Here is a 114094-nt window from a genome sequence, read left to right as displayed (position 1 = left end):
GATCAGCGCGATCAGGCCGGCGAGCCCTTTGCCAGAGTAGACCGGATCAAGCGCGAGGGCCTCGATCCGACCTGCAAGCCGGATCGCTTCGATCGTTGCGGCATGCGGGATTCCATAAGCAGGTCCTGCATGTCCGGCGACGACCTCGACGGCGGCATCGTTGAACGGAACGTCGAGCAGGTGGGCTGCTTCCCGCGCCAGCGCGATGACATCGGCCTGCACCCGTGCAGGCTCGGCATCGATATCGATGCCGACGATCCTCGTGTTCGGCATCGCCACGCTCGCGCCGACAACGAGGCCGGCCTGCGTGCCGGCGCTTCCCGTGCAATGCACGATCGCGCTTGGCGCGAAGCCCAGCAGAGCGGCCTGCGCTTCGATCTCGCAGATGGCCGTGGCATAGCCGATAGCGCCCAGCGCATTCGAAACGCCGTAGGGCACGAAATACGGCTTGCGTCCCTGCGCTTCGAGCTCGCCGACCAGCGATCGTATGGCTGCATTGCGGTCGCCGGTCCACGGCACGTCATGAAGCTGCGCGCCGAACAGCCGATTGAGGAACGCGTTTCCGGATGTCTCATAGTCCTGCGTGGGTGGCGCGAGTCGGCCGTGATAGACCGCGAGATGACATGACAGGCCGAGCCTCGCCGCAGCCGCGGCCACCTGCCGCTGGCTGTTCGATTGGACGACGCCGCCGGACACGATCGTATCGGCGCCTTCAGAAAGTGCCGCGTGCAGGACGTAGTCGAGCTTGCGCAGCTTGTTGCCGCCAAAGCCAAGGCCGCTCGCATCCTCGCGCTTGACCCACAGCCGCGGTCCGCCGAGATGCTCTGTCAATCGCCGCATCGGCTCGAGCGGGGTCGGCAGGGTGGCCAGACCCAGCCGGGGAAAGGCTGCGAGCCGCGTCTCCAGCGATTTCTGTTCGGCTGCCATCGTTCGACCCGCAACTGACATTGCAATGCTTGGTGAACCAAATAGCTTGTGCGAACGAGGCTCCGCGCCATTCGAACGGAGGATAGATTCTCCGGCTCAAATGGTCTGCTTCAGCCACGCCCCGATATCGTTGGCCGCGACATTGGCCTGCTGCAGCAATTTGCCCATGGTGAAGAAGCCATGGAATTGGCCGGGAAAGTTGCGATGGGTCACGGGGACGCCCGCCTCCTGCAGCCGCCGCGCATACTCATCGCCCTCGTCGCGCAGGGGATCGGCGCCGGCGGTCAGCACATAGGCTGGCGGCAGGCCGATCAATGTTTCGGCTTTCGCCGGCGAGGCGCGCCAGTCGTGGATGTCGGCGGCGCCGGTGAGATAGTGATCGCGAAACCAGCGAATGACGGAATGCGTCAGCAGCACGCTGGTCTCGGGCTCGCTGTGCGAGGGATGCGCCATGGCGAAGTCGGTGGCGGGATAGATCAGCACCTGTCCCGCAAGTGCCGGTCCCTGGCCGTCGCGGGCGGAGATGGCGACGACGGCGGCGAGATTGCCGCCGGCGGAATCGCCACCGACACTCAGGCGCGTCGCGTCAATGCCAAGCGATGCCGCACTGTCCGCCACCCATTGCGTCGCGGTCACAGCGTCGTCAACCGCCGCGGGGAATTTGTGCTCGGGCGCAAGCCGGTAGTCGATGGAGATCACGATCAACTCGCCCGCCTGCGCGAGCGTACGGCAGACCACGTCATGGGATTCGAGATTGCCGATGACCCAGCCGCCGCCGTGGAAGAACACCAGCGCCGGTGCGAGGCCGCCGACGAGTCTGACCGGGTGCGGCCGGTACAGCCGCGCCGGGATCGCACCATGCGGCGCGGGAATACCGAGATCGCGGACGTCAGCGAGCGGCGGCGGCTCGGGATTGGTGACAAGGCGCGCGGCGAGATAATAGGCACGGGCTTCTGCTGGCGTCAGCGTCTCGTAGGCGGGCCGGCCGGCCTCCTGGAAAGCCTTGTAGACGGCGGCGGCATCGGCATCGAGGGTGACGGGCATTGCGTTTCCTCTAGGGCATCCGGTTGAGCCCGGAGGCATGGCATCCGCAGGACGCGGAACCGTTTGGGAGAACTATTTCATCCGGAATGCGCGCTGACCAGCCTGTGGTGCGGCCGGGAGTCGCCCTTTCCCCGCCGTATTCGGCATGTTAACGGGTACCCTGATCGAGAGCGGCGGATGGGACATACGCCATGAGACTGTCCAGAACCCGATTCGCCTGATAAAGCCGCGCGAGATGCATCGAACCATTGCCCTGACCGGTCTCGCGGCCTTCCTGGCCGCCACGTCTCTCGCGCTGTCCATGCCGGCGCGGGCGCAGATCGGCACGATTTTCTCCGACCCCGTTCCGCGTCCGCCCGGCAACATTCCACGCCGCGGCGAGCCGATGCCGCCGCCTGACGCAGAGGAAGAGGACGTGCCGGAGCTGCCGCCGCAGGGGCGGGTGCTGCCGGCGCCGCCGACACGGGCCATGCCCGGGCAGGGCTCGGCGCTTCCGGGGCCGGTGCAGTCGCAACCCCTGGCACCGCCGCCCGGATCCACGACGGTGCCGCAGAATCCGCCGGTCGCCGCACTGCCGCCCGGCGGGCAGCCTGGGACGGCGCCTGCGCAGCCGGGCCAGCGCCAGCCGCAGCAGAAGGGGGCAGCGCCGAACGGGGGCTCCCAGAACGCGGCCGTACCGCCGAATGGCGCGGTGCCGCAGACACCGGCGACGTTGCAGCCTGGCGACGAGGTCGTGACCGAGCCGCCGGCGCAGAAGATCGTGAACAAGAAGGCGACCTTCTCCGGCCTCGACAAGATCACCGGCCGCATCATCAATTTCGACGAGCAGATCGGCGAAACAGTGCAATTCGGCGCGCTGCGGGTGAAGACCGATGCCTGCTACACGCGCCCCGCAACGGAAGCGACCAACACCGACGCCTTCGTCGAGGTCGACGAGATCACGCTGCAGGGCGAGGTGAAGCGGATCTTCTCCGGCTGGATGTACGCCGCAAGTCCGGGTCTGCACGGCGTCGAGCATCCGATCTATGATATCTGGCTGACCGACTGCAAGGATCCGGAGACCACGGTTGTGAGCGCTGCGCCGGATTCCGCCAAGCCCGCCGCACAGCCCTCGTCGCAGCCGCAGCGGCGCGCGCCGCCGCGGCAGACCCAGCCGCGTCCGCCGGCCGGCCTGCCGCAACAGCAGACACAGCAGATCGCGCCGCCATCGCCGCCTCCACCACCGCCACAGCAGGGCGGCGGCCCCTTCGGGATCTTCCGGTAAGCGTTGGTTAGATCCGACGGCCGTCTCAATCGTCATTGCGGCTTGTCCGCCATAGCCCGAAGGGCGACGGCGGAAGCAAATGACTGCGCGAAGACTCTGGATTGCTTCGTCGCCTTCGGCTCCTCGCAGCGACGGCAGAACGTGTCTGGATCACCCGCGCTCGGCGATGATCGCCAGCGCCTCGGTACCGGGGATCGGGTGATTGACCGGCAGCCTGGTAAAATCGGCGGGCTGGCCCATCAGCGCCTTGTCGAGCAGCGCGGTATAGCGGCGACGCGGGATTTCCTGCGCACCGAAGGTCTTCAGATGCTCGGTCACATATTGGGTGTCGAGCAGCTCGAAACCGCCGGCGATCAGGCGCGCCACCAGGTGCACCAGAGCCACCTTCGAGGCGTCGCGCGCGACGTGAAACATGCTCTCGCCGAAGAAGGCACGGCCGAGGCTGACGCCATAGAGGCCGCCTACCAGCTCGCCATCCTGCCAGCACTCGACGCTGTGGCAGTGGCCGATCGCGAACAGGCCCGTGTAGAGCTCGCGGATGCGCCGGTTGATCCAGGTCTCCTCGCGCCCGGGCTGCGGCGCGGCGCAGCCGGCCATGACAGCCTTGAACGCCTGATTGACGGTCACGGTGAAGACATCCGAACGCACCGTGCGCGCAAGCCGCGAGGCGACGCGGAAGCCGTCGAGCGGAATGATGCCGCGCAGCTCCGGCTCGACCCAGAACAGGGTCGGATCGTCGGCGCTCTCGGCCATTGGGAAGATGCCGCAGGCATAGGCGCGGAGCAGCACTTCGGGGGTGATCTCGGAGGCGGCGGAGTCGCGCGAATTCATGACGCCGATGATAGCAGGGCGCGGCCGGCCGCGCGACAGGCGATCGACAGGCCGCGCGTACTCCTCAGCCTGCGGCAGCAGTCATGGGGTTCGGCACGGCTTTGGTGCGACGGAAACGGACAATGATTTTGGTGCCGCTATGATCGGGGTCGGGAGTCACGCTGGCATCGAGCTTGGTCGCCATGGCGCTGACGATGCGCTGGCCCATGCCGGTCGAGCGCGGGTCGCTGGTGGCATGGAGACCGACGCCCTCATCGGCGATCGACAGCACGATATCGTCATTGTCGCATCTGAGCTCGACATGGATCGGCCCGGCGCAATCGGGATAGGCGTATTTGACCGCGTTCATGACCAGCTCGTTGACGACGATGCCGATCGCGACCGCGCGGTCCGGATCGATCTCGATGGGCTCGGCCCTCAGCGTGAGCCGTGACATCCGGTTGCCCTCGGCGGAGCGGCGCAAATCGTCGAGCAGCGCGTCGAGATACTGGTTCAGCAGCACGCTCTTGAGGTCGTGCGAGGTGTAGAGCCGCCGATGGACCTGCGCCACCGCGGCGACCCGGCCCATCGCGTTGGTGAGCGCCGCCTTGACGTCCTCCTGGGTCGCGGTGTTGGCCTGCAGATGCAGCAGCGAGGCGATGATCTGCAGCGAGTTGCCGACGCGATGGTTGACCTCGCGCAGCAGCACCTCGCGCTCGGCGGCGAGCGCCGCGAAGCGGTCGCGCGAGGCACGCACCTCGGCTTCGGCGTCGTCGCGGGCCTTCTGTAACCGGGCCTGGCGCAGCGCGCCCTCGGCCGCGACATGGAGCAACGGAATGAACTCGCCCTGGACGTCCTTGACCAGATAATCGGCAGCGCCAGCCTTCAGCGCGGTCACCGCGATCTTGGAATCCTGCGAGGCTGTCACGAACACCACGGGCGGTGCATCGGCGAGCGCCATGATCCGTTCCAGCGTCTCGAGCCCGTCGAGGCCGGGCATGTACTGGTCGAGCGCGATGACGTCGATGCCGCCCTTTGCCAGCCGGTCAAGACCTGCATTGCCATCGGGCGCATGCTCGACCTTGAACCCGTGCCGCGTGAGACCGCGTTCGACAAGCCGGGCCAGCGCCGCGTCGTCGTCGATATAGAGCAGCGTTGGTGAGGGCGACGTCATGCGGTGGGTGGAACCTGGATGACTGAGAAGAACAGGCCGAGTTGGCGTATAGCGTTCGCGAAACTCTCGTAGTTCACGGGCTTGGTGATGTAGACGTTGCAGCCGAGCTCGTAGCATCGCTTGATCTCCTGGGAATCGTCGGTCGTGGTCAGGATCACGACCGGTGCGCTCTTCAGGAATTTGTTCTCCTTGACCTGCCTCAGGATATCGATGCCGGTCATGTCCGGCAGGTTGAGATCGAGCAGGATCAGGAGGGCCTGTCCCTTATGGACGAAGCCACTGCCATCTGGCCCGAACAGATACGTCACCGCGTCTGTACCGTTGGTGAACGGAATGATTTCGTTGTTCACGCCGGAACGGCGGATGTTCCGCTCGATCAGGCGGGCGTGGCCTTCGTCGTCCTCGATCATGATGATCGTTACGGGGAGGGTCATTGGTCCGAGTTCCGATGGCTGGCGTTCCAGGTGATCGGCAGCGTGATCGTGAAGGTGCTGCCATGGTCGAGTTCCGATGCGACCGACATAGTGCCTCCGAGCCGGCGCACCAGGGCGCGAACATGGGCGAGACCGATGCCCTGTCCGGGCCGGTCCTGGGTTCCGGCTCGGCGGAACAAGTCGAAAATACGCTGATGATCCCTCGGATCAATGCCTCGGCCATTGTCGCTGATCTCGAAGATGGCGAAGCCGAGCTTGGTGCGACCGCGGATTGAGATCTCGCCGGGGACATCCGGTTTCAGATATTTGATCGCGTTGTCGATCAAATTGGAGAAGATCTGCTCGAGCGCGAGACGGTCGCTGACGATGGTCGGCAGGGGCTCGACCCGAATGCTCGCATGAGCTTCGGCCGCCTGGTGCGCCAGCGTCTGCACGATTGCTTCGATCAGATCGCGGGTGTCGATCCGGACCGGGGTGAACTCCCGGCGACCCTCGCGCGTGAGATTAAGGATCGCGCTGATCAGCCGGTCCATCTTGGCGATCGACGATTTGATGAAGCCGAGGGCTTCGCTGAAATCATCGGAAAGCTGCTTGTCGGCACCTTCCAGCTCGGGATCGACCCCCTCGGGCAGCGGCGGCGCAGCGGCGGCGGATCGCGCCAGCGTCGCGATCCGCCGGAAGAGGTCGTTGCGCAACTCCTCCAGCTCGCTGGTGAAGCCCATGATGTTCACGAGCGGCGAGCGCAGATCGTGGCTGACGATATAGGCGAAGCGCTGGATCTCGTCGTTCGCCTCCCGCAGATCGGCCGTGCGCTCGTCGACGGTGGTCTCGAGGTTGAGATTGGTCTCGCGCAGCTTGGTTTCGGCTTCGTCGCGGGCGCCAGCCGAAGCCCGCACCAGCACGATCGAGATCGTCGCGAGCAGCAGGACCAGTGCTGAGCCGGTAACGGTCACCACCGTTGCCATCCGCTGGCTGTGATCGGCGTTTGCAGTTCGCAGCGCAAACAGCCGGTCTTCCTCCTTGCGCATCGCATCGGCCGTGGTGCCGATGATGGCGGTGGTGTTCGCGGCCCAGGCGTCGCGGACGAGCCCGGCGGCGTCGGTGGCCTTGCCCTGCGCGGCAAGGGCCTTCTCCTGGTTGAACTGATCCAGCCGAGTATTGATGGCAGCACGAAGCTTGCCCAGCGAGGCGACCTGGGCAGGGTTGTCGGACGTCAGGCGGGCCAGCCGGTCGAGAACAGGGGGAATGGCTGCAACAGCAGCCTCATGATCCCTAAGGAATTCCTGGCTGCCGGTGAGGAGATAACCGCGGGCGCCGCTTTCGGCGCGCCGCACCTCCAGCAGCAGGGTGTTGATCTGGTTTTCGACCTCAAGGGTGTGAAGGACCGAGGCGGAGTCCTCACGCGCCTTGTTGACCAAAAGCACCGAGCCGGCGCTAACGATCACCAGCACCAAAAAGCCCGCCGACAGCAGCAGGATCTGTCCCAGCGCGCGCCTGCGTCGGATTTCAGGCGCCACGGAAACTCGCATCATGAACCCGGAAATCTTCTTGCGCCCCGGTGGGGTCCCCAACCACCGCTAACGCGCGAGGAGGGGTTTGGTTCCGCGCGTTCAGAAAAATCAGCCGGGCTGCTGGCCGGCCAAATACTGCTCGAGCCAGTGGATGTGGTAGTCGCCGTCGATGATCGCCGGCTCCCGGACCAGGGCCCGGAACAGCGGCAGCGTGGTCTCGATGCCGTCGACCACCATCTCGTCCAGCGCCCGGCGCAGCCGCATCAGGCATTCGACGCGGGTCTTGCCGTGCACGATCAGCTTGCCGACCAGGGAGTCGTAATAGGGCGGGATGACATAGCCCTGATAGACGGCCGAATCGATCCGAACGCCGAGACCACCGGGTGGATGATACTGCTGGATGCGCCCCGGCGAGGGCCGGAAGCTGACCGGGTTCTCCGCGTTCACCCGGCATTCGATGGAATGGCCGGTTATAGCGACCTCGCTCTGCTGCATCGGCAAGTCGCCGCCGGCGGCGATGCGGATCTGCTCCAGCACGAGATCGATGCCGGTGATCATCTCGGTGACGGGATGCTCGACCTGAATGCGGGTGTTCATCTCGATGAAGTAGAACTCGCCGTCCTCGTAGAGGAATTCGACGGTGCCAACGCCGAGATATTTCATCTCGCGCATCGCCTTCGCCACGGTCTCGCCGATCTTGGCGCGGCTCGCAGCATCGAGCACCGGCGAGGGGCCTTCCTCCCAGACCTTCTGGTGACGGCGCTGCAACGAGCAGTCGCGCTCGCCGAGATGGATCGCCCCGCCGCGGCCGTCGCCTAGCACCTGGATCTCGATGTGGCGGGGCTTCTGCAGATATTTCTCGAGATAGACCGAGGCATCGCCGAAGGCCGACTTTGCCTCGTTGGCGGCCGTGGTCAGCGCCAGTGCCAGGTCGGCTTCGGTATGCGCGACCTTCATGCCGCGACCGCCGCCGCCGGCCGCAGCCTTGACCAGCACCGGGAAGCCGATGGCTTTGGCGATCGCCATCGCGTCCTGGTCGGGCATGACGGCGCCATCAGAGCCCGGCACCACGGGAATGCCGAGGCGCTTGGCCGTCTTCTTGGCCTCGATCTTGTCGCCCATCAGACGGATGTGCTCGGCTTTCGGCCCGATGAAATGCAGGTTGTGGTCGGCGAGAATTTCCGCAAAGCGAGCATTCTCCGAGAGGAAGCCGTAGCCGGGATGCACCGCGTCGGCGCCGGTGATCTCGCAGGCCGCGAGCAGTGCCGGCACGTTGAGATAGCTGTCCTTGGACGGCGGCGGCCCGACGCAGACGCTCTCGTCGGCGAGGCGCACATGCATGGCGTCGGCGTCGGCGGTCGAGTGCACGGCGACGGTTAAGATGCCGAGCTCCTTGCAGGCGCGCAGGATGCGGAGGGCGATTTCGCCGCGATTGGCGATGAGAATTTTGTCGAACATGTTGCCTCAGCGGGCGAATAGTGAGTAGCGAATAGCGAGTAGGGGCGGAAAGTCCATTCGCTACTCGCCATTCGCTATTCGCTTCTATTCAATGATCACCAACGGCTCGCCGAACTCGACCGGCTGGCCATCCTCGACCAGGATCTGCGTCACCGTGCCGGCGCGGGGCGAGGGGATCTGGTTCATCGTCTTCATCGCCTCGATGATCATCAAGGTCTGGCCCACCGAGACCTTGGTGCCGACCTCGACGAACGGCTTCGCGCCAGGCTCGGGGGCCCAATAGGCGGTGCCGACCATCGGCGACGGCACCACGCCCGGATGCTTGGACATGTCGCCGCTGGCCGTCGCGGCGGCTGCGGCCGCAACCACAGGTACCGCAGCGGCGGCCTGCGGCAGTGCGGAGGGCACGGCGGCGGCGACAGTGACGTTGCGCGCGACGCGGATGCGCAGGCCGGCGCGCTCGAGCTCGATCTCGGTAAGGCTGGTCTCGTCGAGCAGGGCGGCGAGCTCGCGGATCAGCTCGGCGTCATCGGATTTCGCAGGGGTCTTGTCGTTGGGCTGGCGCGCCATGATGTTCTTCCGGATACTGGGCTTGGGTAGCGGCGTCAGGCTTGTGCCTTGTCGCCGATTGTTTTGGCGCCGATTTTTGCGGCGAGACCGGCGATTGCGAGTCGATAGCCTTCAATTCCAAAGCCGCAAAGTGACGCAAACGCGGCTTTCGCGGTGAAGGAGTGATGGCGGAAGCTCTCGCGGGTGTAGATGTTGCTGATGTGCACCTCGACGGTGGGGATCTTCACCGCCATCAGGGCATCGTGCAGCGCGATCGAGGTGTGCGAATAGGCGCCGGCATTGATGATGATGCCTACGGCCTGCCGGGTGCGGGCCTCGTGGATCAGATCGACCAGGACGCCTTCGTGATTCGACTGTCGGCAGTGCGCGATGAGGCCGAACTGGACGGCGGCCTCGGTGCACAGCTTCTCGACATCGGCCAGCGTGGCGTAGCCGTAGGTCTCGGGCTCGCGCGTCCCCAACAGATTGAGGTTCGGTCCATTCAGGACGTAGATCGTCTGGTCAGGGGTTTTGGCCATCCCAATCCCGGCAATGTGGCGGCAGGTGGCGGGCGTTATAGGTAACAAAACTGCGAAGGGGAAGTCTTTCGCACGGCAAGATGTTGCCGCAATTGGCTCGCGCGGCGGGCGAAGGACCGCATGCAAGTCACGGAAATCCCTCATCAACCAGCGGAGTGGGCCGAGCCGGGCGAGACGGCCGACGCAAAAAGGGCGGGCATTGCTGCCCGCCCTTGGCGATCAAGCCTTGTCGGCGTCAGGCGTTGAGGACCGCGACGATCTCGTACGTGTTCGGATCGATGATCACGATCTCGTCCCGCACCAGGATGAAATTGTAACCACGCCACTCGGGGTAGATGGTCACGACGTCTGCCGGGAGCGGATGGAACTGCACGTCACGCGGCACGCGGGTGCCGACCGAGATGTTGAAGTTCACATTGGTCACCGGCGAGACGTGCTGGCTGCGGATCACGCTGGTGATCTTGGTGCGCTGCTCGGTGGAGAGCTTGGCGCCGGCGCCGGCCTGGCCCGTCGTGGTCTGCGAACGCTCGGTGCCGCTCTTGGTCTCAGCGTTCATGTTGCTGTTGGTCCGGCCTTCACGGTTCTCGGCATTCGCGCCGCTCTTATCCTGCCGGCCTTCAGCCTTCATGTTGCTGCGGTCTTCGCGACCCTCGGCCTTCATGTCCTTGGCGCCGCCCTTGCCCTCGCGTTCAGAGGCCATGCCCTTCGACTTCTGACCCTCCTCGGCGCGCTCATTCTTCATGGCGCCGGATTTCGGCTCGGACTGGCTCTGCTTCATATCGGACGTGCCGGTGCCCTGCGACGGACCAGCGCTATCGCGGTTCATTGTCGCGCCGCCGCCCGCGCCCGCGCCACCTGCCGACGTGCCGGCGCCACCCGCCGCGCCACCGCCAGCGCTGTTGTGCATTGCCGCGCCGCCGGACTCGTGGCCCGCGCCGCCCGCGCCTTGCGCATTCGCATAACCGGCGCCGGCAATCAGCGCGATCGCAGCCACCGAAACCATCAAGCGGTTCGTCATCTCTACTCCTCCTCACAATATCTGCATTGCCCGCGCGAACAACTGCAGGGGGTTGCAGATGTTCCAGCGCAGGGGGAGGTTCCCTGATTTTGTTGAGTGTTATGAACGGCTGCTCATCAAGCTGAATGAAAGCAAAAGGGCCGGCGTTGCCGCCAGCCCTTGAAGCAGTTCTCTCGCTCGCGGCTTGTGCGCGATCAGCAGGTCGCTTTGCCGCAGCGCGCGTTGCTGATCTTCTCCTTGAGCCCTTCGACGCCGACGGCACCGACAACGATCTGCTTGCCGATCACGTAGCTCGGCGTGCCGTTCATGCCCATCTCTTCGGCGAGCTTGAAGTTCTCCTCGATCGTCGCCTTGGCCTCGGGGCTTGCCATGTCCTTCTCGAGCTTCGCCATGTCGAGGCCGAGATCCTTGGCGACTGCGAGTGCGCGGGCCTTGTCGGCCGGACCGCGGCCGCCGAGCAGCTTCTGATGGAAGTCGAGATATTTCTGCGGCGCCTGCATGCGCACGGCCACCGCGACCTGGGCCGCTTCGACCGAGCCCTGGCTCAGCACCGGAAATTCCTTGAGCACGACCTTGAGCTTGGGATCGATTTTCATGAGGTCGAGCATGTCGGCCATCGCGCGTTTGCAGTAGCCGCAATTGTAGTCGAAGAACTCGACAAAGGTGACGTCGCCCTCCTTGTTGCCGAGCACGACGCCGCGCGGCGAGTTGAAGATGGTCTCGGCGTTCTGCGCGATGCTGGCCTCATGCTTGGCGGCTTCGGCGGCAGTCTGGCGCTTCTGCAGTTCGACCATCGCTTCCTCGAGCACCTCCGGATGCGACACCAGATAGTTCTTGATGATGATCTCGATCTCGCCGCGCTGGCCGTCGCTGAAGCTCTCGGCCGACGCAGCCCAGGGCGCACCGCAGAGCGCGAGTGCGAGAGCTGCGGAAAGGAGCGGGCGGAATAACGGCATGGAAGAAATCCTCTTCGGTCAAGCGTTGGGTTCGTGTCGGGCGTCGAAACAACCGGTGAACGGGTCCGGCTGCCTGTGGACCGGCGCAGTGCCGGCGCCGGTCAGTTCGTCTTCATCGGCTTTGCCGCGACGATGTCGTCTGCCTTGACCCAGCCGGGCGAACCAATGGCAAACCGCGTCTTGGCGCGGGAGGCGAGCTCGCGTGCCGTCTTGTTGTCGCCGCGAAGGAAGGCGGCCTGTGCCGATGCGAGATCAGCCTCGGCATAGTCGCCCTTCTTGCCATAGGCCATCGCAAGCTGGGTGTAGCCGAGCGGCGCCTCGGTCTCGCGCGCCACGGCGGTGCGTAGGATCGTGATGGCCTCGTCGGTGTAGGCCTTATTATCCGTAGCGACCAAGGCCTGCCCAAGTAACATCTCGATGAGCGGTGCGCTACCGGAGATCGCGACCGCCTTGCGCAGCGGAGCGATTGCCTCCGCCGGCCGGCCGCCCTCGAGCAACGCCTGGCCGCGCAGCTCGTAGAAATACGGGTTATTGGGCTGCTGCTGGATCAGCGCGTCGATCTGGACCAGCGCGCTGCGCAGGTCGCCATGGAGATAGGTCGAGATGGCATGGGCATAGCGCGCCGGCATGCTGGTGTCGGAGATCGGATAGCGCCGATTGACGGTATCCGGACGATCCATGAAGGCCGAAATCTTGGCGCGGACCATATCATGGCGCATCTGCAGGGACGAATCGTCCTTCTTGTCCCAATAGGGGCTCGAATGGGCGAATTCCTCCAGTGCGGCGACGCGATCGGCCGGCATCGGATGCGATTGCAGATAGGGATCGGCGCCGCGAGCTGCGAACAGGCTCTCGTTGGTGAAGCGCTTGAAGGTCTCGTACATGCCCTTGGGCGACTGACCGGTGGCCGTGAGAAATTTGACGCCGGCGCGGTCGGCATTCTCCTCCTGCTGGCGCTGGTAGGACAGCAGCGAGCGGCGGACCATTTCTTGCGGTCCCGCCAGCGCGGCAGCGCCGGCATTGGCTAGGCCGCTGCCGCCGCCACCCGTGCTCGCACCCGCGACAAGCGCGCCGGCGCCCAACAGGGAGGTGATGATCATCATGGTCTGCGCATTGGCGAGCTGCTGGCGGAGCTTGGAGAGATGCCCGCCGGCCAGATGGCCGGTCTCGTGCGCGAGCACTCCGATCAGCTGGTTCGGGGTCTCGGACTGCATGATGGCGCCGTAGTTCACGAAGATGCGGTGGCCGTCGGCAACGAAAGCGTTGAAGGAGCTGTCGTTGATGATGACCATCTGGATGTTCTGCTTCTCCAGCCCGGCGGCGCGCAGGATTGGCCTTGTATATTCACGGAGCAGGGCTTCGGACTCGGTGTCGCGCAGGATGGGCGGACCCTTGTTCTGTTGCGCGGCCACGGGCGGGGCTGAGGCAAGAACGAGGGCCGTACTCGCCAGGACCGCAAGCGGACCCGACAGTTTCTTGCGAAGCACGGTGCGGAACAGCATTTTGGGCGATCTTTGCAATTGGCGCGCGGCTCGATACGGGCTATTGGCCCAACAATCCGTGGAATGCGGCCAGTCTGGGGCACGCGATGTCGGCAGACCGAGAGGCCAAGACGGACAACCCCCGGGGCGACCGGCTCAATAGCAGATATCGATGGGCGACGCGACATTGAGAGAAGCGATGGAACGCGGGATCGGCGTGCTCACGGCGCCGTCGAATCGCAGCAATGTTCCGCCATTCATGGTGATGGACGTGATGGCGGCGGCCGAGCGGATCGAGGCCGCAGGTGGGCGGGTCATCCATATGGAGGTCGGCCAGCCGGCGGCCCCCGCACCACGATCGGCAATTGCCGCGGCGCATGCGGCGCTGGAGCAGGCCCGGATCGATTACACCTCGGCGCTGGGCATGGCCTCGCTGCGCGAGCGCATCTCCCGCCACTATCGTGACACCCATGGCTGCGCTGTGGATCCCGGCCGGATCGTGGTCACAACCGGCTCATCCGCCGCCTTCATCCTGGCGTTCCTGGCCATGTTCGAACCGGGCGACCGCGTCGCCGTGACCGTGCCCGGCTATCCGCCTTACAGGCACATACTGACCGCGCTCGGCTGCGAGCCGGTGCTGATCGAGACCACCAGCGAAACGCGCCACGCGCTGACTGGCGAGGCGCTGCTGGCTGCGCATCGCAAGACACCGCTGAAGGGCGTTTTGGTCGCGAGTCCGGCCAATCCGACCGGCACCATGATGTCGAAAGCGGCGCTGGCTGGCGTGATCGGGGCAGCCCATGACGCCGGGATCCGCTTCATCTCCGACGAGATCTATCACGGGCTCGATTACGCCTTCCCGGCGGTGACCGCGGCAGCGCTGTCGCCCGATGCGCTGGTGATCAATTCCTTCTCCAAGTATTTCTGCATGACGGGCTGGCGGATCGGCTGGATGGTCGTGCCCGAAGCGCTGGTCCGTCCGGTCGAGCGGCTGCAGCAAAATCTCGCGATCTCGGTGCCGACCTTGTCCCAGATCGCAGCCGAGGCCGCCTTTGATGGTGCCGCCGAGATGGAGGCGATCAAGCACGGCTATCAGGAGAACCGCCGCATCCTGATCGAGGGGCTACCGAAGGCGGGCTTGACCAAGTTCCTGCCGGCCGATGGCGCATTCTACCTTTACGCCGATGTCTCGGATTTTACCTCCGACAGCTTCGAATTCGCCAAGCGGATGCTGGAGCAAACCCATGTCGCGGCGACACCGGGCGTCGATTTCGATCCCTTTCACGGTCGCCAATTCGTTCGCTTCTCCTATGCACGATCGGCGGACGACATGCGCGAGGCGGTGGCGCGGATCGCCCGCTGGCTTTCCTGACGGGCCTTCGCGACGGCCGCGATCGTCCCATTGACTCCGGCCTCACAATTTGCGTCAGGTGGAAAATATAAGGGCAGGGGGACGACCGGCCCGATAAGCAGAAACAGGAGCAGGAACGGGCCATGGTGGCAGCGACCGAAAGCGGGGCGCACGACGCTCGATCCCAGGCGGCAAAGAAGCCCTGGTATCGAATTCTCTACATCCAGGTGTTGATCGCGATCCTGATCGGCATCGTGGTCGGATGGCTGTGGCCGGGCCTCGCCACCAGCGACTGGGTCAAGGCGCTTGGCGACGGCTTCATCAAGCTGATCAAGATGGTGATCGCGCCGATCATCTTCTGCACCGTGGTGTCGGGCATCGCGCATATCGAGAGCGCCAGCAAGGTTGGCCGGGTCGGCATCAAGGCGCTAGTCTATTTCGAGATCGTTTCGACCTTCGCGCTCGCGATAGGCTTGATCGTCGGCAATCTGGCGCCGATCGGCCACGGCCTGGCCGCCAAGCAGGACGCTGCAGCCGTCGCCAGCTATGTCAAGCAGGCCGAAGCGCAGAAGACGGTCGACTTCCTCCTCAACATCATTCCCGACAGCGTGGTCGGCGCGTTGGCGCGCGGCGACATTCTCCAGGTGCTGCTGTTTGCGATCCTGTTCGGCTTTGCGCTGATGGCGCTTGGCCAGCGCGGTCACCGCCTCCGCGAGATCATCGACGATACCGCGCATGCCGTATTCGGCGTTATTGCGATCGTCATGAAGGCGGCGCCAATCGGCGCGTTCGGCGCCATGGCCTACACGATCGGCAAGTTCGGTCCGTCGGCTCTCGGCGACCTCATCGGCTTGATTGCCGTGTTCTACATCACCGCGGCCTTGTTCGTGGTGATCGTGCTCGGGCTGATCGCCCGCTTCGTCGGCTTCAGCATTTTCAAGTTCATCGCCTACATCAAGGATGAGCTGCTGATCGTGCTGGGCACCTCTTCGTCGGAAAGCGCGCTGCCGCAGTTGATGGAGAAAATGGAGCGGCTCGGCTGCTCCAAGCCGGTCGTGGGTCTCGTGGTTCCGACCGGCTATTCCTTCAACCTGGACGGCACCAACATCTACATGACGTTGGCAACCTTGTTCATTGCGCACGCGCTTGGCGTCGAGCTGACCTTCGGCCAGCAATTGACCATCCTGGTGGTGGCGATGCTGACCTCGAAGGGTGCGAGCGGCGTCACCGGAGCCGGCTTCATCACGCTCGCGGCGACGCTGTCGGTCGTGAGTCCGGCGCTGGTGCCGGGCATGGCGATCGTGTTCTCGATCGACAAGTTCATGAGCGAGGTGCGCGCGCTGACCAACATCACCGGCAACGGCATCGCCACCGTCTTCGTCTCGTGGTGGGAGGGCGAGCTCGACCGCAGCGTGCTGCGGCAGCGGCTCAGCCAGCAGATTGATCCGTCCGACGTGCAGACCGCGATCACGACCGGCTGATCCGCTTCTCTCGCAGCGAACTCAAGCAAAGGAAAAAGAAAAAAAACGCCCGGCCACTCGTCCGGGCGTTTCTGTAGTCGTGTAAGGCTCGCAGGCGAGACGGCTATTCGCCGCCACCGCCGAAGCGGCGCGACCACCATCCGGCGCGTCGGGGCGCGGGCGCCTCGGTTGCCGACGGCTCGGCCGCGGCTGGCGGGGGCGCAGGCGGCGCTGGTTCGGTCTCGCTGACATTGACCGGAGCGGCCGGGGCCGGGGGCCGGGATTCGGTGACGAAGCTGACTTTCTCCCGCACCGTCGACCGGCGCGGCGTCTTCTCGCCTTCGGTCTTGACCTCGACCTGTTCGGCCGCAGCTTCCGGAACCGATGCCGGCGTGCTCTCGCCCTGGGGTTCAGCCGCAGCCTGCGGCTCGGCGGCCGCGGGCGCAATCGATTCGGCATGAACATCGGGCGCCGTGCGATCTGCAACGCTGCCGCCGTCGAAATCGGCCACTGCGATTTCGGCCTCGGATGCCGGCGGGGGCGTCAGTTCGTCGGCAATCGACGCCACGAGCCCGTCATCGGCGCCGCCACGCCGGCGCCGGCCGCCGCGCCGCCCACGCCGCCTCGGCCGACGCTCGCCGCTGCCTTGCTCGGTCGCCTGGTCACCATGGCCGAATGCCGGCTGCTCCTCGGCTTCGTCGTCCTCGGCCTCGCCTTCGTCAGCCGGCAGCTCGGCTGCCTGGCCTGCTTCGAACGGTTGGGCCTCGGTCGCGCTCTCGCCCGCTGCGCCTTCGCGCGCCTCGCCGCTGCCGCGGCCACGGCGGCGACGGCGCCGCTTGCGCCGCGGGCCTTCGCGCTCGCCTTCGCCAGCCGCCTCGTCGGCCAAGGCCTCGGTCTCCTCGGTTTCGACTTCGGATTCGGTCTCGATGTCGAACGGCTCCTCCTCGTCATAGACTTCCTCGGCCGCAAGCGAGGGCGCGGAGGCCTGCGCAACGAGCAGCGCTTTAGCGGCTTCCAGCGTGTGCACCTGCTCGCCGCGATCGATGACGAACGACTGCTGGCCGCTGACGGTCGGGTCGGCGATGACGGCCAGCGCGACCTTGAAGGCGTTCTCGAGATCGCGCAGATGGCCGCGCTTGTGGTTCAGCACATAGAGTGCGACCTCGGTACGGGTGCGGACCACGAGATTGTGGGTCGCCCCCTTCATCAGCGCCTCTTCGAGGCTGCGCAGCAGCTGCAGCGCTACCGAGGACACCGAGCGCACATGACCAGTGCCGCCGCATTGCGGGCAGGGCTCGGTCGAGCTCTCGAGCACGCTGGCCCGGATGCGCTGGCGCGACATCTCCAAGAGACCGAAATGCGAAATGCGGCCGACCTGGATGCGCGCGCGATCCTGCCGCAGGCAGTCGGAGAGCTTGCGCTCGACCGCGCGGTTGTTGCGCTTCTCGTCCATGTCGATGAAATCAATCACGATCAACCCGGCAAGGTCGCGCAGGCGAAGCTGGCGGGCGACCTCCTCAGCGGCTTCGAGATTGGTCTTGAGCGCGGTGTCCTCGATATGATGCTCGCGGGTGGCGCGGCCCGAGTTGACGTCGATCGAGACCAACGCCTCGGTCTGGTTGATGACGATGTAGCCGCCGGAGCGCAGCTGCACGGTCGGCGAGAACATTGCGTCGAGCTGGCTCTCGACGCCCATCCGCGAGAACAGCGGCTGGCCGTCGCGGTACTGTTTCACCGCCCTCACATTGGACGGCATCAGCATTTTCATGAAATCGTGCGCCTCCCGGTAGCCGGCCTCGCCGGCGACCAGGATATCGTCGATCTCCTTATTGTAGAGGTCGCGCAGCGAGCGCTTGATCAGCGAGCCTTCCTCATAGACCAGGGTCGGCGCCTGCGACTTCAACGTCATATCGCGGACCGTTTCCCACAGCCGCAGCAGATATTCGAAATCGCGCTTGATCTCGGGCTTGGTGCGGTTGGCACCCGCGGTGCGCAGGATGACGCCCATGCCCTCGGGCACGTCGAGATCCTGCACCACTTCCTTCAGCCGCGAACGGTCCTGCGCCGAGGTGATCTTGCGGCTGATGCCGCCGCCGCGCGCGGTGTTGGGCATCAGCACGGCATAGCGGCCGGCGAGCGACAGATAGGTCGTCAGCGCCGCGCCCTTGTTGCCGCGCTCTTCCTTGACCACCTGCACCAGCATCACTTGGCGACGCTTGATGACCTCCTGGATCTTGTACTGGCGGCGTGGCCGGAAGGGACGCTCCGGCACTTCCTCCAGCACGTCGTCGCCGCCAACGGATTCGACGACCTCTTCCTCGGCCTCTTCGGCGTCGTCCTCGTCATCGTGCTCGTCGCCATGCGCGATCGCGCCGGTCTCGTCCTGCGGGACGATGGTGACCTCGCTGCCTTCCTGCTCGGCAACGGCTTCGCCTTCCGTTACGGAGTCATGGCCCGGCGCCTCGTCACGATCATGAGCCCCATCGTGACCATGATGGTTGTCGTCATGGTCGTGCGCGTCATCGGCATGAGCGTGCTCGTCATCCTCGTGCTCCTGCGCGGCGACCAGGGCAGGGGCCGGCTCCTCCGAGACGACGGCAGGGGCCTCGGCCGGCTCGCTGGCTACGACAGGCGCAGCCTCGTCGGCAGGCGCAGGATGATCGTGGTCGTGCTGATCGTCATGATGATCGTCGTCATGATGATCACCATCATGGGCGTGTTCATCCCCATGATGGTCGATGTTATCATGATGATCCTCGTCATGGTGCTCGGCATGCGGCTCCTCGCCGCGCGGCGCCTCGCCGAAGCCGTGGGCGTGCTCGCCTTCGTAACCATGAACCTCGGGCGCATGCGCCTCATGGTCCTCAAGCTCGTGGCCCTCATAGCCTTCGAGTTCGTGACCCTCATGGCCGTCGGCCTGCGGCGCGGTCGTTCCGACGATCTCGCTCTGGACCCGCTCGCCGCTGCCGCGGCGGCGTGAGCTGCGATGACGGTTACGGCGGCGATTGGAGCGGTTCTCGCTCTCCTCCTCCGCTTCACGGTGTGCGCGTTCCTCGGCCTCGATCAGGGCCTGACGGTCGGCGACGGGGATCTGATAATAATCCGGATGGATTTCGCTGAAGGCGAGAAAGCCGTGGCGGTTGCCGCCATATTCGACGAAAGCAGCCTGAAGCGACGGTTCGACCCGCGTGACCTTGGCGAGGTAGATATTGCCGCGCAGTTGCTTGCGCTGGGCGGTCTCGAAATCAAATTCCTCGACGCGGTTGCCGCGAACGACAACGACCCGGGTCTCTTCCGGGTGAGTAGCATCGATCAACATCTTGTTGGGCATATTGGAACTCTTGGAGGCGACGGACGCGTTGGGCCGCGAGCGCGTGGCGCGCTGTCGGACGACGCGACGGTCCACCTGATTCGGGGGTGAGGGGAAGGCCTAAACGCACGCGGTTGCGCCGTGCCGAACCCGGTGCCCGCGGCGTCATCGGCCGGGCGAGGGCCTGGCCCCGCTGCGGCACGGATCTCCCGCTGGTCTTGGTCGGCAATACAGTCTGGCGCATCAAGCGTCGGCCCGTCTGGAATACGTGGCGGCCACAAGTGCCGCCTTTATTTCTTCTGCTGAAGGCAGGATCGCGCCGAAACGCTTGCCTTCGATTCGATGCCGCCCCGTCGGGGCCCGGTATCGAGCTGTGCCATGTCCGGCTCGGTTCCCGGGCATTCCTCTGCAACGAGTCACCCTGGCAACCGGCCTCGCTCGGATTGCGAACCGCCTCCATGTTCCGGCCGCGCGATCCGCGCTGGTCGGAGGCGAGAGGCGGATACAGCGCTGGAATTCCTGAGGATGCGACTGTTCGAACCCAAAGGTTTCCGGCGTGGCACCGGGAGGCTGAACGCGACACAACTAGCCGTAAGTATTAGCCTTCAGCCCTCCGTACATACGTGGATTGGGGGGAGGGTGCAAGGGAAGCGTCGCGGGGCCGCAACAATCAACCTATTTAGGCGAAATGCCCGAGTTGGCGGTTAACCACCGGGTTTGGTTGCGGTAAAGAGGCCACGCGGAGGCACGGATTCGTTGACTGGCCGGGCAAATCACCCATTCTTGCTGGGATACGCACTGCTGTGCGTCACGGAAATGTTATGGAGCGGCGGTACCGTGGTCCGCGCGCAAAGCTTGGCGGTTGCGCCCGGGCAACCGCAGGTGCAGTTGCCGGCTCAGGTCCAGGCCTACCCCGTCGCCTCCGATGCGCGACTCGCGGGTGATTCCCGCCAGACCCGCTTCGTGCTCGATCTCGACAAGAGCGTTCAGTTCCGCGCTTTTGTGCTCAGCGACCCCTACCGCGTGGTGGTCGATCTGCCCCAGGTCAGCTTTCACCTGCCGACCGGAGCCGGGACCGGCGGACGCGGCCTCGTCAAGGCATTCCGCTACGGGCTGGTGATGCCGGGCGGCTCCCGGATCGTGTTCGATCTTACCGGGCCTGCCCGTATCGCCAATGCGTCGGTGCTCGATTCGGCCAACGGCCAGCCGCCGCGTCTGGTGCTGGAGCTCGAGGAGGTCGATCAGGCGAGCTTCGCCAAGTCGCTCGGAGCGGATGGTCAGGGGCCACAGTCCACCACACCCGGCGTAACCGTCACCGCGGCGACGCCATCGGGGCCGCCGACGATCCAGCCGCCGCCGACGGCGCTGCCCGCAAATGTCGCGCCGCCGAACGCCGCGCCGGATTCGCGGCCCGTCGTGGTCATCGATCCCGGCCATGGTGGGGTCGATTTTGGCACTCAGTCTGGCGAAATTCCCGAGAAGGATGTCGTGTTGGCATTCGGTCTCACCTTGCGCGACCGGCTGGAACGGACGGGAAAGTACCGGGTGGTGATGACCCGCGCCGACGACACCTTTATCCCGCTGGACGATCGCGTGCGCATCGCGCGCAACCAATCTGCATCGTTGTTCGTCTCGATTCATGCCGATGCGCTGCCGCGCAAGGAGGGCGAGGCGCAGGGCGCGACCATCTATACGCTGTCCGACAAGGCCTCCGACGCCGAGGCCGAACGCCTGGCCGATGCCGAAAACCGCGCGGACTCCATCGCCGGCATCAACCTGACCGACGAGCCGACCGATGTCGCCGATATCCTCATCGACCTGGTCAGGCGGGAAACCCGCACGTTTTCCAACAGGTTCGCGCGCCTGCTGATGAACGACATGAAGTCCGCGACGTCGCTGCACAAGCGACCGCTGAAATCGGCCGGGTTCCGGGTTCTGAAGGCGCCGGACGTGCCGTCGGTCCTGGTCGAGCTCGGTTACACCTCCAACAAGGCGGATATGGAAAACCTGGGCTCGGAAACCTGGCGCTCGCGAACCGCGGAGGCAATGGCGCGCGCGGTCGATTCCTTCCTCGCCAAGCGTGTGGCGACAGCCGCCGGTGAGCGTTCCGAGAAACCGGGTGCGCGCGCAAAGCCCTAGTTTGGCCACAGCAACCGCCCTATAAACTGACCCGCGAGATGCTTGGAATCGGGTGAGATTCTCCCTCGATCAGCTTATGATAAGGGCTTGCAGGATAAGGCCCCTGATGTGGCTTGCGCGGACCTCATTGAGGTTCGCGTGATTTTGATCAAAGGCGTCCCTCGCGGCGCAGCGCGCCCAGCCGAGCGTTGAACAAAAGTTGGAACGGATATTCGCCTATGCGCTTCATCGTGCGGTTTTTGGGCTTCCTGTTTGCCGCCGGCACTGTTGTCTTCCTGGTCGGCGTCGCCGCAGCAGCCGGCCTGATCTGGCACTTCTCCAAGGACCTGCCCGACTACTCGCAATTGCAGGACTATGAGCCGCCGGTGATGACCCGCGTGCATGCGGTCGACGGCTCGCTGGTCGGCGAATATGCCAAAGAACGCAGGCTGTATCTGCCGATCCAGGCCGTTCCCAAGCTGGTCATCAACGCGTTCCTGGCCGCCGAGGACAAGAACTTCTACGAGCATGGTGGCATCGACTACACCGGCATGGCACGCGCCGCCGTCGTATTCGCACAGAATTTCGGCTCCAACCGCCGTCCGCAGGGCGCCTCCACGATCACCCAGCAGGTCGCCAAGAACTTCCTGCTGACCAACGAGGTGTCGTTCACCCGCAAGATCAAGGAAGCGCTGCTCGCGATGCGGATCGAGCGCGCCTATTCCAAGGACAAGATCCTCGAGCTCTATCTGAACGAGATCTATTTGGGTTCGGGCGCCTATGGCGTGGCGGCGGCCTCGCTGGTCTATTTCGACAAGTCGGTCAACGAGCTCACGGTCGCCGAGGCCTCCTATCTCGCCGCGTTGCCGAAGATGCCGGGCAGCCTGCATCCGATCCGCAATCATGACCGCGCGGTCGAGCGGCGCAATTACGTGATCGATCGCCTGCAGGAGAATGGTTGGATCAGCAAGGCCGACGCCGACAAGGCACGCAAGGACCCGCTGACCGTTACGCCCCGCAACAATGGCGCCCACACCTTCGCCGGCGAATATTTTGCCGAGGAGGTGCGTCGCGATCTGTTCGAGCGCTATGGCGAGAAGAAGCTTTATGAGGGCGGGCTGTCGGTCCGCACCACGCTCGATCCGAAGATCCAGGTGATGGCGCGCAAAGCCATGGTCGCCGGCCTTGTGAAATATGACGAGGAGCAGGGCTATCGCGGTCCGGTCGCCAAGCTCGACATTTCCGGCGACTGGGGCGTCAAGCTCGCCGACATCAAGTCGCTGTCCGACATCTCGCCATGGCGCATGGCGGTGGTGCTGGAAACCAGCGACCAGTCGGCGCGAATCGGCTTCCAGCCCGGTCGCGAGCTCGGAGGGGCCATCAGCAAGGAACGGCAAACCGGCCTGATCACGCTTGATGGCGTCAAATGGGCCCGCGCCGCCTCCGGCAATGGGCGCGGCAAGACGCCGACCTCGGTGGCGCAGGTGCTGCAGCCGGGCGATGTGATCTATGCCGACCCGCTGTACAAGGAAGGCAACCCGGTCGAGGGCCAGTACCGGCTGGAGCAGCTGCCGGAAGTGTCGGGCGCCATGGTGGCGATGGACCCGAACACCGGCCGTGTGCTGGCGATGGTCGGCGGCTTCTCGTTCGATCAGAGCCAATTCAATCGCGCGACGCAGGCCTACCGCCAGCCGGGTTCGTCGTTCAAGCCGATCGTCTATTCGTCCGCGCTCGACAACGGCTATACGCCCTCGACCCAGGTGGTCGATGCGCCGATCGAGATTGACCAGGGGCAGGGCGGCGGCGTCTGGCGTCCGGAGAACTTCTCCAACGGCAAGTATCTGGGACCGACAACCTTGCGCAACGCGCTGCGGCTGTCGCTCAACACCGTGACCGTGCGTCTCGCGCAGGACATCGGCATGCCCCTGATCTCCGAATACGCCAAGCGTTTCGGGGTCTATGACGAGCTGCCGAACTATCTATCCTACGCGCTCGGCGCCGGTGAAACCACCGCGATGCGGATGGTGACGGCCTATTCGATGATCGCCAATGGCGGCCGCCGGGTGAAGCCGACTTTGATCGATCGCATCCAGGACCGCTACGGCCACACCATCTTCAAGCACGACGCTCGCGAATGCCGTGGCTGCGATGCGCCAAGTGGGTGGCAGAATCAGTCCGAGCCGCAGCTCGTCGACCGCCGCGAGCAGGTGCTGGACACCATGACCGCTTACCAGATGACATCGATGCTGGAAGGCGTGGTGCAGGCCGGCACGGCCACCGTGCTGAGGGAGGTCGGCAAGCCGATCGCCGGCAAGACCGGTACCACCAACGAGGCCAAGGATGCCTGGTTCGTCGGCTTCTCGCCGGATCTCGCGGTTGCCATCTATATGGGCTACGACAAGCCGCGGCCGCTCGGCCGGGGCAATGCTGCGACCGGCGGCCATCTGGCGGCGCCGATCGCGAAGGACTTCATGAAGCTCGCGCTCGCCGACAAGCCGGCGACGCCGTTCAAGATCCCGGCCGGCATCAAGCTGGTGCGCGTCGACGCCAAGACCGGCATGCGCGCCGGCCCCGGCGATTCCGGCCGCACCATCATGGAAGCATTCAAGCCGGGCACCGCGCCGCCGGACAATTATTCTGTCATTGGCGTGGCGGATGCGGACCGTGGCATGCCGCCGGGTGCACCGCCACCTGATTCCGGCAGCTTCATCATGCGTCCGGGCACCGGCAGCCTCTATTAAGAAGATCGGAACCGCCTGACGCGCTGGCGCGGAGCGATTGCGCTTTGCGCCGCGCGCGGTTACATCCCGATTGAAGATTGTCGCTGCGGTCCTGTCGCGCTGCAGCCTGAAGAGATTGATATGCGCGCCGAAATCGAAAAAATCGTAGAAGAGATCAAGCAGTCGGTCGGGCTGCTGAGGAGGCATCTTTGACGTCGAGACATCGACGGCAAGGCTGGCTGAGCTGAACAAGCTCGCCGAGGATCCCAATCTCTGGAACGACCCCCAAAAGGCTCAGAAGCTGATGCAGGAGCGGACCTCGCTGGAGGATTCGCTGACCGGCATCGGCAAGGTTGAGCGCGAGCTTCAGGACAACATCGATATGATCGAGCTCGGCGAGGCCGAGAACGATGCCGGTGTCGTGGCCGAGGCCGAGAATGCACTCAAGGAGCTGAAGAAGGAGGTCGCGCGCCGCGAGCTCGAGGCGCTGCTGTCGGGCGAGGCCGACCGCTTCGACACCTATCTCGAGGTCCATGCCGGCGCGGGCGGCACCGAAAGCCAGGACTGGGCGCAGATGCTGCTGCGCATGTACACGCGCTGGGCCGAGAAGCACGGCTTCAAGATCGAATATCTTGAGGAATCACAGGGCGAAGAAGCCGGCATCAAGTCGGCAACCATCCAGATCTCAGGCCACAATGCCTATGGCTGGCTGAAGACCGAGGCTGGCGTGCATCGGCTGGTGCGCATCTCGCCCTTCGATTCGAACGCGCGGCGGCACACCTCGTTCTCGTCGGTGCAGATTTTCCCGGTCATCGACGACAGCATCAAGATCGATATCAAGGAGTCGGACGTCCGCACCGACACGATGCGCTCCGGCGGCGCCGGCGGCCAGCACGTCAACAAGACCGAATCGGCGGTGCGTTTGACGCATATCCCGACCGGCGTCGCAGTGGTCTGCCAGGCCGGCCGCTCGCAGCACAAGAACCGGGCGCAAGCCTGGGATATGCTGCGCGCGCGGCTCTACGAGATCGAGCTGAAGAAGCGCGAGGAGAAGGCCGCCGCCGACCAGGCGGCGAAGACCGATATCGGTTGGGGCCACCAGATTCGCTCTTACGTGTTGCAGCCCTATCAGATGGTGAAGGACCTGCGCACGGGCGTGCAGACGTCCGATACGTCAGGGGTGCTTGACGGCGAACTCGACGAGTTCATGGCGGCGACGCTGGCGCAGCGCGCCTTCGGTACGTCAGGCGGGCCGATCGAGGACGTCGACTAGATGCAGCGCGTTGCCTTCATCGGGCTCGGGCGCATGGGCCACGGCATGGCCGGCCGCTATCTCGATGCAGGCTTTGAGGTCTCGGTCTGGAATCGCAGCAAGACCAAGGCGGAGGATCTGATCGCGCGCGGTGCGCGCTGGTCGAGCTCGCCCGGCGACGCCGCGGTCGATGCGGATGCGGTGGTCACCATGGTCGCCGACGATGAGGCCTCGCGCGCAGTATGGCTCGGCGCTGAGGGTGCGGCTGCGACCATGAAAGCCGGAACGCTCGCGATCGAGTGCTCGACGGTCTCCCATGACCACGCGCTGCGCCTGTCGCGCGAGCTCAATGCGCACGGTTTGATCTATATCGACTGCCCGGTCACCGGCTTGCCGGATGCGGCCGCTAGCGGTCGGCTGACCCTGCTGGTCGGAGCCGATGCCGCTGATCTCGAAAGGGCACGGCCGTTTCTTATCCCGCTGAGTACGACGATCCGCCATTTCGGCAAGGTTGGCTCGGGCACCGTCTACAAGCTGATCAACAATCTGATGGGCGCCATTCAGATCGCCGGGATTGCCGAGGGGCTGGCCATCGCCGAGCAGGCCGGCCTCGACATGAAGCTGGTGCTGGAGGCGGTCGAAAGCGGCGTTGCCGCCAGCCCGCAGGTGATCCGGCATTCGAGGCGCATGGTGACGCGCGACTTCTCCGGCGCGACCTTCACCGCCGCGCTCCGGCACAAGGATGCCGCCTACGCGGTCGCGCTTGCCGAGAGCCTGTTGCGCGACAAGCCGATCGTGTCCAGCGCCGCGGTCGAGGCCTATGCAAGGGCCAAGGCAGCCGCGCCCGATGACGACGAGGGCCGGATTATCGAGATCGTGTCGCAGCCGAAATCTTAAGCGCTCGTCCGTCCTTTTCTCCATTCGTCGTACCAACCGCTGAACCGCCCGCTCTTGTGTTCGCCGCCGTGTCGGACAGCGTAAGCCGTGCCGTCGGCAGCGACCATGACCACGGCGTCGAGTCCCTTGCCTCGGCGCAGGGTCTCCACGGCCTGTTGCGGCGTTTGCGCGATCGGGCCCGCGACATTGAACGAGGTGTTGACCGATATCTCGACCCCGACATGACGGCCGAGCGCCTTTAGATAGGCGTAGGTGAGGGGATCGTCGGCCTCGCGCACGATCTGGATGCGGCCGGTGCCATCGGCATGGATCACCGCGGGGATCTTGCCCCGTGCGTGCGGCTTCGCATGCGCCGTCAGCACCATATAGTTATAGGCGTTGTAGTCCGCATCGCACGCGCCGTCCTCGAGTTGGAAATATTCTCGCGCGGCATCGAGCGTTGTCATCGGCGCCAGCGGGCGGATCGCCTCGCGATACTTCACTCGCGCGTTGAGGTGCTCGCGTACGTCGGGATCGCAGGGATTGGCGAGGATCGATCGATGCCCGAGCGCACGCGGGCCGGTCTCGCCGGCGCCCTGGTACAGTGCGATGACGCCGCCTCGCGCGACCATGAAGGCCATCAGGTCGGCGACAGCCGCTCGCCCGTCATCCGATGCAATCTCGCCGATCTGCTCCTCGACGACATCATGGTCGGCAAGCGCCGCCTCGATCTCATCGCGCGCGGGGGGCAGTCCGCAATAGAATGCATGCTTTAGTGCAGGACCACGCGGAGCGCCCGCCAGATGCGCGAAAAGCCACGCTGCGCCGATGGGAACGCCGGGATCGCCGGGCACCGGCGGCACCCACAGATGCAGCCGCGCCTCGCGGCCTTGCGTGCGCGCAAACCACGCTTCGTCGAAATGTTCCAGCAGCCGCATGTTGCCGACCGCATTCAGCGCGACGCCGCCGGTCAGGATCAGCCGGTGCGCGCCGGTCTGTCGCAACAGGTGATCGACGATGTGGATCATCGCATCCTCGAACACGAGCTGCGTGGCAGCCGCTTTGTCGAGCCGGTCCTGCGTATCGGCACGATGAGTGATGTCCTCGACCTGCAGCACGGCATCGGGATTCCAGAGCTGCGATGGCTTCAGGGGCACGCCGAGAATGTCGACCAGGGCAGGGTGATAGGGCTGCTCGAACGGGTCGGCATACCAGTTTGCCAGCGTACGGTTGATGCGAACCTCGCCGTTGTCGCCGAGCACCAGCACATTCTTCAGTCGCGCATAATAGGGATTGCTGGTGCGGTTCATGTCGCCCCATGCTGCCGCCCCCATGTAGCGACCCTCGCAGGACAGCCAGGTCCAGCCGCCTTGAGTCGAGGAGATCACGCTGTAGAACGCGCCGAGCGACTCGAACATGCTGTTGTTGCAGGCGAGCAGGCGCAGCGCGCCGCCGCGGGCTTCGTACAGCGAGACCGAGCCGCGATCACCGGTGCCGTCGAGCACGCCGATGGCGACCGGCTCACTGTCGTCGGCGAAAGGCGAGGCCGCATAGGAGAACCAGGCGTGGTTGTCATGATGCGGCATCAGGATCAGCGGTACGCGCTCGCTCAGTCCGAGCTGCCTGGCCAGGATCTTTGGCGTGCGCGTCATCGCGTCCATGCGACGGGCATCAAAGCCGGCCGCTTGCGTGCTACGCAGCAGTTTCAGGCTCTCAGGTGCTTCCTCCAGCACAGTCCGCGTGAGCGTGCCCGCCAGCGCCGGATAATCCCAGGTCGTCAGCCAGGCGAAGATATCGGAGACGTCGCGTCCCAAGCCGCGCAGCGCAGCCATCATCGCCTCGATGGACTGGCGTGGATATTCCGTGGTGTGCTTGTTGCCGGAGAAGCGCTCCTCCTCGTTGTTGAGGATAAGCCGCGGACCAGTCTCTGGTGTCACCTCCACCAAGGCAACGCCGGAGTTATGCGTGCCAGGCGGCCCGAGTCCTGCGAGATAGAGCGTTTCGCCACGGGCGAGCCGCTCGCGCGCCTCAGCAATGCGGCCGTCGGCAAATGCCGAGCCGAGGCGGTGGAAGCCGGCGCGTGCGAACAGCTTCGTCGTCAGCCATTCCGCAGCGCGACCGCAGGCGGCGCCGAGCCGCGGATGCTTCGGGCCGACGCGTGGCTTCAATTGTGAGGCAAGGTCGGGCACGACGGCAGCCATCGAGTCGCACAGGCCTATTTGGTGCCGAACATCCGGTCGCCGGCGTCGCCAAGGCCCGGGACGATATAGCCGTGATCGTTGAGCCGCTCGTCGATTGCCGCGGTCCAGACCGGGATTTCGGGATGCTCTGCCTGGAAATGCGCGATGCCCTCGGGCGCTGCGAGCAGGCAGACGAAGCGGATGTCGCGGCCGCCACGCGCCTTCAACAGATGGGCGGCGGCGCAGGCCGAGTTGCCGGTCGCCAGCATCGGATCGACCAGGATCACGGTTCGGTCTGTGAGGTCCTGCGGCGCCTTGAAGTAGTATTCGATCGCCTGCAGCGTATCCGGATCGCGGTAGAGCCCGATATGGGCGACGCGGGCCGAGGGCATCAGCGCCAGCATGCCGTCGAGAAAGCCGACGCCGGCGCGCAGGATCGGCGCCAGCGTGAGCTTCTTGCCGGCGATCTTCGGCGCCTTCATCGGTTGCAGCGGCGTCTCGATATCGACCAGCTCGACCGGCAGATCGCGGGTCACCTCGTAGGCGAGCAGCATGCCGATCTCGTTGAGCAGTTCGCGGAATCCTTTGGTCGAGCGGTCGCGCTCACGCATCAGGGTCAGCTTGTGCTGGACCAGGGGATGCAGGACGACGTTGATCTGATGGTGTGCCATCTCCTTGCTCTAGCGGGATCGCCGCACTTGCGCCAGATGATTGCATGGGCATGCCTGCGCAAGCGCGCGGCGCGATCGGGCTCGGACGCACGGAAGGCAATCGGCGGATCGCGCCCTTGGCCAATCCGCCATGTAGACGGGTTACCGCTTGGGATAGCCGGTGAACACGTAGTCCTTTGTCGCCACGATGGTGTGGCAGGCGTAACCGCAATCGGCACCGGTGCCGTTCGGCGCGAAGGCGCCCGAGCTGGTGTCGTAGTCGAACTGCGCGTAGCCCCAGTTGCCGGTGTCGGCAAACCGCTTGCTGTCTCTCACCATGAAATCGACATCGTGTAGATCGCCGGGCACCACGGTCGGCGATGGCGCCTCCGCGCTCTTGATCGCCTTCCAGTGGATTTTCGCCATCTTGGAGCCGTCCGGGAACGCCTTGCCGTTGCCCGGCGCGCCGGCGCGATAGGCCTCGATCATCACGGGATTGGCGAGGATCACCTCGATTGTCTCGTCGGTCTCGCTGACGGCAACGGTCTGCCAGTCCTCGTAACCTTTGAACTCGGCGAAGGCGAGCCCGTTCGGCACCGACAACGTGTATTTGTCCGGTGCGGACACGGCACGGCCGGCGAACGCCGCAAGCCCCGCGGCGACAGTTGCGGCCAGCATGGATGACGTTCTTGAAATGCGCATCTTCCCTCTGCAAATGACGGATGAATTCCGGGGATGCTCGATTGAGCGCTACTGCGCCCCGCGCATGAGGCGGCCGAGACGAATCTGCGCTTCCCGATGGCCGCGATCTTTCAGAATCGCCCGACAGCCGACCCGGCGTCAGGGCGTCACCGAGCGCTGATCCGGCATTGGCATCGGCTTCGAACGGCGCCAGCCTTGGACGTTGACGACGATACCGACAATCAGGAGCGGCACCACGGCGACGATCGACATCATCGGAGAGAGTGGTGCAGGGGTGACGATCTCGAGCACCATTGCGGAAACCATCCACACCGTCGCAAACACCACCGCGAAATCGAGCGTCGGCACCCGCAGCCAATACAGCGCGGCCGAGATCGCGGTCGCCGGAGCAATCGCGGCGCCGACCATATAGACGTTCAATTCCTTCGGCGTCAGCGCGTCGATCAGCATGGACGCCAGCAGCCAAAGACTGACGAACATGATGGCAACGTCGACATGTCTCACGTCCCTGCCTCCGGGAAAAACGAGGTGTGACAATCTGGCACAGCACTTTGTCGACCCAGGCGCGGGAATCGTCAAGGGCAGGCGCGTTCCGGTCCTCGGCCGTCCGGTTTCCCTCCGGAGCTCTCCGCAAGATGCGGGAACCGGGATTACGGAACTTGTGGCATGGGCCTGCGTTATCAGCCCATGCTGGATAACCTTTCAGATCGCACACCCCGAATCCTGACCCCCGAGCAACGCCGCGCGCGCGATGCTGCCCGAAAGGCGGACGCCGAGCAGGCCATGCGCGAGCACGAGGCCGCGCAACGGGCCTTTCATGCCAACCGCGAGCGCCTGAAGGCCGAGCGGCTGGCCCGTGAGGCGAGCGGGAAATAGCCGGCAAATCCGTATCGCAATACCTTGTTCGTGCTGCGAATCTGATCAGTGTGCTGGTGGCCCCGCCAAGGCCGTTCGCGCGCCGTCGAGGAATGACACCACCGCATCCCGCACGATCGCGTCGAGATCGCGTGGGATCGGCGTCTCGTAGATGAATTTGCGGATGGCAAGATAGAAGATGCGGCCGTGCAGGCCCCAAAACATTTCGATCTCGCGCTCGCTGAGCGCATTGGCGCCCACATGCGGCAGACCGAGCTCGTGGCGCAGCTCGACCGCCGCCGCCTCGATGATCTCGCGGCGCACCAGGTCGAGATACCGGCCGGTGATGCCGAAGGACTTCATCCCCGAGAACACGAAGATCCGCACCCAGTTGTATTCGAACACGTGCGCGACATAGCTGAGATAGAAGCCGGTGAGCCGCGCCTCCAGGGGCAGGGTGCGATCCCGGATCAATGTTCCCCACTCGGGCGACCAGCGGCTGAGATAAACCTCCTGATAGACGCGCTCGATCAGCGCCTCCTTGCTCGGAAAGTGCCGATAGATCGCGGAATGCGCGACGCCCATGCGGATTGCGAGCTCGCGGATGTCGCCGTCGAAACCGCGCTCGGCGAAGAAGCGAACCGCTTCGTCGACGATCAGCCGCTCGCGATCGGCCGCGCGCATGTTGCGTCGCCTCGGCGCGGCCTTCTTGGCAGAGGGTTTCCCGGAACGCGGTCTGGTGCCCTTGGCCAGTCGGCGAGGCGCTCGTCCCGCCCGCTTCTTCTGCAATGTGCGCTTTGTCGTTCTGGGCATGATCGTCCGGATCGCAACGCTCCCCACTTTTCGTGTAGTCTACGCCGGATTTATGACCAGATGGTCTGTTTTCGTTGACCCGATCATGCTCACATGCGAGATTTTGAGACCAGATGGTCACAAATCTGGCGCTGCCGGCCGCAAATCTGGCGCTGCCGGCCGAGGGGCTGATGGCGCGGCAAAACGCGAGGAAGCAGCGATGAAAGCGAGGGCTTTCAGTTACTTGCGTGCGCGCACCATCGAGGAGGCACTGGCCGCGCATTCGCAAGCCGGTGATGACGCGCGCTTCATCGCCGGCGGCCAGAGCCTCGTGCCGACCCTGGCGCTGCGGCTGCAGGCGCCGAAGCTGCTGATCGACATCACTCATCTTGCAGAGCTGCGCGGCGTCAGGCGCGAGGGCGAGTTCTTGCGCATCGGCGCGCTCACGCGCCATCGCGAGGTCATGGACCAGCCGCTGATCGCCGAGTTCGCGCCGCTGCTCCGCGCCGCTGCGCCCTTCGTGGCCCATCCCGCGATCCGCAACCGCGGCACGCTCGGCGGCTCCATCGCGCTCTCTGATCCCGCGGCCGAATTTCCCGCCATGGTGCTGGCGCTCGACGCCGAGATCGAGATCGCAGGCCTGTCCGGCACGCGCCGCGTCAAAGCCAGCGATTTCTTCGTCGACCTGTTCGAGACCGCGCTCGCGCCTGGCGAGCTCGTGACCGCCATCCATGTCCCCCTGTTCAAGACAAGCCAGCGCATCGCCTTTGATGAGCTGGCGCGCCGGCGCGGCGACTATGCGCTGGTCGGCTGCGGCATGATCGCGAGCTATGATGGTCCAAAGATCGAAACCATCCGCATCGGGTTCTTTGCGGTGGGCCCCGTGCCGACCCGCGCCAGGCATGCCGAAGCCACGCTGAACAGTCATGCGCTCGACGCCGCGCGGATTGCCGCCGCACAGGCCGCATTGGAGGAAGATCTTGCACCGCCGGACAGCGAGGACGTGCCGCCTGCGATGCGCCTGCATCTGGCACGCGTACTGCTCGGCCGCCTGCTGGGACGGATCGGGGAGGGCGCATGAGCGGGATCGACACATCATTCGACTTCGGAGACGAAGCAACCGTTCGCGTCCGTTTCGTGCTCAACGGTCGCAAGACCGCGTGCGAGGTCGCACCGCGCCACACGCTGCTGGATTGTCTTCGCGATCGGCTCGAGCTCACCGGTACGCATGCCGGCTGCGAGATGGGTGCCTGTGCCGCCTGTCTGGTGCTGCTCGACGGACGCGCTGTTCATTCCTGCCTCATGTTCGCGGTGCAGGCCGATGGTGCGCGGATCGAGACCATCGAGGGCCTTTCGGAAAGCGGCGCAATTGGTGATCTGCAGGCCGAATTTCATCGGCGCAACGCGCTGCAATGCGGCTTCTGCACGCCGGGCATGCTGATCAACGCCCATGAGCTGCTCTCGCAAACGCGTGTGCCGAGCCGGGAGGCGATCCGCGATGCGCTGTCGGGCAATTACTGCCGCTGCACCGGCTATCAGGCGATCGTCGACGCCATCGCCGCGGTGGCGGAGGCGCGCGCGGCGGCCAAAAAAGAAGATCATACATCATGACCGCTCCGCTCACCTCACTCGATCGTCCCAATTCCTATATCGGCCGTTCGGTGCAGCGGCCGAACGCCAAGCGGCTCCTTGCTGGGCGAGGACATTATGTCACCGACGTCAAGCTGCCGCGCATGCTGCACGCGGCGTTCCTGCGCAGCCCGCATGCGCATGCGCGGATCGCATCGATCGATGTTGAGCGGGCCCGCGCACTCGACGGCGTGCATCTCGTAGCCACGGGCACCGATCTTGCAAAAATCTGCACGCCCTGGACCGGCACGCTCGATCACTTCAAGGGCATGACCTCCGAGCCGCAGCTCGCTCTGCCGCTCGAGCGCGTGGTGTGGGCAGGGCAGGCGGTGGTTGCGGTCGTCGCCGAAAGCCGCGCGCTGGCCGAGGACGCGCTGGAGCTGATCACGGCCAACTACGAGGAATTGCCGGCGGTTGTCGACCTCGACGAAGCGCGCAAACCCGGGGCGCCGCTGGTCAATCCCGCTGGCCATGGCAATATCTGCTTCCGGAGCCAGCTCGACAGCGGCGGTGTCGACGACACCTTCGCGCGCGCCGCCCATGTGGCGGACGAAGAGTTCAGCTTCGGCCGCCACACGCCGGTGACCTTGGAGCCGCGCGCCATCGTCGCGGACTATGATCCCGATGCCGGCACGCTCACCGTGCATCACGCGACGCAAACGCCGTATCAATTCCAGGATCTCTATTCCCGCCACTTCGGCATCCCGGAAGCGCGGGTGCGCGTGATCGCGCCCGATATCGGCGGCTCGTTCGGGATGAAGCTGCATGTCTATCACGAAGACATGGCGGTGGTCGGCCTGTCGATCCTGCTGCGGCGTCCGGTGAAGTTCGTCGCCGACCGCATCGAATCCTTCGTCTCCGACATCCATGCCCGCGATCATCGCGTCCGTGCGCGGATGGCGCTGGATGAAAGCGGCGAGATCCTTGCCATGGATGTGCACGACGTCACGGCGATTGGCGCGTTCTCGACCTATCCACGCACCAGCGTGGTCGAGGGCAACCAGGTCATCCGGCTGATTGGTGCGCCCTATCGCTTCAAGACCTATCGTGCCGCGCTGGAAGTCATCTTCCAGAACAAGGTGCAGACCAGCCAGTATCGCGCCGTTGGCCATCCCATCGCCTGTGCCGTCACCGAGCGGATGGTCGATCTCGCAGCTCGCAGGATCGGGCGCGATCCTTTTGAATTCCGTGCGCAGAACCTGATCGCCGATGATGCCTATCCGCTGACATCCCCAACCGGCTACAAATTCGAGGCGCTGTCGCATCAGGTCTGCCTGGAGCGGTTGCGTAAGATGATGGATTACGATGGCTTGCGCGCCGAGCAGGCAGGCTTGCGTTCGCGCGGCATCCATCGCGGCATCGGCATCGCAAGCTTTGTCGAGATCACCAATCCGAGCCCGGCCTTCTATGGCGTCGGCGGCGCGCGGATTTCCTCGCAGGACGGCGCGACAATCAGCCTGACACCGTCGGGCGAGATTCGCTGCGCCATCTCGGTGACGGAGCAAGGGCAGGGCACCGAGGCGATCGTCAGCCAGATCGTCGCCGATCAGCTCGGGCTGGCGCAGGAGCAGGTCAAGGTGATCACCGGCGATACCGAGGTGACGCCGCATGGCGGTGCCACCTGGGCCTGCCGCGGCGCCGGCATCGGTGGCGAGACCGCGTTGCAAGCGGCACGCGTGCTCAAGGCTAACATTCTCGATATCGCGGCGCTGGTGCTGCAGGAGCAGCCGTCCGCACTCGATATCGAGAGCGGCGAGATCGTCGATGCCGCTACGCGGCAACAGCGCATCGCCGTGGCCGAGATCGCACGCATCGCTTATTTCCGCTCCGACACGCTGCCGCCGGGCACGCAGGCGCAGCTCACGGTCAGCCATCACTTCGCGCCGCAAGGCTATCCGTTCGCCTTCACCAACGGCATCCAGGGTTGTCACCTGGAGCTTGATGTCGAGACCGGCTTCATCAGGCTGCTGAAGCATTTCGTGGTCGAGGATTGCGGCCGCATCATCAACCCGATGCTGGTCGACGAGCAGTTGCGCGGCGGCGTCGTGCAGGGACTTGGTGCTGCGCTGTTCGAGGAGTGCCGCTACGGCGAGACCGGCCAACTGCTCAACGGCTCCCTCGTTGACTATCTGGTGCCAATGGCGATGGAGATGCCCGACATCGTTATCGACCACGTCGAGACGCCAACCAAGGATACCGTGCTCGGCGCCAAGGGATGCGGAGAGGCGGGCACCGCGGCGGCTTCCGCGTGTGTGCTCAATGCCGTCAACGACGCGCTGGCGCCGTTCGGTGCTTCCGTCAATGCCATCCCGATCACGCCGGCGCGCGTGCTGAAAGCGCTTGGGCGGTTTTAGATGGTTCACGCCTCGCATCGGGCAACACCATGGATCATCGACCTCGCGGCGCAGATGCGTCCGAGCTGTGAGGATCGATCCGCCCTCGCAAGATGGAGGGCGCAGGGAAGGCCGGATGCAAGGCCAGCACCCATGGCCCGCCTGCAGAAAAAAAGCAGGCGGCAGTCACCACAGGTACGGCCGAACACCGGCCTTCCCTGCACGATGGGCTTACGGCTTATACGTGGTCTCCCCGGGGACCGGCTGTCTTGCCCCCGTCGTTCGTGCGCTCGTCAAATAGCGGCACGGACACTTGACCTCAGCACCGGGAGGCCAGGACCCCACGACTTCGCCGTCCGCGTGAACTTGCGCTCGTCCAGCGCAACCCGCCGCGGCCATCGCATCCCGCACTCGACGTCCGTGACGACTCGTACGCCCCTCTCGCGAGGCGGGACGCCACAATGAACCACGAATTCGGAAAAAAAGAAACAGAAATATTTCGTCCGAACAGGCCGACGCGCGTGATCGCGTTGATCCGGCGATCGAAATTAGTTTTTGGCGCACGCTTGTCGGACACCATTTCGGCTGGATATTGGAGGGTTCAAGATGCTGGATCGCGAGCCGTCGGGCAAATCACGACCATCCTGCAAGTTGACAACGCTCGCATGCGACGCACTCTAGCGCTGCTGCAGTAAGGCGCATCGGCGGCGGGGCCGAAGGGGCAATGCCCACCTACGACATGAACACATCGTAGTTGCGCCCATGCCGAACCTCGAGAACATCAGCCAGGCCGGCTACAACACGGCCGTTCCTCAGCGGGACCGAGGCGCAGTTGTATGTCGCTGACGTGACGGCGTCGTGCGACTTCTTCACGACCAAGCTCGGCTTTGCAATCGACTTTGTTTACGGCGATCCACCGTTTTACGGGCGGAGGAGGCCGCCGCCGGGGAGCAACGGCGCCGGTCGAAGGAAAGCCGGCCTCTGCTCGATGAGGCGAAGCGTAGGCGTCGCGAGCGGGCATAGCCCTCACGACTGCCCCGCGCGAGAGCGCGAGGACATCAAAGTAGGCGCTGGGACCGGAAACGCGTGCCCTGACGATCACTGCGCGACCCGCTGTTCTCCGTCCTTGCTCACATGCCAGAGAACGATGTGGTAATGCGGCACATCCACGCCCGGGTGGCCGGCGTTGAAATACATCGTGGTGTGGTCGACCTTGGGTGCGAAGGCGGGCGCGGTGCCATCGAAGGTCTTGTGGTCGTCGATGTCCTTGATGGGGACCATGTAGACGGTCGCCACCAGCCTCTTTCGACGGTCAAAGCAGAGGAACGGCCCCAGCGGCAGGGTGTCAGGTTTCACGTAAATGATGCCGAGGCCCGGAAAGAACGCCGGGAACTGCACGAGCTCGCTGACCTTCTTGTATCCTTGCCCGATAGCGATGGTCTGCACGTTCTCCTGCGTCTCGCGTTTTGCACGCTTCGCGCGCGTATCAAGCTTTTGATGGTGAACGACGCGGCGCTTGCGCGCGGCATGCCGGAGACCGTGTTGTGGTTCGGTCCGCACGACCCTTGTCGGCTCGGACTGCTGGAAGGAAAAAGGATCGGTCCCCCCGGGCTGATTGAAGGTGGGCGGGGTTAGGCCCGGCTGGGCCGATTGCGCGAAGCTCGACGCCGGGGCGAGTGAGATGGCCAATAATGCCAGCAGGGCGGCAGCGAGCTTCATAAGGTGCATCGAACTCTCCCCTTAGGTTTTGATTCCATCTCATTGTTGAGCATGATCTCCGCACAAACGCCTTCGGCAGTCGGGAGAAAAACCGGGTCCACTTGCGCTTCGTGGGCCTCCGATCCGGATCATGCTCTATTTGGCATCCTGACGGGCGCCCGAAGCATCGTCCGGCTTGGCGTTGCCCGTGCCGCCGCGAAGACCCGGGAACAGAGGGCTGTGCGAGGTCTCCCCGGTCGTCGTCGGTTCGGGTGAGCTGACCATGGCACCTGAATGCGCCTTGAGCCAGCGTTCAGCAGGTTCGAAGCGTTTCCATCCCATTACCGTGTCGGCCAGCTTCACTTGGCGCCAGGCGGGATGATGGGCGCCGGTCAGAAAGTTCGGAAAGCGCGCGAAGAAGGTCTGGACGAAATTGTCCATGAGAGCGTAGCGGCCGCTGCGCTTGGGCCAATTGTAGGCGAACAGCGCGGAGCGGACCGCGATCGTTGGCACGCTTTCGTCAATACCGAGGATGGTTGGATAGTCGGCGTGGGTGATGGTCGTCTGCAGATAATCGTGGCGCAGGGAACTCCAATAGGGAATCGGGATCAGGCGCACAGCGGAGAACTGCGCCAATGGCGCCAAGGCCTCGATCGGCTTGGCCGAGATCACAAGCGCGGCTGCGATGTCGCCCTTGCGCATGCCTTCCAGCGCTGCCTGCAGACCCAGATTGACGGTGTCGGCCTTGACGTCGAGAGCGTTGAGCACCTCCAGGCCCAATACCGCCGACGCGCTACCCTCCTCGCCCAGACTGATCGTCTTGCCGGCGAGGTCCGACAGCCCCCTGACGTCGGCGCGCGCCAGAAGATGGAATTGCAGCGGAAACAGCGATGTGATGTAGACGAGCTTGCTGCCGATGTCACCGACGGTCTTTCCGTCTCGCAGCCGGTTCGCGAGCACGATCGGCACGATCGCCATGTCGGCTCCGGGCAGCGTCAGCACATCGAGGAGGTTCCGCGTCCCGCCGTTTCCGACCATCGGCAGCACCCGAAGCGCCACCTCGCCATGCGGGCCGCTCTCCTGGTTGGCCGCCAGCATGGTCGCGACGTCCTGGGCGATGGCGGATTCGGTGCTCTGCGGCGTGCCGGTGACCAGTCCGGCGGTGAAGCGGCCGAAGGAGATGTCGGTGACGTTCTTATCAGGAGCTTCCTGCTTGCGCGGCGTCTGGCAGAAGGCCCCGGCCGTCGCTGTGCCGAGCACGGCGATGACCATCAGTGCGGCGGAGATCATGCCCCGAAGCGCCCGACGATCGATCATGGGGTCAGATCCGTTTCGTCGAATCACGCAAATAGGCACCAAGAATTCTACTGCGTGTAACGCGCTGCCAGCCAGGCCGCCGCAGGCGTCCATGGAACGAGACTCCTGGGTCGGGCGTTCGTTCCTTTCCACCCAAGAAATTGTTGGTGGATCGGCCACCGGCGGGCCGCCGTCCGCTCCGACCGCCTATGCATTGCGGCGTCTGCCTTTCTTGCTCTCAGCCAGCAACCAGTCTCGGAACGCCTGCATGGCCGGCGAGACGCGCTTCGACTTCAGGGATGTGAGCCAATAGGATCCGAGATAGACCTGGGTGTCGTAGGGACACATTAGTCGCTTGCGCGATACATCGTCCGCAAACAGGGCCACCGGCAGGAGCGCAACGCCTCCGCCTTGAGCGGCGGCATGCGCCAACGAGACCGACGAATCGAAGATCGGGCCGGTCATGCGGGGCTGCTCGCAATTGGCCGCCTCGAACCACCGGGCCCATTCGCCTGGCCGATAGGACCGCAAGAGCACTTCGCGATGGAGATCGAGCGGGCTGCTGAGCCGCTTGCCGACAGCGGGCGCGCACATGGGCGTGAAGAGTGCGTCGACAAGACGCTCTGCGTTTGTGCCGTGCCAGGCGCCGTCGCCAAACCGGATCGCGTAGTCCAGTCCTTCGCCGACAAGGTCCACGCGATTGTTATTCGCAAACACCCTGACATCGATGTGTGGATGGAGCCGGCCGAAGTCCCCGAGGCGCTGCAGAAGCCAGCCGGACGCAAACGTTCCGACCGTGCCGACGGTCAACATCTCGCGCATGCGACCGTTCTCGAACCGGTCGAGGACCTGGTTGATCCGGCTGAAGGCATCGGAGATCGCAGGCAGCAGCGCTTCGCCTTCGTCCGTCAGAGCAAGTCCGCGAGGAACTCGCCTGAAGAGTTTCGCGCCCAAACTATCTTCCAAAATGCGCACCTGCTGGCTCACGGCCGCCTGCGACACGCGAAGCTCGAGGCCGGCCTTGGTAAAGCTCAGATGCCGCGCCGCCGCCTCGAATGAGCGGAGCGCGTTCATGGGCAAGCGAGAAACGCTGGGAGGGCGCCGGGGCACGTCTGGTCCAAGTTTTTCTTATGGATGTCCTCAGCAAGCATCGTTTGTCAATCGGGAGGAGGCGAAGCAAGAACCTGCTCACAATTCATTGGAGTTTACGATGCTTACGCGACGTCATTTCCACGCATCCGCATTTGCGCTTGCAGGAAGCCTCCTGCTGCCGAAGAGCTCGGGCGCTGCGCCGGCCGGAACAGAGCAGCTGATCGACGCCATCACACGGCTGGAATCCAAGAGCGGCGGCCGGCTCGGTGTCTGCGTGCTCGATACGAAAACCGGTGCGCGGGTTCAGCACAGGGGCGATGAGCGCTTCCCGATGTGCAGCACCTTCAAGGTGCTTGCGTCAGCCGCTGTGCTCAAGAGCATGGGAGAGAAGCTGGAAGGCCTTCAGCAACGCATCCGCTTCGCAGAGTCGGACCTCGTCGAATACTCGCCGGTGACGCGCGAGCATGTTGGGGGCGACGGCATGACGCTCGAAGAGCTTTGCGAGGCAGCCATCACAAGGAGCGACAACACTGCGGGCAACCTGCTTTTGAAGAATATCGGCGGACCAACTGGTCTCACCGCTTTCGCGCGAAGTCTCGGGGATGAGGTGACAAGATTGGACAGGATCGAAACCGACCTCAACGAGGCTGCCCCCGGCGATCCCCGTGACACCACGACACCCAGCGCCATGGCGACGAATTTCAGGAGCCTGCTGCTCGCAGACGCGCTCAAGCCGGCAGCCCGCGATCAGCTGGCGAAATGGCTGATCGCAAACAAGACAGGGGATAGCCGGTTGCGCGCCGGCATGCCGCAAGGCTGGCGCGTGGGCGACAAGACAGGATCGGGCGAGCACGGCACGGCCAACGACGTGGCAATCGTCTGGCCGCCCGAGCGCTCGCCGCTGATCGTGGCAGTGTATCTCACGGGGAGCGCGCTCGACCTGAATGGCCGCAATGATGTGATTGCAGCGGTCGGACGCGAGATCGGCAAGACTCTTGGCTGAGAATCTCGCTGCATCCGTCTTCGGAAAGGCCGCAGGGTGGTGCCGCTGCAACGACGGAATGTTCGCCCTGCACGGGAATCCTCCAAGTAGCCGAGCGATCGACATTGTCGTCACGAAGCTGCAGGCGCCTGGTGTTCCGAAGTCGCGCGAAGAGTTGACCTGCCTCAACGTCCCGCCGCTCCCTTTCCCTATCGTCGCGCGGCGGGGCGGCATCGGAGATTGGTCATGGACGATATCCTCAAGCACAAGATCCAGACATTGCTCGATCAGCATCGCACCATGCAGATTGCGACACTGCGACCGGACGGCTGGCCCCAGGTGACCACCGTGGGGTATGCGAACAACGGATTCGAGATCTATTTCTTATGCGGGAAGGACAGCCAAAAGGCATCCAATCTGGCCCATGACAACCGCGTTTCGCTCGCGATCGACGACGACCCCGCCCAGGTGATGGAGATCACCGGCTTGTCAATGGCAGCGCGGGCTGAGCCCGTGGATGATCCGGCCGAAGGCGAAAATGCGCTGCGCATGCTGTTTCAGAGATATCCGGATCAGACGTCCATGCCGGGCCCGCTTCCGACACCGGCAGACGTTCGCATCTTTCGGCTGACGCCGACCGTCATCTCACTGCTCGATTATTCCAAGGGATTTGGCCACACCGAACTCGTTACTTGCTGAGGCAGCATGTCAAAGAGCCTGCGTTGGTTCCAGTGGGCCTAAAGGGGGAAACGTTTATTGAACCTTGGATCTGGTTTTGGGACAGAGCAGGGGCGGCCGCCGCTTTGCTGGCCGCCCCTGCTGCTGATCGTTGCGCGTTACTTCTGCGTCACCACCGCGGCGTTGTGCGAACCGTATTGCGCAGTGAACGAGGCATTCGTCACGTTGGCGCCGGTGGCCTGCGAGATCGTGGCCATGTTGCCGTAACCGGCCTGCAGCGCGATCTGGGTGTTGTTGCCGGCCACCGCCTGCTGGCCGGTGGTCTGGGCCGCGTTGACCACGTTCGAGCCGCCGATCTGGCTGATGAACGAATTGTTCGCACCGACCGACAGCGGAACGGCCATCGACTGCGCGACGGTCGCCTTGTTGCCAGCGCCGAACTGGGTGGTCAGCGCGTTGTTGGTTCCGTTGCCGGTGCCGAGGGCCTGCGTCCTCTGCGTGATACTCGCCTGGTTGTCATGGCCGGTCTGGAACGTCGCCTGGGTGCTGCCGCCGTTCTTCTGGTTGATGTCGGCGTTGTTCTGAACGCCATACTGCGCCACGAACGAGGCATTGGTGTCGTTGGCGGCCTGGTCGGCGGTCGTCGCGCCGAAGTTGCCGGACGTAGCGCCACCCTGCTTCACCGAAACGGAGTTGGCGTCGCCGACCTGAAGCGTTGCGGAGGTGTTGAACACGCCGGGATTGGCCGAGAATTCGCCTGCCTTCGCCGAGCCTTTCTGGTCGATGGTGGCGACGTTGCCGGTGCCGTATTGCACGGCCGCCGAGGCGTTGCCGTAGCCATTTGCGAAGCCGCCTTCGGTGCCGTTGGCGTCCTTGGTCTTCTGCGTCGTGGTGACGATGTTGTTGTCACCGAACTGCGCGGTGAAGGAGGTGTTGGCGCCGCCGACCACCGGAGCAGAACCGGGTGTGATGGCCTTGTCCGTCTGCGTCGAGACCGACATGTTGCCGATGCCGCTCTGGACCGCGGCCTGGTTGTTCTGGCCCCCGGTCTGCGTAACGGAAGTGGTGTTGCCGCTGCCGAACTGCGAACTGAATGCGTTGTTCGAATAGGAGACGCCGGTCGCCAGCGGATTGGGCGCCGAATTGGTCTGAGTCGTAATGGCGGAGTTGTAGTCACCGACCTGAATATTGCCCGAGTTGTTCTGGCCATTGGCGAGGCGGCTCACCTGCGTCGTGACGACGCCGTTGGCATGACCAAGCTGGAACGTGGCCTGATTGTTGTTGCCGTTGTTCTGCGAGATCAGCGCGGTGTTGTCGGTGCCGGTCTGGACGTTGGCCGAATTGTTGCTGCCCGGCTTGCCGCCGGCCTGCGTGCTCAGAACCGAATTGTACTGGCCGGCCTGGACCGTCGCCTGGTTGTTGTTGCCTTTCTTCTGCGAGACGGTCGCGCTGTTGTAGGAGCCGACTTGCTGGATGAACGACTCGTTGTCGAGATTGCCAGCGGCATAAGCCGCCGGCGCGCTCGCAAGCACGAGCGCCAGGGCAGTAAGTGTTCTCATGGGAGGGATATACTCTCGGTTTTCCAAGGCGGGGACGACGACGATCGCCGTCCCTCGCACGGCGTTAAAGCATCCTTAACCTAACATTCGAATGACAATTCGTGGTCGTCCGCCGCGAGCGGGCTCAGCAGCTGGGCGCATCGAGAACGCCTGCAACCGGAAAATCCGAATGCTGCCGCTCCACCAACCAATGCGCGCGAAGCCCTGCAATTGCGGTTGACGGCATATCGAACTGTGCCGTGCCGATGAGGGAAAACTCGGCCTCGACATAATAGTGATAAGATCCACGAAGTAGGGAGTATCGATCGTTGCGCAGCGTCTCACGCGCCGGCCGGCGATGTGAGAGGAAGTTGGGAGCATCGACGATGCGCGGTCATCGCCTCACGGCAGTTCGATCCATGCTCGTGCGTTTGGTCTTGCTCACAGCAACGCTGTGCGCGGCAGCTGCGGGCGCCGGCCCGGTCGGGGCCAAGGCCGATACCGCGCCGACCGTAGCGCTCGATGCGGCGATCGAGCGCTATCGTGTGCTACTCGTCGCGGATGTCGACCGAAGCGTCGCGAGCGTCGAGAAGCTGCGCGATAGCGTCGCCAGGGGCGACCTCGCTGCAGCAAGACAAGCATGGATCGAGGCCCGGGTCGGGTGGGAGCGCGCCGAGGTCTTCACCAGCGGCTTTGCGCCCGAACTCGACCGCGAGATCGATGCCTGGCCGAATGGTCCCACTGGATTCCACGCCATCGAAGTCACGCTGTTCGGTGCCGGCCGCTCCAATGTTTCGTCCGAGGTCGACGCATTGCTTCGCGACCTGACGGAGATGGCGGCCAAGGCACGCCAAACCAGATTGACGCCGCAGGGGCTGCTCGACGGACTTTCCCGCCTGGCTTACGAAGTTGGCGAAAGCAAGCTTGATGGGGGCGAGTCGCGCGTCAGCGGGACGTCGCTCGACGACATCAGGCACAATGTCGAAGGCATTGAACTGGCCTATGGCACGATCTTTGCCGCCGCGATCGAAAGTCGCGATCCCGACCTCTGCGCAACGGTGCGACGCCAGATCGACGAGCTGAAGCGCATGCTGGCCTCGGGCGATCTCAAGCAGATCGACCAGAATCGCCTTCGTATTGCCAGCGAAGATCTCGTGGTGATGTTCCAGACCGCGGCTCCGGAGATCGCCCTGGCCCGGCCGACGCTCGAGCTGCAATAGGCAGGTTTGGTGATGATACGACGCGCATTGCTCGCTGTTGCAATCGGCCTCTTCGGACTGTCGCTGTTCGAAGGCGCGGGTGCCTTTCCGCTCAGTGGTGATCAGACCGTGCTGCCGCCGGGCACCGAGCTGAACGAAGACGCGATCTATCGGCCGACCGAGGTATTTCACTCCGAAGCACGTGGCGGCTTCAAGTCCTACCAGGTGGATCTCGGCGATCTCGCCTTCAATTCTCCCAACCTGCTGGGCGGCCCTGCACGACAGGCGGGAATGAGCTGTGGCACCTGCCACGTCAATGGTGCCGGCAATGCCAGGCTTTATATTCCGGGAATGTCGACCCGGCCTGGCAACTTCGACACCACGGGCCCATTGTTCAATCCCAAGGCCCATAATGGTGTACTAGATCCGGTCCGAATCCCGAGCTTGCGCGGCGCGCGCTTCCTCGCTCCCTACGGCCATGACGGGCGGATCGCATCGCTGCGCGATTTCGTTCGCAACGTCGTCGTCAACGAGTTTGCAGGCGATGAGCCTTCGCCGGCTATTCTCGACGCCCTGGTCGCTTACATCGAGGACATCGATTTCCTGCAGAACACCAGCCTCGATTCGCGCGGTCGCCTGACCACGCAGGCGAGCGAGGCGGAACGGCGAGGAGAGGCGATCTTTGCGCGGCCGTTTCCCCATGACGCGAGCATGAGCTGCGCAACCTGCCACATCCCGTCGGAAGGTTTCGTCGATCACAGGCAACACAACGTCGGCTCCGGTGGTCTGTTCAAGACGCCGACCCTGCTGAACGCCGACTTCAATGCGCCGTACTTCCACGATGGCCGCTTCGACAGGCTGGATCAGGTGGTTGATCATTTCGATCGCACCTACGAGCTGGCGCTGACGCCACAGGATCGGGCCGACCTCACCGCCTATCTCGTCGCGGTCGGCGATGGCCTGCTGCCGCTGGACCGAGAGGGCGTGACCGCACGGATCAAGGAGATCAATGATTTCGCGACCGTGCTGGAGATCGCGATCCCGGCTCACGACCTTGCCGTGATCGATCTTGCGGTGGACACGATCGGCCGTGAACTTCGCGAGCTGACCGAGCAGTTTCCGGATCGCCGGGATCCGACCGTGACCGATGGTCTGCGCGAGCGCCTCGCGGCGCGCGCCATTTTGAAGGATACCGTGATCCTGTTCCGGCGTATCGGCGCGGCGGCGGCGGCCGGACGCTTCGACGAAGCCGCGGCGCAATTCTCGATCTATCGCAAATTATCCTTCGTCGCATTGCCTCAGATTCTCGCAAACGCGCAGCAATGGTCGCTGTTCAATCCCAGAATCCACCGGGCGCATTATGCCGCGCTCTGGCAGAACCTAAGACAGGCTGGGAAGCCGGCCCAGGCGCTGGCCGCTCCAGCCCTTCCGATCGTCGAGGCGAAGCCGACACCGGCGGAACACTGAGCGACGGCGTCGTCGAGCGGCCGCAGCCGTCCCTGAACGATCGCGTCGGGGCGTGCGCGATACTGATCATCAGCAAGCACGCAGCGCGCGTACTACACGTAACAAATAGTCCGGAGGAGAATGACGCGCGGTTGAAGTGAGACGCGGTTTCGACCAACTATTTCTGAATGCACAAAACTGTATTTCAAGTTTTATAAATTTCTAGAGCCTGCGTCACATTGTCCTGCAATGAGGCTTTTCCCGAACGATTACGTTCGCGGAGAAGCCTTCAATGAGTTACTTGCATTCAGGTCGTCGTCGTAGCTGGCGATCGACCACAGCGCTCTACATCACGGTGGCGGCATCGATACTCAGCATTGCAAATGGTGCGATTGCAGCCGTGACAGATCCGGCCGACGCTGTGAAGACCACCAGCCCGATCAAGCACGTCATCATCTTGATCGGCGAGAACCGTGGCTTCGATCACACCTTTGCGACCTATACGCCGAAGGGCAAGGGGCAGACCATCAGCAACCTGCTCTCGAAGGGCATCGTCAACGCGGACGGCAGCCCGGGCCCGAACTACGCGCTGGCTCAGCAATATTCGGTCACGCCTCAGCCGAGCTACTACATCGGCGCTCCGAAAATCGCGAAGGTCCCCTACAGCAAGGCTTCTCATCCGATGCCGCAGCCGACCACCGGCGGCGCGCCGTCAGGACCGAATGCGTTCTATCCTTACGGCGTCGGATACTCCGCCCCGTTCTATGGGCCGGATGGTGACCCAAACTGGGCCCAAGAGGCGCAGCTGGTCCATTCGGAAGATCCGGACATCCAGGTCAGTCAGTTCAACCTGCTCAGCGAGGGCTGGAGCAACCTGCCCCAGGGCGTGCTTGACACGCGTATTCCGGGCGCTGGTTCGCTGTCCGGTCCGTTCCCGTTCCAGGGACCCGATATCAGCGAGCACGACTACACCGGCGACCAGACGCACCGCTTCTTCCAGGCCGCCCAACAGCAGGATTGCAGCATCGAGAACGCCACGCAGGCAAATCCGACCGGCTGTCTGAACGATCTGTTCCCGTTCACGATGCTGGCAACCAATCAGACCTGGGCGCTCGGCAATCCGATGGGCTTCTACAACATGGCTCAGGGACAGGTGCCGTACTTCAAGACGCTCGCCGACCGTTTCACCTTGAGCGACAACTTCCATCAATCGTTCCTCGGCGGCACCTATCCGAACCACATGATGCTCGCCACCGGCGACGCCTTGTACTGGTCGGATGGCAAGGGCCATGCGACTGCGCCGAATCCGTCCCTTGTCGCCAATCCGAACCCGTCGCCGACGCCACCAAGCCCCGACGCGATCAACAACTTCATCAACGACCAGAATTTCGTGAACTGCGCCGACAGCACCCAGCCGGGCGTTGCGCCGATCGTGAACTATCTGGCGAAGCTGCCTTACCCAGCCAAATCGAATTGCGAAGCGGCGCATTATTATCTCATCAACAACGCGAACCCGGGCTACAACCCGAACGGCACGTTGAGCGGTGGTGTGCCGCCATCGTCGCTGCGCAGCATCGGCGACGCGTTGAATGAGCGCCAGATCAGCTGGGCGTGGTTCGGCGCAGGCTTGAAGGACGCAGCGGTGGCGGCCGACAAGAACGAATGGGCTGGCAGCGATCCCGATCATGCATGGGGTGCCGTGTATTGCGCCATTTGCAATCCGTTCCAGTATCTCAGCTCGATCATGGGCGATCCCGCCCAGCGGGCGGCGCATATGAAGGACACCCGCGACCTGATCGCCGGCATCCAGACCGACACGCTGCCCTCGGTGTCGTTCGGCAAGCCCGACGGCTACATGGACGGTCACCCGCAATCGTCGAAGATCGATCTGTTCGAAGCCTACGTGCAGAACATCCTCGCCGAGTTGCAGAAGAATCCCCGGCTTGCCGCGGAAACGGCGGTGTTCATTACCTTCGATGAAGCCGGAGGCTATTACGATTCCGGCTTCGTGCAGCCGATCGACTTCTTCGGGGATGGGCCTCGCATTCCGCTGATGGTGCTGTCCGCCTATTCGACCGGCGGCAAGATCCACCATGCCTATGGTGACCATGCCTCGCTGCTCAAATTCATCGAGCGCAATTGGATGTTGAAGCCGTTGACCAACCGCAGCCGCGACAACCTGCCGAACCCGCTGAGCATGCCGAACAACCCGTATGTGCCGGTCAATATGCCGGCGCTCGACGACCTGTTCGACGCGTTCGACTTCACGCATGCACCGACGGCGCCGAACTATCTTCCGTAACTGCATCCATCGAGAGGCCTCGACGGGACGAATGGGTCCCGCCGAGGTCGCCGCGCGGCGCGCGGGAGACGTCGACGGCGCCATGATACCTCAACGGACGCGAAAGCCTGCCGTTCGGCAGCGGACGCCGGAGCGATTCCGGGCCGATGGAAACAGCTCGGTCTCTCCAGCGGACGCGCTCGGATTGCCGGCGCGCCTTTAGCAAAACTGCGCACCGGCCAAAGTTTGGACCACGGCGCCGCGGCGCGGCCCCACATGTGTCCCTTCCGTCACAGTTACCAACTTACCGAGCCGAACATATAGTATGACTATATGCACCGATCCCAATGTGCGTTAGGGAATCTGCGCCAACCTCCAGTTGATCGACGTCGCTTTTTTTCGGGGCAGCGGCCGAAATCGGGAATGCGGGGGAGGGGCGCGCGTTCCAGGCTTGAGGGCTTTGAGTGGGGACGTGACGTACAAATAGAAAAAGCCTGGGGACGTTGGAGGACCAGAAAAATGTTGCATAGGTCTGTAAAGACCGCACGCGTGTGCGCCGTCGGGGTCGCTTTGTCAGCTATGATGAGCGGAGGCGCGCATGCGGCCGACCTTTTGTCGAAAGCTCCGCCCGTACCTTATGCCGAGACCGATGATTTCTGGACCAGGCCTTATCTGTTTGGCGACCTCGGCAGGACCAGGCTGAAGGAGCAGGGCATCGATATCGGCCTTTCGCTGGGCAACGAATCCGTCGCCAATCTCTCGGGCGGAGACAGGAAAACCGGCGCCAATGCAGGACAGCTGTGGTTTGGGGCCAAGCTCGATATGGCCAAGCTTGCCGGCATCCCGGGCGGCACGGTGGGCCTCACGATCGTCGACCGCTTCGGCGACAATCTGAACAGCGAGGCCGGCATTCCGGCGCTGCAGCTGACCAACGAAGTCTTCGGCCGCGGCAACATCCTGCGCCTGACCGAACTCTACTACTCGCAAAAGCTGTTCGATAATCGCCTCGAACTTAAGGGCGGCCGTCTTCCTGTCGGCTCCGACTTCTTCTTCGGCCTCTGCGAGTTCATCAACCTGACCTTCTGCGGCGGCCAGCCCGGCAACATCCAGGGTGGCTACATCTATAACTGGCCGGTGAGCCAATGGGCCGGCGTCGCCCACTACAATATCACCAAGGAATTGCAGATTTCGGTCGGCGTCTACGATGCCAATCCGAATTATCTGACGACGTCGGAGCCGAGCGTCTACTTCCTGCCCGGCATTCCTCGCTCGAGCCCCGCCTCGGGCGTGCTGGTGCCGGTGGAGTTGGTCTATGCGCCAAGCGGTCCCTTGAACGGCACCTGGCGATTCGGCGGCTGGTATGACAACGCCTCGACGATCGATGGCGGCCTGCCGGGGATCATCACCACCATTCCGGGCGTCGGTGGTGTCCCGGACCAGAATCTCGGAGATCAACGGGGCCGGTGGGGCGTCTATGAGTCGATCCTGCAGCGGTTGACCGTTGATGGTCCCGGCGCGCTGGGTTGGTATACCTTCCTGAATACGACGGTCGCCGATCACCGGACCTCGTTCCAGGACTACCAGATCGCCTGGGGCATCAAGCACACCGGAACGTTCTCCTGGCGTCCTCAGGACGAAGTCGGCTTCGCGGTCGGCACGACTCACGTGAACTCAAGAGCGCTCAGCCTGAATGCGGGCGGCAACGAAATTCCGATCGAAGCCTGGTACGGCTGGCAGGCGACCGGCTGGCTGAACCTCAAGTTCGACGCTCAGTATGTGATCAATCCAGGCGGGCGCGGGTTCAATGCCGCGGGCATCAAGACCGACAATGCCTGGGTTCTCGGCATGCGCACCACGGTCCACTTCTGATGCCGCGGTAGCCATTCGAGCCGAAGCATCGCGCGTCTGACACGAGAGAAGAGGGCATGTCCATTAATGGACATGCCCTCGAACTTTGTCAGGTGCTGCCAGAGCGGTCAGCTCCGCCGGTCATGCGGTTCATGGTGTCGGTCGGCGCGGCAACCAAGCCGATTCAGGAGATCTCGCGTGGTAGCTTCCAGTCGGGCTTGGCCTTGTAGGTCTGCTCGACGTCTTCGACCTGCGCGACGTGATAGCCTGAGGGAAGGATCTGGCCGCCGGCTTCATCGGCGACCGGGACATCGGTCACGAGGCCATCGATCAAGGCCGCTTCCCAGACTTCCTTCTCGGTCGGGAACGCACCGCCGATCTGCGTGCTTCCGTCAAAGAGCGCGTACATCGCATCTCATCTCTTTGTTGTTTGAGCACGATCTCCGCACAAACGCTTCCGGCGTTTGTCGCGAGGGAACACCGGTTCCCATCCTCAGGTTCGCGGTCGTTCAGGATCGCGCTCTACGTCAAAACCCCGCCAGTTACCGGGTAACTGACGGGGCTATTGACTGATACTTCTGTCAGATTTCTCCCTCATCATATCAGCCGCCGACCCAACGGCGCGGCAGGCCCTTCGTTCCTATTTTCGTAAGCCGGCTTGTTGCCGCAGCTGGTCGATCAGTTCCGAGGCTTCAGCCTTTGTCAGATCCTGCTCGGTCGGATCCGGCTTGTGGGCCTGCTCGGCCAGGGTCTTCAGGTACGATTCCTGGGCGCCCGTCATCGGGTCTTCGCCCGACACCCAATCCTTCGGGTTCTTCTGCGTGTTATCAGGCATATCCACCTCCGTAGTCTTACTGCCAACGTCCGACTTGCAGATATGTTCCTGTTTTGTTCTTTTGAGGTGTTTCAAGAGGAGGATCGGGACATGCCGGACATTGATTTCATCCGAACCGAGATCGAGCGCAGGCGCGCGCAGGTCGGTCGGCAGCGGCGCGAGATTCTCGCGCTTCAGAAGGCCGGCGTCTCGACCAGCTCGGCCGAAGCGCTGCTCGAGCGGATGCTCGACCGAATCGACGAGCTGTGTGCCGAGCGAGACCGGCTGAAGGCGGCTACGCCGATTCGCCCATCGCAGGAAAAGCCGCTTGGAGGCCGGCCATGATGATGAAATATTTTAGCGACACCGACGACCATCCCGCCTTCATCAAGGCGCTCGCCGAGGTCCGGCGCATCGGCGTCCACGAGGGCTGGTGCTATCACCACGTCCAGGCGATCATCGTCGCGATCGACCAATACGCCGAGGCAGCGACCGGCAATCGCGAGTATTTCTGGAATAAGCCGCACTCGGCGGGTGAAGGACGCAGAAGCGGTGACGTTCCCTGAAATGAGGCAGCTGCTCAGGACAGCGCGAATGTCGAAATACAGAGTGGTGCTGGCTGCGCCGGCTGTCGGTTCGAAACCACAGATGCGAAGTCTGTGTCATGATCGACGACTTGTCAGAAGGTCGCCATGACCAGGCTATCCATTCTCCGCAAGGGCCGACCAATCGATCAAATCGATCTGCCACGGATGTAGCCTTCGGCTGCAACGGTCAGACGCGGTGAGTTGCGATCGCTGCCGGCATCACTTGAATTAATGGAAGGCAGTAGCCGCACACGTCGGCTGACTGTGAGCTTGATAGTGGAATTGGTGAGCGCGCTGGGGCTCGAACCCAGGACCCCGTGATTAAAAGTCACGTGCTCTACCGGCTGAGCTACGCGCTCGCTCCCAAGGGCGGCGACGACGGGAGCCGTCGGGCCCGGCATTTGGCCCCGTGATGCCAACGCTGTCGGCATCGGTCGGGTTCATCGGCACAGCAGGGACGACCCCAGCGATGGCCGCATTCGCTTTTTCGCCCGCGCTGTGTAGGGGGCGCGCCTGTTCCGGTCAATAGGCCCGCGCAGCTTAAACCACAACGGCGCACCTTTCCGAAATTGCCAGCGCCGGAAGGTGCTTAGCCGGCAATCCTTTCCTTTACCTTCTCCCGCTGCGCCATCGGCACGGTGGCCGGCTGCGGCAGCGAGCCGGCCAACTCCGGCACCCAGACCGGACGCAGGCCGATCAGCTCGGCGCTGCGCACGGCGCTGTTGCGCCAGAAGGCGAAGGAATTGGCCCGCGACATCTCCAGAAGCGCGATCGCCACCGCGGAGAGGAACGGCAGGCTTTCCAGGATCAGGACGGCGGCGAAGATGTAGAGCTCGACGATCTGCAAGGTGTTGGTGACGATCAGGACGGCCGCGCCGATCAGCAGCAGCACGCCAATCACGGCCTCCCAGAACGCCTGGAACTCGATCGACATCCGCGACAGGCCGCCCTTGGAGGTGCGGGCGAAGGCGAGATGCTCGGTGATCAGGCCCTGCGCCACCGCGCGGCTCACCGTCCATTGCACGCTCATCGCCGCCACCATCGCCCCCAGCATCTGCCAGGTCCGCACCGGCACGCGTAGCCGGTACAGGATGAGGAAGTGGGCCAACGAGACCACGAAGGCGGCAATGATCGGCAGGGTCAGGATCCGGTCCGGAATGGCGATGCCGGCGAAGGCGACGATCGGCACCCAGATCAGGTTGAGGATCGCCACCACGACGCCAAGACTCTCGGCTCCAAGCCAGTTCAGCCAGCCGAGCGCGAATTCGCGGCGCTGGTCCGGCGTCAGCTTGCTCTCGCCGGGCAGGAAGCGCCGCCAGTGCTTCTTGACGATCTGGAAGCCGCCATAGGCCCAGCGATGGCGCTGCTTCTTGAACGCCTCATAGGTGTCGGGCAGGAGGCCGCGGCCGTAGCGGGTGTTGGTGTAATGGGTCTGCCAGCCGAGCTCCTGGATGGCGAGGCCGAGATCGGTGTCCTCGCAGATCGTGTCGCTCGACCAGCCGCCGGCCATGTCCATCGCCGCGCGCCGGATCAGGCACATCGTGCCGTGCACGATGATGGCATTCTCCTCGTTGCGCTGGACCATGCCGATGTCGAAGAACCCCGCATATTCGCCGTTCATGATGTAGTGCATCAGCGACAGGTTCTCGTCGCGATGCTCCTGCGGTGCCTGCACGAGACCCACAGTCGGATCGGCAAAGGCCGGCACCAGGTCTCTCAGCCAGCCGGGCTCGACGACATAATCGGCATCGATGATGCCGATGATCTCGGCATCCGCCGCGGTACGGTCCATGGCGATGCGCAGCGCGCCGGCCTTGAAGCCCTTGACCTTCTCGGCATTGATGAACTTGAAGCGCTCGCCGAGCATGCGGCAGTGATCCTGGATCGGCTGCCAGAACGCCGGGTCAGGCGTGTTGTTGATGATGATGACGCATTCGTAATTCGGGTAGTCGAGCCGGGCGAGCGCATCCAACGTCTGCTTCAGCATCTCCGGCGGCTCGAAATAGGCCGGCACATGGATCGAGACTTTGGGGAAGGGGCCGTCATACGGAGCGGCCGCCGCGGCATCCCTGGTCAGCAGCCGCCGTGGCGGCCGGCCGAGCGCGATCGCGGCGATCTCCTCGATCCGCGCCATCGCAATCAGGATCAGCGGCACCAGTAAGGTGAGACCCAAAGTCAGCGCGAAGGCCGAGCCCCAGACGAAATAATGCACGGTCCAATAGGCGAAGATGGTGGAGACCCAGGCGCCGACGCCATGCGCCGTCACCGCCAGCACGAAGGCCTGCGGCACAGTGGGCTCGGTGATGCGCAGGATCGGCAGCGACATCAGGACGCCGACCAGAAGCGCTATAGTCGCGAGCTTCCAATAATCAGGGTTCACGATCGGTCCGGTCCAGGCGAATTTCGGCTCGCGTGCGGCGTTGAGAATGCCCCAATAGGGTCCGACGCCGCCCTCGAAATATTTCCAGGGCTGATCGAGCGCCTCGACGATGTTGTATTCCATGCCGATCGCCGTGGCCTGGGCGACGAAATTGCGGAGCACGCGCGCCTGCTCGAACGGACCGGGCACGGCCGAGGCGCGGTTATAGCCCTGGCTCGGCCAGCCGAACTCGGCGATCATGATGCGCTTGCCAGGAAACTGGTCATGCAACAGCTGATAGCGGTGCACCGCCTGATCGACCGCCTGGTCCGCAGTGTAGAATTCCCAGTAGGGCAGCACGTGCGCGGCGATGAAGTCGACATTGGCCGCCAGCTTGGGATTGTCACGCCAGGTGTTCCACACGTCGCCGGTGGTCACGGGCACGTTGACCGATTTCTTGACCCGCTTGATCTTCTCGATCAACTCATCGACCTTCTGCGTGTCGGTGAGGATGGTCTCGTTGCCGACCACGATGCCGATGACGTTGCTGTTGCGCCGCGCCAGGTTGATCGCGGACTGGATCTCGCGCTCGTTGCGTTCGGGATCCTTGTCGATCCAGGCCCCGAGCATCACCTTCAGCCCGAATTCGGCGGCGATCGGCGGCACCACCTCGATGCCACCGGTCGAGGAATACAGTCGGATTGCCCGCGTGATCGTGGCGAGCTTCTTCATGTCGGCCCGGATGCGATCCGGCGAGGCAACGGTGTCCACGTCGGGATGTCCGATACCTTCATGCGGATCGTAGGACACGCTGGGCAGCATGCCGGTGAAATCCGGAGCCTGCTGCTTCTCCTGCAGCAGCCCCCAGAGCGCGGCGTGCAGCGCGGTGACGAGGAGCAGGACGGCGACGACGGCGCGCATCGATCACACAACCATTCGTAGGATCAGTTAAGGGACGAAGCGGACCGGTCGATCGCCGTTCCGGCATTCACGGCCGGCTGCGGCACGTTCACGCGTGAGGAGTGGAGTCGACAGGGCACCGGAAAGCTACCGTTTTCATCTGGGATCTCTCGTGCAGTCCGAGCATCGGAGCAAGCTCCGGACATGCCGCTTCGAGGGCTGACAAAGCCCTTACGATGCTGAACGGAGCCTGAACCAGAGATGCGACCGCAAGGCGATGAAGTTGCAAATATTCTGCCACGCCAATTCGCAGCTGTCATGATGCATGATGCATGATGCCGCGGCGCGCAGGTGGGGGCTCGTCGCCGGCGATCGGATGCGTCCGTCCTTAAGCTCGGGTCTGCCAGTTACTTCGCCGGAGGCTGCGGCGAGGGCGAGGCTTGCGGCGCCGGCTGCGGCGATCCGGCCGGCGTCGGCGCGCCTGCCGGGGCAGGTGCGGACGCGGCGGCAGCCTGCTGCGGCGGCTGCGCCGCCGGATTGATCCAGCAGGAGTGGATGTGGTTGTTCAGTGAGTTCGGCACCTTCGGATCGACCTGGGGGATGAAGCGCGTGAAACAGCGGAACGCCGCCTGGATGTGGCCGCCGGGGCAGCCGAAGCGGTCATAGAGGTCGAGATGGCGGAAGGCGGTGTCGAGGTCGTCGTTGTAGATGAGCTGCACGGCGCGGCGGCCGAGCCAGACGCATTCCGGATTGCCGGCGGCATTGCCGCTGAGCGCTTGCGCTGCTTCGACGAATTCGTCGGTCTTGCGCTGGTTCTCCTTGGAGACCTCAGCGGGATTGGGGGCCTGCTGCTTCTGATCCTGGGGGTGATTGTCGCCATTGCTCTGGGCATAGGCGCCGGAAATGCCGAGCAGCACGGCAAGAGCGGGAGCGGCAAGATGGCGCAAAACCGAAACCTGAAGCTGAAGCACGCGTCGACCCATAAATTCCCCTGATATTGCCTTGCTGCCGTCCCGCTGCGAACGCATCGGTGATGCCGACGAAATGGGTCTCCAATGCGGCGAGAACGAGAGGCCTTGTCCCATCGTCCTGCTCCATTCCCTGACGTTCCGTCGCGAGCGGTGCGCACGCTCCATGCCAATGACCGGTATTTCCAATTTTGTCCAGCAAACTCACAACTTTATCACGCGATCGCAAAGGCTCGCCGGGCCCGCGATGCAACGTCGCACCCCGCCGGCCGACGGCACGGATTCGGCGGAGCTTCCGGCTGAGCCTCTGCAGAGGTCTTGGCAGACGGCCGCCGACCGGGTAATCGACGGGACCTTGCCTGGAGAATGGAACTGAAATCTCTTCGTACACCGCTGGCGCTCCTGCTCGTTTCGCTCGGGGTCATCGCTGCCATGTGGTGGTGGCTTGCCACGCCGATCACGCTTGCGCGCGCCCCGATCGAGCCCGACGCCAAGCTGCAATGCGTCTCCTACGCGCCGTTCCGTGGGGCGCAGTCGCCGCTCGATCCCACAACCCATATCGATGCCGACCAGATCGAGCAGGACCTCACTCAGCTCGCTCAGATCTCGGAATGCGTCCGCACCTATTCGATCGAGAACGGTCTCGACCAGGTGCCTTCTATTGCGGCCAAGGTCGGGCTCAAGGTGATCCAGGGCATCTGGCTCGGCAGCAACAAGCTGAAGAACCAGCAGCAGATCGCGACTGTGATCGGGCTGGTGAAGCAATTTCCCCAGGTGATCACCGCCGTCGTGGTCGGTAACGAGGTGCTGCTGCGCGGCGAGATGACGACCGCTGATCTTGCCGCGACCATCCGTAGCGTGAAGGCGCAGGTCACGGTTCCCATCACCTATGCCGACGTCTGGGAATATTGGCTGCGCAACCGGGAGATCTACGACACGGTCGATTTCGTTACCGTGCACATTCTGCCCTATTGGGAGGATTTTCCGATCCGGGCCAAGCTTGCCGCCGCCCACGTCGATATGATCCGTCAGCAGGTCGCGATCGCGTTTCCCGGCAAGGAGATCCTGATCGGCGAGACCGGCTGGCCGAGCGAGGGCCGCATGCGCGAGGGCGCACTGCCGTCGCGCGCCAACCAGGCCCGCGTGGTGTCCGAGATTCTCAGCCTCGCCAAGCGGGAGAATTTCCGGGTCAACCTGATCGAGGCCTATGACCAGCCCTGGAAGCGCAAGCTCGAGGGCACCGTCGGCGGCTATTGGGGCCTGTTCGACGCCGCCCGGCGCGCACTGAAATACCCGCCGGGCGAGCCGGTCAGCAACTTTCCGCTTTGGAAGCTGCAGATGGCCGGCGGCATGGGGCTGTCCTTCCTCGTGTTCCTGACGGGGTGGCTGACGGTGCGCCGCAAGCCATGGCCGCCGGGGCTCGCAGCCTGGCTGGCGGTTGCTGTGTCCGCGACGTCGGCCGGCGTCCTGCTTGGCATCGCCGTCGACAAGATGATCTATGAGAGCCTGGGCTTCGGCGGCTGGCTGCAATGGGGCGCGCTGCTCGCGGCCGGAGTGCTTGCGCCGATCGCGGGCGCGCACGCCATCATGGCCGGCCGGCCGCTGCCGACATTCCTTGACCTGCTTGGGCCGGTCGACGGCCGCAAGCACGGACTGTCATCCTATCTGCTCGGCCTCGCGCTGATGGTGACGGTGCTGATCGGCGCCGAGACCGCGCTCGGCTTCGTGTTCGATCCGCGTTACCGCGACTTCCCCTTCGCCAGCCTGACCATGGCGGTGGTGCCGTTCGCACTGCTGCTGCTCAATCGCCCGGCGCAAGGCGTGCGCCCGATCGCGGAGGCCACCTTCGCGGGCCTGCTGGCGTTGTCGGCGATCTACATCGGCTTCAACGAAGGCCGCGCCAATTGGCAGGCGCAGTGGACCTGCGCCCTCTATCTCGTGCTGGCGATCACGCTGTGGCGGGCGCGGGCCGCGCAAAGCCCAAAATGAGCAGGCCGATCGCCAGCCCCGACAGCACGATATTGTAGAGCACGATCCCGAGCCCCGCGGCGATCAGCCCGCCCGTCAGGAGCACGATCGATGGCCGCATCACGTGCAGGATCGCAATGACCAGCGCGGTGGCGCCGAACACCGAGTTCTTGAACAGGGCGGTTGCGACCATCCGGCTCTTGCAGATCATGGTCTGCAGGCCGGCGTCGCAGGCGAGCGCGGTGGTCGAGAATTCGATTCCGAAATAGCGCAGGTAGAGGGCAGAGCCGACGGTAACGAAGCCGACGATCAGGAGCCACTGCACCTGATAGGGCGAAAGGCGGAACGGGGTCTTCTTCATGCGGCGGACTATGCTGCGGAACGGCAGGGCCGACAAGGGCTAAACCCACCTAGAGCGTTTTCAAGCGAAGTGGATGCCGGTTCGCGTCAAGAAAACGCGTCAAAACAATAAACTAAAGCCTCCGTTCCGATTCAAATCGGAACGGAAGAGGCTCTTACGGGCTGCTTTCGCGGACACCGCCAAGTGGTTCATCGATAAGCCCGATCGAGGCCTGGCCGGGCTATTGCTGGGGCTGCTGCCGGTGGAACAGCGACGACAACGTGTTCGGCTCCGGCTTCGGCGGTTCCGCTGGCGGAGCTGCGGCGGCAGGCGGTGCTGGCGGCTGCGGCTCCCGGACAGCGCCATGGCGCTGTTGCGGCCAGACGCGGCGGCGCTGCGCCGGCGGCGCTCCAGTGGCCGCATTGGTGGTGGCTGCGGGCTTCTGCCCGGCAGCGGCCGGCTTGGCCGCGTCGGATCCAGCCTCGTTGTCGCGCATCGCCAATCGCTGGCCGTCATAGACAGCGGTCTCGCAGGGACGCTGGCGCTCGGCGAGGCTCGCGCAGATCCTGGCGGCAGCAGCCGCATCGTTCAGCGGTCCGGCACCGAGCCGAAGCTGCATGCCGAGACCGCCATTGCCTTCCTTCACCATGATGATCGGGCTCAGCGCCGCAAGCTCGCCATTGGCTTTCGCCAGTCCGCGCCACAGTGCGCGCAGCCCATTGACCGAATTGGCCGTGCCGAGATCGACCGCGAACTCGGTCTTCTGCACCGGGCTGGATGCCGCCTCGGCGGGCTCGCCGGCATTGGCCTCCGCCTGCGCAGCGTCGTCAGACCTGGCGCTGCTCTTCGGTTCGGGGCTGGGATCGGATTTTGCCGTCTTGTCGGAGTCGACCGGCTTGGAGCCGAGCGGATCGGACGGCGCCATGATCGATTTTGGCGCGAACAGCGAGGCGGCGGAAGAGGGCGGATTGGAGAGAGCCGGTGCGGCCGCCATGGCCGACAGCGTTGCCGCGGACGGCTGCGCCGGCGAGACGCCGCTCTGCTTGCCGGCATCGGCGTAGCTCTTGTCGATACCAGTCGCACTGGTCGTCACGACCGGTACCACGGCCGGCGTGGCGATGCCGGAGACTGCGCCGGAGGTTACCGCCGTCTGTGAGGACGGGCCTGCAGCGGGTCCTTGCGAGTCGGCGCTTGCCACTTGCGTTGCGGACTGGGCTGTCGTTTGGGCGGAGGTTTGTGCGATTGCACCCTGCGGCTTGGCCGCGGCCTGCGCCGGGCCCTGCTTGGCGAGAGCGCCGGTGACGGACTCCAGACCCTGTTCCAGCACGGTCACGCGCGCATAGAGCCGGTCGCGGTCATTGTTCAGCGTCTCGATCGCGGCGGTGAGCTGGCGCGCTTGATTCTGGCTGTCGCGGGCCTGCGACTGCAGCAACTGCGCCTGCCGCGCCAGCTCCGCCATGGACGACTGGTCGCGACGCCAGCTCTGCGCGCCCTGATTGGCGAGTACGGCCACGATAACCGTGCCGATCGCCGCCGTACCCCACCAACCAATCCGCCATAATGCGCGGCGGTCGAATTCCTTCTCGTCGGCGAGCAGGCCGGACAGCATGCTGTCGGTCTTCTCGGCCTTGAGGGCGGCCGCCTTTCTGTCGGAGTCCTTTGCCATTCACCTTCAGCCCTGCCGAATCATGCCGGAACATTACCAGGAAAAGTACCGGCAGCTTCAGCCGGCGCGGCTTGCCTCGTCCAGAAAACGCTTTATGACGGCGGTGTATTGTTCCCGCATCAGGAAGCTCATGACCGCTCGTTCCAGCCTGACAGTTGTGCTCGCGGCAGGTGAGGGCACGCGCATGCGTGCGACCTTGCCGAAGGTGCTGCATCCAGTTGCCGGCGAGTCGCTGCTCGCGCATGTCCTGGCTGCCGCCTCGAAAGGTGAGGGCGCGCGACTGGCGGTCGTGATCGGTCCCGAGCATCACAGCGTGGAGCAGGAGGTGAAGCGCCTGCGTCCTGACGCCGACGTTTTCGTGCAGCGTGAGCGTCTCGGCACGGCCCATGCCGTGCTGGCGGCGCGCGAGGCGATCGTTCGCGGCGCCGACGACCTCTTGGTCGCCTTCGGCGACACGCCATTGATTTCGGCCGAGACCTTTGCACGATTGCGTGCACCGCTCGCGACAGGAGCAGCCGTCGCCGTGCTCGGCTTCCGTGCCGCCGATCCCACCGGCTATGGACGCCTATTGCTCAGGGATGGCAGGCTGGTCGCGATCCGCGAGCAGGCCGATGCGAGCGAGGACGAGCGCAAGGTCACGTTGTGCAATGCCGGCGTGATGGCGTTCGACGGACGCAAGGCGCTTCAGATCCTGGACAGGATCGATAACGCCAACAAGAAGGGCGAATATTATCTGGTCGACGCGGTCGCCATCGCGCGCGACATGGGATTGGAGGCGGTCGTGATCGAGACGTCCGAGGACGAGGTGCGTGGCATCAACACCAAGGCCCAGCTCGCGGAAGCCGAGAGCGTGATGCAGACGCGGCTGCGACAGGCCGCCATGGAGGCCGGAGTCACCCTGATCGCGCCCGAGACCGTCTATCTCGCCGCCGACACCACATTCGGCAAGGACGTCACCATCGAGCCCTTCGTGGTGATCGGCCCGGGCGTGTCGATCGGCGATGGTGCCGTGATCCATTCCTTCTCGCACATCGTGCAGGCCTCGATCGGCAAGAAGACCTCGGTCGGTCCCTATGCGCGGATCCGGCCGGGCACCTCGCTCGGCGACGGCGCGAAGATCGGCAATTTCGTCGAGGCCAAAGCCGCCATCCTGGAGGAGGGCGTCAAGGTCAACCATCTCTCCTATATCGGCGACGCAGAGGTCGGCGCGAACACAAATATCGGCGCCGGCACCATCACCTGCAATTACGACGGTTTCGGCAAGCACAAGACGCTGATCGGCAAGGGCGCCTTCATCGGCACCAACACCTCGCTGGTCGCGCCGGTCAAGGTCGGAGCAGGGGCCTATATCGGCTCGGGCTCGGTGATCACGGCTGACGTGCCTGACGATGCGCTGGCGCTGGAGCGCAGCCCGCAGACCGTCCGCGAAGGCGGCGCCACGCGGTATCGCGAGTCCAAGCTACGCGACAAGAAGCCGAAGGGCGCGTGAGCCTTAGTCTTCACCGCCCTCGAATTCGGAGAACATCGCGCGCGTCAGGCGCCAGCCGCGCCGCGTCGCATGGCGGACCGGCTCGCCGCTCTTGCTGCGTTTGACCGCCTTGGGTGTGAGCTGCTGACCCATGGTCGGGGGCGGCCAATGGGCGAGATGGCTGCCGCCGGTCTCGCGGGTGTGCAGGGGACTGGTGCCTTTGGGATCACGCCATTTGCGATCGGTCATGGGACGACCTCCGGATGAGACATTGTCAGCTCAAATGTCTTGACCGCGTGTTAAGCTGCGGCGGGCGGACGGCGTCCGATGTCCGGGAATGCCGGGGATTAAGCTTTCCACTTAACCCTGTCGCAATCCGCAATAATTATTGAATCCTGAAGCTGCAGTTATTTCGTTAAGAGAATCCCGAAGTTTCGAATCTCTTTCGATGATTTGAGGAATTGCACGATATGTGCGGAATTGTCGGCATTTTGGGGCGTGAGCCGGTCGCCGAGCAACTGGTGGACTCGCTCAAGCGGCTCGAATATCGCGGCTATGATTCCGCTGGAGTTGCGACGCTCGAAGGCGGCAAGCTCGAACGTCGGCGCGCCGAGGGCAAGCTGAAGAATCTGGAAGCGTTGCTGGGCACCAGGCCGCTGAAGGGATTCACCGGCATCGGCCATACCCGCTGGGCCACGCACGGCAAGCCGACCGTGAACAATGCGCATCCGCATGCGACCGATCGTGTCGCCGTGGTCCACAATGGCATCATCGAGAATTTCCATGAGCTGCGCGAAGCCCTGCAGAAGAAGGGCACGGTATTCGCAACCGAGACCGACACCGAGATTGTCGTGCATCTGGTCGACGATCTGCTCAGCCAGGGTTGGTCGCCGGTCGATGCGGTCAGGGAGACGCTCGGCAAGCTGAAGGGCGCGTTCGCGCTCGGCTTCATCTTTGCCGGCCAGGACGATCTGATGATCGGCGCGCGCAACGGTCCGCCGCTCGCGGTCGGCCATGGCACGGGCGAGATGTATCTGGGGTCGGACGCGATCGCGCTCGGGCCGTTCACCGACAGCATCAGCTATCTGGAAGATGGCGACTGGGTCGTGCTGACCCATGATGGCGCGACCGTCTATGATCGCAACAACGCGGCCGTGCATCGCGAGATCGTCAAGCACGGACCGACCACGTCGCTGGTCGACAAGGCGAACTACCGCCACTTCATGGCCAAGGAGATCCACGAGCAGCCGGAAGTCGTCGGCCATACGCTGGCGCGCTATATCGACATGGCGACCGAGCGCGTGGCGCTGCCGGCAAGCCTGCCGTTCGATTTCAAGGATATCCAGCGCATCTCGATCACCGCCTGCGGCACCGCGAGCTATGCCGGCTATGTCGGCAAATACTGGCTCGAGCGGCTGGCGCGTGTTCCGGTCGAGCTCGATGTCGCCTCCGAGTTCCGCTATCGCGAGGCGCCGCTGCGCAAGGGTGATCTGGCGATCTTCATCTCGCAATCGGGCGAGACCGCCGACACGCTGGCGGCGCTGCGCTACGCCAAGGCGCAGGGCGTGCACACGCTCTCGGTCGTGAACGTGCCGACCTCCACGATCGCGCGCGAGAGCGAGATCGTGATGCCGACCTTGGCCGGTCCGGAGATCGGCGTCGCCTCGACCAAGGCTTTTACCTGCCAGCTTATGGTGCTGGCGGCGCTATCGATCGCGGCCGGCCGCGCCCGCGGCGAATTGTCCGAAGAAGACGAAGCCAAGCTGGTGCACGGGTTGGTCGAGGTTCCCAGGTTGATCTCGGCGGCGCTGACCACCGAGCTTCAGATCGAGAAGCTCGCGCGCGAGATCGCCAAGTCGAAGGACGTGCTCTATCTCGGCCGCGGCACCTCGTTCCCGCTCGCGCTCGAGGGCGCGCTGAAGCTGAAGGAAATCTCCTACATCCACGCCGAAGGCTATGCCGCCGGCGAGCTCAAGCACGGGCCCATTGCTCTGATTGACGAAAACATGCCGGTTGTCGTGATCGCGCCCTATGACAAGGTGTTCGAGAAGACGGTCTCGAACATGCAGGAGGTCGCGGCGCGTGGCGGCAACATCATCCTGATGACGGACGCACGCGGCGCAGCCGAGGCCACTGTGGAATCGCTGGTCACCATCACCCTTCCGGACATGGCGGCGATGTTCACGCCGATCGTCTACGCTGTTCCCGTGCAGCTTCTGGCCTATCATACCGCCGTCATCATGGGCACGGACGTGGATCAGCCACGAAATCTCGCCAAATCGGTCACGGTGGAATAGCGGCAGAAGATACCGCAAACGTCTTCCGGTCTTTAAAAATCTGCTAAGAGACCTAGCTGAGATTTGACCGGATCCGGAAGCCTGCATGAGTTCCCGCGACGACCTGCCGCCGCAGACAGAGCCGCCCATCGCACCCGTGGAACACCCCTCTCACGGCGGGGTGATGGCACGATTTCGCAATTATTTCCTCACCGGCCTGGTCGTTGCGGGACCAGTCGTCGTCACGCTCTACATCACCTGGTGGTTCGTCACCTGGGTGGATGGGCTGGTGCGGCCGTTCGTGCCGTCGGCCTATCGTCCCGAGACTTATCTGCCGTTCGGGGTTCCAGGGTCGGGACTGATTGTCGCAGTCGTCGCCCTGACCTTGCTCGGCTTCCTCACCGCCAATCTGATCGGACGCACGCTGGTCGATCTCGGCGAGCGGCTGCTCGGACGCATTCCAGCCGTGCGCGCCATCTATCGCGGCCTCAAGCAGGTGTTCGAGACGCTGTTCTCCGGCAAGGGCTCGAGCCTGCGCCGGGTGGGACTGGTCGAGTTCCCATCACCCGGCATGTGGTCCATCGTGCTGATCTCGCAGCCGCCGAATGGTGAGGTCGCCGACCGTCTGCCGGGGCAGGAGGAGCATATCTCGGTGTTCCTGCCCTGCGCGCCGAACCCGACCACCGGCTTCTTCTTCTACGTGCCGAAGAGCAAGATCATCGAGATCGAGATGAGCGCGGAGGACGCGGCCACCCTGATCATGTCGGCCGGCGTGGTGCAGCCCGGCTCGGACCAGCAGAAGAAGGTCGCGGCGCTCGCCAACATGGCCAACACCGCGCGGATTGCCAACGGGAGCGCAACGCCCACGGTGCTGCAGCCAGAGCCGGCCAAGGTGGACTAGAGCCTTTTCCGTTCCGATTGAATCGGAACGGGGCTCTAGCTTCTTGTTTTGACGCGTTTTCTTGACGCGAACCGGTATCCACTTCGCTTGAAAACGCTCTAGCTCAGCCTCTCCATTCCAAGCCTCGCTCCCATGGCCTCGGCGATCCGCTTGATGTCATCGGGATCGACCTTGAAGAGGCCAAAGCGCAGCTTGTAACCCCAGTTGCCGTTGTTGCGCGAGAATGACAAATCGCGCAGAAGCGGATGGATCGGAGTCGGATAGGCGCGGTGCCAGGCCACATCGCGTCGAAACGGCGCAAAACCGTTCCCCATATCGACCTGATAGGGCGCGCGCGGCTCCACGACGCCGATTGCGGTAAATGCCTGCAGCCGGTCGCGCCCGCCGAACGTCTCGGTGGGCGAGTAATAGGCGACGAGATCTCCTGCGGTGAGCCGGCGCAGCGGCGCCGCCTTGCCGTGGCAGACCTGCATGAAGCCGCCGGCGTAGCCCATTCGAACATGCGCCGCCGACGCCACCGCGATCCATCCGGTCGAGCTCATGATCCGGCCCCTGGCGCGAACACGCGCAGCCGGTGACCATCGGGATCAAGCGCAACGAAAGTGGTGCCGAAATCCATCGCGGTCGGGGCTTGCGCGATGGCAAGGCCGCGCGCGGCCCACTCGCGGTGAAGCTCGCCGACATCAGCGGCATCCGCTACGGTGAACGCGATTTCGCTTGCGCCGCCGGCGCCGGTCGCGGCCGGTTCGACCGCCTGACGCGACCATAGGCCGAGCATGGTATCATCGCTGAGCGGGAGCATGGCGAAGGTCGGCGATTGCTCGCGCACCGGCCGTCCAAGAAGGTCTGCATAGAAGCCAGCGCTCTTGGGCGGATTGTCGACATAGAGGATCAGGAAACTGAAGTTGGGCATCGTGCTGCTCTCTCATTGGCGCGACGGCGTCGCATCGGAAGAGAGGTAGCCGACGGCACTGTCAGATTCTGTCAGTAGCGACGCTCAAGGCTCCTGGATGCCTTCACGCGTTCGCCACTCCCTGAGCAGCACCGATCGGCGGCGCGGATAGCGAGCCGTTGTTTGCGAAAGGCTGCTGATACGGTCGGCGCGGAAGTGGCGATAGTCCGCCCGGAGCTCGCACCAGGCCGCGATCATCTGCACCTCGTCGAAGAAGCCCATCGCGAACGGCCAGATCAGGCGCCGTGTGGTTACGCCGTCGTCGTTACAATAGCTGATATCGAGCTTGTGCTCGTGCCGGATCGCGAGGCGGAGCGCCGCCAGCGTCGCATCGTCAGCGACCGTTTCCTTGCCGGTCCCGACCAGGAGACTGGTCGCATTGATGTTGTCGGCAAGGTCGGAGGGGAGCACGGCTTCGATTCTCGCGAGCGCATTGCGGGCTGCGGCGCCCAGCGCCGCGTCGGCGCGCTTCGTCACCCAGCGCGCTCCGAGGACCAGGGCTTCGATTTCCTCCTCCGTGAACATCAACGGCGGCAGCAGGTAGCCGGAGCGCAGCACGTAACCGATGCCGGCTTCGCCGTCGATCGGGGCACCCTCGGCGCGCAGGGTCTGGATGTCACGATAGAGCGTGCGCAGCGAGACGCCGGTCTCCTCGGCCAGCACCGTGCCGATTACCGGGCGGCGGTGCCGGCGCAGGACCTGAAGCAGACTGAGCAGACGTTGCGAGCGGGACATCGATCGAGTGTGCCAAACGTTGCTGCCAGAATGTGTCAGCAGCCTCGCGTATTCCGCGCTTCTGTGCAGGTGTGAGTTCCGATTAAGCTGCGATACCGTCAGGAATCGGAGCTTGCCATGATCCCCAGCATCGCCATCCTCGCGCCCGGCGCCATGGGCAGCGCGGTCGCCGCGCGTCTCGCCGAACACGGCGCCAAGGTGCTGACCTTGCTGGACGGGCGCAGCGAGGCGACAAGGAAGCGTGCCACTGCTGCCGGCATGGTCGCGAGCACCGATGCCGAGATCGCCAGTGCCGACATCATCCTGTCGATCGTGCCGCCGGCCGAGGCGCTGCCGCTCGCCGAGCATCTGGCGACGCAGATCACGCGGAGTGCGAACAAGCCGGTCTATGTCGACTGCAATGCGGTCAATGTCGAGACGGTGCGAAAGGTCGAGGACGTGATCCTGTCCTCCGGTGCGCGTTTCGTCGACGCCGGGATCATCGGCGTTCCGCCGAAGCCAGGCAGCCAAGGACCCGCATTCTACGTCAGCGGCGAGGCGGCCGGCGAGCTCGGCGCGCTGCGTGATCTCGGGCTGGACCTGCGGATCATCGCAGGACCGGTCGGCGCGGCATCGGCGCTCAAAATGTCCTATGCCGGCATCAACAAAGGGCTGACCGGGCTTGGGGCCGCCATGGCGCTGGCCGCGACCCGCGCGGGCGCCGCGGATGCGCTGCGCGACGAGCTCGCGCTCAGCCTGCCGGCCGTGCAGGCGCGGCTCGCCACCGCGCTGCCGGACATGCTGCCGAAGGCCTATCGCTGGGTCGCGGAGATGCGCGAGATCGCAGGCTTTCTTGGGCAAGATCACCCGGCCGCGCTGATCTACGAAGGCTTTGCGCGGCTGTTCGAGCATATCGCGAGGGACGTGCAGAGCGAGGGGACGGACGCAGCAAAGCTCGTCGCCTTTGCCGAGAGCTGCAAGGCGAACAAGTCCGAATGAAGTCGCATGGTGCTGGCAGGTTGTAGCCCGGGTGAGCGCAAGCGATACCCGGGACGCTCCCGCAAATCGCTCCGCTCATGCGGTACGATCCTGCAAAGCGAACAAGCCGGCGTGAGCCTTCGTCATTGCGAGCCAACGGGTCCGCGCGAACGCGCGGCCCGATGACAGGCTCCGCGAAGCAATCCAGAGCCAGGAAGGAAGTCTGGATTGCTTCGTCGCTGGCGCTCCTCGCAATGACGGATGAAGAATCGATTTTCTCTCATCTTTCTACCCCGCGCTCAGCAGCGGAATCGCCTCGTCGCGTTCGTAGAGATAGAGCAGGCAGCGCAATGCCTCGCCCCGCGGGCCCTTCAGTTTCGGATCGTCCTTCAGGATGCGCAGCGCCTCGTCGCGCGCTTGCGTGATCAGCTGGGCGTGCACCTCGGGGCGGGCGATGCGATAGCCGGGTAGGCCGCTCTGGCGCACGCCGAGCACGTCGCCTTCGCCGCGCAGCTTCAGATCCTCCTCGGCGATGCGGAAGCCGTCGGTGGTCTCGCGGATCACAGCGAGCCGCGATTTCGACATCTGCCCGAGCGGCTCGTGGTAGAGCAGGATGCAGGTGGAGGCCTCCGAGCCGCGGCCGATGCGGCCGCGCAACTGGTGCAGTTGCGCGAGGCCAAAGCGCTCGGCGTTCTCGATCACCATGATGGTTGCGGCCGGCACGTCGACGCCGACCTCGACCACGGTGGTCGCCACCAGCAGCTTGATCTCATGGGCCGCGAACTGGCCCATGACGCGATCTTTCTCGGCGCCCTTCATCTGGCCATGGACCAGGCCGACATCGGCGCCAAATCGCTTTTGCAGGCTCTCGAACCGCTCGGTCGCGTTGGTGAGATGGTCGGTACCCTCGGCCTCGGATTCCTCCACCAGCGGGCAGATCCAGTAGACGAGCTTGCCGGCCTTCAGCGCGCGCCCGATCGCTTCCATCACCTCGCCAAGTCGCGTGTCCGGCACTGCGCGGGTATCGATCGGCTGGCGGCCGGCCGGCTTCTCGCGCAGCTCGGAGATGTCCATGTCGCCGAAATAGGTCAGCACCAGGGTGCGCGGGATCGGCGTCGCCGAGAGCACCAGCACATCGACGGCTTCGCCCTTGGAGGTCAACGCCAGCCGCTCGCGCACGCCGAAGCGATGCTGCTCGTCGACGATGGCCAGCGCAAGCGACTTGAAGACCACGTCGTCCTGGATCAGCGCGTGGGTGCCGACCAGAATATCGATCTCGCCGGATTCGAGACGCGCGAGAATGTCGCGGCGCTCCTTGCCTTTCTCGCGGCCGGTCAGGATCGCAACCTTCACGCCGGCGCGCTCGGCGAGCGGTGCGATGGTCTTGGCGTGCTGGCGCGCCAGGATCTCGGTCGGCGCCATCAATGCCGCCTGCTTGCCAACTTCGGCGACCGCGGCGGAGGCCAGCAGGGCGACCACGGTCTTGCCGGAGCCGACATCGCCCTGCAGCAGGCGGAGCATGCGGACCGGCTTCGACAGATCCTCCGCGATCGCCGCCATCGCCTGTTGCTGCGAGGAGGTGAGCGCATAGGGCAGAGCGTCGATGATCTTATGGCGCAGATGGCCGTCGCCGGCGTGGCGGTTGCCGGCCGGACGGCGCAGCTGCGCGCGCACCAGCGTCAGCGCCAGTTGGCCGGCGAGCAGCTCGTCGAAGGCGAGGCGCGACCAGAACGGCCCATCGGGCAGGATGTCGGTGATCTCCTGGGGGACGTGCACGCGGGTTAGCGCGTCCTTCAGCGGCGGGAAGTTGCAGCGGCTGATGACCTCAGGGCTGATCCATTCCGGTAAAGCCGGCAGCTTGGCCAGCGCCTGCGCGATCGCGCGCCGCAGCGATCCCTGCGCAAGTCCTTCCGTCAAGGGATAGACCGGATCGATGCCGGAGAGTTTGGCGAACGCCGCCTCGTCGACAATGCGGTCCGGATGGATGATCTGTGGGATGCCGTCATACATCTGCACCATGCCGGAGACGTAGCGCTTGGCGCCGACCGGCAGCATCTTCTCGACGTAATCGGGCCGGCCGCGGAAGAAGGTCAGCACCACGTCGCCGGTCTCGTCGCTGGCATAGACGAGGTAGGGCGCGCGCTTGTTGCGGGGCGGTGGCGGGCGGTGGCGGTCCACCGTCACTTCCAGCGTGACGACGGTTCCCGTCATCGCGTCGCGGACCTTCGGCCTATTCCGGCGGTCGATCACGCTGGACGGCAGGTGCAGCAAGAGGTCGACTAGGCGCGGGGTCTCGCTGCGGCCGAGCAGATAACGCAACAGTCCGTCCTGCTTAGGCCCGACGCCGGGCAGGCTGGTGACCTCAGCGAACAGCGGGTTGAGGAGGGCGGGGCGCATGGGCGACACTTAAGACGGTTTCACAGCCGGGATAGCTGGCTTTGGCACGGCTTCCACCTGTTTTTTCGAGGAGACGGCGGCAGCATGCCGGGCTTGCACCGGAAGGGTGCTGACAGCGCGGCGGCGCGCCGCTATATCAAAGCGCGCCCGGCCACGTCCGGGCTTTCTGCGTTTCACTGCCAAGGTATTTCGATGACCGGGACGACACGATCGAGCGATGGGCTGGACGCGCGGCGCAAGCGGCTCTTGTTCCGCTGCTGGCATCGCGGTACCCGCGAGATGGATCTGATCCTTGGTCGCTTCGCCGACGCCGAGATCGGCGCATTGAGCGAGGGCGAGCTCACTGAGCTGGAACAGCTGCTCGAGATTCCCGACCCGGATTTCTATGCGGCGGTGACCGACAACCAGCCCTTGCCGCAGGATGCACCCGGCGCGTTGTTCGAGCGCATCAAGGCGTTTCGCGCTGTGGATCGGGATTGATTTGGACTCCGTGTGATGAAGACGACTGCTAAGTCTCCCGCCGAACAGCTCGCGCCCGGCCGAGCGCTCACGCTGGCCAACGTAGCCGAAGGCGCCGAGGCGCTGGTGACAGCTGACCTCGCGCGCGCCGTGGCGGCGCGGCCGAAGCCGCCGGCCGTGAGCCTTGCGGTGGTCTGCCGCGATGGCGGGCGGATGCAGCAACTGGCCCGCGCGCTGGAGTTCTTCGCGCCCGATCTGCCGGTCATGCAGTTTCCGGCCTGGGACTGCCAACCCTATGACCGCGTCTCGCCACATGGCGGCATCCTGGCGCAGCGCGTCACCACCCTGGCGCGGCTGTCGCGCCTCGTCGGCAGCGACAAGCCGCTGATCGTGCTGACCACCGTGAACGCGATCGTGCAGCGCGTGCCGACGCGCGACACCATGGCCGGGCAGGCGCTGTCGGTGGCCCCCGGCAATGTCATACCGATGGACTCCGTGGTCGCCTGGCTCGAGCACAATGGTTACGTCAGGTCGTCGACCGTGCGCGAGAGCGGCGAATATGCCGTGCGCGGCGGCATACTCGATCTGTTTCCGGCCGGCCTCGACCAGCCGGTGCGGTTCGACTTCTTCGGTGACAGCCTGGAATCGATCCGCTCCTTCGATGCCGAGACCCAGCGCACGCTGCTCGACATGCGATCGCTCGACCTGGTGCCGGTGTCGGAATTCCAGCTCGTCACCGATACCATCCGCCGCTTCCGCATGGGCTATGTCGCCGAATTCGGCGCGCCCGAGCGCGACGATGCGCTCTACGAGGCCGTCAGCGAGGGCCGCCGCTATCCCGGCATGGAGCACTGGCTGCCGTTGTTCCACGACAAGATGGAAACGCTGTTCGACTATCTGCCGGGCACGCCTGTGGTGATCGAGCCGCAGGGCGAGGACGCCGCGCGCGAGCGCTTCAAGCAGATCATCGATTACTACGACGCGCGGCGTGAGGCGATGGAGCATCCCGGCGGCGGCGCGATCTACAAGCCTTTGACGGTCAATAGGCTGTATCTGACTGCGAGCGAATGGTCCGAGCGGCTCGCCGCCGTGCCGCTGGCGCGACTGACGCCGTTCGCCGTGCCCGAGGATGCCGGCGTGATCGACATCGGCGCACGACAGGGGCGCAATTTCGCGCCCGAGCGCAACGATGCAGCAGTCAACGTGTTCGAGGCCGTGGTGGCGCATGTGCAGGCGCTGCAATCGGTGCGCAAGAAGGTCGTGATCGCGCTGTGGAGCGAGGGCTCGCGCGATCGCATGATGAGCATGCTGAGGGACCACAAGCTGACGCAAATCCAAAGCGTCAACACCTGGCGCATGGTGCAGGCGACGCCGCGCAACGAGACCATGCTCGCCGTGCTCGGGCTGGAGACCGGCTTCGAGACCGACCAGATCGCCGTCATCTCCGAGCAGGATATTCTCGGCGACCGCCTGGTGCGGCCGCGCAAGGCCAGCCGCAAGCTCGACAATTTCATCTCGGAGGTGACGAGCCTTTCGGTCGGCGACATCGTCGTGCACGTCGACCATGGCATCGGCCGCTTCGTCGGGCTGCAGACGCTCGAGGTCGCCGGCGCGCCGCATGACTGTCTCGAGTTGCGCTACGCGGCCGAGACCAAGCTGTACCTGCCGGTCGAGAATATCGAGCTGCTGTCGCGCTATGGCTCCGACCAGACCAACGTCGAATTGGACAAGCTCGGCGGCAGCGGCTGGCAGACCCGCAAGGCCAAGCTGAAGAACCGCATCCGCGAGATCGCGGGCGAATTGATCAAGATCGCCGCCGAGCGGCAGCTGCACGAGGCGCCGAAGCTGCCGGTGCAGCCCGGTCTTTATGACGAGTTCTGCGCACGCTTCCCCTATGACGAGACCGAGGATCAGCTCTCGGCGATCCAGGCCACGCTCGCCGATCTCGAACGTGGTCGGCCGATGGACCGCCTGATCTGCGGCGATGTCGGCTTCGGCAAGACCGAGGTGGCGCTGCGCGCGGCCTTCGCGGTCGCGCTGGAAGGCAAGCAGGTCGCTGTGGTGGTGCCGACCACGCTGCTCGCGCGCCAGCACGCCAAGAACTTCACTGAGCGTTTCCGCGGCTTCCCGGTCAATGTGGCACAGGCTTCCCGACTGGTCTCGACCAAGGAACTCAATCAGGTCAAGAAGGGTCTGACCGACGGATCGGTCGACATCGTGGTTGGCACGCATGCGCTGCTCGGCAAGGCGATCAAGTTCCGCGACCTCGGCCTCCTGATCGTCGATGAGGAGCAGCATTTCGGCGTCAGCCACAAGGAGCGACTGAAGCAGCTCCGCGCCGAGGTGCATGTGCTGACCTTGTCGGCGACGCCAATCCCTCGCACGTTGCAGCTCGCCTTGACCGGGGTGCGCGAGCTCTCGATCATCGCCTCGCCGCCGGTCGATCGGCTCGCGGTGCGCACCTTCGTCGCGCCGCATGATCCGGTGATGATCCGCGAGGCCTTGCTGCGCGAGCGCTATCGCGGCGGCCAGGCGTTCTATGTGGTGCCTCGGATCGAGGACCTTGCCGGCGTCAAGGAATTCCTCGACAAGACCGTGCCGGAGATGAAGGTCGCGGTGGCCCACGGCCAGATGTCGCCGACCATGATCGAGGACATCATCTCGGCATTCTACGACGGCAAGTTCGATATCCTCTTGTCGACCACGATCGTGGAATCCGGCCTCGACATTCCCCGTGCCAACACGCTGATCGTGCACCGCGCCGACATGTTCGGCCTCGCCCAGCTCTATCAGTTGCGCGGCCGTGTCGGCCGCTCGAAGCTGCGTGCCTATGCGCTGTTCACGTTGCCGGCGCAGCAGAAGATCTCGGCGCAGGCCGAGAAGCGGCTCACCGTGCTGCAATCGCTGGAGACGCTGGGGGCAGGCTTCCAGCTCGCCAGCCACGACCTCGACATCCGCGGCGCCGGCAATCTACTCGGCGAGGAGCAGTCCGGCCACATCAAGGAGGTCGGCTTCGAGCTGTATCAGTCGATGCTGGAGGAGGCGATCGTCAATCTCAAGGCCGGCGTCACAGAGCCGACCGTCGACCGCTGGTCGCCGCAGATCACGATCGGCATGCCGGTCCTCATTCCTGAAGACTACGTCTCCGACCTCTCCGTGCGGCTGTCGCTGTATCGCCGGCTCGCCGATCTCGAAACCGACGAGGAGATCGACAATTTCGCAGCCGAGCTGCGCGACCGTTTCGGCAAGCTGCCGGACGAGACCCGCTATCTGTTCAAGGTCGCCGCGATCAAGAACTACTGCCGCAGAGCCAATGTCGAGAAGGTCGATGCCGGCCCGAAGGGTGCGGTCATCTCCTTCCGCGACAACGCGTTTGCGCAGCCGGACCGGCTGGTCGCCTTCATCAAGCGGCACGGCCAGGCCGCCAAGGTACGCCCCGACATGAAGGTGGTGTTCCTGCAGGTATGGGAAACCCCGGAGGAGCGGCTCGCCGGCACCACCGACATCCTGCGCGACCTTGCCGACCTCGCGGAAGCCAAGAAGGCGGCGTGAGTAGAAGACTCTCGTCCTGAGGAGCGCGCCCTGCGCGCGTCTCGAAGGGCGAGGCTCGGCATCGGACGCATGGTTCTCCTGGCGAACTAAGGCGCGTCGTCATTGCGAGGAGCGTTAGCGACGAAGCAATCCAGAGTCGCGCACGTGACTCTGGATTGCTTCCGCCGTCGCCCTTCGGGCTATGGCGGGCACGTCGCTTCGCTCGCAATGACGGTGAGTTGTTGGCTAAACAGTCCAGACAATCTCTGCAGAGAAATGGATTCCGGGCTCGGGCCTTCGACACGCCCCGGAATGACGAGTGGAGAGGTCTCGCGCTCTCTCACGGCCGCGCTCAGGACGCGGCGCGGCTCATCTCATCGTAGAGCCGCGCCAGCAGGGTGCGCGCGGTATCGCCGGGCTGCAATGCTGCGACGGATATCGAGGGATCGATGCGGGCGCTGCGCCGGCCATGTGAGGTGTGACGCATCACGGCCGACAGCCGCCGCGTGATCGCCTGTGCCGATCGCAGGTCCGTCTCGGCGAACACGACGATGACGGAGCCGTTGTCCTCGCGGGTGCCGAAATCCATCCGCCGCATCAGGCGGCTGATGATGCGGGCACCGTCGAACTGCGCCCGGGGATGGTCGGGATCGAAGGCGAACCGCGCCACCGAGAGCAGGCCGCCTTGTGCTTGGGCCTGGGTCACCGCGGTGGCGAAATCGCGCGCGAAAGCGGGCTTGGTCAGAAGCCCGGTCTGGGGATCGAGCAGCCCGCCGGCATCGATGGCGCGCAAGGTGCGGTTCAGCCGTGCCTCGAAGGCGTGCTGCCGGATCAGCGGCAGCGCGTGGGCGGCGATCCGCGCCGGCTCGCCATGGACGATCTCCAGATTGGCGAGTTCGGGCGGCAGCGAGCCATGGGCAGAGGTCAGGACAACGGCGAGATTGCGAAAGCGAGTGTCCTCGGCCAGCACGGTGAGGAAGGCATCCACCACGCGCGGGGTAAAACCTTCGCCGAGCACGACGCCGTCGATGTCGCGGCTCGACAGATGTTTTGCCGCGGCCTCGATTGAGAGCGCGCCGACCACCGCCATCCGCATCCCGAGCGCGACGGACAATGCCGGATAGGACGCGCCGCGGCCGAGCAGCAGCACGGTCGCATCGTCAAGCGGATCGGTTTCGGGCAGGCTGGTGTCAACTGCCTTCTTCTCGCCGAGCCGGCGCAGCACGGTGGCGTGAAGCGCGCGAATGCGCAGCGCCGCGCGCAGACGCGCGAGCAGGCGGCTGGTCGTCTCGCCGCCTTGCGCAAAGGGAATGGCGTTGTCGGGCACGTCGCCCTCTGCGTCGAGCGCGATCAGCGGCAGATAGGGTTTCCGCGCCGCCGCGTGATGAGCGAGCCTCGCGACATCGGCTGCATCGGCACCGGTCATCACTGCCAGCACAGCGGCCGGCTGCATCCGGCCTACGGCATGAGCCGCCTCGCTCCACCCGACCTCGACGATGGGAAACAGCTTGGCGGCATCCAGGGCGGCCGTCAGCGAGGGGCGCGCGGCGGCGGAGACAAGAAGAAGCGGGCCCTGCTGGGACATCCGGGTACTCGGAACGCAAACTCAAGGGGTTCGCGATCCTAAGTCCGGCTCGTTAACGTCCCGTCAACGATCTTCGGCGCGGCTCTCCGGAGCTCAGCTCACCGGCGTGGCGCGGTCGCGGAAGGCTTCGACCATCAGCGGGTTGAGGCCGAGCTCCGCCAATGCTTCCCGGGCGCGCGCATTGTCCAGCGCCCGGCCGGCCAGCCGATGGCCGCTCAGGCGATCGGGCAGGGCCGTGAGCAGGGCACCTTGGCCGAGCCTGCGCGACCATTCGTGGAGGTCCTGCGCCAGGAAGCGATAGCCGCCGACGCCCATGACGCCGGAAGGTGGCGCGGTGATCGAGATCGTGTCGTGGGCGCGGTCGTGCCGGACGGAATATTCGGTGTCGACGAAATCGCGCGGCGGGGCCGGCATCAGCGAGTCGCTCGGCGGTGGCGGCGGCGCGTAGGCCGGCACCACCACCATCGGACCGCGCAGGCCGAGCGTGCCTTTCGGTGTCACCAGCACCTCGCCGGCAATCGACGAGCCCGGCGCTTCGCGCGGGGCGCCGTGCCTGCCGGGACGCACCGGCCCCGGCATGCCGTCCGGCGATTGCCGCCGCACCCCGAACAGCCCGGCCTCGCCGAACAAATAGACGTCGGTCATCTCGACCTGTTGCGCCGTCCAGGCGGGGCTGGAGGCGACCTGCTCGGGCGCGCGCCATAGGCCGACGACATGGCGCAGGTTGGGCAGCCGGGCGGGAAGCCGGCATTCGTCGAGCTTCAGCGCCAGCTGCGCCGGCGCAATCAACGTATCGCAGCCGGCCTCGACGAGCTGCTGCTCCAGCACCTCGGGATCGAACGGATGGTGCAATGCGAGGCTGCCGCCTGCCAGCAGCCACATCACGACGGACGAGGCGAGGCCGGCAAAGGATGACGGTACGAAGGCCGACATCAGATTGGCGCCCTGAGGCAGGTCGCTCTCGAGCGAGATGGCGAGGCCGCCCGCGATCAGGCTGAGATGGGTGCGCGGCACGGCGCGGAAACCTTCCGCAGTGACGTCAAAGGTGATGATCGCGGCCTTGCGGCCATCCTGGATCAGGTTTCGGGTCGAGCTCGAGGGCCGCGCCAGCGCCTGGTCGAGCGAGAACATGCCTTCCGGCAGGTCGGTGCCGAAACCGCAGACATGGCGGATCGAGAACGCCTCCGCCGCGGCGTGCATCGCAAGGTCGGCATGGATGACGCCATCGACCTTGCAGGTGGTGACGATCGCCCGCGCGCTGATGCGGTTCAGCGCCGCGACCAGCTCGGCCTGCCGCCACAAGAGTGGGAACACCGCGACCACGAGGCCGGCGCGATGGGCGGCCAGCACGGTCAGCATGAACTCGATCGTGTTCGGGAGTTGAACGGCGATGACGGATTGCGCAGGCAGGCCGGCATCGATGAAATGGCCCGCGAGCGCGGAGATGATCCGGTCCGCTTCAGCATAAGTCAGCACCTGCGGCGCCTGGCCGGTGATGCGCGGCTTATTGATCGGATCGGCCAGCGCGACCGCATCCGGCTTGCGCGCAAGGATGCGCTGGAACAATGCGTCAAGGGTGGGCGACGTGCTGACCTGGTTCACCTGTTACCCCGTATTGTCCCGGATGGCTCATGCCTGCGTCACCGCGCCGATGATCTTGGTGCTGCATCGGGCCGTTGCCACCAGCTTTCCGGGAGCGATCCCGTCAAGGCGGTCGTGCTCGGTCGTTCTATCCGATTCCAGCGCGCAATCCATTCGTCCGCGGCGTTAAGCACTGGAATAGCGTAGAAACCGGCCATCAGGACACGGTCAAGAGCGCGCACCGCGGCGATGAAGGCCGGCCTGTCGCGCGCGCGCAACAGCGCCGCGATCATGGCGTCGATGGCGGGATCCTTGGCGCCCATGTAGTTGCGGCTGCCGGGCTGATCGGCCGCCTCGCTGCCCCAGTAGAACGACTGCTCGTTTCCCGGCGACAGCGACTGATCCCATCGGTTCTGGATCATGTCGAACTCGTAGCCGAGGCGGCGCTGATCGAACTGCACGGCGTCGACGACCCGGACGCGGGCAGCGATGCCAGCGCGCTTGACGCTCTCGGCGTAGGCGAGCGCGATGCGCTCCTGGTCGCGCGTGCTGACCAGGATCTCGAAGGCGAGGGGTGTTCCCGTCGCCCTCTGCCGCAGCACCGTGCCATCGAGCTGATAGCCTGCCTCCGACAACAGGCCGAGCGCGCTGCGCAAGAGCGAACGGTCGCGGCCGGAGCCGTCGGTGACCGGCAGGCGATAGCTGCCGTCGAGGATGTCGGGCGGGATCTGCGCGGCATAGGGCTGCAGCAGCGCGCGCTCGGTGGCATTGGCGGGACGGCCATAGGCCGAAAGCTCGGAGCCGGCGAAATAGCCTCCGCTGCGGCGATACAGCCCGAAGAAGTAGTTGCGGTTGATCCATTCGAAGTCGAACAGCAGGGTCAGCGCGCGGCGGACACGAAGATCGGCAAATACGGGGCGGCGTGTGTTGAACACCAGGAATTGCGAGGGCTGCGGCATGCCGCTGGTGACGGTGTCGCGCACGATGTCGCCGTTCTTCACCGCGGCGAAATCATAGCCATCGTGCCAGCGCAGCGGCTCGGTCTCGACGCGAAAATCATACAGGTGGCGCCGGAACGCCTCGAACTGGCCGTTGGCTTCGCGATAGAAATCGAGCCTCACCTCGTCGAAGTTCCACAATCCACGGTTGATCGGTAGGTCGCGTCCCCAATAATCGGGATTGCGGGTCAGCGTCACGCTGGCCCCCGGATTGACCGCGGTCACGCGGTAAGGCCCGGAGCCGATCGGCGCGGCCATTGTGGTGTTCTCGAAGGTCGCGACATCGGTCGCGTGCTTGGGCAGGATCGGCATCAGGCCGAGGATCAAGGGCAGCTCGCGATCGCCCATGCCGCCGAAATCGAAGCGCACCGTCAGCGGGTCGAGTATCTCGGTCTTTGCAACCTTGCTGTAGAACTGCCGGTGATTCGGCCGCCCGTGATCGCGCAACAGCTCGAGGGAGAACACGACGTCCTCGGCCCGCACCGGCTCGCCGTCGGAAAAGCGGGCGCGTGGGTCGAGATGGAAGGTGACATAGGTCCTGTCGTCGTCGGTCTCGACGCTCTTTGCCAGCAGGCCGTAGAGGGTGAATGCTTCGTCATTACCCCTCGCCAGCAGGCTTTCGACCACATAGGTCCGGATCTGCTGCACCGGAACGCCCCGGACGATGAAGGGGTTGAGGCTGTCGAAGGTCCCCAGCAATCCCCAGGTCAGCCGGCCGCCCTTGGGGGCGTCCGGATTGACATAGGGCATATGGGTGAAATCGGCTGGGAGCGCCGGCTCGCCATGCATCGCGATCGCGTAGCTCTCCGCGGCCTCCGCCGGCACCGAAAGGGACGGCAGCAGCAGTACCGACAGACCTGCGCAGCAGGCCAGCGCGGCGACCCCTACGCGCCGCAGCATGGACGTCGGAGCGCAAGCATTTGATTCGGAACAGCTCACTTGCACCTTTTAGCATAGGGCGCCAGCAGGTAGATCGTTGCCGTCGCGCAACGTCCCGCATTGATCTTTCCGCACGCCACGTTATGAAGGCGGGCGACTAGCAGGGCGGCAACGACTGTCACTTAACCGCCTCATTTCACAAGGAGACAGCCGCACGAAACGGCTTGGTGTGGCGCCTTTGGCGGTCTCGGGCGCTGCCGTTCAGAAAGGGTTTTCCGCAATGAATTTCCGTGACTTGGCCTCGTCGGTTGGGCCGCGTGGGCGGCTCTTCGCCTTGCTGGCGGTCACCGCGCTGGCTGTTGTTCCCTTCGCCTCTGATGTCCAAGCCCAGGCCCCCGCGCCTGGAGCGCCGAAGGCGAAGGCTCCTGCACCTCGGGCTCCGGCCCCGGCTGCGCCAGCCCCGGGCGGCGCGCCGGCCGGGCAGCCACAGGCGCAGGGCCAGCCGGCGCCGGACCAGCAGATCCAGTTGATCTATGCGCCGTGGACCAAGTTCTGCCTGAAAGGCCAGGATGCGAACGCCAAGCAGGTCTGCTTCATCGGCAAGGACGGTCGCATCGAGTCCGGCCAGCCGGTCGTCGCCGCCGTGATCATCGAGCCGGAAGGCGAGCCCAAGAAGATCCTGCGCGTCACCCTGCCGCTCGGCATGCAGTTGCAGCACGGCACCCGTATCATCGTCGACAACAATGCGCCGCTGCAGAGCCCTTACGTGATCTGCTTCCAGAACGGCTGCATGTCCGACTATGAGGCGACGCCGGACCTGATCAACAGCATGAAGAAGGGCCAGAATCTCGTGGTCCAGGCGATCAACTCCAACGGCGCGCCGCTGACCCTGCCGCTGCCGCTGCAGGAAGGCGCCACCGGCAGCTTCTCCAAGGCCTATGACGGCCCGCCGACCGATCCGAAGCAGTTCGAAGAGAACCAGAAGAAGCTGCAGGAAGAGCTGCAGAAGCGCGCCGAGCAGGCGCGTCAGAAGCTTGAGCAGGCGGCTCCGGCCAAGTAGCCGCCGCCGCTCGCGGCAAGACCCTGACACGCAAAAGGCGCTCGGTTCGAGCGCCTTTTTTGCTGATCGCGGAACAACGCTGCGGCGGAATGGGACGCTGGCGCTGGAGGGTCAGTTCAGCGACGGGTTGCGCGGCCGATAGCCGCCCGACTTGTCCTTGATGAAGATTTCTGCGACCTGCGAATGACGGATAGGCTCGCCGGAATCGTCCGGAAGCAGGTTCTGCTCGGACACATAGGCGACGTACTCGGAATCCGCATTCTCCGCCAGCAAGTGGTAGAACGGCTGATCCTTGTGCGGACGGACGTCCTCAGGGATCGACAGCCACCACTCCTCGGTGTTGTTGAATTCCGGATCGATGTCGAAGATCACGCCCCGGAACGAGAAGATCCGGTGCCTGACAATCTGACCGATCTGGAACTTGGCGGTTCGCGCTTTGATCATCCCTGTCGAATAGACCAGGATGGGCGTCGATGCTAGTGCCCTGGGGGTGATTTAATCTCATCCCCAAGCCCCGCGTTCCCGCCAATCCCCCGTCAGCCCCCTCCGCATGATCGATATTCTGAACCTCGCGCTGCCTTATTTCGGCGTGGTTTTCATCGGCTTTGCCTGCGGCAAGCTCAAGAAGCTGCCCGACACCGGGCTCGCCTGGATGAACTTCTTCCTGCTCTACGTCTCGCTGCCGGCGCTGTTGTTCGGCATCATGTCGAAGACGCCGTTTGCCGAACTCAACAATCCGCCGTTCCTGGTTGCGACCACGCTGTCGACCATGATCGCATTCTCGGTCGCGCTTGCGGTCGGGCGCTTTGCGGCCAAGCTGTCGCTGCGCCAGGCGACGATGGCGGGGCTTGCCGGAGGCTATGGCAACATCGGCTACATGGGGCCGGGGCTCGCGCTCGCGGTGCTCGGGGCCAAAGCGGCGGCGCCGACCGCACTGATCTTCTGCTGCGACAGCATCTTCCTGTTTTCGATCGTGCCGCTCCTAATCGAGCTGACCGACAAAGATCATCCCTCCGCATTGCATGCAATGCGTGTAGTTGTGCGGCAGATCGTATTCAACCCGCTGATCGTCTCGACCTGCGCCGGCGCGCTCGCTGCCGCCGTTCATTTTCAGCCGCCGGTCGCGCTCGACCGTACCTTGCAGTTCCTGCAGAACGCCGCCGCGCCAAGCGCGCTGTTCGTGCTCGGCGTGACGGTGGCGCTGCGTCCGTTCGAGCGCGTGCCATGGGAAGTGCCAGGGGTGATCGCGGTGAAGCTCGTCATCCACCCGCTGCTGTCATTTGCGCTGATGCTGCTGTTCGGTCCGTTCGCGCAGCCATGGGCCGCGACCGCGGTGCTGATGGCATCGCTGCCGCCCGCGCTCAACGTGTTCGTGATCGCTCGGCAGAACGAGACCTGGATCGAGCCCGCTTCCGTCGCGGTCCTGATCGGCACCTTTGCATCCGTCGTCACGCTGACCAGCGTAATGTGGTTGATCCAGAGCGGACGACTGGTGTTTCCGTGAGGCTTGCTAACTGGCGCGGCGATCGGTGCGCCACGATGGCGCCAAGCCTTCGCGCATCGCGAGCCGCCGTAGCGGCCCGATCGCGCCGAGCACGTGCATGCCGGCAGCGCGCAGCGACTGCATCGGCAGGAAGTCACTGAGCAGCGAGCGATTGGCGACATCGATCACGAAGGTGCGGCTCAGGATGTCCGCGCGGCGTGCCGCCGCATAGCGCGTCAGCACCAGCGGCGCACCTATATCCTCGCCAGCCGTAATCGCCTTGCCGACGATGTCAGCGATATCCATCGCGTCGCGCAGACCGAGATTCAGGCCTTGCGCGCCGATCGGCGGCACCACATGGGCGGCTTCGCCGACCAGCGCGATGCGGCGGTCTGCGTAGCGACGCGGCCGCTCGATCGAGAGCGGAAACATGTGGCGCCCGGGCTCGACATGGACGCGGCCGAGGATCGAGTGCGACTGCTTTTCGGCGGCCGCCGACAGCGCCTCGTCGTCGAGCGCGAACATCCGTTCGGCTTCCTTCGGCGTGGTGACCCAGACGATGCTGCAACGGTCCCCACGCAGGGGCACGAACACGCACGGCCCATGCGGGGTGTGAAATTCGGTGGACGTGCCGTGATGCGGCCGCGCATGGGTGATGTTGAAGGTCAGCGCGGTCTGTCCGAGTTCGCGGCGGCTCACGCCGATCCCGGCGGCCTCGCGGCACAGCGAATGGCGTCCGTCGGCGCCGACGGCGAGCCGCGCGGTGACCGACCGGCCCGAGACCGTCGTGATGGTGACCGACTCCGCGTCCGGCACCACGATTTCGGCATCTTCGGCGATCCGGGTCAGGCCAGGGCAGGCGGCGGCGCATTGCTCCAGCGCCTCGACCAGCGTGCGGTTCTCGATATTGTAGCCGAACATGTCGCGCCCGATCTCGCTCGCGCTGAAGCGGACTTCCGGCGCGCGGATCAGCCGGCCGGTGTCATCGACCAGCCGCATCGTCTTGAGCGCGGCGGCCTTGTCATGACAGAGCTGCCAGACACCGAGAGCATCGAGGAAGTCGACCGAGCCGCCGAGCAGGGCGGTGGTGCGGTTGTCGGCATAGGGCGCACGGCGCGCCACGAGCACCGTGCTGGCTCCGGCTTGCGCCAACGCGGTCGCAGCAGTGAGGCCCGCGGGGCCACCGCCGACGACGGCGACATCGAAGGAAGTGGGAGTGTCTGTCATACCCAGGACATTTGACCGTCCAACCGGCTTTTTCAAGCCCGTTCCATCCGCCTGCGCGGCGCAAAGCCGCAACCGGCGATGTGCAATTGGTCCCGATTCCTGCTAGCACTGCCGCCGCTATGGACCAGGTGGGACAGACGAGACCAATCGCGGTGACGAAGGCGCGGCGCGCGGCGGCGCTTTCGGTGCACGTGTTCACCGCACTTGGGGCCGGTGTGGCGCTGCTTGCGACGCTCGAGGCTGTGCGCGAACATTGGACCGCGATGTTCTGGTGGCTCGGCGTGGCGCTCGCGATCGACGGCCTCGACGGTCCGATGGCGCGGCGGCTGGACGTGGTGAACGTGCAGCCGGACTGGTCCGGCGAGGTGCTCGACCTCGTCGTCGATTTCACGACCTATGTGTTCGTGCCGGCCTATGCGATCACGACGAGCGGCATGCTGCTGCCGCTGGCCGCGCCCGTGCTCGGCGTCGCCATCGCGGTGACCGGAGCGCTGTATTTCGCCGACCGCCGCATGAAGAGCGACGACAATCATTTTCGCGGCTTCCCGGGCCTGTGGAACATCGCCGCCTTCTATTTGTTCCTGCTGCATCCTTCTCCGGTGCTGGCAAGTCTCTTGGTGGCCATCCTGATCGCGCTGACCTTCGTGCCGTTTCACGTCATCCATCCGGTGCGCGTGCGGCGTTTGCGGTGGCTGACCCTGTCCTTGGTCACGCTGTGGTCGCTGCTCGTCGCCCACGTTCTGTTGTGGGATTTTGCCGTCGGTGTCCCGACCGTGGCGCTGCTCTGTGCGATCGGCCTCTACATCGTCGCCAGCGACTCGGCGATCCGGCTGCTGAGATCGCTCAAGGCATGATGGCACTCCTGACCACCCCGGAAGCCTGGGCTGCGCTCTTGACCCTGACCGCGCTCGAGATCGTGCTCGGCATCGACAACGTCATCTTCCTGTCCGTCATCGTGTCGCGCATTCCGCAGCCGCAAGCGACGCGGGCGCGGCAGATCGGGCTGGCGCTGGCGCTGCTGTTCCGGATCCTGCTGCTTAGCATCCTGGTGTGGCTAATCGGCCTGACGCAACCGGTGATGACGGTTGCTGGCTTCGACCTGTCCTGGCGCGACCTGATCCTGATCGGCGGCGGCCTGTTCCTGATCGCCAAGGCAACCCACGAGATTCATGCCGAGGTGGACGCGGGCGAGGAAGAGGGCGAGCAGAAGAGCGGCGGCGCGCGCGCCTTCTCCCTGGTCATCCTGCAGATCATCATCATCGATCTCGTATTCTCGCTCGACTCGATCATCACGGCGATCGGCATGGCGCAGGAGCTCGAGATCATGATCGCGGCGGTCGTGATCGCGGTCGTGATCATGTATGTCTCCTCGGGGCCGGTGGCGCGTTTTGTGGCGAACCATCCGACCACCAAGATGCTGGCGCTGGCTTTCCTCGTGCTGATCGGCGTCGCGCTGGTCGCGGACGGATTCCATTTCCACATTCCCCGCGGCTATATCTACTTCGCAATCGCGTTTGCCGTCGCCGTCGAGTTCTTCAACGTGCTGGCCTCGCGCAACCGCAGGAAGCGCGTTCGATAGAACGTTGCGGCCACGGGCGTCGAGTTGACAAGCCTGTCCTGATCGCCTTCGCTTGATGGAACCGGCGCCGACCAGTCAAGGCGTGACGGCGGCCGGCCCTGCCATGCCTGAAATCTCATGAGAATCAGGTATTTGTATTATCGCGTTACGGCCGGCGTCCCGATCGAAGCCGTGCGCGCCGGCGATGGAAGGAGACGACCGAGATGGCCAAGGCGGTGCGCGTGCACAAGGTGGGGGGTCCCGAGGCGCTCGTCTATGAGCCGGTCGAGATCGCCGCACCCGGCCCCGGCGAGGTGCGCATCCGCCAGCATGCCGTCGGCTTGAACTTCATCGACGTCTACTACCGGACCGGCCTGTACAAGGCGCCCGGCCTGCCGTTCATCGCCGGCAACGAGGCGTCCGGCGAGGTGCTGTCGGTCGGCCCCGGCGTGACGCATTTCCACCCCGGCGATCGCGTCGCCTATTACGATAATCTCGGTGCCTATGCGACCGAGCGCAACATCGCCTGGCAGCGCCTGGTCAAGCTGCCCGACCACATCACCTATGAGCAGGGCGCGGTGTTGATGCTCAAGGGGCTGACGGTCTGGTACCTCTTGCACAAGACCTTCAAGGTCGAGCCGCATCATCGCGTGCTGATCCACGCGGCGGCCGGCGGAATCGGGCTGCTCGCCTGCCAATGGGCGCGGGCCATGGGCGCGCATGTCATCGGCACGGTCGGATCGCGCGCCAAAGCCGACCTCGCGCTCGCCAATGGCTGCGACCACGTCATTCTCTACAACGAGGAAGACTTCGTCGCGCGCGTCAAGCAGATCAGCCGCAACGAGGGCTGCGACGTGGTCTATGACGGCGTCGGCAAGGCGACCTTTCCGGGCTCATTGTCCTGCCTGAAGCCGCGCGGCATGTTCGTCAGCTTCGGCAACGCCTCCGGCCCGGTGCCGCCGTTCTCGATCGCCGAGCTCAACAATCACGGCTCGCTGTTTGCGACCCGGCCCAAGCTCAACGACTATATCGGCAAGCGCTCGGAGCTCCTGGAAGGCGCCGATACGCTGTTTGCAGCCGTGATCAGCGGCAAGCTGCACGTGCCGATCAATCACGCCTATGCGCTGAAGGATGCGGCCAAGGCCCACACCGACCTCGAAAGCCGCGCCACCACGGGAGCGTCGATATTGAAGCCTTGACGGGATGAGGTCATGAGCGACAGTGGAAATCAGGTCTTGATAGCGCTCGTCCTGATGGTCAACCAATATCTGGACAAGCATGGAGATGAAGTTGATAGTCGCTCGATCTCTGCCGGAGAACACGCCATTGAGGCGCTTGCTAGCGCTGGCTTGATGGAGGTTGTCGGTAACCCATCAGGCAGCGGCGCAGGGCGCACGGCGTCGTAACCGTGTGCGCCTTGGATGCAGCTAGCGGTGCGCCCATCGCATGCCCCCAGCGTGCGATGCGGCGTAACAATCGGCTCGAGGCTGGGGAACCGTGTGCCATGGACCACAGTTACCCCCCAACGAAGCGGAGTGGCGCCGCCCGATATTGATGGTTCGGGGCAGCGCGGTGTATCTCTATTTTCGAGAACAAATCATCGGCAGACTTCAGGGGCGAGGGAAAGGCCATGCGTGCCTTGATCCTGGCATTGTCTATCCTAGCGATCGTCGACAGCGCGCACGTTGCTACGGCTGGTCTGAGCAACACACCCCGTGAAACGTTGGCACCCGCCGATACGGTGATCGCCACCAGCGACGCGACCAAGGAGACCGAGGATCAGATCGGCCTCACCAAGGCCAAGCGTCGACAAGTGCAACGTGGGCTAACTAGGCTCGGGTTCGACACCAAGATCAATGGGAAGTTCGACGACTCGACTCGCGCCGCCATCGCGCGCTGGCAGGAGGAGCACGGCTACCCCGCGACCGGTTTCCTCAATGCCGCCCAGCACAAGGTCCTAACGGAGGCTGCGAGGGAGGCTGGCAAATCTGACCATCAAGCCCGTCGTCGCGCTGGGGGCCGTGCGCGCTATTCGCGTGGTGTCGGCGGTCCAATCGGCGCGATCGGCGGCGCTGTGCACAGTGTAGTGGGCGGAATCTTCCGCAGGTGACTCGTCCAGCCCAAAAGAGTTGGAAGACGCCCATCGCAGCCTAGCACTTTGTGAAACGGCTGCTGCGCTGACGCGCCGGGCTGACGTTGAGCGCCGGGATCGCGCGCAGGGAGTCCGGCCGGGGCCGCATTGAGCAGCAGCCGGCCTCGAAGCCTGGGCCACGATCGACCTCGCGATCGGCAGCTTGGTTCCGGCTCTCCCAACCGTGCTCTACTGCAGTTGTGTCTGTGCACAGCGTGCAAGGTTGGCCCTGACCACGAGGTGATGAAAAGGCCTGATCGCGTTGAGATAGGTGAAGCCCAAGGCATTATGGGTATGCACAACGGTCGTCGCGATGAGCAACGTGCCCATTGGAGAATGGCGTCGGAGCAGAGATAGCCGGAAGTCCAGGTGTCGGTCATCCGTACCGAGCACGATTTCGTCCTTGCCCTCCCAGTGCACCGGGAAGAAGTCCACCCGTTCATGGCTGTCCCGGGACGTCCTGACCGTATCGGAGGTTTTGATGCCAAAGGGCGTAACCATGGCGTCGCGCAGGGCGATCAACGCTTTTTGCCACGCGGGTGGATTGACAAGCGTCCGCGTCGCCAGCTCACGCATGCTCGCCTGTTCCGACGCACTCAAGTCAATGCTGTAGCTATCGAGTAGACTGGCGTTCTCGTACCAGCTCGCAACGACACTTTCCAACGGCGGCGTCGTCCGGCGTACCTGCGGTTTGCGGTCTAAACCCATGCTCATGATGATGTCACCTCTTCAAGGGGCCATCAAGCACGGGGCGTGAAGACAAGCAAATCGCCTCAGCCGATCGACCAGGCAGGCAACGTTCACGGGCACGTTCTATCCTGACGAACAAATCCAAAAAGCTATCACAGGCCACCAAGCAACGACTGACAACACGGACTCGCAGACGATCTCAGGGCCAAACAGGTACGCCGTCCAGCCCTGCGGTTTCCGGCAGGCCGCAGATCAGGTTCGCATTCTGCACCGCCTGACCGGCCGCTCCCTTGCCGAGATTGTCGACCACGCCCATCGCGATCACCAGGTTTCGCTCTGGATCGGCGGCATAGCTGACGAACGCAAGGTTCGAGCCGGTCGCCCATTTGGTCTGCGGCGGCTTGTCGATCACACGGACGAACGCCCGCCCGGCGTAGAAGCCCCTAGCCGCATCCAGGCACTGGCCCGTGGCGGCGCGGCCGCGGCAGTAAATGGTGGCGAGCACGCCGCGGGTCATCGGCACCAAATGTGGCGTGAACACCAGCCCGCCCGCGCTGCCGCCACTCAGCCGCTCGATCGTCTTGGCAATCTCGGGCATGTGGACGTGCTTGAGCAAACCGTAGGGCAGCAAGTTCTCATTGCTCTCGGCGTAGCCGAACTTGCTGTCGGCGCCGCCCCGGCCGGCACCGGAAATGCCGGTCTTGACGTCGATCACGATGTTGCCAGGCTCGATCAGCTTGTTGACCAGCAGCGGCGCCAGCGCGTTCAGCGTCGCCGCGGGGAAGCAGCCGGGGTTGGCAACGCGGGTCTGACCCTCAATCTCGGCTGGCCAGACGTCGGCCAAGCCGTACGCCCAACCCTCGACGTAGCGGTGGTCGCCGCCGATGTCGACGATCTTCACGTCCTTGGGGACGCGCGCCAGCGCCTCGGCCGAGGCGCCCGTGGGCAGTGACGCGAACAGCAGGTCGAGCTTCGGCAGAGTCACAGGGTCCCACTTCTCGATCACCAGCTCGGCCAGCTTGGCCGGCACACCGGGGAAGCGGTCCACCAACCGGCTTCCGGCGCTGCCCTCGCCCGCGGCGTAGATGAGCTCGAACGACGGGTGGCTCGCGACCAGGCGCATCGCCTCGCCGCCGCCAAAACCGCTGATCCCGACAATGCCGACGCGAATGTTCATGCTGGTATCCTACTGCTGGAGTGAACGAACAAGTTTGCTACCGAGCCTCGTGGGAGGGATCGAAGCTCCGAATCTGGAAATCAAAATCGCCGCAGGGCAGGTGGCTAGGCCACCCGCCGCGCGACGCCCGCTTTGGTCAGGATCGCATCGAGCGGGCCGATCATCTCGTCGATCTCGGCGCGGGTGACGTTGAGTGCGGGCATGAAGCGCAGGGAGTCCGGGCGCGGGGCGTTGAGCAGCAGCCCAGCCTCGAAAGCCTGCGCCACGATGGACATCGCGATCGGCAGCTTGAGATCGAGCGCGAGCAGGAGGCCGCGTCCGCGCACCTCGCCGAGCCCGTGCCGCGCCGAGATCCGCTGCAGCTCGCTTTCCAGGTAGAGACCAGCGTCTGTGACGGATTTCAGGAAGGACGGTTTACCAATCTCGCCCAGCACGGCGAGACCGGCCGCGCACATCAAGGGATTGCCGTTGAAGGTGCCGCCCTGGTCGCCATGCTCGAAGCACGAGGCTTGTTCGGTTGCGAGCAATGCGGCCAGCGGCACGCCGCCGCCGATGCCCTTGCCGAGCGTCATGATGTCGGGCGTGATCTCGGCATGCTCATAGGCAAACAGCTTGCCGGTTCGCCCCATGCCGGTCTGGATCTCGTCGACGATCAGCAGCAGACCGTACTGCTGCGTCAGCGCGCGCAGCTCTTTCAGGAAGGCGTCCGTCGCGGGCCAGACACCGGCCTCGCCCTGGATCGGCTCCAGCATCACCGCAACCGTCTTGTCGCTGATCAGCGCTTCGACCGAGCCGATATCGTTGAGCCGCGCCTTGGGAAAGCCCGGCACCTTCGGCTCGAACAAGGGCTCGAATGCCTTCTTGCCGGAGGCTGACATGGTGGCGAGCGTGCGGCCGTGGAAGCCGCCCTCGAAGGTGATGATCTCGAACGCGCCGCCTTTGTGCAAGGAGCCGTATTTGCGCGCGAGCTTGATCGCGCCCTCGTTGGCTTCGGCACCGGAATTGGCGAAGAACACCTGATCGAAGCACGATTGATCGACCAGCGCCTTCGCGAGCTTCAGGGCCACGTCGTTGTAATAGGCCGGGCTTGGCGTGATCAGCCGATTGGCCTGCTCGGCAAGAGCTTGTGCCACGGCGGGAGGTGCGTGGCCGAGCGAAGTCACGGCCCAACCCTGGATGAAGTCGAGATAGCGTTTGCCGTCATCGTCCCACAGCCAGGAGCCCTTGCCCTGGACGAATACCGTTTTGGGGCGAGCGGTGATCTCCATCAGCGCGTCGTACGGATGGGTATTGCTCAGCATCTCGAACTCTCCTGCGTGTGGGATGGAAGTCTGTGGCCAAAAAGCGAGAAGGCCGCTCCGGGTGGGAGCGGCCTTCTCGAAAACTGGAAGCTGAAGCGGTTAGCTGATCAGCATCGTCCTCGGACATGGCGCGCCCCGGCATCGTCACGGCGGTGACGACGGCATGCGGCGGCGCGGCGGTTGGTCCGGTTGAGGATCATGCCGCAGCCATACAGGCGCGAAACCAGCGATGTCAAGGCGGTATGGGAGCCCGATAGGCCGATTTTGCCCATCGCGGTCCGGGCAGCTTTGGCGGCAGCAGCCTTCGGCAGCAGCTTTGGCCGTATCAGTACGGCCGCCAGGTTATCTACAATTTTACCAAACTTTTAGGCTCGGCCTTTACCTTCGCGCTGCAACTGGAAGCGAGCGCTCAGGACGAGCGATGTCCAACTCCAATCTCACGATCGCCGACGAGGTGGCGGCGGCGATTGCCGCCGGCTCCGCCGAACGTTGCTGCGAGATGGCGGAGCGCGTGACGGCCCTGTTCGTCGCGTCCGCAGCCAGCTTCGACCTCGAGCAACACGCGCTATTCGCCGACATTTTTGAGCGCCTCGTCAATACGATCGAGCTGCGCGCGCTCGCCGACGTCAGTGCGCGCATCGCGCTTGCGGAGCTCAGCACCCAGCTCGCGCCGTTGTCGCAGGCGCCGGCCGCGTTGATCCGCAGGCTGGCGCATCACGACGAGATTTCCATTGCCGGGCCGGTATTGTCGGAATCGCCCAAGCTCGGTGCCGATGCGTTGATCGAGATCGCAAGGACCAAGAGCGAGCAGCACCTGCTTGCGATCGCCGGGCGCTGGTGGCTGCAGGAGATCGTCAGCGATGAGCTGCTGAAGCGGCGCTACCGCAGCGTCATGCTGCGCCTGATCAAGAATCCTGGCGCGCGTCTCTCGGCCGCCGGCTTTGCCGCGATTGTCAGGGATGCATTGGGGGATGCCGAGCTTGCGGTGGAGACCGGGATCCGGGCCGACCTGCCGCCGGAGCTGCGGCGGAAGCTGCTGCGCGGCGCGACCGAGGCGGTGAGGGCGCGGCTGCTATCGCGCGCACCGCCGCATCTCTATGAGGAAATCCGCAGCGCCATCACCGCAGCCGAGACCGAAACCGACCGGGAGATGTCCCGGCCGCGCGATTTTGCCGGAGCCAAGCTGTTCGCCGCGCGACTGAAGAAGGAAGGCAAGCTGACGGAGCCAGTGCTGCTCGAATTTGCAAGGCAGCACCGTTACGAGGACACCACAGCGGCACTGGCCGAACTGTCAGGCTCGAGCTTAGAGGTGGTGCGTCCGCTGATGCAGAGCCTGCGCAGCGACGGCATTCTCATTCCCTGCAAGGCTGCCGGCCTGCAATGGGAGACGGTGGTCGCCGTGCTCGACAGCCGCTTCATGTCGGGCGCGACCAATCCGGATGAGCTGGCCAAGCTCAAGAGCAAGTACGCCGTACTCACCGCGGACGAAGCACACCGGCTGCTCAAGCTCTGGGCGGTACGCTCGGTCGCCAGCGGCGCGCACTGAATTTCGCCCGCGCGCCGGCCCCGTCAGAACCCGGCGACCGTGCCGTGGAGGTCGTATTCGTCCGCGCGCTCGATCTTGGCGGTGACGATCTCGCCGACCCGCAGGGGGCGGCGACTCGACAGATAGACAGCGCCGTCGATCTCGGGAGCGTCGGCCTTCGAACGGCCTTTGGCGACGGTGGGACCGACCTCATCGACGATCACCTGCTGGCGCGTGCCGACCTTGCGCTTCAGCTTGCGCGCGGAGATCTTCTGCTGCCGCGCCATCAGCGCGTCCCATCGCTCCTGTTTGACCTCGGGAGGCACCTGGTCGGGCAGAGCGTTGGAAGTGGCGCCGGCCACCGGCTCGTATTTGAAGCAGCCCAGCCGGTCGATCTCGGCCTCATCCAGCCAATCGAGCAGATCGTTGAAATCGGCTTCCGTCTCGCCGGGGAAGCCGACGATGAAGGTCGAGCGCAGCGCGAGGTCCGGACATTGCGCGCGCCAGGCCTTGATCCGGTCGAGCATCTTGTCCTGCGCGGCCGGGCGCCGCATTGCCCTCAGCACGTTCGGGCTCGCGTGCTGGAAGGGAATGTCGAGGTAAGGCAGGACCTTGCCGTCGGCCATCAGGCCGATGACCTCGTCGACATGCGGATAGGGGTAGACGTAGTGCAGGCGCACCCAGGCGCCGAGCTCGCCGAGCTCGCGGGCGAGGTCGATGAACTTGGCCCGCACGGAACGGTCCTTCCACGCGCTCTCGGCATATTTCAGATCGACGCCGTAGGCTGAGGTATCCTGCGAAATGACCAGGAGTTCCTTGACGCCAGCCGCGACCAGCCGCTCCGCCTCGCGCAGCACGTCCGCGGCCGGGCGCGAGACCAGGTCGCCGCGCAGCTTGGGGATGATGCAAAAGCTGCAGCGATTGTTGCAGCCCTCGGAAATCTTCAAATAGGCATAATGGCGCGGCGTCAATTTGATGCCCTGCGGCGGCACCAAATCGAGATGCGGGTTATGCACCGGCGGCAGCGCGCGATGCACGGCATCCAGCACGCTCTCATATTGTTGCGGCCCGGTGATCGACAGCACGTCCGGATAGGCTTTCTCGATCGCCTCGGGTTCCGCGCCCATGCAGCCGGTGACGATGACCTTGCCGTTCTCCGCCATGGCCGAGCCGATCGCCGACAGCGACTCCTGCTTGGCGCTGTCGAGGAAGCCGCAGGTGTTCACGATGACGACATCGGCGCCGTCATGCTTGCGGGCGAGCTCATAGCCTTCGGCGCGCAGCCGCGTGATGATGCGCTCGGAATCCACGAGGGCCTTGGGGCATCCGAGCGAGACAAAGCTGATTTTGGGCGCGGCGGCCTGCGACATGTCTGAATCTGCCTGATTGATGGGCGTCAGCTAGTCCGAATTGCCCATAAAGACAAGGCTTTGAGGCGGAATAGACCGTGGTATGGATGATGGGCCGAAGACCTGAGTGATCGATGAGCGCCGACCAATCGCCCAAAATCGTCATTGTCGATGAGAGTCCCATCCGCGCTGCTATCCTGGAAGAGGGGCTGCGTGAAGCCGGCTTTAACGGTGTCGTGCATATCAGCGAGATGCAGGGGCTGCTGGCGCGAATCTATGCGCTGGATCCCGATGTAATCGTGATCGACCTGGAGAATCCGAGCCGCGACGTGCTGGAACAAATGTTTCAGGTCAGCCGCGCGGTGCGCCGGCCGATCGCGATGTTCGTCGACCAGAGCGACGCTGCCTCGATCCAGGCCTCGGTGGAGGCCGGCGTTTCGGCCTACATCGTCGATGGCCTGAAGAAGGAGCGCATCAAGCCGATCCTCGACCTCTGTATCTCCCGCTTCAATGCCTTCTCCAAGCTGCAGGACGAGCTGGAACGGGCGAAGTCGGCGCTGGAGGATCGCAAGGTGATCGACCGCGCCAAGGGAATTCTGATGAAAATGAAAGGCTTCACTGAAGAGGAGGCCTATGTCCTGCTGCGCTCCACGGCGATGCGCGAGAAGAAGAAGATCGGCGAGATCGCGCAATCGATCCTGACCGCGTCGGAGATCCTGAAATGACGGGCGCGCTTCGCATAGGTTTCATTCCGCTGGTCGACGCTGCCGCGCTGATCGTGGCCGTCGATCACGGGTTTACCGCGGCCGAGGGTCTTGATGTGACCCTGGTACGCGAAGTGTCGTGGTCGAACGTGCGCGACAAGCTCAATATTGGGCTGTTCGATGCAGCGCATCTACTCGCGCCGGTGGCGATCGCCTCCAGCCTTGGTATCGGGCACGTGAAGGTGCCGATCGCGGCTCCCTTCAGTCTCGGTGTCAACGGCAACGCCATCACCGTGTCGCCGGCACTGCAGGCCGAACTCATGGCGAACATCGAAGGTGACCGCTTCGATCCGATGGCGACAGCGCTGGCGCTGGCGCGTGTCGTCGCCAGGCGGCGCAAGGATGGCGCGGAGCCGCTGACCTTCGCCATGACGTTCCCGTTCTCCACCCACAACTACCAGCTGCGGTTCTGGATGGCGGCCGGCGGAGTCGATCCGGATGAGGATGTGCGGCTTGTGGTGCTGCCGCCGCCCTACATGGTCGACAGCCTGGCCAGCGGCCATGTCGACGGCTTCTGCGTCGGCGCGCCCTGGAACTCGATCGCGGTCGATCAGGGCCGTGGTCACATCCTGCACTTCGGCTCCGACATTCTTGGGCATGCGGCCGAGAAGGTGCTGGCGCTCAGGCAGAGCTGGGCGGAAAAAAATCCAGACGCGGTGGCGGCGCTGGTCCGCGCCTGTGCCCGTGCGGGGGCTTTTATCGAAGCCAATCGCAGTGACGCCGCGGCTATCCTGGCCCGGCCCGAGCGCATCGGCGTGGCCGCCGAAACCATCCAGCGCACGCTCGAGGGCCGGCTGAAGATCTCGCCGGACGGAACGGTGCGCGAAAGCGCGCACTATCTGCTGGTCGGACGGGAGCAGGCGGCACGCCCGGATCCCGTCCAGGCGGCGTGGCTCTACTCGCAGATGGTGCGCTGGGGCCAGACACCGCTGAGCTCGAACGCGCTGCGCACGGCGATGGACGTGTTCCGGCGTGACATCTACGAGACCATCCTTGGTCCGGTAACCGGCGACAACGCTACCAAGGACGGCGTTGGGGCATTCGCCGGACCGTCATTCGATCCGGCCGATATTGCGGGCCATCTGAACGCCTTTGCAATCAGCCGCTGGAAGCCTTGATCTGTTCTGCCTATTTCTTACGCAATATTTGCGAGCGACTAACATCTAGGCTGTTTGCACGCTTTTCGCAGGCATACGGCGGGGTAGGCCATCTCAGGGCTTTGCTCCATGGCCTTGAATTTCCTCATTTTTTCTGACGGCCAAAGCTGGCACGCAATTTGTATGTTGCATTGCGGTCGGCCGCCACAGATGCCGCCGTCCGCAAATCCCAGATGGATTTCCGCAGCAACGAAGCTGGCCGGAGCCCCTGAGGGAGTGAACGGCGACAACGCCGGTCGGCTCCTGATGGTCGGTTCCCCAATACGTCCTTTGGCGCCACCGCAGCCGTGGCAGCAGGAGCTTCGTCCTAGCTATGAAAATCGAGACGCTGTCAGTCGACTTCTCCGACGAACAGAAGCGCTATCTGGAAGGGCTTGCCGCGGGCCTGCGGGTCAGTCAGGCCGGCCGTGGTTTTGGTGGTGCGGCAGGTTCGTCACCGGCCGAGCCGACGGGGCCGGAGGCCGCACATATCAAGGCGCAGGACAAGGTCACGGCATCGGGCAAGAAGCTGGCCGACCAGGAGAGGTTCAAGCGCGAGCTGCATCCGTTCGATGCCTATGAGCGGCTGAAGGAGCAGGCGCGCAAGAACGCCGCGCCATCGCCGGCCGACAATTTCCGCTGGCGCTATTACGGGCTGTTCTATGTCGCACCGGCGCAGGACTCCTATATGGCGCGCCTGCGGATTCCCAACGGCATCATGAAGCACTGGCAGCTGTCGGGCCTTGCCGATCTCGCCGAGCAGCTCTGTGGCCCCTACAGCCACGTCACCACGCGCGCCAATCTGCAACTGCGCGAGATTCCGCCCAAGCACAGCGTCGCCTTTCTCGAAGGCTTGAGCGAGCTTGGCCTGACCGCGCGCGGCTCAGGCGCTGACAACATCCGCAATGTCACGGGCACGCCGACCGCCGGCATCGATCCGCAGGAGCTGTTGGACACGCGCCCCTATGCCCGCGAATGGCACTATCACATCCTCAACGACCGCTCGCTCTACGGTCTGCCCCGCAAGTTCAATGTCGCCTTCGACGGCGCCGGTAAGATCGCCGCGCTGGAGGACACCAACGACATCGCGTTCACCGCGGTCGAGGTGAAGGACGGGTTTGGTGTCGAGGCGGGCGTGTGGTTCAAGCTCGGCGTCGGCGGCATCACAGGCCACAAGGATTTCGCCAAGCCGACCGGCATCGTGGTGAAGCCGGAGGATGCGACCAACGTGGCGGATGCCATCGTGCGCGTCTTCATCGAAACCGGCGACCGCACCAACCGGCTGAAGGCGCGGCTGAAATACGTGCTCGACAGCATGGGTGTCGACAAATTTATGGAAGCGGTCGAGGCCAAGCTCGGCCGCAAGCTGGCGCGCGTACCGGACGAAGCGCTCAAGCCGCGTCCCGAGGCCGACCGCATGGCCCATATCGGCGTACACAAGCAGAAACAGGACGGGCTGAACTGGATCGGCGTGGTGCTGCCGGTCGGCAAGCTCACTTGCGATCAGATGCGGGGACTGGGGAAGATTTCGCAGGACCTTGGTGATGGCGAGATCAGGCTGACCGTGTGGCAGAACCTGCTGATCTCCGGTGTCCGCGACGAGAACGTGGCGCTCGCCTCGGCTGCGATCACGCAGCTTGGATTGTCGGTCGAGGCCTCGCAGATCCGCGCCGGGCTGATCGCCTGCACCGGCAATGCCGGCTGCAAGTTCGCAGCGTCGAACACCAAGCGCCACGCCGCCGAGATCGGCGACTGGTGCGAGAGCAGGGTCAACATCGATACGCCGCTCAACATTCATCTGACCGGCTGCCATCACTCCTGCGCGCAGCACTATATCAGCGATATCGGCCTGATCGCTGCAAAAGTGCCCGTTGGCGAAGGTGACGAGACCGTCGAAGGCTATCATCTGTTCGCCGGCGGCGGTTTCGGACCGCAGGCCGAAATCGGACAGGAGGTCTATCACGACCTCAAGGCCGAGGACGCGCCGCAGACGGTCGAGCGGCTGCTGAAAGCCTATCTCGCCAACCGCGCGTCTCCTGACGAACCGTTCCTCACCTTCGCTCGCCGCCATGACGGCGAAACGCTGCGCAAGCTCGCCGACGCACAGGTGTCCGCATGAACCAGATCACGCCTCCCTCCAAGATCGAGATCATCCCGCAGGGCGCTCCGTTCTCCGAAGCCCAGCGCTCCTGGCTCAATGGCTTCCTGGCCGGCGCGCTCGGGCTCGACGGCTCGACGCCGCTGGCGCCGGAGCAGAACGCTGCGATGCTGGCGCCTGCCGGTGACGGCGACGATGGCGAAGCGCCCTGGCACGATCAGACCCTGCCGATCGCCGAGCGCATGAAGCTCGCCGAAGGGCGTCCCTTGCGGCGGCGCATGATGGCGGCAATGGCGCAGCAGGATTGCGGCCAGTGCGGCTACAATTGTCACGACTACTCCGAAGCGATCGCGAGCAAGAGCGAGGCGCGGCTCAATCTCTGCGTCCCCGGCGGCAAGGAGACCGCGCGGATGCTGAAGACGCTCTATGAGGAACTCGACAAGGCACCAGCGCCTGCGGCGAAACCGACCGCATCGCAGGCCGCGCCGGCCGCCGTGTCCGTGGTCGTCAACGAGCCGGGCCGCTCGCGCGACAATCCGGTCGAGGCGACCTTCCTGTCGCGGCGGCTGCTCAACAAGAAGGGGTCGGAGAAAGAGACCTGGCACATCGAGTTCGATCTGGAGGGTTGCGGTCTCGACTACGTCGTTGGCGATTCCTTCGGCATCTTTGCCAAGAACGATCTTGGCCTGGTCGATCAGATCATCGCGCTGCTCGGCGCCTCCCACACCACCAAGGTGAACGGCAAGACTCTGCGCGACTGCCTGATCGAGGACGTCTCGCTGGCGCCGGCACCCGACAAGCTGTTCGAGCTGATCTCCTTCATCACTGGCGGCGCGCAGCGCGAAAAGGCACGCGCGCTGGCGCAAGGCGAGGATCCGGACGGCGATGCCGCGACGCTCGACGTGATGGCCGCGCTGCAGAAGTTCTCGGGCGTGCGCCCGCACCCCGAAGCGTTCGTCGAGGCGTTGGAGCCGTTGCAGCCGCGGCTCTATTCCATTTCCTCGTCGCACAATGCGACGCCGGGTCGGCTGTCACTGACGGTCGACTGCGTGCGCTACGTGATCAACAAGCGCAAGCGGCTTGGGCTCGCCTCGACGTTCCTGGCTGAACGCATCAACCCGGGCGACAAGCTCAAGGTCTATGTGCAGAAGGCGCACGGCTTTGCGCTGCCGTCTGACCCGAAGACCCCGATTATCATGGTCGGCCCGGGTACCGGCGTAGCGCCGTTCCGCGCCTTCCTGCTCGATCGCAAGGCGACCGGTGCGCCCGGCAAGAACTGGCTGTTCTTCGGCCACCAGCGCAGCGACTGCGATTTCTTCTACTCGGACGAGCTCAACGCGATGAAGACCGCCGGCCTCTTGACCCGGCTGTCGCTGGCCTGGTCGCGCGACGGTGCCAAGAAATTCTACGTCCAGGATCGCATGCGCGAGGTCGGCCGGGAGCTGTGGACCTGGCTTGCGGAAGGCGCGCATCTCTATATCTGCGGCGATGCCAAGCGGATGGCCAAGGACGTCGAACGAGCGCTGGTCGACATCATCGCCCAGTTCGGCGCCCGCTCGACCGATGAGGCCATCGCCTTCGTCGCCGATCTCAAGAAGAAGGGCAGGTTCCAGCAGGACGTGTATTGATTTATTTCGGGCTTTCGGTCCCCTCGGATGGAACAAACAAAATTCTCGGTGGTTAGCAAAACCGGGAATTTTGTGTCGCGTTTGTGCGACGCCGCAGAGCGGTTGTCACTATTTTCGGCGTTGTCTTGCATCCGGCTGCCGCAGCCCTTTCATGTGGCAGGTGACCCGCGAGGAGACCGGCCCCATGCGTTCACTGTCAGCGTTTCGCGCCAGCGTTCATGAACGTGCCGATCGCGACCGGACCGGCACCGCGCTCTCCTTGATCGCGTTCTTCAGTGCCTTTGCCCTGATCGCGGGGATTGCGCTCGGCACCACCTCGGTCCATCCGTTCTGATCAGACCGCCGTCTTGAACGGCGCCACCTTGACGCCGGCGGCATCGAGCGCCTTGCGCACCTCGCGGGCGATCTCGACGGCGCCGGCGGTATCGCCGTGGATGCACACCGTGTCGGTCCGCATCTTCATCACCTTGCCGGTGACTGAGACCACCGCGCCGTCCTGTACCATTCGCACCACACGCTCGGCGATCACCTTGGGATCATGCAGCACCGCGCCGGGCTTGCTGCGCGAGACCAACAGGCCATCATCGCCATAGGCACGGTCCGCGAACACCTCATGCACCAGCGGCAGATTGGCTTTCTCGCCGGCGGTGACCAGCTTGGAATTGGCGAGCACCACGAACATCAGATTGGGATCCACCGCCTTGATCGCATTGGCGATTGCTTGCGCGGTCATGTCGTCCTCGCAGGCGACGTTGGAGAGCGCGCCATGCGCCTTCACATGCGTGACCTTGTGGCCGGCGGCGGTCGCGATCGCTTGCAGCGCGCCGATCTGGTAGGCGACGAGGTTCTCGATCTCGGACGCTTTCATGCCCGGCACCGGGCGACGGCCGAAACCGTGCAGGTCGCGATAGCCGGGATGGGCGCCGACGCTGACGCCGCGCGCCTTCGCCATCTCCACCGTCTTGCGCATGATGTCGGCATCCCCGGCATGGAAGCCGCAGGCGACGTTGACCGAGGTCGCAAGCTCGATCATGGCCGCGTCATTGCCCATTTCCCAGGGGCCAAAGCTTTCGCCGAGGTCGCAATTGAGGTCGATGCTGGTCATGGGCGTCTCCGCTATTTATGAGCTGACCGCGATTGAACTAATCGAGCGTCGCCGCATGCCAGGTCGCCGCATCCGTCGCGCTGACGGCATGGCCCGCGACATTAGCGGTCATCAGGGCATCGTGGCGAAACTCCATCGTCTCGATATCGGTGACGTGATCGGCTAGGCGTTGCAACAAATCCTTGAACTTGCGCGCCTCCGCCTGCGCCGCGGCCATTGACACCGACTTGAAGCGAAAGCCGGTGCCGGCCGGTGTTTGAGCCAGCCGGCCGAAATCGGCCGAGATCACGGTCGCGATTTTGGGGTAACCGCCGCTGGTGCCGCGATCGGACATCAGCACGATCGGCGCGCCACTGCCGGTGACCTGGATGCTGCCGTCGACGGTGCCGTCGGAGACGATGTTGTGGCCGCCCAGGTGCTGGATCGCGGGGCCTTCCAGGCGATAGCCCATGCGGTCGCTGGTCGCCGAGATCTTCCAGTCGCTGCCAAGGAACAGCGCCTTCGTCTCGTCGGTGAACTCGTCGTCCTGCGGACCGAACACGACACGGATCGGCCCGGACCGAGCCGCCGGCAGCGTGATCCGCCGCTCCGGCGCTTCACTGGCCGGCTGTACCACGAATGAATCGCCTGATTGCAGCGGCCGCGGGTAGGGGCTTCCGAGACCGGCACGCGCATTCACGGAAAGACTGCCAAAGATTGCTTCGCCCTCAATGCCGCCCTCAAGCGCCAGATAGCTGAAGGAGCCGCCCCGCGCGAAGCCGAGCGTTAGGGTTTCGCCGTCAGCGAGCGTGACCGACGTATTGAGCTCGACCGGACGTTTGGCGACGTCGGCCGGCCGCGGCGCGCCCGCAAGCGCCACGCGCACCGCGCCGCCCTTGGCCGTGAAGGCCGCACCGAACGGGCCGATCTCGATCGCTGCCGCCAGCGGTGGGTTCCCGACCAGACTGTTGGCGGCCGCCAGCGACAGTCTGTCCATCGCGCCCGACGGCGTGAGGCCGTAGCGCTGGGCGCCGAAGCGGCCGCCATCCTGGACCGAACTGGCGGGACCGATGGAGGCGACGACGAGCGTGCTCATGCGGCGACCTGCTCGGCGATGATTTCACCGGCCTCGGCCGCCTTGTCCTGCGCAGCGAAGGTCTTGGCGTCGACGGCGTAGAAAGTGACCTCGTCGCCGGGCTCGAGCAGGAAGGTCGGCTCGCGGTGCAATTGATAGGTCCTGATCGGGGTGCGGCCGAGGATGTGCCAGCCGCTCGGGCCGGCCAGGCACTGGATGCCGGTCTGGATGCCGCCAATCGCGATCATGCCGGCCGGGGTCAGCAGGCGCGGGCTTTGCCGGCGTGACAATTGCAGCGACGGATCGAGGCCCGACAGATAGGACCAGCCCGGTGTGAAGCCGATCATCGCGACGCGGTACTGGCCGCCCACATGACGAGCAATCACATCGTCCGGTGTGAGCTTCAAAGCCTTGGCGACGTCCTCAAGATCGATACCGTCCTCGCCGCCATAATGCACCGGGACCCGCCAACGTCTTGTCTTGCCGGCAAGCGACAATGGCCCGGTCGCCAAGCTGAGCAAGCGTGCACCGATCGTCTCGTAGTCGATAACGGAGGGATCGTAGTGGACGAGCAGCGAGCGATAGGTCGGCACCGTCTCGGTGATGCCTGCGATCGCGGCGTCATGCAGCGCGCGGTCCAGCGCCAGAACCTTGCTGTTGGCGGCATCGTCGATGGTGCGGCTGAACTCGACGGTGACGGCGCTGTCGCCACTCGGCAGCAGGCGGGGAGGGGGAAGGGCGTCGGCCATGACCTCGAAGACATCAGCAAGCGATCTCATCTGCTGTAGCGGTTTTTGCACGCGAGGGAAATTGCCCTTTGCGAAAATCTCTCGGTGATTCAATAAATTAAAGCGATGTCCTGCGATAAGTCGACATTATCGGAAAGCCGATCACACACCATGCGGTGATGGCATGGTGCGCCACTTGACGCGCGGGCCGCGCGCCGCAAGATGCGCGCCTATCTTCTCATTCTCCATTGGAGCCGAAGTCCAACGATGTCTCTCTCCCCCGAAGCGATCGCAACCCTCTCTCACGTCACCACTGCGACCATCACCACGGTCCTGCTCAAGAAGGGGTTGCGAAATGTCTGGATGCGCGGCGCGCGTCCGCTGCGTCCGGGGCAGAAGCGGTTGGTGGGACCCGCCTTCACCTTGCGCTTCGTGCCGGCGCGCGAGGATCTGGCGACGCCCGAATCCTGGTCGTCGCCGATCTCGACCCGTACCGCGATCGAGGCCATGCCGGCCGGTTGCATCGCCGTGGTCGATGCGATGGGGGTCAAGGATGCCGGCATCTTCGGCGACATTCTGTGCGCGCGCATGATCAAGCGCGGCGTCACCGCGCTGATCACGGACGGCGTGGTGCGTGACGTGGAGGGCGTGCTCGGCACCGGCCTGCAGGTGTGGTGCGACGGCTTTGCCGCGCCGCCGTCGGTCGCGGGCCTGACCTTCGTCGGCTGGGGCGAGCCGATCGGCTGCGGTGGGGTGGCCGTGTTCCCGAACGATGTCGTGGTCGCCGACCAGGACGGCGCGGTGCTGATCCCGCAGGCGATGCTCGACCACGTGCTGGCCGAGGCGCCGGAGCAGGAGCGCATGGAAGCCTGGATCGTCGAGGAGGTGAACAAGGGCGCGGTGCTGCCAGGACTTTATCCGATGAACGCCGAGACCAAAGCGCGCTACGCTGCGTCGAAGAAGTAATTCCACCAGAAGCCAACAGGACGAGGCAACGCCATGGTTGATGTCTATCTCGCGGGCTCGCGCCCGACCCGCCGCGCGCCGGCGGAAAGCTTCACCGGCACGGTCTGGCAGGACCCGATCATCACGCCGCAGGCCCCGGCCCGTGTCGCCTCGGCGCGGGTCGCGTTCGAGCCCGGCGCTCGCACGGCCTGGCACACCCATCCGCTCGGGCAGACGCTCTACGTGATCCAGGGCGTCGGCCGCGTGCAGGCCAAGGGCGGCCCGATCCGCGAGATCAAGGCCGGCGACGTGGTCTGGATTCCGCCGGGCGAGAAGCACTGGCACGGCGCCGCGCCGACCACCGGCATGGTCCATGTCGCGATGCATGAATCGCTGAACGGCGAGCACGTCACCTGGATGGAGCATGTCACCGACGCGGAATATGACGGCCCGATAGGCTAACCGCGCGCAAGCCGTTTGCACTACAACGCGCGGCCGCAAGGTCGCGCGTTTTAATTTGAGTGTCTCGCAGCGGAGGTTGCACCGGCCTGCTGCCGAGCCGTGAAACATCAGTTCACCCGCGTCCAGGTCTGGCCGCCGCAGAACATGCCGCCGAGCGCGCAGCCCTGCACCCGCAGGCTGTCGGATCCTTTGAGCGCGATGGTGGAGTCGTAGGTGCTGCCGCTGTCCGGATCGAAGATGCGGCCACTCCACACCTTATTCTGACCCGGGCGCATGTTGATCAGGATCTGCTCGCGATTCTCGTTGGACTTGGCGTCGACCGCATAGCCACAGAGATTGCTGCCGCATGGCTCGATGCGGATCTTGCCTTCCTTCTCCTCGGTCAGCCAGATGCCGACAGGCGAGTTTGGATCGCGTGCGGGAGGCGCCACATCAGGCGATGGCGGTGCCGGCAGAGCAGGCGCTGTGGCGGCCTGCGCCGGTGCTGGGCGTGCTGCAGACAGCGGTGCAACTGACGAAGCAGGCGCACTCTCTTGTAGACGCTGTGGAGCAGGAGGCGTCGAGGGCTGGTCGGGAGCGACGGGCGCAGCGGCTGCTGCTGCTCCTGCCGATGGAAGCGCCGTGGATGGGGCGGGCGGCGCGGCCGCAGCGTCAGCGGGCGCGGCCTGCAATGGAAGCTTCTGACGATTGTCGCTCCTCGCCTCGCGCGGCGGCTGCTTGCGCGCGGTGTCTTGCATGCGGCGCGGCCGCTTCGCCCTCTCGCCGGTGTTATCATAGACGCCGGGGATCGAGACCGTGCCGCGATCGGGATCGATGCGGATGGTCTGGCCATTATACTCGAACTGATACTGCGCCCGTGCGGCGCTGCTCGCAAGCAGGAGCACGGCCACGGCGAACAGGGTTTTCATCGGGATCTCCCGAGCGTGTCAGAAGCCAACAGCGCGATCTCCATCGCTCCTTTAAGTCCACCAGCCGGTAGCTTGGGTTCAACCTGATGGCCAGGCTCAGAAATCCAGCGGCGCATTGTCGACCACCTCCTTCATGACGAAGAAGGTGCGGGTCTGGCGGACGCCCGGCAGCGAGATCAGTTGGTCGCCGTGCAGGCGGTTGAAATCGTGGATGTCGCGGACCCGGATCTTGAGGAAGAAATCGAAATCGCCGGCGACGAGATGGCAGTCGAGAACGAATTTGAGCTTCCGGATCGCGGCCTCGAAGGTGCGAAAACTCTCCGGCGTAGAGCGGTCGAGCACCACGCCGACCAGCACCAGCGCGCTGCGCTCGACCTTTTCCGGCGCGACCTCCGCGCGCACATGGCGGATATAGCCTTCGTCGAACAGGCGCTGCGTCCGCCGGTGACAGGTGGCGGGGCTGACATTCACGGCCTCGGCCAGATCAGCATTGGTCATGCGGCCATCGCGCTGCAGGAGCTGCAGGATCTTCCGATCGACGCGGTCCAGCGAAACGGGGGTGATAGAGTCTTTCATTGAAGGCCAATTTGTCGGAGGAATATTGCGCATGTGGAAGGTTGGATGCAGGAAAGCAGATAAATCCTTGTAAAGAAAGAGAGCACCTTTCCGGCCATTGTCGGTATGATTTCGGCGATTTTCATTCCCCAGCAGCGAGACCCCCTGTGCTTCGGCTCGACAAGTTCAAGAAATACCCGCTCACCTTCGGACCCACCGCGATCGAGCACCTGCCGCGGCTCACTGCGGCGCTCGGCGGCAAGGTGCAGATCTACGCCAAGCGCGACGACTGCAATTCCGGCCTCGCCTTCGGCGGCAACAAGCTGCGCAAGCTCGAATACATCGTGCCCGATGCGATCGAGTCCAATGCCGATACGCTGGTCTCGATCGGCGGCGTGCAGTCGAACCACACCCGCATGGTGGCGGCGACCGCGGCCAAGATCGGCATGAAATGCGTGGTCGTGCAGGAGAGCTGGGTGCCGCATGAGGATGCGGTGTATGACCGCGTCGGCAACATCCTGCTGACCCGCCTGATGGGCGCCGACAGCCGCATCGTGCCCGATGGTTTCGACATCGGAATCCGCAAGAGCTGGGAGGAGGCGATCCAGTCGGTGAAGGACGCTGGCGGCAAGCCCTACGGCATTCCGGCCGGCGCCTCCGTGCACAAATATGGCGGGCTCGGCTATGTCGGCTTTGCCGAAGAGGTCCGTAAGCAGGAGGCCGAGCTCGGCTTCAAGTTCGACTACATCATCGTTTGCGTGGTCACGGGCTCGACGCAAGGCGGCATGATCGTGGGCTTCGCTGCTGATAACCGCGCCGACCGCGTGATCGGCATCGATGCCTCCGGCACGCCGGCGCAGACCTGCGCACAGGTGCGTCAGATCGTCGACAACACCGCCGAGCTGGTCGAGCTCGGCCGCAAGGTCCGCGACGACGAGATCGTGATCCTGGAAGACTACGCCTATCCGGCCTATGGCGTGCCGAGCGCCGAGACCAACGAGGCCATTCGCCTCGCGGCGCGCACCGAGGCGATGATCACCGACCCGGTCTATGAAGGCAAATCCATGCAGGGCATGATCGACCTCGTGAAGAAGGGCTATTTCCCTGAGGGCTCGAAGGTGCTCTACGCCCATCTCGGCGGCGCGCCAGCGATCAACGGCTACAGCTACACCTATCGGAACGGGTGAGGGCATTCGTTTCTGCGCTGTCGCCGTATTCCCCACTGTGATCGCCCGCCACCCGGTCCGGCCTCCGGCCGGCCGGATGACCGGCTCCGCCGGGCGATCCAGCACTCCGGGAAAGACGTGATCGATCGAGAAGTCGCGGCATACTGCCGCGTTCGCGGGCATGACGAGCAAAGTACCAAGCAGCGAGCGGCGTCGTTGCGAGCCAACGGGTCCGCGGAACGCGCGGCCCGATGACAGGCTCCGCGGAGCAGTCCAAAGCCGAACAAGGATTCTGGATTGCTTCGTCGCCGGAGCCTGTCATCGGGCTCGCCGGAGGCGAGACCCGTTGGGCTCCTCGCAACGACGCTCACATGACCTCGCGTTCTCGCGGCACGATGTGCCCGAGTGATCCTTGGAACGTACCCTCGAAAGAGGAGGGCGCAGGGAATGCCGGGTGAAGGCCTCACCCATGGCCCGCCTGCAACACAAAGAAAGCAGGCGGCAGTCACCACAGGATCAGCCAGATCATCCGGCATTCCCTGCGCGATGGTTGGACGGCTTATACGTGCTCTCCGCGGGGACCGGCTTGATTGCCCCCGTCAGTCGCAAGCCTCATCGCGCTAGCGACCTTAGCGCCAGCACCGGGGCGCCCGGACCACACGATTTCACCGCCGTGAGCGCTTGCGCTCGTCTGGCGCAATCGTCACGGCCACCGCTCCCCGCACTCCACGTATCGTGACGACGCGTACGCCCCTCTCCGATGAGGCGGGATGCGCACAGACAATCATGATTTCTGAAAAATAGAAACAAGAATATTTTTTACGGACGGTCTGGACAAGGCTCTTCGCGTTGAAAATGCACGCAAACTTCGTGTTTCAGCGCAGGTCGTCTTACGCGGTTTTGTCTTGCTGGTCAGTGACGGCATCGTAACCGTCCGATCTCCGCACATAGATTGATTATGTGCAATGGCGCATGATGTGGGGCTCCTTCGTGAGGTGGAGGATCTCCGGCGGTGGGTCATCGTTCCTGGGCAAAGGCCAACAACCCGTACTGGTCGAACCACGTTGCGACCTGGTACGCCGGGCATCAAAGCGTCGAGGAATATTGCCGCCGACGCGAAATTTCGACGACGTCGTTCAAGAGATGGGCGCGTCATCTGCTGAGCTCGGAAGATCTGCGCAAACGCAAGAAACGCCTGCAGAATTTGCGCACCAAACAGCTCGAACGACAGGGCAAGAAAGCGCGATCGAAGCCCCGCCGGAAAACATTCACCTATCGCTACAACATGCGTACGGATAGCGACACAATTGCTGTTCGGGCGTTCTGGGGCATGCACGTTGAGGCGATGAACTGGAGCGGCTTGGGGAATGCGGAGTATGCCGCGGCGCTCGGACTTTCTCCTTACGCACTGCGCATTTGGCGCAATCGCTTTGCCGATTCCGGCGAGGAAATGGACTGGCGATCTCTGCTTCATCCGAGTGCCCGGGCTCAATTAAGCAGCGCTGCTAGTTGCGTACGGCGCAAATACCGCTTGACACCGCAAGAGGCGGACGGTCGGTCCAACCGGCGCCGCTTCAGCGACGAACAGAAGCGCGCGATCGTGCAGGAGACGGAGAAACCAGGTGTCAGCGTGTCGCAGGTTTGCCGTCGGCACGGCGTCGCCACCAGCATGGTCTTCCGCTGGCGGGTGCAGTTCGGCCTGGCGGCTAAGAAGGCGCCGCGATTGGCAACTGTCGCGCTGACCAAAGGCACGGCGAACGAGGTGCCGGCGCTCGCGGCGTTGTGCGACCTCGTGCAGCCGCCGGACGGGATGATCGCAGTCGAATTGGAAAACGGACGCCGTGTCTTTGCACCAGTGGGCAGCAGTCCGGCGGAAGTGAAGCGGCAGCTCGCCCGCAAGGAGAAGGCGTCATGATCGTCATCCCGGCGGGCGTGCAAGTGCACCTGGCGCTTGGTTACACCGACATGCGCAAGGGACTCGATGGACTCTCGACATTGGTGCAGGAACACCTGAAGAAGGACCCGTTCTCGGGCCATCTGTTCGTCTTCCGCGGCAAGAATGCTTCGCTCTTGAAGATCCTGTTCTGGGATGGGACAGGGCTGTGCCTCTTCACCAAGCGCATCGAACGCGCGCAGTTCATGTGGCCGCGCGCAACCGAGCCCGGCGGCACGGTGATGCTGACGCCGGCGCAGCTCGCAATGCTGCTTGAGGGTATCGACTGGCGCACACCAGAGCGCTTCTGGCGCCCGCTTCTTGCGGGATAACTCGCAAAACACTGCATCAAATAGAGCGACGGCAGTTCTTCGAATCAGCGTGTTCGAGTAGTATCGAACATGCAGCTCGATTTGAACAATCTCCCGACAGATACAGTACTTCTGCATCGCCTCGTTCGCGATATCGCCGGCGGTCTTGAACATCGCGACACCGAGATCGAGCGCCTCAAGTCCATCATCAAGCAGTTGCAGCGCGCGCAGTTCGGCCGACGTTCCGAACGCATCGATCCGGATCAGCTTGCGCTTGGACTTGAAGAGATCGAAGCCGATTTGGCCGGCAAGGAGGAGAGCCATCCGCCGGCTGATAAGCAACCAAACGAACGGTCTTCCCATCGCAAGCCTCTGCCCGATCATCTCCCGCGCGAGAACGTGCGGCTCGACATCGACGACATGACCTGCGCGTGTTGCGGCGGCGCGCTGCATGTGGTCGGAGAGAGCGTGAGCGAGATGCTGGATTGGATACCGGCTCAACTGCGCGTGGTACGAACTACCCGTCCCAAGTATGCTTGCCGTGCTTGCGAGACGATCGTTCAGGCACCGGCCCCTGAGCGGGTGATCGCCAGCGGCCTGGCAACGCCGGCGTTGCTTGCCCAGGTGCTGGTCAGCAAATATTGCGACCACACGCCGCTCTATCGGCAGTCGCAGATCTTCGCACGCCACGGCGTCGATCTCCCGCGATCGACGCTCGCTGGATGGGTCGGCGGCGCCTGCTGGTGGCTCGAGGCATTGCACGAGCGTTTGTGCAAGAACGTGTTTGCCTCCGACCATCTGTTTGCCGATGATACGCCCGTACCGGTGCTCGACCCCGGACGTGGGCGAACGAAGACGGGACGACTCTGGGTCTATGCCCGCGAGCAACGCGGCTGGGGCGGACCGGAGCCGCCGGCGGCGGTCTATCTGTTCGCGCCAGACCGCAGAGCTGAGCGGCCAGCTTCTCATCTGGCAAACTTCAAGGGCGTGCTCCACGTCGACGGCTACGCCGGCTTCGAGCCCCTGACAGGAAAAGGCAACGTTGTGCTCGCCGCATGCTGGAGCCATACACGGCGACGCTTCTATGAGGTGGCGCAGGCCACCAATGCTCCGATCGCGACCGAGGCGCTGCGGCGGATTGCGGAGCTCTATGGCGTAGAAGCGGATGTTCGCGGTCAGTCGCCTGCGTACCGGCTCGCAGCGCGCCGGACTCGCTCTAAGCCCGCTATCGATGCCATGCGGCTCTGGTTCGAAGCGCAGCTTCCTCTCGTGCCGGGCCGAAGCGCGCTTGCTGAAGCGATCCGCTACGCGCTCTCGCGATGGGACGGTTTGACGCGCTTCCTGCATGATGGTCACATCGAGCTCGATACCAACCCGGTTGAGCGCGCAATCAGGCCTGTTGCACTCGGCCGCAAGAACCATCTGTTCGCTGGCAGCGATGGAGGCGGACACAGATGGGCCGTGCTGTGCACGCTGGTCGAAACCTGCAAGCTGAACGATGTCGAGCCCTACGCCTATCTGCATGACGTGCTCTCGCGCATGATCGACGGATACCCGGTCAATCGCCTCGATGACCTGCTGCCGTGGGCTTGGAAAGCCGCAAATCCTGTCAAGAGCTGAGAGAAGTGCAGCAGCCGGACGCTTACCGGCATCAGCGAAATTTCCCGATCAGCCTAAGAACAACGATAGTGGCTGGGCAGCGAGGGAGCACGGCAATGCAGGACATGACGACGATCGAAGTCAAGGCCTTCGTTCCATCCAGGGACTTCGCTCTATCGAAGCGCTTCTACCAGGATCTGGGCTTTAATATCGCATGGTCGTCCAGCGAGCTCGCATATCTTCACCACGGCAGTTCGAGCTTCCTGTTGCAGAACTTCTACGTGAAGGAACACGCCGATAACTTCATGATGCATCTCCTTGTCGAGAACGTCGAAGCCTGGTGGAACCACATTCAGGACAATGGGTTGGCGACCAAGTACGGCGTGAAGGTCCTTCCTCCTGCGGATAGGCCATGGGGAATCCGCGATTTCGTAGTTGTCGATCCGACCGGAGTGTTGTGGCGAATCGGGCAGAACATCACCGGCACGCAAGAGAGCGCTGGGTGACTGCGCCTTGGTTGCTTTGGCGGCGTCATCATCTCCATGGCAGCAACATGACAGAGAAGAAGGTCGACGATACGCATGAGGATCTTCTCGACCGCGCACTCGAAGCTTTCGATCGCGGCGGCACCGGTGCGGCAATTGGAGCTCTGAGTTCGATCGGCGATCCGGCACAGGCCGGCACCATGTTCGATGGTCTGGCGAGAAGGCTCTATAATTCGCGCAAGGATGTCGCAAACATGATCTCGGTCGCGAATGCCGGCATCGCTTTTTGCTTCGACCAGGCCAAACGCGCCGAAAACACCGAGACTGCGACCAAGCTCAAGACGGCCGCCAAGAGGATCGCATTCAATGCCGGTGCAAATTGTTGGCCGGGATGGGGCGATGATGGCATCTACATCACACCCGATGACATCCAGTCGGGCCTGAAGTTCGCGAATCTCTCCCATGATCTCGTGCGCGAGCTGCAACTCGGTCTCAAGCAGGAGGCCAATGCGGCATGTCTTATCGGCGCGCTTAGGCTTGCCGCCGGCGAGCCCGCCGCCGCGTTGACCGAATTTCGCATGGCGCGCAACGCTTCGGAGTCCATTGGCGATGCCGCCCGCATGCTGATGGCAGAGGGCTACTGCGCGATTGCACGCCAAGCCGACAACACTGCGGCGCGATCAGCTGGCGCCGAGGAGCTGCAATTCGTGCTGACGCGGCTCCGTGAGCTTGGCTTGGACGAAGCGAAGTTTTTTGCGGAGCAACTCGTGACCGCGGCCAGCATTTTGCTCTCTAAGTAGCTCCGGAAACGACGCCTTAACTAAACAGCGGCTTGCGGCACGATATGTCTATCTGCCGCGATGCCGAAGCGCCTCAACGAGCAGCGAGAAGACCGGCGAGGGTTGGCGCCGGCTGGGATAATAGAGGTGATAGCCGAAGGGCGGACACCAGTCCGATAGCACCCGGACCAGGTGGCCTTGCGACACGTAGCGTTGCATTCCGAAAAAACAACGAAGGAAGAATTTTCGACGGCCATTTGGCTCGGGCAAGACGTCGGCAGGCTGACAGCGGACAGACCGCCGCATTGACCTTCGAGCATCGTCAGTGTTACGTGATGTAGCGTACCAAGCGGCTCGACATTCCGACGGCGGATGCTCCGCGATCCCACAAAGATGCCTAAGGAATGCTCGAATGAACCGTCTCCGTACTCTTCTTGCGCCGTTATCTGTCCTCCATCTCCTGACGCTCGGCTTGGTAACCAGCGCGGCGCACGCTGAGCCTGGGTCCACTTGGCCTTCGATTAATCCGGATGCAGCGGATCGTGCCGCACCTATCATTGCGCTGGTCGAAAACTATGCTCGCCAGTACAGGCCTACGGCGCTCATGGTCGTTCAGAACGGTAGAGTTGTCGCAAGCTCCGGCGATGTCGCGCGGAAAGTCAATGTGCGCTCCGTCCGCAAGAGCCTGATCAGCGCACTCTTCGGCATCGCCGCCGCACATGGTCAGGTGGACATCACCAAGACGCTTGAACAGCTTGGGATCGATGACAAAGCGCCTTCGCTGACGGCGCAGGAGAAACAGGCGACGGTTCGCGACCTTCTGATGTCCCGCTCCGGGGTCTATCATTACGCCGCGTATGAAACTCCAGAGCAGAAGCTGGCGCGCCCCGAACGTGGAGCTCACGCGCCTAGCACCTTCTGGTACTACAACACCTGGGATTTCAATGCGCTCGGTGCAATCTATGAGCAAAGGACCGGAGAAAACCCCTTCAAGAGCTTCGAGCGTCTGATTGCCCGTCCCATAGGCATGGAAGATTTCACTGCTCGCGACGGGATTTTCATCGGAAACGGCTCCTCTCATTATCGCGCCTACGTGTTCAGCTTGAGCGCACGGGACCTCGCGCGTTTCGGTTTGCTGTTTCTCAATGAAGGCCGTTGGAACGGTGCAGAGATTATTCCGAGCCAATGGGTGACGGAATCGACGCGGGCCTATTCGGATACGGACAGGCCCGACCGCGGTTACGGCTATCTATGGTGGGTGCTCAAGCCCGGCCCGTGGGAGAGCGCGCAATCCTTGCGGCTGGCTATGGGGGCCAATACATTGCCGTCTTGCCAGAGAAGCAGCTCGTCGTGGTCGAGCTTGTCGAGTTGGGCGATAACGTGCGTGGAATTCGAACCAAAGACTTCCTCCATTTCGTTGGGGAAATCGCGACATTGCCTCGCTAGTTCGTCGTTACGGTCGTTCCGACGATCGCGCTGAACGAAGACACGGCTGCGATTGCAAGTCGCAAAGGACCGCACGCCACGTTCAGCGATCGGCTATTTACTCCGGTGCCGAAGCGCCTCAACGAGCAGCGAGAAGGCCGGCGAGGGTTGGCGCCGGCTGGGATAATAGAGGTGATAGCCGGAGAAGGGCGGACACCAATCCGATAGCACCCGGACCAGGTGGCCTTGCGACACGTAGCGCTGCACGTGACCTTCGGTGAGATAGGCAAGCCCCAAGCCCTTGAGCGCGCCGGCAAGGAGGAGGCCGGCGCTGTTGAACACGAGCTGACCCTCGACGCGCACGTTGAGGTCTCGCCCGTTCTTCTCGAACTCCCATGCGTAGAGGCTGCCGCCGTGAGTGGGCAGGCGCAGGTTCAGGCAATTGTGCCGGGTCAGATCCTGCGGTGTCTTCGGCCGTTTGCGTTCGGCGAAGTAGTCGGGTGAGCCGACGACGGCCATACGGAGGTCGGGACTGACCCGCACGGCGATCATGTCCTTGGCGACAAGCTCACCCGGGCGGATCCCGGCATCGACCTGCTGCGCCACGATGTTGGTCAGGCCGTAGTCGATGATGATCTCGACATGAATGTCGGGGTACTTCGGCAGGAGCTTTCCCAATGCGGGCAGCACGATTTCAGTCGCGGCATATTCCGTCGCCGTCAGCCGAATGGTTCCGGCCGGCTTTTCGCGAAACTCGCTGAGGGCCGCAAGGTCGGCATCCATCTCGGTGAACTTGGGGCCGACGCTGCGGAACAGCCGTTCTCCCGCCTGGGTCGGCGTGACGCTCCGCGTCGTCCGGTTCAGCAGCCGCACACCAAGCCGCTCCTCCAGGCTTCGGATGATCTGGCTGAGCGCAGACTGCGTCATGCCGAGCCTTGCCGCCGCTCGCGTGAAGCTGCGTTCCCGCGCCACCGCGAGAAAGGCCAGGAGATCGCTGGCGTCTTCCCGGTTCATTGATAAGCCTGCCTAATCACTGCGATCGAAATCTATCACCTAATCGCGGGAGGCCGGAAGTCCTAGCTTGGGATCAGCCATACGGCAGGAGACGTCATGATCAACAATCCAGGCCTGATGCCGCAGGACCGCTCTACCGGACGGGAGCCCTGATCGCGCCATGTCGATAACAGCCATGCAGCAGCCGGTCACGGCCACTCGTTTTTCAGCGACATTGCTGCCGATCATGGCCGTGGTGTTCGCTGCCTTTCTCGTCATCGGCGTGGCGATGCCCGTGCTTCCGCTCCATGTCCATGATGGGCTGGGGCAGGGCACGTTCGTGGTCGGTCTCGTCGCCGGCAGCCAGTTCGCGGCCGCGCTGGTCTCGCGGCCGTGGGCCGGGCACTTCTCGGACAGCCGGGGAGCCAAGCGCGGCGTCGTCGTCGGCCTGCTCGCGGCCGCTCTCTCCGGACTGCTGTACCTGCTCTCGATCGGTCTCACCGCCGCCCCGCTGATCTCCGTTGCGATCCTGTTGCTGGGACGCGGTCTGCTTGGCGCGGCGGAGAGCTTCATCATCACTGCCGCGGTGAGCTGGGGGCTGGCGCTCGTCAATGCAGGCAGCACGGGAAAGGTCATCGCGTGGGTTGGGTCGGCGATGTTCGCCGCATTCGCCATCGGCGCACCGGCGGGCTCTGCACTGTACGCTGCCTCTGGCTTTATGGCGATTGCGGGCGCCACGGCGGTGGCTCCTTTGCTTGCTCTGCTGCTCGTGGCGCCGCTGCGCGCCGTCGCGCCGGTGCGCCACGGCCGCCTCTCGTTCGCCAAAGTAATTAGTGCGGTGTGGGTGCCCGGTTTCGGCTCGGCACTCGGCAGCCTCGGCTTCGGCGCGGTAACGACCTTCGTCGCCTTGCTGTTCGCGCAACATGGATGGGCCAAGGGCTGGCTCGCCTACACGGCCTACGCCGTCGCCTTCATCCTGGCGCGGTTGTTCTTCAGCCATCTGGCGGATGCGATCGGCGGCGCCAGGGTCGCGCTGGTCTGTGCCGTGATCGAAGCCACGGGCCAGGCGCTGATCTGGCTGGCTGTCCGGCTCGAGATGGCCTTGATTGGTGCTGCGCTCACCGGCTTCGGCTTCTCGCTGGTCTATCCGGGCTTTGGCGTTGAAGCGGTGCGCCGCGTGCCCACGCAAAGCCGGGGACTGGCCATGGGCGCCTACACCGCCTTTCTCGACCTTGCCCAGGGGCTCGCGAGCCCTGCGCTTGGCCTGATCGCAACCGGCGCCAGCCTGAACGCGTTGTTTCTCGTCAGCGCGGCGACCGTGCTCTGCGCCGCGCTGGTCGCTTCGTGGCTGATGGCACATCCGGCAACCCTGGAAGGATCGCGGCAATGAGGCTGCTCGCAGGAATCATGTGTTTGTTCTGCCTCATCGCCAGCGGCGCGGTCGCCGCGGAGCAGACAACGATCGAAGGAGCCAATCCCATGTCCAAATCGGAAGACATTCGCGCCGTCGCGCCCGCGCTCAACACCTACGCCGAGAAAGTTCTCCTGGGCGATCTCTGGAAACGACCGGGTCTCTCGCTGCGAGACCGCAGCATCGTCACGGTCGCGGCTCTCATCGCCCGCGATCAGACGGTCGAGCTGCCATCCTATCTGGGCCTTGCGCTCGATAACGGTGAGAAGCCGGCCGAAATATCCGAGATCATCACCCATCTGGCGTTCTATACCGGCTGGGCCAATGCAATGGATGCGATCCCCGCGGCGAGAGACGTTTTCAAGAACCGTAACATCAGTGGCGATCAGCTGCCGCAGGACTCGGAGCAGCAGCTTCCGCTGGATGAGGCGGCCGAAAAGCAGCGGGCGACGCGGGTCGAGGAGCAGTTCGGGAGGATCACGCCGAGCCTCGTCCAATACACGACGGACGTGCTGTTCCAGGATCTCTGGCTGCGGCCTGCGCTTGCACCGCGCGACCGCAGTCTTGTTACCGTGAGCGCGCTGATCGCAACCGGTCAGGTCGCGCAGGTGACGTATCATCTGAACCGAGCGATGGACAACGGATTGACGCGGGAGGAGGCCGGCGAGCTGCTCGGTCATCTCGCATTCTATGCCGGCTGGCCCAGCGCGTTCTCCGCCGCACCGGTCGTCAAGGACGTCATCGAAAAGCGTCCGCACTGACGAGACGAAAACGAAATCCGAGCGGCGAGCATCAACGACAAAAGGCGCGAACGAGCGGAGAAACGGGATGATCACACGCAGACGCGTGCTCACCTGCCGTAGCGCCGCCGCTGCGATCGGCATTCACGGGACGTGGGCGCTGACATCAGATGCACACAAGGAGTTTCGCATGGATATTGACATCAAGAGAAACGGCTCGCGGCCATCCCAGAAAGGCCCGGACGACTGGTTCACCGGAAGGGTTCGCATCGACCCGCTATTCCAGGCCCCGGACCCCGCGCGGGTCGGCGCCGGCCAGGTCACCTTCGAGCCCGGCGCCCGCACGGCCTGGCACACCCATCCGCTCGGCCAGACCCTGATCGTCACCGCCGGGCTCGGCTGGGTGCAGCGTGAAGGCGGGCCAATCGAGGAGATCCGTCCCGGGGACGTCGTGTGGTTTCCGCCGGGCCTCAAGCACTGGCATGGCGCTTCGCCGACGACGGCCATGACCCACATCGCCATCCAGGAGTCCCTCGGCGGCAAGAACGTCGACTGGCTGGAGAAGGTCAGCGACGATCAGTACCGGAAGTGATGAT

At 64.4% G+C, this 114094-nt stretch carries 101 protein-coding genes, 1 tRNA gene and 1 pseudogene (2 of these 103 only partly in view); 52 read left to right on the top strand and 51 right to left on the bottom strand.

The genetic code is table 11. The features are described 5' to 3' along the window. On the bottom strand, positions 1-927 hold the 5' portion of the coding sequence (locus P6U24_RS19590; RefSeq protein ID WP_407154164.1) for a D-cysteine desulfhydrase family protein. It extends 96 nt beyond the left edge of the window; 927 of the gene's 1023 nt are visible here — the first part of the coding sequence; its start codon is at positions 925-927; its stop codon lies off the left edge, out of view. Between the two features lie 96 nt (positions 928-1023). After that, positions 1024-1971 carry an alpha/beta hydrolase gene (locus P6U24_RS19585; protein WP_407154163.1) on the bottom strand — a complete coding sequence of 316 codons (948 nt, stop codon included), beginning with the start codon at positions 1969-1971 and terminating at the stop codon, positions 1024-1026. Between the two features lie 235 nt (positions 1972-2206). On the opposite strand from P6U24_RS19585, the gene P6U24_RS19580 reads away from it, so the two are divergent. Further along, positions 2207-3235 (top strand): DUF2155 domain-containing protein, encoded by a 1029-nt coding sequence (locus P6U24_RS19580; protein WP_407154162.1) that lies wholly within the window; start codon positions 2207-2209, stop codon positions 3233-3235. 150 nt (positions 3236-3385) lie between these two features. On the opposite strand, the gene aat is transcribed toward P6U24_RS19580, so the two are convergent. The 10 genes from aat to P6U24_RS19530 form a co-directional block, all read right to left on the bottom strand. Continuing rightward, positions 3386-4066, bottom strand: a complete 681-nt coding sequence (gene aat, locus P6U24_RS19575) for a leucyl/phenylalanyl-tRNA--protein transferase (protein ID WP_407154161.1) — start codon at positions 4064-4066, stop codon at positions 3386-3388. A 64-nt stretch (positions 4067-4130) separates the two neighbouring features. After that, on the bottom strand, positions 4131-5219 hold the full coding sequence (locus P6U24_RS19570) for a sensor histidine kinase (protein WP_407154160.1): 1089 nt from the start codon (positions 5217-5219) through the stop codon (positions 4131-4133). Next, positions 5216-5653, bottom strand: a complete 438-nt coding sequence (locus P6U24_RS19565) for a response regulator (protein WP_407154159.1) — start codon at positions 5651-5653, stop codon at positions 5216-5218. Before P6U24_RS19565 ends, P6U24_RS19570 begins: the two co-directional genes overlap by 4 nt. After that, entirely contained in the window at positions 5650-7170 is a 1521-nt protein-coding gene (locus P6U24_RS19560; RefSeq protein ID WP_407160520.1) for a sensor histidine kinase, read from the bottom strand. The genes P6U24_RS19565 and P6U24_RS19560 overlap by 4 nt, the downstream gene beginning before the upstream one ends. Before the next feature lie 102 nt (positions 7171-7272). Next, positions 7273-8622, bottom strand: a complete 1350-nt coding sequence (accC, locus tag P6U24_RS19555) for an acetyl-CoA carboxylase biotin carboxylase subunit (protein WP_407154158.1) — start codon at positions 8620-8622, stop codon at positions 7273-7275. Positions 8623-8706: 84 nt separating this feature from the next. Further along, positions 8707-9192, bottom strand: coding sequence for an acetyl-CoA carboxylase biotin carboxyl carrier protein (gene accB, locus P6U24_RS19550; protein ID WP_407154157.1), 486 nt, complete (start codon positions 9190-9192; stop codon positions 8707-8709). 35 nt (positions 9193-9227) lie between these two features. Beyond that, positions 9228-9710, bottom strand: coding sequence for a type II 3-dehydroquinate dehydratase (aroQ, locus tag P6U24_RS19545; RefSeq protein ID WP_407154156.1), 483 nt, complete (start codon positions 9708-9710; stop codon positions 9228-9230). 235 nt (positions 9711-9945) lie between these two features. Next, positions 9946-10728 (bottom strand): DUF1236 domain-containing protein, encoded by a 783-nt coding sequence (locus tag P6U24_RS19540; protein WP_407154155.1) that lies wholly within the window; start codon positions 10726-10728, stop codon positions 9946-9948. A gap of 194 nt (positions 10729-10922) precedes the next feature. Beyond that, complete coding sequence (locus P6U24_RS19535) at positions 10923-11684, bottom strand: DsbA family protein (RefSeq protein WP_407154154.1); 762 nt, start codon at positions 11682-11684, stop codon at positions 10923-10925. A gap of 101 nt (positions 11685-11785) precedes the next feature. Next, a complete protein-coding gene (locus P6U24_RS19530) occupies positions 11786-13186 on the bottom strand; it encodes a M48 family metalloprotease (protein WP_407154153.1) in 1401 nt (466 codons plus the stop codon). A 151-nt stretch (positions 13187-13337) separates the two neighbouring features. Here P6U24_RS19530 and P6U24_RS19525 point away from each other — a divergent pair, with 151 nt between their 5' ends. Beyond that, positions 13338-14537, top strand: a complete 1200-nt coding sequence (locus P6U24_RS19525) for a pyridoxal phosphate-dependent aminotransferase (protein WP_407154152.1) — start codon at positions 13338-13340, stop codon at positions 14535-14537. Positions 14538-14659: 122 nt separating this feature from the next. Beyond that, positions 14660-15997 (top strand): C4-dicarboxylate transporter DctA, encoded by a 1338-nt coding sequence (dctA, locus tag P6U24_RS19520; RefSeq protein WP_407154151.1) that lies wholly within the window; start codon positions 14660-14662, stop codon positions 15995-15997. Between the two features lie 103 nt (positions 15998-16100). Here dctA and P6U24_RS19515 read toward each other — a convergent pair whose 3' ends face one another. Beyond that, positions 16101-19307 (bottom strand): Rne/Rng family ribonuclease, encoded by a 3207-nt coding sequence (locus tag P6U24_RS19515; protein WP_407154150.1) that lies wholly within the window; start codon positions 19305-19307, stop codon positions 16101-16103. Between the two features lie 795 nt (positions 19308-20102). Here P6U24_RS19515 and P6U24_RS19510 point away from each other — a divergent pair. From P6U24_RS19510 to P6U24_RS19495, 4 genes are all read left to right on the top strand, one after another. Continuing rightward, entirely contained in the window at positions 20103-21425 is a 1323-nt protein-coding gene (locus P6U24_RS19510) for an N-acetylmuramoyl-L-alanine amidase (protein ID WP_407160519.1), read from the top strand. Positions 21426-21643: 218 nt separating this feature from the next. Beyond that, positions 21644-24145 carry a penicillin-binding protein 1A gene (locus P6U24_RS19505; protein WP_407154149.1) on the top strand — a complete coding sequence of 834 codons (2502 nt, stop codon included), beginning with the start codon at positions 21644-21646 and terminating at the stop codon, positions 24143-24145. 120 nt (positions 24146-24265) lie between these two features. Further along, positions 24266-25397 (top strand): peptide chain release factor 2 gene (gene prfB, locus P6U24_RS19500; RefSeq protein WP_407154148.1). Its coding sequence is split into 2 segments (ribosomal slippage): positions 24266-24334 and positions 24336-25397, totalling 1131 coding nucleotides; the frame shifts between segments, so codons are not numbered across the junction. After that, the gene (locus P6U24_RS19495) at positions 25398-26273 is read left to right on the top strand and encodes an NAD(P)-dependent oxidoreductase (RefSeq protein WP_407154147.1); all 876 of its coding nucleotides are present in this window, start codon (positions 25398-25400) and stop codon (positions 26271-26273) included. It begins immediately after the preceding gene. Here the strand turns inward: P6U24_RS19495 and P6U24_RS19490 are convergent. The 4 genes from P6U24_RS19490 to P6U24_RS19475 form a co-directional block, all read right to left on the bottom strand. Continuing rightward, positions 26270-28453, bottom strand: a complete 2184-nt coding sequence (locus P6U24_RS19490) for a carbamoyltransferase C-terminal domain-containing protein (protein ID WP_407154146.1) — start codon at positions 28451-28453, stop codon at positions 26270-26272. The two genes, P6U24_RS19495 and P6U24_RS19490, sit on opposite strands and share 4 nt — an antisense overlap. Before the next feature lie 14 nt (positions 28454-28467). After that, positions 28468-29103 (bottom strand): uracil phosphoribosyltransferase, encoded by a 636-nt coding sequence (gene upp / locus P6U24_RS19485; protein WP_407154145.1) that lies wholly within the window; start codon positions 29101-29103, stop codon positions 28468-28470. Positions 29104-29244: 141 nt separating this feature from the next. Then, positions 29245-29760: a cytochrome P460 family protein gene (locus P6U24_RS19480; RefSeq protein WP_407154144.1), complete on the bottom strand. Its 516-nt coding sequence runs from the start codon at positions 29758-29760 to the stop codon at positions 29245-29247. Between the two features lie 162 nt (positions 29761-29922). Next, positions 29923-30288 carry a hypothetical protein gene (locus P6U24_RS19475; RefSeq protein ID WP_407154143.1) on the bottom strand — a complete coding sequence of 122 codons (366 nt, stop codon included), beginning with the start codon at positions 30286-30288 and terminating at the stop codon, positions 29923-29925. Between the two features lie 183 nt (positions 30289-30471). Here P6U24_RS19475 and P6U24_RS19470 point away from each other — a divergent pair, with 183 nt between their 5' ends. After that, on the top strand, positions 30472-30660 hold the full coding sequence (locus P6U24_RS19470) for a hypothetical protein (RefSeq protein ID WP_407160518.1): 189 nt from the start codon (positions 30472-30474) through the stop codon (positions 30658-30660). A gap of 45 nt (positions 30661-30705) precedes the next feature. On the opposite strand, the gene P6U24_RS19465 is transcribed toward P6U24_RS19470, so the two are convergent. Then, complete coding sequence (locus P6U24_RS19465) at positions 30706-31323, bottom strand: TetR/AcrR family transcriptional regulator (RefSeq protein WP_407154142.1); 618 nt, start codon at positions 31321-31323, stop codon at positions 30706-30708. Positions 31324-31651: 328 nt separating this feature from the next. On the opposite strand from P6U24_RS19465, the gene P6U24_RS19460 reads away from it, so the two are divergent. From P6U24_RS19460 to P6U24_RS19445, 4 genes are all read left to right on the top strand, one after another. After that, positions 31652-32512 (top strand): FAD binding domain-containing protein, encoded by an 861-nt coding sequence (locus P6U24_RS19460; RefSeq protein ID WP_407154141.1) that lies wholly within the window; start codon positions 31652-31654, stop codon positions 32510-32512. Continuing rightward, entirely contained in the window at positions 32509-33042 is a 534-nt protein-coding gene (locus P6U24_RS19455; protein WP_407154140.1) for a (2Fe-2S)-binding protein, read from the top strand. The genes P6U24_RS19460 and P6U24_RS19455 overlap by 4 nt, the downstream gene beginning before the upstream one ends. After that, positions 33039-35414, top strand: a complete 2376-nt coding sequence (locus P6U24_RS19450) for a xanthine dehydrogenase family protein molybdopterin-binding subunit (RefSeq protein WP_407154139.1) — start codon at positions 33039-33041, stop codon at positions 35412-35414. The genes P6U24_RS19455 and P6U24_RS19450 overlap by 4 nt, the downstream gene beginning before the upstream one ends. Before the next feature lie 440 nt (positions 35415-35854). Further along, a complete protein-coding gene (locus tag P6U24_RS19445) occupies positions 35855-36088 on the top strand; it encodes a hypothetical protein (protein ID WP_407154138.1) in 234 nt (77 codons plus the stop codon). A 403-nt stretch (positions 36089-36491) separates the two neighbouring features. On the opposite strand, the gene P6U24_RS19440 is transcribed toward P6U24_RS19445, so the two are convergent. From P6U24_RS19440 to P6U24_RS19430, 3 genes are all read right to left on the bottom strand, one after another. Continuing rightward, entirely contained in the window at positions 36492-37121 is a 630-nt protein-coding gene (locus P6U24_RS19440; RefSeq protein WP_407154137.1) for a hypothetical protein, read from the bottom strand. A gap of 126 nt (positions 37122-37247) precedes the next feature. Further along, positions 37248-38567: a TAXI family TRAP transporter solute-binding subunit gene (locus P6U24_RS19435; RefSeq protein ID WP_407154136.1), complete on the bottom strand. Its 1320-nt coding sequence runs from the start codon at positions 38565-38567 to the stop codon at positions 37248-37250. Positions 38568-38594: 27 nt separating this feature from the next. Beyond that, positions 38595-39461: a LysR substrate-binding domain-containing protein gene (locus tag P6U24_RS19430; protein ID WP_407154135.1), complete on the bottom strand. Its 867-nt coding sequence runs from the start codon at positions 39459-39461 to the stop codon at positions 38595-38597. Positions 39462-39597: 136 nt separating this feature from the next. On the opposite strand from P6U24_RS19430, the gene bla reads away from it, so the two are divergent. Together bla and P6U24_RS19420 are read left to right on the top strand one after the other, a co-directional pair. Further along, positions 39598-40482: a class A beta-lactamase gene (bla, locus tag P6U24_RS19425; protein WP_407154134.1), complete on the top strand. Its 885-nt coding sequence runs from the start codon at positions 39598-39600 to the stop codon at positions 40480-40482. Between the two features lie 225 nt (positions 40483-40707). After that, positions 40708-41160 carry a pyridoxamine 5'-phosphate oxidase family protein gene (locus P6U24_RS19420; protein WP_407154133.1) on the top strand — a complete coding sequence of 151 codons (453 nt, stop codon included), beginning with the start codon at positions 40708-40710 and terminating at the stop codon, positions 41158-41160. Between the two features lie 137 nt (positions 41161-41297). On the opposite strand, the gene P6U24_RS19415 is transcribed toward P6U24_RS19420, so the two are convergent. Beyond that, positions 41298-42698 (bottom strand): beta strand repeat-containing protein, encoded by a 1401-nt coding sequence (locus tag P6U24_RS19415; RefSeq protein ID WP_407154132.1) that lies wholly within the window; start codon positions 42696-42698, stop codon positions 41298-41300. Positions 42699-43096: 398 nt separating this feature from the next. On the opposite strand from P6U24_RS19415, the gene P6U24_RS19410 reads away from it, so the two are divergent. The 4 genes from P6U24_RS19410 (at position 43097) to P6U24_RS19395 (ending at position 49472) form a co-directional block, all read left to right on the top strand. After that, the gene (locus P6U24_RS19410; RefSeq protein ID WP_407154131.1) at positions 43097-43897 is read left to right on the top strand and encodes an EfeM/EfeO family lipoprotein; all 801 of its coding nucleotides are present in this window, start codon (positions 43097-43099) and stop codon (positions 43895-43897) included. Positions 43898-43909: 12 nt separating this feature from the next. After that, entirely contained in the window at positions 43910-45343 is a 1434-nt protein-coding gene (locus P6U24_RS19405; RefSeq protein WP_407160517.1) for a cytochrome c peroxidase, read from the top strand. Positions 45344-45614: 271 nt separating this feature from the next. Further along, positions 45615-47624: a phospholipase C gene (locus P6U24_RS19400; protein WP_407154130.1), complete on the top strand. Its 2010-nt coding sequence runs from the start codon at positions 45615-45617 to the stop codon at positions 47622-47624. A 498-nt stretch (positions 47625-48122) separates the two neighbouring features. Next, positions 48123-49472 (top strand): carbohydrate porin, encoded by a 1350-nt coding sequence (locus P6U24_RS19395; RefSeq protein WP_407154129.1) that lies wholly within the window; start codon positions 48123-48125, stop codon positions 49470-49472. 163 nt (positions 49473-49635) lie between these two features. On the opposite strand, the gene P6U24_RS19390 is transcribed toward P6U24_RS19395, so the two are convergent. Further along, the gene (locus tag P6U24_RS19390) at positions 49636-49860 is read right to left on the bottom strand and encodes a hypothetical protein (RefSeq protein WP_407154128.1); all 225 of its coding nucleotides are present in this window, start codon (positions 49858-49860) and stop codon (positions 49636-49638) included. Between the two features lie 231 nt (positions 49861-50091). Continuing rightward, the gene (locus P6U24_RS19385) at positions 50092-50286 is read right to left on the bottom strand and encodes a DUF3072 domain-containing protein (protein ID WP_407154127.1); all 195 of its coding nucleotides are present in this window, start codon (positions 50284-50286) and stop codon (positions 50092-50094) included. Positions 50287-50376: 90 nt separating this feature from the next. On the opposite strand from P6U24_RS19385, the gene P6U24_RS19380 reads away from it, so the two are divergent. Both P6U24_RS19380 and P6U24_RS19375 read left to right on the top strand, forming a co-directional pair. After that, positions 50377-50610 (top strand): hypothetical protein, encoded by a 234-nt coding sequence (locus P6U24_RS19380; protein WP_407154126.1) that lies wholly within the window; start codon positions 50377-50379, stop codon positions 50608-50610. Further along, entirely contained in the window at positions 50607-50831 is a 225-nt protein-coding gene (locus tag P6U24_RS19375) for a hypothetical protein (protein ID WP_407154125.1), read from the top strand. The genes P6U24_RS19380 and P6U24_RS19375 overlap by 4 nt, the downstream gene beginning before the upstream one ends. A 304-nt stretch (positions 50832-51135) precedes the next feature. Here the strand turns inward: P6U24_RS19375 and P6U24_RS19370 are convergent. The 3 genes from P6U24_RS19370 to P6U24_RS19360 form a co-directional block, all read right to left on the bottom strand. Further along, positions 51136-51211: transfer RNA gene (locus P6U24_RS19370), tRNA-Lys, on the bottom strand. Between the two features lie 230 nt (positions 51212-51441). Next, positions 51442-54132 (bottom strand): glycosyltransferase, encoded by a 2691-nt coding sequence (locus P6U24_RS19365; RefSeq protein ID WP_407154124.1) that lies wholly within the window; start codon positions 54130-54132, stop codon positions 51442-51444. Between the two features lie 386 nt (positions 54133-54518). Beyond that, positions 54519-55094 carry a beta-1-3, beta-1-6-glucan biosynthesis protein gene (locus P6U24_RS19360; protein ID WP_407154123.1) on the bottom strand — a complete coding sequence of 192 codons (576 nt, stop codon included), beginning with the start codon at positions 55092-55094 and terminating at the stop codon, positions 54519-54521. 351 nt (positions 55095-55445) lie between these two features. Here P6U24_RS19360 and P6U24_RS19355 point away from each other — a divergent pair, with 351 nt between their 5' ends. After that, positions 55446-57068, top strand: a complete 1623-nt coding sequence (locus P6U24_RS19355; protein WP_407154122.1) for a beta-(1-6) glucans synthase — start codon at positions 55446-55448, stop codon at positions 57066-57068. Here P6U24_RS19355 and P6U24_RS19350 read toward each other — a convergent pair. Together P6U24_RS19350 and P6U24_RS19345 are read right to left on the bottom strand one after the other, a co-directional pair. Beyond that, positions 57028-57408: a hypothetical protein gene (locus P6U24_RS19350; protein WP_407154121.1), complete on the bottom strand. Its 381-nt coding sequence runs from the start codon at positions 57406-57408 to the stop codon at positions 57028-57030. The genes P6U24_RS19355 and P6U24_RS19350 overlap by 41 nt on opposite strands. A gap of 220 nt (positions 57409-57628) precedes the next feature. Next, the gene (locus P6U24_RS19345) at positions 57629-59053 is read right to left on the bottom strand and encodes a hypothetical protein (RefSeq protein WP_407154120.1); all 1425 of its coding nucleotides are present in this window, start codon (positions 59051-59053) and stop codon (positions 57629-57631) included. Positions 59054-59183: 130 nt separating this feature from the next. On the opposite strand from P6U24_RS19345, the gene glmU reads away from it, so the two are divergent. Beyond that, positions 59184-60542 carry a bifunctional UDP-N-acetylglucosamine diphosphorylase/glucosamine-1-phosphate N-acetyltransferase GlmU gene (gene glmU / locus P6U24_RS19340; RefSeq protein ID WP_407154119.1) on the top strand — a complete coding sequence of 453 codons (1359 nt, stop codon included), beginning with the start codon at positions 59184-59186 and terminating at the stop codon, positions 60540-60542. A gap of 3 nt (positions 60543-60545) precedes the next feature. On the opposite strand, the gene P6U24_RS19335 is transcribed toward glmU, so the two are convergent. After that, the gene (locus P6U24_RS19335) at positions 60546-60770 is read right to left on the bottom strand and encodes a hypothetical protein (RefSeq protein WP_407154118.1); all 225 of its coding nucleotides are present in this window, start codon (positions 60768-60770) and stop codon (positions 60546-60548) included. A 221-nt stretch (positions 60771-60991) separates the two neighbouring features. On the opposite strand from P6U24_RS19335, the gene glmS reads away from it, so the two are divergent. Beyond that, positions 60992-62818: a glutamine--fructose-6-phosphate transaminase (isomerizing) gene (glmS, locus tag P6U24_RS19330; RefSeq protein ID WP_407154117.1), complete on the top strand. Its 1827-nt coding sequence runs from the start codon at positions 60992-60994 to the stop codon at positions 62816-62818. 85 nt (positions 62819-62903) lie between these two features. Next, the gene (locus tag P6U24_RS19325) at positions 62904-63698 is read left to right on the top strand and encodes a DUF502 domain-containing protein (protein WP_407154116.1); all 795 of its coding nucleotides are present in this window, start codon (positions 62904-62906) and stop codon (positions 63696-63698) included. Between the two features lie 98 nt (positions 63699-63796). Here the strand turns inward: P6U24_RS19325 and P6U24_RS19320 are convergent, their stop codons facing one another. From P6U24_RS19320 to P6U24_RS19310, 3 genes are all read right to left on the bottom strand, one after another. After that, positions 63797-64240, bottom strand: a complete 444-nt coding sequence (locus P6U24_RS19320) for an EVE domain-containing protein (RefSeq protein ID WP_407154115.1) — start codon at positions 64238-64240, stop codon at positions 63797-63799. Continuing rightward, positions 64237-64611 (bottom strand): VOC family protein, encoded by a 375-nt coding sequence (locus tag P6U24_RS19315; RefSeq protein WP_407154114.1) that lies wholly within the window; start codon positions 64609-64611, stop codon positions 64237-64239. The genes P6U24_RS19320 and P6U24_RS19315 overlap by 4 nt, the downstream gene beginning before the upstream one ends. A gap of 84 nt (positions 64612-64695) precedes the next feature. Next, positions 64696-65313 (bottom strand): helix-turn-helix transcriptional regulator, encoded by a 618-nt coding sequence (locus P6U24_RS19310; RefSeq protein ID WP_407154113.1) that lies wholly within the window; start codon positions 65311-65313, stop codon positions 64696-64698. 225 nt (positions 65314-65538) lie between these two features. Here P6U24_RS19310 and P6U24_RS19305 point away from each other — a divergent pair, with 225 nt between their 5' ends. Then, on the top strand, positions 65539-66363 hold the full coding sequence (locus P6U24_RS19305) for a DUF1932 domain-containing protein (protein WP_407160516.1): 825 nt from the start codon (positions 65539-65541) through the stop codon (positions 66361-66363). 267 nt (positions 66364-66630) lie between these two features. Here the strand turns inward: P6U24_RS19305 and recG are convergent, their stop codons facing one another. Then, complete coding sequence (recG, locus tag P6U24_RS19300) at positions 66631-68739, bottom strand: ATP-dependent DNA helicase RecG (RefSeq protein ID WP_407154112.1); 2109 nt, start codon at positions 68737-68739, stop codon at positions 66631-66633. 192 nt (positions 68740-68931) lie between these two features. Here recG and P6U24_RS19295 point away from each other — a divergent pair, with 192 nt between their 5' ends. Together P6U24_RS19295 and mfd are read left to right on the top strand one after the other, a co-directional pair. Then, positions 68932-69219: a succinate dehydrogenase assembly factor 2 gene (locus tag P6U24_RS19295; protein ID WP_407154111.1), complete on the top strand. Its 288-nt coding sequence runs from the start codon at positions 68932-68934 to the stop codon at positions 69217-69219. 15 nt (positions 69220-69234) lie between these two features. Then, entirely contained in the window at positions 69235-72750 is a 3516-nt protein-coding gene (gene mfd, locus P6U24_RS19290; protein ID WP_407154110.1) for a transcription-repair coupling factor, read from the top strand. A gap of 331 nt (positions 72751-73081) precedes the next feature. On the opposite strand, the gene P6U24_RS19285 is transcribed toward mfd, so the two are convergent. The 3 genes from P6U24_RS19285 to P6U24_RS19275 all read right to left on the bottom strand — a co-directional run bounded on the left by P6U24_RS19285 (position 73082) and on the right by P6U24_RS19275 (position 77793). Then, on the bottom strand, positions 73082-74314 hold the full coding sequence (locus tag P6U24_RS19285) for a GGDEF domain-containing protein (protein ID WP_407154109.1): 1233 nt from the start codon (positions 74312-74314) through the stop codon (positions 73082-73084). Between the two features lie 93 nt (positions 74315-74407). Beyond that, a complete protein-coding gene (locus P6U24_RS19280; RefSeq protein WP_407154108.1) occupies positions 74408-75916 on the bottom strand; it encodes an AMP-binding protein in 1509 nt (502 codons plus the stop codon). 38 nt (positions 75917-75954) lie between these two features. Further along, positions 75955-77793 (bottom strand): extracellular solute-binding protein, encoded by a 1839-nt coding sequence (locus P6U24_RS19275; RefSeq protein WP_407154107.1) that lies wholly within the window; start codon positions 77791-77793, stop codon positions 75955-75957. 259 nt (positions 77794-78052) lie between these two features. Between P6U24_RS19275 and P6U24_RS19270 the strand changes: the two genes are divergently transcribed. Then, the gene (locus P6U24_RS19270) at positions 78053-78832 is read left to right on the top strand and encodes an invasion associated locus B family protein (RefSeq protein WP_407154106.1); all 780 of its coding nucleotides are present in this window, start codon (positions 78053-78055) and stop codon (positions 78830-78832) included. A gap of 111 nt (positions 78833-78943) precedes the next feature. Here P6U24_RS19270 and hspQ read toward each other — a convergent pair whose 3' ends face one another. Continuing rightward, on the bottom strand, positions 78944-79276 hold the full coding sequence (gene hspQ, locus P6U24_RS19265) for a heat shock protein HspQ (RefSeq protein WP_407154105.1): 333 nt from the start codon (positions 79274-79276) through the stop codon (positions 78944-78946). 106 nt (positions 79277-79382) lie between these two features. Here hspQ and P6U24_RS19260 point away from each other — a divergent pair, with 106 nt between their 5' ends. Then, on the top strand, positions 79383-80336 hold the full coding sequence (locus P6U24_RS19260; RefSeq protein ID WP_407154104.1) for an AEC family transporter: 954 nt from the start codon (positions 79383-79385) through the stop codon (positions 80334-80336). Positions 80337-80342: 6 nt separating this feature from the next. Here the strand turns inward: P6U24_RS19260 and P6U24_RS19255 are convergent, their stop codons facing one another. Beyond that, positions 80343-81542, bottom strand: coding sequence for a UbiH/UbiF family hydroxylase (locus P6U24_RS19255; protein WP_407154103.1), 1200 nt, complete (start codon positions 81540-81542; stop codon positions 80343-80345). A 119-nt stretch (positions 81543-81661) separates the two neighbouring features. On the opposite strand from P6U24_RS19255, the gene pcsA reads away from it, so the two are divergent. From pcsA to P6U24_RS19230, 5 genes are all read left to right on the top strand, one after another. Continuing rightward, complete coding sequence (gene pcsA / locus P6U24_RS19250; RefSeq protein ID WP_407154102.1) at positions 81662-82396, top strand: phosphatidylcholine synthase; 735 nt, start codon at positions 81662-81664, stop codon at positions 82394-82396. Next, positions 82393-83121, top strand: coding sequence for a TerC family protein (locus P6U24_RS19245; RefSeq protein ID WP_407154101.1), 729 nt, complete (start codon positions 82393-82395; stop codon positions 83119-83121). Before pcsA ends, P6U24_RS19245 begins: the two co-directional genes overlap by 4 nt. Positions 83122-83324: 203 nt before the next feature. Next, entirely contained in the window at positions 83325-84299 is a 975-nt protein-coding gene (locus P6U24_RS19240) for a quinone oxidoreductase family protein (protein WP_407154100.1), read from the top strand. 12 nt (positions 84300-84311) lie between these two features. After that, positions 84312-84506: a hypothetical protein gene (locus P6U24_RS19235; protein ID WP_407154099.1), complete on the top strand. Its 195-nt coding sequence runs from the start codon at positions 84312-84314 to the stop codon at positions 84504-84506. Positions 84507-84730: 224 nt separating this feature from the next. Next, positions 84731-85210: a peptidoglycan-binding domain-containing protein gene (locus tag P6U24_RS19230; protein ID WP_407154098.1), complete on the top strand. Its 480-nt coding sequence runs from the start codon at positions 84731-84733 to the stop codon at positions 85208-85210. A gap of 210 nt (positions 85211-85420) precedes the next feature. Here the strand turns inward: P6U24_RS19230 and P6U24_RS19225 are convergent, their stop codons facing one another. The 3 genes from P6U24_RS19225 to P6U24_RS19215 form a co-directional block, all read right to left on the bottom strand. Continuing rightward, positions 85421-85945 carry a DUF2867 domain-containing protein gene (locus tag P6U24_RS19225; protein WP_407154097.1) on the bottom strand — a complete coding sequence of 175 codons (525 nt, stop codon included), beginning with the start codon at positions 85943-85945 and terminating at the stop codon, positions 85421-85423. Between the two features lie 175 nt (positions 85946-86120). Further along, positions 86121-87098: an N-acetyl-gamma-glutamyl-phosphate reductase gene (gene argC / locus P6U24_RS19220; RefSeq protein WP_407154096.1), complete on the bottom strand. Its 978-nt coding sequence runs from the start codon at positions 87096-87098 to the stop codon at positions 86121-86123. Positions 87099-87202: 104 nt separating this feature from the next. After that, a complete protein-coding gene (locus P6U24_RS19215) occupies positions 87203-88399 on the bottom strand; it encodes an acetylornithine transaminase (protein WP_407154095.1) in 1197 nt (398 codons plus the stop codon). Between the two features lie 421 nt (positions 88400-88820). Between P6U24_RS19215 and P6U24_RS19210 the strand changes: the two genes are divergently transcribed. Then, the gene (locus P6U24_RS19210; RefSeq protein ID WP_407154094.1) at positions 88821-89945 is read left to right on the top strand and encodes a DUF2336 domain-containing protein; all 1125 of its coding nucleotides are present in this window, start codon (positions 88821-88823) and stop codon (positions 89943-89945) included. A gap of 23 nt (positions 89946-89968) precedes the next feature. Here the strand turns inward: P6U24_RS19210 and rimO are convergent, their stop codons facing one another. Next, positions 89969-91294: a 30S ribosomal protein S12 methylthiotransferase RimO gene (gene rimO, locus P6U24_RS19205; protein ID WP_407154093.1), complete on the bottom strand. Its 1326-nt coding sequence runs from the start codon at positions 91292-91294 to the stop codon at positions 89969-89971. Positions 91295-91407: 113 nt separating this feature from the next. Here rimO and P6U24_RS19200 point away from each other — a divergent pair, with 113 nt between their 5' ends. The 5 genes from P6U24_RS19200 (at position 91408) to P6U24_RS19180 (ending at position 97233) form a co-directional block, all read left to right on the top strand. Then, positions 91408-91998, top strand: a complete 591-nt coding sequence (locus P6U24_RS19200) for an ANTAR domain-containing response regulator (protein ID WP_407154092.1) — start codon at positions 91408-91410, stop codon at positions 91996-91998. Continuing rightward, positions 91995-93155: a CmpA/NrtA family ABC transporter substrate-binding protein gene (locus P6U24_RS19195; RefSeq protein WP_407154091.1), complete on the top strand. Its 1161-nt coding sequence runs from the start codon at positions 91995-91997 to the stop codon at positions 93153-93155. Before P6U24_RS19200 ends, P6U24_RS19195 begins: the two co-directional genes overlap by 4 nt. Positions 93156-93507: 352 nt before the next feature. Further along, positions 93508-95292: a NirA family protein gene (locus P6U24_RS19190; protein ID WP_407154090.1), complete on the top strand. Its 1785-nt coding sequence runs from the start codon at positions 93508-93510 to the stop codon at positions 95290-95292. Beyond that, positions 95289-96899, top strand: a complete 1611-nt coding sequence (locus P6U24_RS19185; protein WP_407154089.1) for a sulfite reductase subunit alpha — start codon at positions 95289-95291, stop codon at positions 96897-96899. The genes P6U24_RS19190 and P6U24_RS19185 overlap by 4 nt, the downstream gene beginning before the upstream one ends. A 184-nt stretch (positions 96900-97083) precedes the next feature. After that, the gene (locus tag P6U24_RS19180; protein WP_407154088.1) at positions 97084-97233 is read left to right on the top strand and encodes a hypothetical protein; all 150 of its coding nucleotides are present in this window, start codon (positions 97084-97086) and stop codon (positions 97231-97233) included. Here P6U24_RS19180 and P6U24_RS19175 read toward each other — a convergent pair whose 3' ends face one another. From P6U24_RS19175 to pxpB, 3 genes are read right to left on the bottom strand one after another with little or no spacing between them, the layout of a single operon-like run. Continuing rightward, entirely contained in the window at positions 97234-98004 is a 771-nt protein-coding gene (locus P6U24_RS19175) for a LamB/YcsF family protein (protein WP_407154087.1), read from the bottom strand. It abuts the gene before it with no gap. Between the two features lie 37 nt (positions 98005-98041). Then, positions 98042-99079 carry a biotin-dependent carboxyltransferase family protein gene (locus P6U24_RS19170; protein ID WP_407154086.1) on the bottom strand — a complete coding sequence of 346 codons (1038 nt, stop codon included), beginning with the start codon at positions 99077-99079 and terminating at the stop codon, positions 98042-98044. Further along, complete coding sequence (pxpB, locus tag P6U24_RS19165) at positions 99076-99807, bottom strand: 5-oxoprolinase subunit PxpB (RefSeq protein WP_407160515.1); 732 nt, start codon at positions 99805-99807, stop codon at positions 99076-99078. Before pxpB ends, P6U24_RS19170 begins: the two co-directional genes overlap by 4 nt. Positions 99808-100053: 246 nt before the next feature. Between pxpB and P6U24_RS19160 the strand changes: the two genes are divergently transcribed. Beyond that, positions 100054-100752 carry a ribonuclease activity regulator RraA gene (locus tag P6U24_RS19160; protein ID WP_407154085.1) on the top strand — a complete coding sequence of 233 codons (699 nt, stop codon included), beginning with the start codon at positions 100054-100056 and terminating at the stop codon, positions 100750-100752. A gap of 33 nt (positions 100753-100785) precedes the next feature. After that, positions 100786-101193: a cupin domain-containing protein gene (locus P6U24_RS19155; RefSeq protein ID WP_407154084.1), complete on the top strand. Its 408-nt coding sequence runs from the start codon at positions 100786-100788 to the stop codon at positions 101191-101193. Between the two features lie 107 nt (positions 101194-101300). Here the strand turns inward: P6U24_RS19155 and P6U24_RS19150 are convergent, their stop codons facing one another. Both P6U24_RS19150 and P6U24_RS19145 read right to left on the bottom strand, forming a co-directional pair. Next, a complete protein-coding gene (locus tag P6U24_RS19150) occupies positions 101301-102101 on the bottom strand; it encodes a DUF2147 domain-containing protein (RefSeq protein ID WP_407154083.1) in 801 nt (266 codons plus the stop codon). Between the two features lie 96 nt (positions 102102-102197). Continuing rightward, positions 102198-102677: an Lrp/AsnC family transcriptional regulator gene (locus P6U24_RS19145; protein ID WP_407154082.1), complete on the bottom strand. Its 480-nt coding sequence runs from the start codon at positions 102675-102677 to the stop codon at positions 102198-102200. 146 nt (positions 102678-102823) lie between these two features. Between P6U24_RS19145 and P6U24_RS19140 the strand changes: the two genes are divergently transcribed. The 6 genes from P6U24_RS19140 (at position 102824) to P6U24_RS19115 (ending at position 108950) form a co-directional block, all read left to right on the top strand. Next, positions 102824-103843, top strand: coding sequence for a 1-aminocyclopropane-1-carboxylate deaminase (locus tag P6U24_RS19140; protein WP_407154081.1), 1020 nt, complete (start codon positions 102824-102826; stop codon positions 103841-103843). A 991-nt stretch (positions 103844-104834) separates the two neighbouring features. Then, positions 104835-105737, top strand: a complete 903-nt coding sequence (gene tnpA, locus P6U24_RS19135; RefSeq protein ID WP_407154080.1) for an IS66-like element accessory protein TnpA — start codon at positions 104835-104837, stop codon at positions 105735-105737. Further along, positions 105734-106087, top strand: coding sequence for an IS66 family insertion sequence element accessory protein TnpB (gene tnpB / locus P6U24_RS19130; protein ID WP_407154079.1), 354 nt, complete (start codon positions 105734-105736; stop codon positions 106085-106087). Before tnpA ends, tnpB begins: the two co-directional genes overlap by 4 nt. A gap of 69 nt (positions 106088-106156) precedes the next feature. Further along, positions 106157-107686, top strand: a complete 1530-nt coding sequence (gene tnpC, locus P6U24_RS19125; protein WP_407154078.1) for an IS66 family transposase — start codon at positions 106157-106159, stop codon at positions 107684-107686. Positions 107687-107781: 95 nt separating this feature from the next. After that, positions 107782-108171 carry a VOC family protein gene (locus P6U24_RS19120; protein WP_407154077.1) on the top strand — a complete coding sequence of 130 codons (390 nt, stop codon included), beginning with the start codon at positions 107782-107784 and terminating at the stop codon, positions 108169-108171. A gap of 47 nt (positions 108172-108218) precedes the next feature. Beyond that, positions 108219-108950: a hypothetical protein gene (locus P6U24_RS19115; RefSeq protein WP_407154076.1), complete on the top strand. Its 732-nt coding sequence runs from the start codon at positions 108219-108221 to the stop codon at positions 108948-108950. Positions 108951-108998: 48 nt separating this feature from the next. Here the strand turns inward: P6U24_RS19115 and P6U24_RS19110 are convergent. Further along, positions 108999-109130: pseudogene (locus tag P6U24_RS19110) on the bottom strand (LysR family transcriptional regulator); the annotation flags it as partial. 211 nt (positions 109131-109341) lie between these two features. On the opposite strand from P6U24_RS19110, the gene P6U24_RS19105 reads away from it, so the two are divergent. Next, positions 109342-110409: a serine hydrolase domain-containing protein gene (locus tag P6U24_RS19105; RefSeq protein ID WP_407154075.1), complete on the top strand. Its 1068-nt coding sequence runs from the start codon at positions 109342-109344 to the stop codon at positions 110407-110409. A gap of 59 nt (positions 110410-110468) precedes the next feature. Here the strand turns inward: P6U24_RS19105 and P6U24_RS19100 are convergent, their stop codons facing one another. Next, positions 110469-111368 carry a LysR family transcriptional regulator gene (locus tag P6U24_RS19100; protein ID WP_407154074.1) on the bottom strand — a complete coding sequence of 300 codons (900 nt, stop codon included), beginning with the start codon at positions 111366-111368 and terminating at the stop codon, positions 110469-110471. 160 nt (positions 111369-111528) lie between these two features. Here P6U24_RS19100 and P6U24_RS19095 point away from each other — a divergent pair, with 160 nt between their 5' ends. From P6U24_RS19095 to P6U24_RS19085, 3 genes are all read left to right on the top strand, one after another. After that, complete coding sequence (locus tag P6U24_RS19095; RefSeq protein WP_407154073.1) at positions 111529-112737, top strand: arabinose transporter; 1209 nt, start codon at positions 111529-111531, stop codon at positions 112735-112737. Beyond that, positions 112734-113519: a carboxymuconolactone decarboxylase family protein gene (locus P6U24_RS19090; RefSeq protein WP_407154072.1), complete on the top strand. Its 786-nt coding sequence runs from the start codon at positions 112734-112736 to the stop codon at positions 113517-113519. Before P6U24_RS19095 ends, P6U24_RS19090 begins: the two co-directional genes overlap by 4 nt. A 175-nt stretch (positions 113520-113694) precedes the next feature. Further along, positions 113695-114090 carry a cupin domain-containing protein gene (locus P6U24_RS19085; protein WP_407160514.1) on the top strand — a complete coding sequence of 132 codons (396 nt, stop codon included), beginning with the start codon at positions 113695-113697 and terminating at the stop codon, positions 114088-114090. 3 nt (positions 114091-114093) lie between these two features. Here the strand turns inward: P6U24_RS19085 and P6U24_RS19080 are convergent, their stop codons facing one another. Then, position 114094 carries a 1-nt sliver of an MBL fold metallo-hydrolase gene (locus P6U24_RS19080; protein ID WP_407154071.1) on the bottom strand. It continues 995 nt past the right edge of the window, so just 1 of its 996 coding nucleotides falls inside the window; its start codon lies off the right edge, out of view — the gene reads right to left on this strand; the stop codon is cut by the window's right edge — 1 of its three bases falls inside, at position 114094.

The organism is Bradyrhizobium sp. STM 3557 (genome assembly GCF_045571465.1).
In the GTDB taxonomy this organism is placed as follows: domain Bacteria; phylum Pseudomonadota; class Alphaproteobacteria; order Rhizobiales; family Xanthobacteraceae; genus Bradyrhizobium.
The sequence above is the reverse complement of the archived record's forward strand: the minus strand, read 5'-3'. Positions and strand labels throughout refer to the sequence as shown.

Excerpts from the sequence above, each read along its gene's own strand:
- P6U24_RS19585 (WP_407154163.1), bottom strand. The coding sequence starts at position 1,971 with ATGCCCGTCACCCTCGATGCCGATGCCGCCGCCGTCTACAAGGCTTTC.
- P6U24_RS19580 (WP_407154162.1), top strand. The coding sequence starts at position 2,207 with ATGCATCGAACCATTGCCCTGACCGGTCTCGCGGCCTTCCTGGCCGCC.
- aat (WP_407154161.1), bottom strand. The coding sequence starts at position 4,066 with ATGAATTCGCGCGACTCCGCCGCCTCCGAGATCACCCCCGAAGTGCTG.
- P6U24_RS19570 (WP_407154160.1), bottom strand. The coding sequence starts at position 5,219 with ATGACGTCGCCCTCACCAACGCTGCTCTATATCGACGACGACGCGGCG.
- P6U24_RS19565 (WP_407154159.1), bottom strand. The coding sequence starts at position 5,653 with ATGACCCTCCCCGTAACGATCATCATGATCGAGGACGACGAAGGCCAC.
- accC (WP_407154158.1), bottom strand. The coding sequence starts at position 8,622 with ATGTTCGACAAAATTCTCATCGCCAATCGCGGCGAAATCGCCCTCCGC.
- accB (WP_407154157.1), bottom strand. The coding sequence starts at position 9,192 with ATGGCGCGCCAGCCCAACGACAAGACCCCTGCGAAATCCGATGACGCC.
- aroQ (WP_407154156.1), bottom strand. The coding sequence starts at position 9,710 with ATGGCCAAAACCCCTGACCAGACGATCTACGTCCTGAATGGACCGAAC.
- P6U24_RS19540 (WP_407154155.1), bottom strand. The coding sequence starts at position 10,728 with ATGACGAACCGCTTGATGGTTTCGGTGGCTGCGATCGCGCTGATTGCC.
- P6U24_RS19535 (WP_407154154.1), bottom strand. The coding sequence starts at position 11,684 with ATGCCGTTATTCCGCCCGCTCCTTTCCGCAGCTCTCGCACTCGCGCTC.
- P6U24_RS19530 (WP_407154153.1), bottom strand. The coding sequence starts at position 13,186 with ATGCTGTTCCGCACCGTGCTTCGCAAGAAACTGTCGGGTCCGCTTGCG.
- P6U24_RS19525 (WP_407154152.1), top strand. The coding sequence starts at position 13,338 with ATGGGCGACGCGACATTGAGAGAAGCGATGGAACGCGGGATCGGCGTG.
- dctA (WP_407154151.1), top strand. The coding sequence starts at position 14,660 with ATGGTGGCAGCGACCGAAAGCGGGGCGCACGACGCTCGATCCCAGGCG.
- P6U24_RS19515 (WP_407154150.1), bottom strand. The coding sequence starts at position 19,307 with ATGCCCAACAAGATGTTGATCGATGCTACTCACCCGGAAGAGACCCGG.
- P6U24_RS19510 (WP_407160519.1), top strand. The coding sequence starts at position 20,103 with ATGTTATGGAGCGGCGGTACCGTGGTCCGCGCGCAAAGCTTGGCGGTT.
- P6U24_RS19505 (WP_407154149.1), top strand. The coding sequence starts at position 21,644 with ATGCGCTTCATCGTGCGGTTTTTGGGCTTCCTGTTTGCCGCCGGCACT.
- P6U24_RS19495 (WP_407154147.1), top strand. The coding sequence starts at position 25,398 with ATGCAGCGCGTTGCCTTCATCGGGCTCGGGCGCATGGGCCACGGCATG.
- P6U24_RS19490 (WP_407154146.1), bottom strand. The coding sequence starts at position 28,453 with ATGGCTGCCGTCGTGCCCGACCTTGCCTCACAATTGAAGCCACGCGTC.
- upp (WP_407154145.1), bottom strand. The coding sequence starts at position 29,103 with ATGGCACACCATCAGATCAACGTCGTCCTGCATCCCCTGGTCCAGCAC.
- P6U24_RS19480 (WP_407154144.1), bottom strand. The coding sequence starts at position 29,760 with ATGCTGGCCGCAACTGTCGCCGCGGGGCTTGCGGCGTTCGCCGGCCGT.
- P6U24_RS19470 (WP_407160518.1), top strand. The coding sequence starts at position 30,472 with ATGCTGGATAACCTTTCAGATCGCACACCCCGAATCCTGACCCCCGAG.
- P6U24_RS19465 (WP_407154142.1), bottom strand. The coding sequence starts at position 31,323 with ATGCGCGCGGCCGATCGCGAGCGGCTGATCGTCGACGAAGCGGTTCGC.
- P6U24_RS19460 (WP_407154141.1), top strand. The coding sequence starts at position 31,652 with ATGAAAGCGAGGGCTTTCAGTTACTTGCGTGCGCGCACCATCGAGGAG.
- P6U24_RS19455 (WP_407154140.1), top strand. The coding sequence starts at position 32,509 with ATGAGCGGGATCGACACATCATTCGACTTCGGAGACGAAGCAACCGTT.
- P6U24_RS19450 (WP_407154139.1), top strand. The coding sequence starts at position 33,039 with ATGACCGCTCCGCTCACCTCACTCGATCGTCCCAATTCCTATATCGGC.
- P6U24_RS19445 (WP_407154138.1), top strand. The coding sequence starts at position 35,855 with ATGAACCACGAATTCGGAAAAAAAGAAACAGAAATATTTCGTCCGAAC.
- P6U24_RS19440 (WP_407154137.1), bottom strand. The coding sequence starts at position 37,121 with ATGCACCTTATGAAGCTCGCTGCCGCCCTGCTGGCATTATTGGCCATC.
- P6U24_RS19430 (WP_407154135.1), bottom strand. The coding sequence starts at position 39,461 with ATGAACGCGCTCCGCTCATTCGAGGCGGCGGCGCGGCATCTGAGCTTT.
- bla (WP_407154134.1), top strand. The coding sequence starts at position 39,598 with ATGCTTACGCGACGTCATTTCCACGCATCCGCATTTGCGCTTGCAGGA.
- P6U24_RS19420 (WP_407154133.1), top strand. The coding sequence starts at position 40,708 with ATGGACGATATCCTCAAGCACAAGATCCAGACATTGCTCGATCAGCAT.
- P6U24_RS19415 (WP_407154132.1), bottom strand. The coding sequence starts at position 42,698 with ATGAGAACACTTACTGCCCTGGCGCTCGTGCTTGCGAGCGCGCCGGCG.
- P6U24_RS19410 (WP_407154131.1), top strand. The coding sequence starts at position 43,097 with ATGCTCGTGCGTTTGGTCTTGCTCACAGCAACGCTGTGCGCGGCAGCT.
- P6U24_RS19405 (WP_407160517.1), top strand. The coding sequence starts at position 43,910 with ATGATACGACGCGCATTGCTCGCTGTTGCAATCGGCCTCTTCGGACTG.
- P6U24_RS19400 (WP_407154130.1), top strand. The coding sequence starts at position 45,615 with ATGAGTTACTTGCATTCAGGTCGTCGTCGTAGCTGGCGATCGACCACA.
- P6U24_RS19395 (WP_407154129.1), top strand. The coding sequence starts at position 48,123 with ATGTTGCATAGGTCTGTAAAGACCGCACGCGTGTGCGCCGTCGGGGTC.
- P6U24_RS19390 (WP_407154128.1), bottom strand. The coding sequence starts at position 49,860 with ATGTACGCGCTCTTTGACGGAAGCACGCAGATCGGCGGTGCGTTCCCG.
- P6U24_RS19385 (WP_407154127.1), bottom strand. The coding sequence starts at position 50,286 with ATGCCTGATAACACGCAGAAGAACCCGAAGGATTGGGTGTCGGGCGAA.
- P6U24_RS19380 (WP_407154126.1), top strand. The coding sequence starts at position 50,377 with ATGCCGGACATTGATTTCATCCGAACCGAGATCGAGCGCAGGCGCGCG.
- P6U24_RS19375 (WP_407154125.1), top strand. The coding sequence starts at position 50,607 with ATGATGATGAAATATTTTAGCGACACCGACGACCATCCCGCCTTCATC.
- P6U24_RS19365 (WP_407154124.1), bottom strand. The coding sequence starts at position 54,132 with ATGCGCGCCGTCGTCGCCGTCCTGCTCCTCGTCACCGCGCTGCACGCC.
- P6U24_RS19360 (WP_407154123.1), bottom strand. The coding sequence starts at position 55,094 with ATGGGTCGACGCGTGCTTCAGCTTCAGGTTTCGGTTTTGCGCCATCTT.
- P6U24_RS19355 (WP_407154122.1), top strand. The coding sequence starts at position 55,446 with ATGGAACTGAAATCTCTTCGTACACCGCTGGCGCTCCTGCTCGTTTCG.
- P6U24_RS19350 (WP_407154121.1), bottom strand. The coding sequence starts at position 57,408 with ATGAAGAAGACCCCGTTCCGCCTTTCGCCCTATCAGGTGCAGTGGCTC.
- P6U24_RS19345 (WP_407154120.1), bottom strand. The coding sequence starts at position 59,053 with ATGGCAAAGGACTCCGACAGAAAGGCGGCCGCCCTCAAGGCCGAGAAG.
- glmU (WP_407154119.1), top strand. The coding sequence starts at position 59,184 with ATGACCGCTCGTTCCAGCCTGACAGTTGTGCTCGCGGCAGGTGAGGGC.
- P6U24_RS19335 (WP_407154118.1), bottom strand. The coding sequence starts at position 60,770 with ATGACCGATCGCAAATGGCGTGATCCCAAAGGCACCAGTCCCCTGCAC.
- glmS (WP_407154117.1), top strand. The coding sequence starts at position 60,992 with ATGTGCGGAATTGTCGGCATTTTGGGGCGTGAGCCGGTCGCCGAGCAA.
- P6U24_RS19325 (WP_407154116.1), top strand. The coding sequence starts at position 62,904 with ATGAGTTCCCGCGACGACCTGCCGCCGCAGACAGAGCCGCCCATCGCA.
- P6U24_RS19320 (WP_407154115.1), bottom strand. The coding sequence starts at position 64,240 with ATGAGCTCGACCGGATGGATCGCGGTGGCGTCGGCGGCGCATGTTCGA.
- P6U24_RS19315 (WP_407154114.1), bottom strand. The coding sequence starts at position 64,611 with ATGCCCAACTTCAGTTTCCTGATCCTCTATGTCGACAATCCGCCCAAG.
- P6U24_RS19305 (WP_407160516.1), top strand. The coding sequence starts at position 65,539 with ATGGGCAGCGCGGTCGCCGCGCGTCTCGCCGAACACGGCGCCAAGGTG.
- recG (WP_407154112.1), bottom strand. The coding sequence starts at position 68,739 with ATGCGCCCCGCCCTCCTCAACCCGCTGTTCGCTGAGGTCACCAGCCTG.
- P6U24_RS19295 (WP_407154111.1), top strand. The coding sequence starts at position 68,932 with ATGACCGGGACGACACGATCGAGCGATGGGCTGGACGCGCGGCGCAAG.
- mfd (WP_407154110.1), top strand. The coding sequence starts at position 69,235 with ATGAAGACGACTGCTAAGTCTCCCGCCGAACAGCTCGCGCCCGGCCGA.
- P6U24_RS19285 (WP_407154109.1), bottom strand. The coding sequence starts at position 74,314 with ATGTCCCAGCAGGGCCCGCTTCTTCTTGTCTCCGCCGCCGCGCGCCCC.
- P6U24_RS19275 (WP_407154107.1), bottom strand. The coding sequence starts at position 77,793 with ATGCTGCGGCGCGTAGGGGTCGCCGCGCTGGCCTGCTGCGCAGGTCTG.
- P6U24_RS19270 (WP_407154106.1), top strand. The coding sequence starts at position 78,053 with ATGAATTTCCGTGACTTGGCCTCGTCGGTTGGGCCGCGTGGGCGGCTC.
- hspQ (WP_407154105.1), bottom strand. The coding sequence starts at position 79,276 with ATGATCAAAGCGCGAACCGCCAAGTTCCAGATCGGTCAGATTGTCAGG.
- P6U24_RS19260 (WP_407154104.1), top strand. The coding sequence starts at position 79,383 with ATGATCGATATTCTGAACCTCGCGCTGCCTTATTTCGGCGTGGTTTTC.
- P6U24_RS19255 (WP_407154103.1), bottom strand. The coding sequence starts at position 81,542 with ATGACAGACACTCCCACTTCCTTCGATGTCGCCGTCGTCGGCGGTGGC.
- pcsA (WP_407154102.1), top strand. The coding sequence starts at position 81,662 with ATGGACCAGGTGGGACAGACGAGACCAATCGCGGTGACGAAGGCGCGG.
- P6U24_RS19245 (WP_407154101.1), top strand. The coding sequence starts at position 82,393 with ATGATGGCACTCCTGACCACCCCGGAAGCCTGGGCTGCGCTCTTGACC.
- P6U24_RS19240 (WP_407154100.1), top strand. The coding sequence starts at position 83,325 with ATGGCCAAGGCGGTGCGCGTGCACAAGGTGGGGGGTCCCGAGGCGCTC.
- P6U24_RS19235 (WP_407154099.1), top strand. The coding sequence starts at position 84,312 with ATGAGCGACAGTGGAAATCAGGTCTTGATAGCGCTCGTCCTGATGGTC.
- P6U24_RS19230 (WP_407154098.1), top strand. The coding sequence starts at position 84,731 with ATGCGTGCCTTGATCCTGGCATTGTCTATCCTAGCGATCGTCGACAGC.
- P6U24_RS19225 (WP_407154097.1), bottom strand. The coding sequence starts at position 85,945 with ATGAGCATGGGTTTAGACCGCAAACCGCAGGTACGCCGGACGACGCCG.
- argC (WP_407154096.1), bottom strand. The coding sequence starts at position 87,098 with ATGAACATTCGCGTCGGCATTGTCGGGATCAGCGGTTTTGGCGGCGGC.
- P6U24_RS19215 (WP_407154095.1), bottom strand. The coding sequence starts at position 88,399 with ATGCTGAGCAATACCCATCCGTACGACGCGCTGATGGAGATCACCGCT.
- P6U24_RS19210 (WP_407154094.1), top strand. The coding sequence starts at position 88,821 with ATGTCCAACTCCAATCTCACGATCGCCGACGAGGTGGCGGCGGCGATT.
- rimO (WP_407154093.1), bottom strand. The coding sequence starts at position 91,294 with ATGTCGCAGGCCGCCGCGCCCAAAATCAGCTTTGTCTCGCTCGGATGC.
- P6U24_RS19200 (WP_407154092.1), top strand. The coding sequence starts at position 91,408 with ATGAGCGCCGACCAATCGCCCAAAATCGTCATTGTCGATGAGAGTCCC.
- P6U24_RS19195 (WP_407154091.1), top strand. The coding sequence starts at position 91,995 with ATGACGGGCGCGCTTCGCATAGGTTTCATTCCGCTGGTCGACGCTGCC.
- P6U24_RS19190 (WP_407154090.1), top strand. The coding sequence starts at position 93,508 with ATGAAAATCGAGACGCTGTCAGTCGACTTCTCCGACGAACAGAAGCGC.
- P6U24_RS19185 (WP_407154089.1), top strand. The coding sequence starts at position 95,289 with ATGAACCAGATCACGCCTCCCTCCAAGATCGAGATCATCCCGCAGGGC.
- P6U24_RS19180 (WP_407154088.1), top strand. The coding sequence starts at position 97,084 with ATGCGTTCACTGTCAGCGTTTCGCGCCAGCGTTCATGAACGTGCCGAT.
- P6U24_RS19175 (WP_407154087.1), bottom strand. The coding sequence starts at position 98,004 with ATGACCAGCATCGACCTCAATTGCGACCTCGGCGAAAGCTTTGGCCCC.
- P6U24_RS19170 (WP_407154086.1), bottom strand. The coding sequence starts at position 99,079 with ATGAGCACGCTCGTCGTCGCCTCCATCGGTCCCGCCAGTTCGGTCCAG.
- pxpB (WP_407160515.1), bottom strand. The coding sequence starts at position 99,807 with ATGGCCGACGCCCTTCCCCCTCCCCGCCTGCTGCCGAGTGGCGACAGC.
- P6U24_RS19160 (WP_407154085.1), top strand. The coding sequence starts at position 100,054 with ATGTCTCTCTCCCCCGAAGCGATCGCAACCCTCTCTCACGTCACCACT.
- P6U24_RS19155 (WP_407154084.1), top strand. The coding sequence starts at position 100,786 with ATGGTTGATGTCTATCTCGCGGGCTCGCGCCCGACCCGCCGCGCGCCG.
- P6U24_RS19150 (WP_407154083.1), bottom strand. The coding sequence starts at position 102,101 with ATGAAAACCCTGTTCGCCGTGGCCGTGCTCCTGCTTGCGAGCAGCGCC.
- P6U24_RS19145 (WP_407154082.1), bottom strand. The coding sequence starts at position 102,677 with ATGAAAGACTCTATCACCCCCGTTTCGCTGGACCGCGTCGATCGGAAG.
- tnpB (WP_407154079.1), top strand. The coding sequence starts at position 105,734 with ATGATCGTCATCCCGGCGGGCGTGCAAGTGCACCTGGCGCTTGGTTAC.
- tnpC (WP_407154078.1), top strand. The coding sequence starts at position 106,157 with ATGCAGCTCGATTTGAACAATCTCCCGACAGATACAGTACTTCTGCAT.
- P6U24_RS19120 (WP_407154077.1), top strand. The coding sequence starts at position 107,782 with ATGCAGGACATGACGACGATCGAAGTCAAGGCCTTCGTTCCATCCAGG.
- P6U24_RS19115 (WP_407154076.1), top strand. The coding sequence starts at position 108,219 with ATGACAGAGAAGAAGGTCGACGATACGCATGAGGATCTTCTCGACCGC.
- P6U24_RS19105 (WP_407154075.1), top strand. The coding sequence starts at position 109,342 with ATGAACCGTCTCCGTACTCTTCTTGCGCCGTTATCTGTCCTCCATCTC.
- P6U24_RS19100 (WP_407154074.1), bottom strand. The coding sequence starts at position 111,368 with ATGAACCGGGAAGACGCCAGCGATCTCCTGGCCTTTCTCGCGGTGGCG.
- P6U24_RS19095 (WP_407154073.1), top strand. The coding sequence starts at position 111,529 with ATGTCGATAACAGCCATGCAGCAGCCGGTCACGGCCACTCGTTTTTCA.
- P6U24_RS19090 (WP_407154072.1), top strand. The coding sequence starts at position 112,734 with ATGAGGCTGCTCGCAGGAATCATGTGTTTGTTCTGCCTCATCGCCAGC.